90 protein-coding genes (1 of these 90 cut by a window edge) are annotated in these 115,343 nt (G+C 49.5%); 60 read left to right on the forward strand and 30 right to left on the reverse strand.

Translation table 11 applies throughout. The features are described from left to right. Positions 1–900, forward strand: the 3' portion of a protein-coding gene (locus E0496_RS29305) for an aldo/keto reductase (RefSeq protein ID WP_141505403.1). 21 nt of this gene lie to the left of the window's left edge; only the last 900 of its 921 coding nucleotides appear in the window; its start codon lies beyond the left edge, outside the window; the stop codon is at positions 898–900. Positions 901–976: 76 nt separating this feature from the next. Here E0496_RS29305 and hflX read toward each other — a convergent pair whose 3' ends face one another. From hflX to E0496_RS29320, 3 genes are all read right to left on the reverse strand, one after another. Beyond that, positions 977–2,242, reverse strand: a complete 1,266-nt coding sequence (gene hflX, locus E0496_RS29310; RefSeq protein WP_141505404.1) for a GTPase HflX — start codon at positions 2,240–2,242, stop codon at positions 977–979. 492 nt (positions 2,243–2,734) lie between these two features. After that, positions 2,735–5,683 carry a DEAD/DEAH box helicase gene (locus tag E0496_RS29315; protein ID WP_141505405.1) on the reverse strand — a complete coding sequence of 983 codons (2,949 nt, stop codon included), beginning with the start codon at positions 5,681–5,683 and terminating at the stop codon, positions 2,735–2,737. Continuing rightward, complete coding sequence (locus E0496_RS29320) at positions 5,680–6,891, reverse strand: hypothetical protein (protein ID WP_141505406.1); 1,212 nt, start codon at positions 6,889–6,891, stop codon at positions 5,680–5,682. Before E0496_RS29320 ends, E0496_RS29315 begins: the two co-directional genes overlap by 4 nt. 425 nt (positions 6,892–7,316) lie before the next feature. Between E0496_RS29320 and E0496_RS29325 the strand changes: the two genes are divergently transcribed. Together E0496_RS29325 and E0496_RS29330 are read left to right on the forward strand one after the other, a co-directional pair. Beyond that, positions 7,317–8,495 carry an ATP-binding protein gene (locus tag E0496_RS29325; RefSeq protein ID WP_206669906.1) on the forward strand — a complete coding sequence of 393 codons (1,179 nt, stop codon included), beginning with the start codon at positions 7,317–7,319 and terminating at the stop codon, positions 8,493–8,495. 123 nt (positions 8,496–8,618) lie between these two features. After that, the gene (locus E0496_RS29330; RefSeq protein ID WP_139991369.1) at positions 8,619–8,849 is read left to right on the forward strand and encodes a DNA-binding protein; all 231 of its coding nucleotides are present in this window, start codon (positions 8,619–8,621) and stop codon (positions 8,847–8,849) included. A gap of 72 nt (positions 8,850–8,921) precedes the next feature. On the opposite strand, the gene E0496_RS29335 is transcribed toward E0496_RS29330, so the two are convergent. After that, positions 8,922–9,680 carry a class I SAM-dependent methyltransferase gene (locus tag E0496_RS29335; protein ID WP_141505408.1) on the reverse strand — a complete coding sequence of 253 codons (759 nt, stop codon included), beginning with the start codon at positions 9,678–9,680 and terminating at the stop codon, positions 8,922–8,924. A gap of 135 nt (positions 9,681–9,815) precedes the next feature. Here E0496_RS29335 and E0496_RS29340 point away from each other — a divergent pair, with 135 nt between their 5' ends. From E0496_RS29340 to E0496_RS29365, 6 genes are all read left to right on the forward strand, one after another. Then, on the forward strand, positions 9,816–11,417 hold the full coding sequence (locus E0496_RS29340) for an ABC transporter substrate-binding protein (protein ID WP_161601630.1): 1,602 nt from the start codon (positions 9,816–9,818) through the stop codon (positions 11,415–11,417). Between the two features lie 2 nt (positions 11,418–11,419). Beyond that, complete coding sequence (locus E0496_RS29345) at positions 11,420–12,367, forward strand: ABC transporter permease (protein WP_141505410.1); 948 nt, start codon at positions 11,420–11,422, stop codon at positions 12,365–12,367. 11 nt (positions 12,368–12,378) lie between these two features. Next, the gene (locus E0496_RS29350; protein ID WP_206669907.1) at positions 12,379–13,176 is read left to right on the forward strand and encodes an ABC transporter permease; all 798 of its coding nucleotides are present in this window, start codon (positions 12,379–12,381) and stop codon (positions 13,174–13,176) included. Positions 13,177–13,207: 31 nt separating this feature from the next. Then, positions 13,208–13,972 (forward strand): ABC transporter ATP-binding protein, encoded by a 765-nt coding sequence (locus tag E0496_RS29355; RefSeq protein ID WP_141505412.1) that lies wholly within the window; start codon positions 13,208–13,210, stop codon positions 13,970–13,972. An 18-nt stretch (positions 13,973–13,990) separates the two neighbouring features. Then, the gene (locus E0496_RS29360; RefSeq protein ID WP_141505413.1) at positions 13,991–14,746 is read left to right on the forward strand and encodes an ABC transporter ATP-binding protein; all 756 of its coding nucleotides are present in this window, start codon (positions 13,991–13,993) and stop codon (positions 14,744–14,746) included. Positions 14,747–14,971: 225 nt separating this feature from the next. Further along, on the forward strand, positions 14,972–15,151 hold the full coding sequence (locus E0496_RS29365) for a hypothetical protein (RefSeq protein ID WP_141505414.1): 180 nt from the start codon (positions 14,972–14,974) through the stop codon (positions 15,149–15,151). A gap of 563 nt (positions 15,152–15,714) precedes the next feature. Here E0496_RS29365 and E0496_RS29370 read toward each other — a convergent pair. Beyond that, positions 15,715–16,959: a hypothetical protein gene (locus tag E0496_RS29370; RefSeq protein WP_141505415.1), complete on the reverse strand. Its 1,245-nt coding sequence runs from the start codon at positions 16,957–16,959 to the stop codon at positions 15,715–15,717. A 22-nt stretch (positions 16,960–16,981) separates the two neighbouring features. Beyond that, complete coding sequence (locus E0496_RS29375; RefSeq protein WP_141505416.1) at positions 16,982–18,145, reverse strand: hypothetical protein; 1,164 nt, start codon at positions 18,143–18,145, stop codon at positions 16,982–16,984. A 177-nt stretch (positions 18,146–18,322) separates the two neighbouring features. Between E0496_RS29375 and E0496_RS29380 the strand changes: the two genes are divergently transcribed. Continuing rightward, entirely contained in the window at positions 18,323–18,985 is a 663-nt protein-coding gene (locus E0496_RS29380) for a polysaccharide deacetylase family protein (RefSeq protein ID WP_141505418.1), read from the forward strand. Between the two features lie 75 nt (positions 18,986–19,060). Here E0496_RS29380 and E0496_RS29385 read toward each other — a convergent pair whose 3' ends face one another. Together E0496_RS29385 and E0496_RS29390 are read right to left on the reverse strand one after the other, a co-directional pair. Beyond that, on the reverse strand, positions 19,061–20,071 hold the full coding sequence (locus tag E0496_RS29385) for a bifunctional glycosyltransferase family 2/GtrA family protein (RefSeq protein WP_141505420.1): 1,011 nt from the start codon (positions 20,069–20,071) through the stop codon (positions 19,061–19,063). Between the two features lie 38 nt (positions 20,072–20,109). Further along, complete coding sequence (locus E0496_RS29390; protein ID WP_241675033.1) at positions 20,110–21,069, reverse strand: phosphodiester glycosidase family protein; 960 nt, start codon at positions 21,067–21,069, stop codon at positions 20,110–20,112. Between the two features lie 251 nt (positions 21,070–21,320). On the opposite strand from E0496_RS29390, the gene E0496_RS29395 reads away from it, so the two are divergent. The 5 genes from E0496_RS29395 to E0496_RS29415 all read left to right on the forward strand — a co-directional run bounded on the left by E0496_RS29395 (position 21,321) and on the right by E0496_RS29415 (position 25,623). Continuing rightward, positions 21,321–21,620, forward strand: coding sequence for a hypothetical protein (locus E0496_RS29395; protein ID WP_141505423.1), 300 nt, complete (start codon positions 21,321–21,323; stop codon positions 21,618–21,620). Positions 21,621–21,895: 275 nt separating this feature from the next. After that, positions 21,896–22,705, forward strand: coding sequence for a hypothetical protein (locus tag E0496_RS29400; protein WP_141505425.1), 810 nt, complete (start codon positions 21,896–21,898; stop codon positions 22,703–22,705). Positions 22,706–22,776: 71 nt separating this feature from the next. Next, complete coding sequence (locus E0496_RS29405) at positions 22,777–23,217, forward strand: hypothetical protein (protein WP_206669908.1); 441 nt, start codon at positions 22,777–22,779, stop codon at positions 23,215–23,217. 283 nt (positions 23,218–23,500) lie between these two features. Then, complete coding sequence (locus E0496_RS29410; protein ID WP_141505428.1) at positions 23,501–24,487, forward strand: cation diffusion facilitator family transporter; 987 nt, start codon at positions 23,501–23,503, stop codon at positions 24,485–24,487. Between the two features lie 482 nt (positions 24,488–24,969). Beyond that, positions 24,970–25,623 (forward strand): suppressor of fused domain protein, encoded by a 654-nt coding sequence (locus E0496_RS29415; protein ID WP_141505430.1) that lies wholly within the window; start codon positions 24,970–24,972, stop codon positions 25,621–25,623. Between the two features lie 133 nt (positions 25,624–25,756). On the opposite strand, the gene E0496_RS29420 is transcribed toward E0496_RS29415, so the two are convergent. Then, complete coding sequence (locus tag E0496_RS29420) at positions 25,757–26,308, reverse strand: NADAR family protein (protein ID WP_141505432.1); 552 nt, start codon at positions 26,306–26,308, stop codon at positions 25,757–25,759. 314 nt (positions 26,309–26,622) lie between these two features. Here E0496_RS29420 and E0496_RS29425 point away from each other — a divergent pair, with 314 nt between their 5' ends. Together E0496_RS29425 and E0496_RS29430 are read left to right on the forward strand one after the other, a co-directional pair. Beyond that, the gene (locus E0496_RS29425; RefSeq protein WP_141505433.1) at positions 26,623–26,976 is read left to right on the forward strand and encodes a nucleoside/nucleotide kinase family protein; all 354 of its coding nucleotides are present in this window, start codon (positions 26,623–26,625) and stop codon (positions 26,974–26,976) included. A gap of 30 nt (positions 26,977–27,006) precedes the next feature. Beyond that, the gene (locus E0496_RS29430) at positions 27,007–27,477 is read left to right on the forward strand and encodes a CcdC family protein (protein ID WP_141505435.1); all 471 of its coding nucleotides are present in this window, start codon (positions 27,007–27,009) and stop codon (positions 27,475–27,477) included. Positions 27,478–27,586: 109 nt separating this feature from the next. Here the strand turns inward: E0496_RS29430 and E0496_RS29435 are convergent, their stop codons facing one another. Beyond that, a complete protein-coding gene (locus E0496_RS29435; RefSeq protein WP_141505437.1) occupies positions 27,587–28,051 on the reverse strand; it encodes a hypothetical protein in 465 nt (154 codons plus the stop codon). Positions 28,052–28,340: 289 nt separating this feature from the next. Between E0496_RS29435 and E0496_RS29440 the strand changes: the two genes are divergently transcribed. Next, on the forward strand, positions 28,341–28,766 hold the full coding sequence (locus E0496_RS29440; protein WP_161601631.1) for a MerR family transcriptional regulator: 426 nt from the start codon (positions 28,341–28,343) through the stop codon (positions 28,764–28,766). A gap of 4 nt (positions 28,767–28,770) precedes the next feature. Then, positions 28,771–30,189, forward strand: coding sequence for a DHA2 family efflux MFS transporter permease subunit (locus E0496_RS29445; protein ID WP_141505440.1), 1,419 nt, complete (start codon positions 28,771–28,773; stop codon positions 30,187–30,189). 48 nt (positions 30,190–30,237) lie between these two features. Here the strand turns inward: E0496_RS29445 and E0496_RS29450 are convergent, their stop codons facing one another. The 3 genes from E0496_RS29450 to E0496_RS29460 all read right to left on the reverse strand — a co-directional run bounded on the left by E0496_RS29450 (position 30,238) and on the right by E0496_RS29460 (position 34,393). Then, complete coding sequence (locus E0496_RS29450) at positions 30,238–30,612, reverse strand: hypothetical protein (RefSeq protein ID WP_141505442.1); 375 nt, start codon at positions 30,610–30,612, stop codon at positions 30,238–30,240. 242 nt (positions 30,613–30,854) lie between these two features. After that, positions 30,855–33,245, reverse strand: a complete 2,391-nt coding sequence (locus tag E0496_RS29455; protein WP_141505444.1) for a glycoside hydrolase family 95 protein — start codon at positions 33,243–33,245, stop codon at positions 30,855–30,857. A 71-nt stretch (positions 33,246–33,316) separates the two neighbouring features. Continuing rightward, the gene (locus E0496_RS29460; protein ID WP_141505446.1) at positions 33,317–34,393 is read right to left on the reverse strand and encodes a Gfo/Idh/MocA family protein; all 1,077 of its coding nucleotides are present in this window, start codon (positions 34,391–34,393) and stop codon (positions 33,317–33,319) included. A gap of 319 nt (positions 34,394–34,712) precedes the next feature. Between E0496_RS29460 and E0496_RS29465 the strand changes: the two genes are divergently transcribed. Then, positions 34,713–36,374, forward strand: a complete 1,662-nt coding sequence (locus E0496_RS29465; protein ID WP_141505447.1) for a hypothetical protein — start codon at positions 34,713–34,715, stop codon at positions 36,372–36,374. 133 nt (positions 36,375–36,507) lie between these two features. Here the strand turns inward: E0496_RS29465 and E0496_RS29470 are convergent, their stop codons facing one another. From E0496_RS29470 to E0496_RS29490, 5 genes are all read right to left on the reverse strand, one after another. Then, positions 36,508–37,794, reverse strand: coding sequence for an alpha-L-fucosidase (locus E0496_RS29470; RefSeq protein ID WP_141505449.1), 1,287 nt, complete (start codon positions 37,792–37,794; stop codon positions 36,508–36,510). 34 nt (positions 37,795–37,828) lie between these two features. Then, the gene (locus tag E0496_RS29475) at positions 37,829–38,680 is read right to left on the reverse strand and encodes an AraC family transcriptional regulator (RefSeq protein WP_141505451.1); all 852 of its coding nucleotides are present in this window, start codon (positions 38,678–38,680) and stop codon (positions 37,829–37,831) included. Positions 38,681–38,708: 28 nt separating this feature from the next. Then, complete coding sequence (locus E0496_RS29480) at positions 38,709–39,530, reverse strand: carbohydrate ABC transporter permease (protein ID WP_141505453.1); 822 nt, start codon at positions 39,528–39,530, stop codon at positions 38,709–38,711. Next, positions 39,527–40,402: a carbohydrate ABC transporter permease gene (locus E0496_RS29485; RefSeq protein ID WP_141505456.1), complete on the reverse strand. Its 876-nt coding sequence runs from the start codon at positions 40,400–40,402 to the stop codon at positions 39,527–39,529. Before E0496_RS29485 ends, E0496_RS29480 begins: the two co-directional genes overlap by 4 nt. A gap of 129 nt (positions 40,403–40,531) precedes the next feature. Then, entirely contained in the window at positions 40,532–41,872 is a 1,341-nt protein-coding gene (locus E0496_RS29490) for an ABC transporter substrate-binding protein (RefSeq protein WP_141505457.1), read from the reverse strand. 240 nt (positions 41,873–42,112) lie between these two features. On the opposite strand from E0496_RS29490, the gene E0496_RS29495 reads away from it, so the two are divergent. Both E0496_RS29495 and E0496_RS29500 read left to right on the forward strand, forming a co-directional pair. Beyond that, positions 42,113–43,999 (forward strand): sensor histidine kinase, encoded by a 1,887-nt coding sequence (locus E0496_RS29495; protein WP_141505459.1) that lies wholly within the window; start codon positions 42,113–42,115, stop codon positions 43,997–43,999. Positions 44,000–44,005: 6 nt separating this feature from the next. Continuing rightward, positions 44,006–44,755: a response regulator transcription factor gene (locus E0496_RS29500; protein WP_141505460.1), complete on the forward strand. Its 750-nt coding sequence runs from the start codon at positions 44,006–44,008 to the stop codon at positions 44,753–44,755. Here E0496_RS29500 and E0496_RS29505 read toward each other — a convergent pair whose 3' ends face one another. Then, positions 44,756–45,052, reverse strand: a complete 297-nt coding sequence (locus E0496_RS29505; protein ID WP_141505461.1) for a hypothetical protein — start codon at positions 45,050–45,052, stop codon at positions 44,756–44,758. 119 nt (positions 45,053–45,171) lie between these two features. On the opposite strand from E0496_RS29505, the gene E0496_RS29510 reads away from it, so the two are divergent. Both E0496_RS29510 and E0496_RS36285 read left to right on the forward strand, forming a co-directional pair. Beyond that, positions 45,172–46,446 (forward strand): DUF1963 domain-containing protein, encoded by a 1,275-nt coding sequence (locus E0496_RS29510; protein ID WP_141505463.1) that lies wholly within the window; start codon positions 45,172–45,174, stop codon positions 46,444–46,446. Positions 46,447–47,163: 717 nt separating this feature from the next. Next, positions 47,164–47,343: a hypothetical protein gene (locus E0496_RS36285; protein WP_206669909.1), complete on the forward strand. Its 180-nt coding sequence runs from the start codon at positions 47,164–47,166 to the stop codon at positions 47,341–47,343. Positions 47,344–47,766: 423 nt separating this feature from the next. Here the strand turns inward: E0496_RS36285 and pyk are convergent, their stop codons facing one another. Beyond that, positions 47,767–49,182 carry a pyruvate kinase gene (gene pyk, locus E0496_RS29520; RefSeq protein ID WP_141505465.1) on the reverse strand — a complete coding sequence of 472 codons (1,416 nt, stop codon included), beginning with the start codon at positions 49,180–49,182 and terminating at the stop codon, positions 47,767–47,769. Positions 49,183–49,287: 105 nt separating this feature from the next. On the opposite strand from pyk, the gene E0496_RS29525 reads away from it, so the two are divergent. The 6 genes from E0496_RS29525 (at position 49,288) to E0496_RS29550 (ending at position 56,627) form a co-directional block, all read left to right on the forward strand. Continuing rightward, complete coding sequence (locus E0496_RS29525; protein WP_141505466.1) at positions 49,288–50,070, forward strand: helix-turn-helix domain-containing protein; 783 nt, start codon at positions 49,288–49,290, stop codon at positions 50,068–50,070. 382 nt (positions 50,071–50,452) lie between these two features. Beyond that, positions 50,453–52,366: a threonine--tRNA ligase gene (gene thrS, locus E0496_RS29530; protein WP_141505468.1), complete on the forward strand. Its 1,914-nt coding sequence runs from the start codon at positions 50,453–50,455 to the stop codon at positions 52,364–52,366. A 376-nt stretch (positions 52,367–52,742) separates the two neighbouring features. Next, positions 52,743–53,567, forward strand: coding sequence for a MetQ/NlpA family ABC transporter substrate-binding protein (locus E0496_RS29535; RefSeq protein WP_141505470.1), 825 nt, complete (start codon positions 52,743–52,745; stop codon positions 53,565–53,567). A gap of 74 nt (positions 53,568–53,641) precedes the next feature. Next, complete coding sequence (locus E0496_RS29540) at positions 53,642–54,670, forward strand: methionine ABC transporter ATP-binding protein (protein WP_141505472.1); 1,029 nt, start codon at positions 53,642–53,644, stop codon at positions 54,668–54,670. Next, entirely contained in the window at positions 54,660–55,334 is a 675-nt protein-coding gene (locus tag E0496_RS29545; RefSeq protein WP_141505474.1) for a methionine ABC transporter permease, read from the forward strand. Before E0496_RS29540 ends, E0496_RS29545 begins: the two co-directional genes overlap by 11 nt. 213 nt (positions 55,335–55,547) lie before the next feature. Next, positions 55,548–56,627, forward strand: a complete 1,080-nt coding sequence (locus tag E0496_RS29550) for a cache domain-containing protein (RefSeq protein ID WP_206669910.1) — start codon at positions 55,548–55,550, stop codon at positions 56,625–56,627. On the opposite strand, the gene E0496_RS29555 is transcribed toward E0496_RS29550, so the two are convergent. Next, positions 56,615–58,402: a sensor histidine kinase gene (locus tag E0496_RS29555; RefSeq protein WP_141505477.1), complete on the reverse strand. Its 1,788-nt coding sequence runs from the start codon at positions 58,400–58,402 to the stop codon at positions 56,615–56,617. The two genes, E0496_RS29550 and E0496_RS29555, sit on opposite strands and share 13 nt — an antisense overlap. Continuing rightward, on the reverse strand, positions 58,383–59,639 hold the full coding sequence (locus E0496_RS29560) for a response regulator transcription factor (protein ID WP_161601632.1): 1,257 nt from the start codon (positions 59,637–59,639) through the stop codon (positions 58,383–58,385). The genes E0496_RS29555 and E0496_RS29560 overlap by 20 nt, the downstream gene beginning before the upstream one ends. 194 nt (positions 59,640–59,833) lie before the next feature. Here E0496_RS29560 and E0496_RS29565 point away from each other — a divergent pair, with 194 nt between their 5' ends. The 12 genes from E0496_RS29565 (at position 59,834) to E0496_RS29620 (ending at position 83,289) form a co-directional block, all read left to right on the forward strand. Next, positions 59,834–60,862: a serine hydrolase domain-containing protein gene (locus E0496_RS29565; protein ID WP_141505481.1), complete on the forward strand. Its 1,029-nt coding sequence runs from the start codon at positions 59,834–59,836 to the stop codon at positions 60,860–60,862. A 22-nt stretch (positions 60,863–60,884) separates the two neighbouring features. Continuing rightward, positions 60,885–63,512, forward strand: a complete 2,628-nt coding sequence (locus tag E0496_RS29570) for a glycoside hydrolase family 2 protein (protein ID WP_141505483.1) — start codon at positions 60,885–60,887, stop codon at positions 63,510–63,512. Positions 63,513–63,778: 266 nt separating this feature from the next. Then, positions 63,779–64,636 (forward strand): carbohydrate ABC transporter permease, encoded by an 858-nt coding sequence (locus tag E0496_RS29575; protein WP_141505602.1) that lies wholly within the window; start codon positions 63,779–63,781, stop codon positions 64,634–64,636. A 14-nt stretch (positions 64,637–64,650) separates the two neighbouring features. Next, positions 64,651–65,535: a carbohydrate ABC transporter permease gene (locus E0496_RS29580; RefSeq protein ID WP_161601633.1), complete on the forward strand. Its 885-nt coding sequence runs from the start codon at positions 64,651–64,653 to the stop codon at positions 65,533–65,535. Between the two features lie 146 nt (positions 65,536–65,681). After that, a complete protein-coding gene (locus tag E0496_RS29585) occupies positions 65,682–67,139 on the forward strand; it encodes an ABC transporter substrate-binding protein (RefSeq protein ID WP_141505486.1) in 1,458 nt (485 codons plus the stop codon). Positions 67,140–67,595: 456 nt separating this feature from the next. Further along, positions 67,596–68,711, forward strand: a complete 1,116-nt coding sequence (locus E0496_RS29590; protein WP_161601634.1) for a peptidyl-prolyl cis-trans isomerase — start codon at positions 67,596–67,598, stop codon at positions 68,709–68,711. 78 nt (positions 68,712–68,789) lie between these two features. After that, on the forward strand, positions 68,790–73,424 hold the full coding sequence (locus E0496_RS29595; RefSeq protein WP_141505490.1) for an S-layer homology domain-containing protein: 4,635 nt from the start codon (positions 68,790–68,792) through the stop codon (positions 73,422–73,424). A gap of 204 nt (positions 73,425–73,628) precedes the next feature. Next, positions 73,629–75,791 carry a beta-galactosidase gene (locus tag E0496_RS29600; RefSeq protein ID WP_161601635.1) on the forward strand — a complete coding sequence of 721 codons (2,163 nt, stop codon included), beginning with the start codon at positions 73,629–73,631 and terminating at the stop codon, positions 75,789–75,791. Positions 75,792–76,129: 338 nt separating this feature from the next. Then, the gene (locus E0496_RS29605) at positions 76,130–78,163 is read left to right on the forward strand and encodes a right-handed parallel beta-helix repeat-containing protein (RefSeq protein WP_141505494.1); all 2,034 of its coding nucleotides are present in this window, start codon (positions 76,130–76,132) and stop codon (positions 78,161–78,163) included. Positions 78,164–78,238: 75 nt separating this feature from the next. Then, entirely contained in the window at positions 78,239–78,892 is a 654-nt protein-coding gene (locus E0496_RS29610) for a hypothetical protein (protein WP_141505496.1), read from the forward strand. Between the two features lie 115 nt (positions 78,893–79,007). Continuing rightward, positions 79,008–81,233, forward strand: coding sequence for a GH92 family glycosyl hydrolase (locus tag E0496_RS29615; protein ID WP_141505498.1), 2,226 nt, complete (start codon positions 79,008–79,010; stop codon positions 81,231–81,233). After that, the gene (locus tag E0496_RS29620) at positions 81,220–83,289 is read left to right on the forward strand and encodes a hypothetical protein (protein WP_141505499.1); all 2,070 of its coding nucleotides are present in this window, start codon (positions 81,220–81,222) and stop codon (positions 83,287–83,289) included. Before E0496_RS29615 ends, E0496_RS29620 begins: the two co-directional genes overlap by 14 nt. 517 nt (positions 83,290–83,806) lie before the next feature. Here E0496_RS29620 and E0496_RS29625 read toward each other — a convergent pair. Then, positions 83,807–85,288 (reverse strand): DHA2 family efflux MFS transporter permease subunit, encoded by a 1,482-nt coding sequence (locus E0496_RS29625; protein WP_241675034.1) that lies wholly within the window; start codon positions 85,286–85,288, stop codon positions 83,807–83,809. A gap of 281 nt (positions 85,289–85,569) precedes the next feature. Here E0496_RS29625 and E0496_RS29630 point away from each other — a divergent pair, with 281 nt between their 5' ends. The 4 genes from E0496_RS29630 (at position 85,570) to E0496_RS29645 (ending at position 90,694) form a co-directional block, all read left to right on the forward strand. Next, positions 85,570–86,481 (forward strand): PLP-dependent cysteine synthase family protein, encoded by a 912-nt coding sequence (locus tag E0496_RS29630; protein WP_141505501.1) that lies wholly within the window; start codon positions 85,570–85,572, stop codon positions 86,479–86,481. A gap of 13 nt (positions 86,482–86,494) precedes the next feature. Further along, complete coding sequence (locus E0496_RS29635; RefSeq protein WP_141505605.1) at positions 86,495–87,631, forward strand: bifunctional cystathionine gamma-lyase/homocysteine desulfhydrase; 1,137 nt, start codon at positions 86,495–86,497, stop codon at positions 87,629–87,631. A gap of 125 nt (positions 87,632–87,756) precedes the next feature. Next, on the forward strand, positions 87,757–88,884 hold the full coding sequence (locus E0496_RS29640) for a copper amine oxidase N-terminal domain-containing protein (RefSeq protein WP_161601636.1): 1,128 nt from the start codon (positions 87,757–87,759) through the stop codon (positions 88,882–88,884). 232 nt (positions 88,885–89,116) lie between these two features. Further along, positions 89,117–90,694, forward strand: coding sequence for an ATP-binding protein (locus tag E0496_RS29645; RefSeq protein WP_241675035.1), 1,578 nt, complete (start codon positions 89,117–89,119; stop codon positions 90,692–90,694). Between the two features lie 110 nt (positions 90,695–90,804). On the opposite strand, the gene E0496_RS29650 is transcribed toward E0496_RS29645, so the two are convergent. Beyond that, positions 90,805–91,617 carry a hypothetical protein gene (locus E0496_RS29650; RefSeq protein WP_141505506.1) on the reverse strand — a complete coding sequence of 271 codons (813 nt, stop codon included), beginning with the start codon at positions 91,615–91,617 and terminating at the stop codon, positions 90,805–90,807. A 175-nt stretch (positions 91,618–91,792) separates the two neighbouring features. After that, positions 91,793–92,590: a helix-turn-helix domain-containing protein gene (locus E0496_RS29655; RefSeq protein WP_141505508.1), complete on the reverse strand. Its 798-nt coding sequence runs from the start codon at positions 92,588–92,590 to the stop codon at positions 91,793–91,795. Between the two features lie 140 nt (positions 92,591–92,730). On the opposite strand from E0496_RS29655, the gene E0496_RS29660 reads away from it, so the two are divergent. Both E0496_RS29660 and E0496_RS29665 read left to right on the forward strand, forming a co-directional pair. Beyond that, a complete protein-coding gene (locus E0496_RS29660) occupies positions 92,731–93,180 on the forward strand; it encodes an SRPBCC family protein (protein WP_141505509.1) in 450 nt (149 codons plus the stop codon). Positions 93,181–93,377: 197 nt separating this feature from the next. Next, positions 93,378–94,151, forward strand: coding sequence for a Cof-type HAD-IIB family hydrolase (locus E0496_RS29665; protein WP_141505511.1), 774 nt, complete (start codon positions 93,378–93,380; stop codon positions 94,149–94,151). An 89-nt stretch (positions 94,152–94,240) separates the two neighbouring features. Here the strand turns inward: E0496_RS29665 and E0496_RS29670 are convergent, their stop codons facing one another. Next, the gene (locus E0496_RS29670) at positions 94,241–94,921 is read right to left on the reverse strand and encodes a hypothetical protein (RefSeq protein WP_241675036.1); all 681 of its coding nucleotides are present in this window, start codon (positions 94,919–94,921) and stop codon (positions 94,241–94,243) included. Between the two features lie 169 nt (positions 94,922–95,090). Between E0496_RS29670 and E0496_RS29675 the strand changes: the two genes are divergently transcribed. The 3 genes from E0496_RS29675 (at position 95,091) to E0496_RS29685 (ending at position 97,584) form a co-directional block, all read left to right on the forward strand. Continuing rightward, entirely contained in the window at positions 95,091–95,825 is a 735-nt protein-coding gene (locus E0496_RS29675) for an ABC transporter ATP-binding protein (RefSeq protein ID WP_141505512.1), read from the forward strand. 13 nt (positions 95,826–95,838) lie between these two features. Beyond that, the gene (locus E0496_RS29680; RefSeq protein ID WP_141505513.1) at positions 95,839–97,116 is read left to right on the forward strand and encodes an ABC transporter permease; all 1,278 of its coding nucleotides are present in this window, start codon (positions 95,839–95,841) and stop codon (positions 97,114–97,116) included. 84 nt (positions 97,117–97,200) lie between these two features. After that, positions 97,201–97,584 carry a GNAT family N-acetyltransferase gene (locus E0496_RS29685; RefSeq protein WP_141505514.1) on the forward strand — a complete coding sequence of 128 codons (384 nt, stop codon included), beginning with the start codon at positions 97,201–97,203 and terminating at the stop codon, positions 97,582–97,584. Positions 97,585–97,746: 162 nt separating this feature from the next. Here the strand turns inward: E0496_RS29685 and E0496_RS29690 are convergent, their stop codons facing one another. Both E0496_RS29690 and E0496_RS29695 read right to left on the reverse strand, forming a co-directional pair. Beyond that, positions 97,747–98,382, reverse strand: a complete 636-nt coding sequence (locus tag E0496_RS29690; RefSeq protein ID WP_141505515.1) for a class F sortase — start codon at positions 98,380–98,382, stop codon at positions 97,747–97,749. Positions 98,383–98,445: 63 nt separating this feature from the next. Next, entirely contained in the window at positions 98,446–99,831 is a 1,386-nt protein-coding gene (locus E0496_RS29695; RefSeq protein ID WP_141505516.1) for a copper amine oxidase, read from the reverse strand. Positions 99,832–99,965: 134 nt separating this feature from the next. On the opposite strand from E0496_RS29695, the gene E0496_RS29700 reads away from it, so the two are divergent. From E0496_RS29700 to E0496_RS29720, 5 genes are all read left to right on the forward strand, one after another. Further along, on the forward strand, positions 99,966–100,784 hold the full coding sequence (locus E0496_RS29700; protein ID WP_141505517.1) for a protein-glutamine gamma-glutamyltransferase: 819 nt from the start codon (positions 99,966–99,968) through the stop codon (positions 100,782–100,784). A gap of 109 nt (positions 100,785–100,893) precedes the next feature. Further along, complete coding sequence (locus E0496_RS29705) at positions 100,894–101,574, forward strand: response regulator transcription factor (protein WP_141505518.1); 681 nt, start codon at positions 100,894–100,896, stop codon at positions 101,572–101,574. After that, positions 101,571–102,947, forward strand: a complete 1,377-nt coding sequence (locus E0496_RS29710) for a sensor histidine kinase (RefSeq protein ID WP_141505519.1) — start codon at positions 101,571–101,573, stop codon at positions 102,945–102,947. Before E0496_RS29705 ends, E0496_RS29710 begins: the two co-directional genes overlap by 4 nt. Positions 102,948–103,017: 70 nt before the next feature. Further along, entirely contained in the window at positions 103,018–105,237 is a 2,220-nt protein-coding gene (locus tag E0496_RS29715; protein WP_141505520.1) for an MMPL family transporter, read from the forward strand. A 481-nt stretch (positions 105,238–105,718) separates the two neighbouring features. Then, entirely contained in the window at positions 105,719–106,705 is a 987-nt protein-coding gene (locus E0496_RS29720; protein WP_141505521.1) for an oxidoreductase, read from the forward strand. A 117-nt stretch (positions 106,706–106,822) separates the two neighbouring features. Here the strand turns inward: E0496_RS29720 and E0496_RS29725 are convergent, their stop codons facing one another. Continuing rightward, positions 106,823–107,251, reverse strand: coding sequence for a DUF4395 domain-containing protein (locus tag E0496_RS29725; protein ID WP_141505522.1), 429 nt, complete (start codon positions 107,249–107,251; stop codon positions 106,823–106,825). Between the two features lie 534 nt (positions 107,252–107,785). Between E0496_RS29725 and E0496_RS29730 the strand changes: the two genes are divergently transcribed. From E0496_RS29730 to E0496_RS29745, 4 genes are read left to right on the forward strand one after another with little or no spacing between them, the layout of a single operon-like run. Next, on the forward strand, positions 107,786–109,576 hold the full coding sequence (locus E0496_RS29730; RefSeq protein WP_141505523.1) for a CHASE2 domain-containing protein: 1,791 nt from the start codon (positions 107,786–107,788) through the stop codon (positions 109,574–109,576). Further along, positions 109,573–112,041, forward strand: a complete 2,469-nt coding sequence (locus E0496_RS29735; protein WP_141505524.1) for a FecR domain-containing protein — start codon at positions 109,573–109,575, stop codon at positions 112,039–112,041. Before E0496_RS29730 ends, E0496_RS29735 begins: the two co-directional genes overlap by 4 nt. 28 nt (positions 112,042–112,069) lie before the next feature. Then, positions 112,070–113,536: an NHL domain-containing protein gene (locus E0496_RS29740; protein WP_141505525.1), complete on the forward strand. Its 1,467-nt coding sequence runs from the start codon at positions 112,070–112,072 to the stop codon at positions 113,534–113,536. Between the two features lie 36 nt (positions 113,537–113,572). Continuing rightward, positions 113,573–114,394, forward strand: coding sequence for a class I SAM-dependent methyltransferase (locus tag E0496_RS29745; protein ID WP_141505526.1), 822 nt, complete (start codon positions 113,573–113,575; stop codon positions 114,392–114,394). A gap of 431 nt (positions 114,395–114,825) precedes the next feature. Here E0496_RS29745 and E0496_RS29750 read toward each other — a convergent pair whose 3' ends face one another. Then, positions 114,826–115,017 (reverse strand): sporulation protein Cse60, encoded by a 192-nt coding sequence (locus tag E0496_RS29750; RefSeq protein ID WP_139991211.1) that lies wholly within the window; start codon positions 115,015–115,017, stop codon positions 114,826–114,828. Between the last annotated feature and the right edge of the window lie 326 nt (positions 115,018–115,343).

Genomic DNA, 115,343 nt, shown 5'->3' on the forward strand with positions numbered 1-115,343 from the left:
AGCACCGGGCTTAACGTATCCGTGATCGGCATCGGAACCTGGCAGTTTGGCGGGGAATGGGGCCGGGAGTATTCGCAGGCGGAAGCCGATGCGATTTTGGACAAAGGGCAGGAGCTTGGCATTAATTTAATTGATACGGCCGAATGCTACGGCGATCATCTCTCGGAGTCGCTGATCGGTGATTACATTAGTCGCCGCAATCGCGAGGAATGGATTCTGGCGACCAAGTTCGGCCATCATTTTCATGAGCGGTTTACACGCACCGACGTTTTTGGAGCTGAAGGGGTCATTGCTCAGCTGGATGCCTCGCTGCAGGCTCTTAAGACAGACTATATTGACCTCTATCAATTTCATTCGGGACCGGATCAGTCCTTCGACAACGACGAGCTTTGGACGGCATTGGATAAGCAAATAGCGGCTGGGAAAATTCGTTTTCTAGGCACATCGATTGGAAGCAACGATAATCTCCATCAAACGGAAGCTTCAACCAAGGTGAATTCGCGTGTGATTCAGGTCGTTTACAATAGGATTGACCGTGCGCCGGAGGAGCGGGTTTTTCCTTCCTGCGAGCAGCAGGATTTAGGCGTGCTGGCGCGCGTTCCTTTGGCGAGCGGCTATTTGAGCGGCAAGTACAAGCCAGGCGCTGTGTTTGGCGAAACCGATGTGCGGCATCGGCATGAAGCAGAGAACACGCGGCTTAAGCTGCTTGAAGTAGAGCAGATTCAGCGCGAGGAGCTGCCGGAAGGCGTCCAGATGGCAAGCTGGGCTCTGGCATGGTGCTTGAAGCATCCAGCGGTTACCGCTGTGATTCCGGGCTGCAAGGATGCTGACCAGGTAGAAGCCAATGCGAAGGCTTCGGTGCTAGTCACCGAGCCGCATCCGCAGGATGTGAAGAACTAGAAGAGCGTGGCTGCTGGTTATTCAGCAGGCACAACAACAACACCCCCGGCCGATGAAGGCCGGGGGTGTTGTTGTTTTACAGTACGGTTACGTCTTCCCGGTATCTTTCGAAATCGGCGACGCGGCATTCCAGCTTCATCCTCGTGCCTTCCGGCTCATAGTCGGTAGAATGAACGTGGGCATGCTCGTTGAAGTATGCGACCAATCGGCCTTGGCTGAACGGGATTAGCAGCTCGCAGGTCATATAGTCGTCGAAGATATGTTCGCGAACGACCTCGATCAGCTCAGTTAATCCGCTGTTTTCCTTCGCTGAGAGGTAGACATGATTGCCTTGAACCTCTGGATAGGCATGTGTTGTCAGATCGCTTTTGTTATAAGCATAGATAGTCGGAATGTCGAAAGCGCGAAGCTCCTTGAGCGTATCGTTCGTAACGGCAACTAACTGCTCGTAATCCGCATGGGAGTAGTCGACAACATGAATCAGCAGATCCGCCTCGGTTACCTCCTCTAGCGTAGAGCGGAATGCTTTGACCAGATGATGGGGAAGCTGGCTGACGAAGCCAACGGTATCGGTTAGCAGAAACGATTTGTTATCCGGCAGGTCGATGCTTCGAACGGATGTCTCAAGCGTAGCGAAGAGCATATCCTGCGCGAATACTTGCTTGTGGCTTCCCGGATTGTAATGCTCCAACAGAGCATTCATCAAACTGGATTTTCCCGTATTCGTATAACCTACGAGACAAACGACGGGTACTTCGTTCTTTTGGCGCTGCTTCCGCTGAATTTGCCGCCTTGCTACCAGCTTCTCAAGCTCGGCTTGCAGGGCGGTAATCCTTTCCTCAATGCGCCTGCGGTCCAGCTCCAGCTTCGTTTCTCCCGCGCCTCTGTTTTTGAGGCCGGCTCCGCCGCCTTGCCTTCCCAAGGATGCACGCAGGCCGACGAGCCGCGGCAGCATATATTGAAGCCGGGCTACCTCGACCTGAAGCTGCGCTTCCCTCGTCTTGGCGCGCTCTGCGAAAATATCCAAAATCAGGATCGTTCGGTCGATAACGGTCCGCTCCAGTGCAGCCTCGAGATTGCGGATTTGGGAATGGGAGAGCTCGTCGTTGAAAATAACGACCTGTGCGTCATGCGCTTCGAGCAGCGCTAGCAGCTCCTGGATCTTGCCCGTCCCGATGTAATGGGAAGGGTTAATTCGTGCAGCCTTCTGGCTGAGCTCATCGGCGACCTCGATATAGCAGGCGGCAGCCAGGTTGCGCAGCTCCTCCATGGAGTAGGCAAAGTCGGTTTGATTTTGAAGCTGTACGCCGACAATAATTGCTTTTTGCTTCGGTTGTTCCATTATTCATCATCCTTTAAGGTTATTGATAAAACAAAAAAACACAGGCAGCGCTGCCTGTGTTTACCGTTAAAGGTAGGGGGACGTCAGAAAAAAATCCAAAAGGAACCTGAATTCCTTATTGGTTTGGACTACTGGTCTTCCGCAGGCCATGTAAAGCAGAGCCGTCATGCGGAGATGTGAGTCACACCTCTGCCGAGACAGCTTCCTTGCTTTGATTCATGGCGAATTGCGGAGTTTCCTCCCTAAAAGCGAATACGTGAGCAGGACGACACTCCTGGCGTATCAACGTATTCATCATTTTATGGGTTCCTTAAAAAGGACAGACCTATCCTGAGTCCTCTGCACACAGGCAGAGCTTTGGCGCTATTCAATTAGCAGCTGCGCAAAGACCGAACTCGGATATAGTCTATCACACGGAACCCTCCGTTCATTTAAATTAGCATTAGTGTAGCATACCCGCTTGTTTGACTGCAAGCGACGTTCGGCAATCCCTTAAGAGGCACTCCAATCCTGGCGAAGCGTGAACAGCTCCTTCAGCGCTTCGGTGGAGAGCTCGGTGATCCAGCCTTCGGAGCTGGAAATGACATTTTCGCTTAGTTGTTGTTTGTTTTCGAGCATTTCATCGATACGCTCCTCCAGCGTGCCCAGAGATATGAACTTGTGCACCTGCACGTCGCGGGTTTGCCCCATCCGATAAGCGCGGTCCGTAGCCTGATTCTCCACGGCAGGGTTCCACCAGCGGTCGAAGTGGAACACGTGATTCGCGGCGGTGAGATTAAGCCCGACGCCCCCAGCTTTAATCGACAAAATAAATACGTTCGGCTGTTCCTCAGGAGGGAGAGTTTGCGACTGAAATTTGTCAATCATGCGGTCGCGTGCCAGCTTGGAGGTGCTGCCGTTCAAGTAAAGCACCGGTTCCTTCAGCTCATGCTGCAATACGGTCTGCAGTAGCTGTCCCATGCCCAGATATTGCGTAAAGATCAGGCAGCGCTCTCCTTCGTCGCGAAGCTCCTTCACCATGGCGAGCAGACGCTCCAGCTTGGCGGAACGGTTGATCAACGGCTCGGTATCGATGCTATCGCTTGCGGCTTCGCTTAGCTCTGGCAGCGGCTCCTTCGTCAGCAATAGGGGGTGGTCGCAAATTTGCTTTAGCTGCATAATCACGGACAGGATAGCGCCCTTGCGCTCGATGCCCTCAAGCTTTTGCATCCGGTCCATAAGCTGGTTAACCGTCTGATTATAAAGCGCCCCTTGCTCGGCTGTCAGGTGAATGTACGTTTTCATCTCATTCTTGTCAGGCAGATCCAGCTGTATAGCAGGGTCCTTCTTCTTGCGGCGCAGCATGAACGGCTTGACGAGCTTCTGCAGATCGGCGGTGCGCTGCACGTTGCGCTCCTTCTCGATCGGGTTGCTGAAGCGCTGTTGAAACCCGTGGGCGCTGCCCAAAAAGCCAGGATTCATGAAATCGTAGATGGACCACAGCTCGGACAGGCGATTTTCGATCGGCGTCCCGGTCAACGCAATCCGGTGATTGGCTTTAAAGCTGCGGATGGCTGCGGCTTGTTTGGTTTGAGCGTTTTTAATATTTTGTGCCTCATCGAGGCAAATGGTGGACCAGCGGAACGACTTCAGCAGCTCTTGGTCCAGCGTAGCCGTGGCGAAGGAGGTCAAAACGACATCCGCCTGCCGGGTTTCGGCCTCGAAGGATTCCGCTGCAAGGCGTCTGCCGCCATAGTGAAGCATGACGTTCAGCGAAGGCGCGAACCGGCTGATTTCCTTCTGCCAGTTGCCAAGCACCGAGGTAGGGCAAATAATAAGCGTTGGGCTTTGCTCTTTCTCCCTTGCCGAGTTTTCTTTGAGATGCAACAAGTAAGCGATAAGCTGTACAGTTTTGCCAAGCCCCATATCATCAGCCAGGCAGGCTCCAAGCCCAAAGCGGCGCAGAAAAGCGAGCCAGGCGAAGCCTTCGCGCTGGTATGTCCGCAGCTCGGCTTTCAGCCCAGCCGGCACATTCAGCCCAGGCCATTCCGATTGCTGGCTAAGCTGGCTGACGAGCTTCATCAAATGTTCGTTCAGCTCGACCTCGAGCTGGATGCGCTGTTCCTGCTCTGGATTTTGCTCAGCCTGAGCATTCTGCTGCTCACTGCCGCTGCCCATCAGATGAAGCTGAAGCACATCCTGGAAGGATAGCCCCTCGGAGCGGTCAATGCCAGCCATCGCTTTGCGGATTTGGGCGAGCAAGGCAGGGTCCAGCGCAATCCATTGTCCGCGGAAGCGCACCAGCCGCTCATTGCGTGCAACCAGCTCGTTGAACTCGGATTCACTGAGATCGGTCTCGCCGATCGCAATGCGCCAATCAAAGTCAATGAGCGTATCGAGGCCAAACAGCGATTCGCGGGTGCCTTCCGCCGGGGTGCTGACCTTGGCGCGAAGCTTAGGCTTCTTGCGGCTGGCGGTTTCCCACCACGCGGGAAGAAGAACCTGCCAGCCTGCTTCTAGCAGTCGGGGGCTGTCGACGGCGAGAAAGCGCCATGCAGCATCATTAGCCATAGGGGCGTTCAATAAGTCATCGTCGGCTCCAGACATCTGCTCTCTTGGCAAACATACGCGCAGGCGATCGAGCCAGCTGCCCGATCGTTCTCGAACGGAGGCTGTCCATGAAGCGGGCCAAGAGCCAAAAGCTACGCCGGTATCCGCCAGCTTTACTGGCACAAGCACGGCTTGGTCCAGCTTATCCTGTAAAACGAGCTTTAACTGCCAAGGGTCGTCCATCGCTTCCGGCTCCACCAGCTGCAGCAGCGGCCGAAATAACGCTTGATCGGCTTTCCAGCCAATTGCAATAAGCCATGCCTGGGCATCAAGACCGGCAGCCGTGGCAGGGTTCTTGGCGAAGAGCAGCGGATACTCTCTCCGCAAATCGGCAGCCGCGGTTTCCGTGCCGTAGCAGGCGTCGAAGACAACCGCGGAGAAAGCGGCCTGGAGTCCCTCCTGAAACGCTTGATTTTCTTCCTCATTTAGTGCTGCAGCTTGTATTTGTTTGTTTAAGTCCGCGTGATCCCAGGTCCATTGCAGCTTGCCGGCTCGGAAAGCCGAGAAGCTTGGGCGATAGCGTCTAGCCTCTATTTCTTCTGCAAGCTTGGGCGCGAGCTGAATGAGCTGCTCGGCTTGCTCTCCCCAGCTCCATGCGATATGCGCAAGCCATTTTTGTTCCGCAAAGAAGGGAATGACCTGCTCCGCGGGGAGCAGCACAAGCTCCAGCCCTTCGATTTGCTGAATTTCCAGCTCCGTGCCGTAGAAGGAAGCCTGATGCCAAGCGAATAAACGCTGCTTCAAGGTGATGCCGCTCAAATAATCGGCCCTGCTGCTCACGCCGTACAAAAGCGCATCGCCATGCGTCGTTAGGTTGACATGGACCGTAAAGGTTTGAGTAGGTAGGGTCATGTGATCAGTTTTCCTTTCCGAAGCTCCTCCTGCAGCGCGCGCAGCCTGCTATGGCGGGTGGAGAAGGCGTCAATGTACGCCTCCCAGCGTTCTTCGTCTTTCATTTTTTTGTACAGCTTCGCGAGCCTCTTGAGCAGCTTAACCGCTGTTTTATAGCCATCTCTATTTCTCAGAAGCACGTACCTTTCCGCAGCCTGATGATAGAAGGGAAGCAGAAGCTCGGGCGAATGCTTCTCGATTGGTGCGAGTACGCTTACGCGGTAGCTAAGCGGCTCGGTACCTGTGCTGAGCTGGTAGTCCATCCATTGCTGCCATTTTTCGTAACGGAGCAACTTTTCCTCATAAATAGACTCGGTATACGGCAGCGAGCGTATAATCGGCTCCCACATCTGCTCCTGAAGTGCAGGGAGATGCTCGATAACGGCGTCCCAATAGCGGTAAAAGCTATTGAGTGTAAGCTGCCGTTCTTTCTCCATCAGAGGTGTCAGCTTGTTCAGCCAAACCGCTAGCCGCTCCCACTCGCCGGTATTCTCCAACGCTTGGAGCAGGAGAAACACATCAGTCGGCTGAAGGTGGATCCGGTTATTTAATTCCATCAGAGCCGCATGGGCTTCCGTATCCTGACGTAAAAAGAAATGCATCCAGGCTTGCGCCGTCATCCAGGAATAACGCGATAGCGCCTGGCCAAGCTGAGTTTGGGCGGCTTGGAGCTTCTGCAGCTCGTCGAGGTACAAATGGTTGTCGTTTTGGTAAGGGGAAATCGAATGATGCCACAGCCAGAAGTAAGGCTCGGCAAAATAAAGCTTGGTACCCGTTTCGGCAAGCATTTGTTCGCGCAAATAGTCAACCGTTTCACCGACAGTTAACCAGTAGCTCGTCTCATCCTGAACTAAGGTTTGCTCATGCAAAAGGGCGGCAATCCTCTTCTGCGTATCGGCAATAGCCTCATGTGTGTGAAAGCCGATAAAAGCGCCGCCATGCCCGGTCTGGTCAGGTGAGCGGTTGAGCAGCAACCCAAGAATATAGAGGTGGGCATGCAGCTCGAATAAGCGGTTTATTGGGGGTGAGAGCTCGGGACGGGCGATATGTATGGCTGCAAGAGCTTCGCGGACAAAAGATAAATTACGGACATGGCTGGCCAAAGGCGCGGTTTGCTGCCTAAATAGCGCATGCCATTTCATCGTATTCAGGGTGCGTTCTGATTTCATGGCTAGGATCTCCCGTGCGGCTAGAGTCTATTTTTAAAAATATGGACGCCGAAGGCGTTTTTGCTTGAAATATAGGAAAGCATAACATTTCGTTATCCCTTCTCTATATTTCTCAGAATGAAACGCGCTGCGCCGCCAAAGGACAGCGACAACCGTTTCACCTTGATAAGTCTATTATAACATTTATGCTGTCTTTTCTTTCTCTCCAATGCCGGTCCTAGCTAAACCATATTACAGCACAGATAAATGAATTCAGCTATCTCTTTTTCTTCCTTTATATGCTATATTAGGATAGTAAACGATACAAAAGTTGATATGGAAAATATGCTAGGCTGGTGGCGGATGTGCTGGGCTATTTTAAGGATTTTATATTGAATATTTTTGTGATTTGCTCCCCGCTGGTCTTGTACCCTTACATTCATAAGATGAAGAGCAATTTGCGTTTATATCGCTTTTATTTATATATCCTCTTTTCTTTATCCTTGATCATAACGATGTCGTTCCCCATTAATATGAACGGATTGTTGTATGATTTTCGCTCGATCCCACTCGCGCTAGGCTCTCTGTCTGGTGGCGTGTTTGTATCGGCTTGTTTATACGCGACCCTTTTGTTGTACCGTTATTTTCTCGATAGTCCCCATAACTGGATTTATGTGATTTCTCTCCTTCCTAGTTTTCTCGTGTTTCTTGCCCTACATAAATATTACAACTCGCTAAGCCTGGCCCGTAAAATAGCGGCAGCCGTGTTTTTATGCTCGATGATCAAGCTGATGACCTTTACCACATTCCTCACGATAACCGGTCAACTTGAGCTGTTGCTCAATAAGCCCTGGGCGACGGTGCAAACCTATATGCTGCAAGGGTTAATTATCGGTTTATGCGTGTACGCGCTTCATCTGCTGCATACCTTTTTTCTTATGCAGGAAGAGATGGTCAAAAGTGAAAAAATGAAAATCGTAGGCGATATGGCGGCATCGGTGGCCCATGAAATACGTAACCCGCTTACGACGATCCGAGGGTTTATCCACCTCTTTGCCTCTTCTGATCTCGATTCGGAAAAGAAGGAGCTGTACAAAAAAATATGCTTTGAGGAACTGGATCGCTCCGAGCTTATTATTGCGGATTATCTTGCGCTGGCGAAGCCTGATCCGGAAATCGTTGAAGCGATCGATATTCATCAAGAAGTCCATTACTTAGCGAACGTATTAATGACCTATGCTAATTACCATAATATTGAGATCCTGGTCACGGCTTCAGAAGAGCATCCCTTTGAAATTCAGGGAGACCGCTATAAATTCCGACAGGCTTTAATTAATATAGGGAAAAATGCCATTGAAGCGATGGCGGGGGGCGGGACGCTGGAGCTGAAAACAAGCATTCAGAACGAGCATGCGTGGATCATTTTAAGCGATAACGGGAGCGGAATGACCCCCGAGCAGATGAAGCGGCTGGGCACGCCTTATTATTCTACGAAAGAAAAAGGGACGGGTCTAGGAACAATGGTATCTTTCAGTATTATCAAGAAAATGAATGGCAAAATTGAAATTAAGAGTGAGCTGGGAGTAGGCACGGAGTTTAATTTGATGTTTCCGAAGGCAAATTGATCATACCGTTTCATTAAATTTTCTGATTTAATTTTTATCAGGTTAAGATTATTGGACTGTTCGTGTTATAATTAAGATGTGCAGTCAATAAAGATCATTGACTATGATAAAGGAGTCGGAAATATGCAGGTAGTATTTGAAGACTGGGATCAAAAGGTGAAGAAGACGTTTAATGCGACCAGCAAACAGGAGGTTCTTACGGTTACTGAGGCGGGAGACTTGCTTGGCCTGACGAAAGACCAAATGAAGGTTTATGTGCTTAAGCATAACCTGACGAAGGTTGCGATTAATCGCAGCGTCCACAGATATCTATTACTGAAAAGCGAAATAGATGAGATTCTAGCAAAGTCCTGACATTTGCGATGAACCACAGCCTCCCTTGAGGCTGTGGTTTTTTGTTTGTAGGCATGGCGTGCCGCGGAAAAATTATTTACTAGCAATAATAGCGAACATTGGGCGGTATTTGTTCAGGATTTGCTCGGCCGGGCTGTGGAGGCCGGCATCAAAACCATGCAGGGTCGTCACCTGCCCGAAACCGATAGAGCCCAGCATTTCAACGTCCCAAGCGGGCCGTTTCACGTAAGTCAGCGGCAGCATTAACGCCATTTGATCGCCCTCCGATATATCGTCCTCTGTACGATAAGGCACATAGCCGGCTTCGATCGCCTCTTGCTTAGCTGCTTGGAAGAGCGCAGCCTCCTTCGGGTCGGTCAAGAATAGATTCCAATTTCCGTCGAAAATAATGACTTGCCCGTTCTCATTCAGCCACTCATGCCACTTCTTATAAACACCCACTGGGTTTGGCAGAAACCAGGTTACGTTTCTAGAGATGATCAGGTCGAATGTCTCCGTGGGGTTAAACTCCAAAATATCGGACTGGATAATCTGAATGTCGCATCCGTATTTCTCGGCATTTTGTTTGGCTTTGACAATCATGCCGGGTGAGGAATCAATGGCGGTTACTTGGTGTCCCATGCGGGATAGCAGCACCCCGAAAAATCCCGGCCCCGTGCCAACATCGAGCACCTTCAGCTCGTTTTTATCCTGAAGAAGCTTGTCGATAATCGTTTTCCATTTGTCGTAAGACGCATTCATCATCTCATTCTCTACGATTTCCTCGTAAATGTCTGCGCCTTTATCCCAATATTGCTGATGTGCTTTCTGTTGCTCCTTGTTGATGGACATTGGTATGCTCCCCGAAAAGTATTTTTAAAAAACGCTTGCTATTAGTAATTATTACGATTAATATTTAACCTCAGTTGGGTGACGAAGTCAAGCCATACGATGATAGCCTTATCTTACATATCAGGAGGAGTAAACATGTTTAAACGTTGGACGGCTTTAGCTATAATCAGTTTTTGTCTTATTTTCACGCTGGCAGCCTGCACTGCAAAGTCGGAGACTGCGGAAACCGGCCAGGTAGAAACGGCCAAACGGATTACGGTTGCGATTACCCAAGATTTGAAAGGGGACAAAATCGATGCAACCACCTATAACGGCGCACGCGCCGTACAGACGGCCATCTATGATGCCTTGGTGGAGTTTGGCGAAGGAGGCACCATCGTGCCTAGCTTGGCCGAGGCTTGGGAGGCATCGGAAGATGGGCGGACATATACCTTTCATTTGAGGAAGGATGTTTTATTTTCCGATGGCAGTGTTTTCACCTCCGCAGCTGTGAAGTTCTCGCTGGAGCGTACCTTAGCCAATGAGGAGACGGCATCCCTTGAAATCGTACGCAAATTGGAGAAGGTGGAGACGCCGGATGACCATACGGTTGTCCTGCATTTCAAGGAAATGACCGCGCAGACGCTTCTTGAGCTTAGCCAAGCTAGGCCTTTCCGGATCATGAGCCCGAATGCGGTATCCCCGGCCGGAGCGATTGACGGTGAATTCATCAAGCCGGTCGGCACAGGACCGTGGCAGCTGGACAGCTACAAGGAAGGATCGGAAACCGTGCTGGTGGCGAATGAGCACTACTGGAAGGAAGCAGCATCAAAGTACTCGCTCGTATTTAAAGTGGTTACCGATCCTCAGGCACGAGTACTGGCGCTTCAAAGCGGCGAGATCGATATCGCCGGCGGCGAGGTGGGCAGCATCCCCTATGAGAGCCTGCCGCTTTTTGAGAACAACGATAAATTCAAGCTGGAGCATAACGCCAGCACGATGTCTTATTTTATGGTCTTGAACCAGAAAAACGAGTTTTTGACGGACAAAAATATACGGCAAGCGCTAAATAACGGTACGGATACGAGTAAAATGATGAGCGGCCAAGGAGCGGAAGTTGCCGGATTGTTCCAAAGCACAGTCGCTTTCGTTACGCCGGATAACCAGCCCTCCTATCGGTATGATGCGGATAAGGCAAAGCAATTAATTGAAGCTTCGGGTTATCAGTGGAATGCAAGCACCAGACTTTACGAAAAAGAGGGCAAGACCATCGCGCTGCGGCTGGTCATTCAGACGGAAGAGTATCCAGAGTGGAAGGAAATGGCCGAGATATTCCAGAATCAGATGAAGACGATTGGCATTAAGGTCGATATCCTCAATCAGGAACGGGCGGCTTATTATGACGCGCTTTGGACGAACAAACAATATGATCTCTTGCTGTACAGAACCTATACGGATGCGCAGCTGCCCTACCGTTTCTTGACCTCTTTGTTCTATCATACGGCAGAAGCGCCGGCGGTCGCCTACCAGGATGAGACGCTGACCGGTTATTTGGATGAAATTGCAGGAACGGTTTCGGAGACTGAGCAGCAGGCGTTATTTAACCGGCTGTTTGAACGTTTGCACGAAGAAGCGATGACGGTGCCGATTTATTATACGAAGCAAACCTTTGTTCACAACAGCAAGATCACAGGCTTTGCTTTTGGCACCATTGAAGATAACCCTGTGAAATGGCATCAGTTAGTTATTGAGGAGTAAAAATGGTTCAATATCTAGCCAGTCGCTTGGGCATGCTCGTGCTTACGCTCTTGTTGTTAACCTTATTTGTATTTGCGCTTATGCATCTGGCACCGGGAGATCCGGCTGCCTTAATGCTGCAAGGGCTGGGTGCTGCCCCAGACGGCAATATGATCGCGTACTACCAGCATAAGTGGGGGCTCGATCAATCGTTTGCAGTACAGTACATGACATGGCTGCTGGAGCTCCTGCAAGGAAACTTGGGTCATTCCTATATTACGAATAAGCCTGTTAAGGATGAAATCTTTTCACGGATGGGCCCAACGCTTATGTTGATGACGAGCTCCTTTGTTCTGACCTTTCTTGTTTCTGTCCCGCTCGGCGTGCTGACGGCATTGCGGGAGAGAAGTCTGCTGGACCGGGTCGTTTATGGGGGCACGGTGCTGGGCTTGTCGATTCCTCTGTACTGGCTTGCCATTATGCTTATGCTGCTCTTTGGCGTCATTTGGCCGCTATTTCCGATTATCGGAGGCGGCTCGCTGCGTCATTATGTGCTTCCTGTCACGACGATTAGCATGATACAGAGCGTCTATTTTATCCGCATGATTCGCTCCTTCACGATGGAGTCCAAACAGGCTCTCTACATTGAAGCAGCAGCTGCACGCGGTTTGAAACGGCGAATTCTATACCCTTCCTACCTGTTCCGAGCGATGCTTATTCCTTTCATCACTATCGTGGGCACGAGCTTCCCCAGTTTTTTTGGCTCGTCGATCATCATTGAGAATGTGTTCAGCTTTCCGGGAATTGGAAAATACATGCTGGATATGATCTATAGCAGGGATTTTCCAGTGATTCAGGGCTGCAGCCTATTGCTTGCTTCTGCAATTTTTATCGTTCATTTTATGACGGACCTTTGTTATTATTTGGCTGATCCGCGCGTTCGGCTTGAGAAGCAGAGGTGGGAGAATTGATTGGCTTCCTGTTGAAAAACAAAACTTTGTCCGCGGCGCTCTTGTTTATATTGTTCTTAATGCTAGCCGGTATGTTTGCGGCATGGCTGCAGCCCTATGATCCTTACCAGCCGAATTATGATGCCAAGCTGCAAACGCCGGGTTTCAAGCATCTGTTTGGCACTGATTATTTGGGTAGGGATATTCTCAGCCGGGTGCTGGCCGGAATCAGCCAGTCGGTATTTCCTGCTTTTGTTGTCCTTGGCCTAGTTATGGCGATTAGCCTCCTATTAGGCACCTTGAGCGGTTACTACGGAAGACGGCTCGATATGCTGCTGATGAGCATCACGGATATTTTTGTGGCAGTGCCTAATATACTTCTGACCATCGTTATTATCGGCTTTTTGGGCTTTGGAATGGAAAATGTCTATGCTGCTATCCTGCTTTCCTGGTGGGCCAAGTATGTGCGGATTATTCGTGGCCTTGTTCATGATGTGAAGAAAGAGCCCTTTATGCTCTCCAGCCGGGTAAGCGGTTCGTTTGGGATCGTTCATATTGTTCGCCATATTGTGCCCAACCTGATTCCGCAGGTGGTAACGATAGCTATTTTGGATGTAAGCAGAGTAATTCTAACGTTATCGGGCCTCTCGTTTCTGGGCATTGGCGCTCAGCCTCCGTCACCGGAATGGGGAGTCATGCTGCTCGATGGCAAAAATTATTTGCAAATTGCTCCGTGGATGGGCTTTTTTCCTGGCCTTATGATATTTGCGACCGCCTGCGCCTTTCAAATTTGCGGAGAAAAGCTGCGCAGTGTGTTTAAACTGAAATAAGGAGTGAGCGAAGATTGGAGTCATTGCTGAAGTGAAAGAGCTCTGTATTAGGGATTCCAGCAATCGGATGTTGGTCGGCGGCAGCTCCTTCAAGCTGCGCGCTGGAGAGACGCTTTGCCTAATCGGCGAGAGCGGCAGCGGCAAAACCTTAACGGGCAAAGCCTTGCTCGGCATGCTGCCTTTCCCGCTAAAATGGACGGGAGATATTCTTTTCCGTGACGAGCCAATCCGTCGCTTTCGCGGGCGCGACTGGCAGCGCGTAAGGGGGAAGCGAATCGGCACGATTTTTCAGCAGCCCGAGCAGGCGCTTCATGCCGCTATTCCCATCGGAAGACAGCTCGGGGATTTACTTCGAAGCCACCTTCCGATTACGAGGCTTGCGGCGGAGAGAAAAGCCAAAGCGATGCTGGGCAAGGTTTCCCTGCGTGACGTTGACCGGGTGATGAAGAGCTACCCTTATGAGCTGAGCGGAGGCATGAATCAACGTGTGATGATTGCGATGGCGCTGCTTCTGGAGCCGGAACTGCTCATAGCAGATGAGCCCACAAGCGCGCTCGACGTCACGACGCAGGCCGAAATTCTAACCCTGCTGAAAGGCCTGTCCTCGGAAAATAAGATGAGCATGCTGTTTGTCACGCATGATTTGCTCATCGCCAATTATTTGGCGGATACGATTGCGGTCATGTACCGAGGAGAGATCGTAGAGCAGGGCAGGGCTACGGATGTGCTGAAGCACCCTCAGCATGCGTATACGAGGGAGCTGTGGCAATACCGCTCCGCATTTATGCTTCCGTAGAAAGGGGATGGAGCGATTATGCTCGAAATCAGACAGCTGTCGAAAACGATTGGATCCAAAATGATCCTCTCGGATATGGAGTTTAGTTTGCCAGCAGGAGGTTCGCTAGCGGTTGTCGGTGAGAGCGGCAGCGGCAAATCGACACTTGCGAGAATCATAATGGCGCTGGAGCGCCCGACCGTAGGCGATGTCAGGTATGAGGGCACGCTTGCTCCAACCCGCAAGACCGCCGCATTTAGAGGCTGGTATAGTGAAATCCAATTCGTATTTCAAAATACGACCGCCTCTCTCGATCCGCGAATGACGGTCGGACAGAGCATTGAGGAGCCGCTTCGTCATTTTACGAAGCTTGGCAAGGCGGAGAGACGGGAGATGACCGCGGAATACGCGGCTTTGGTAGGTCTTCCCTTGTCGCTGTTGGCGGCTAGACCGGGGCTGTTAAGCGGCGGACAGTACCAGCGTGCTTGCATTGCCAAAGCGCTGATCGTTAAGCCTAAGCTGCTGGTTTGCGACGAAATCGTCTCCAATCTGGACGTCATCCATCAGCACAAGATCATGGAGCTGCTGCAAAGGCTAAAGGCAGAGCAGAATTTGTCGCTGCTCTTTATTACGCATGATCTCACCCTCGTCGCGGGTTTATGTGAGCAAATCCTCGTCATGAAAGAAGGACGGATGGTCGAGCTGTTCGATTCGGACTCGTTGCTGTCCGGCGAGCGTCATCCCTATACAAAGGCACTGCTCGAGGCAGTCAGGCTGCTTGGCCGCGGAGCATGAAGAAAATAGCGTGCTTGAGCCAGAGCGGAGCTGCTTTGGGATGATCTTGCCGTTATATGGAGGATACGGCAGGATGTTTCCGAATGGATAGCATTGGTTTCCGCTCACCCCGTCTAAGACGGAATTATTAGAAATAGTGCGGCCGGATAAGGTTTTTCATTAGGTTTAGTATTCGATATACTTAAATGGACCGATTGGAAAACATTATCTGGAGGGTGATTTTACTTGACTTACATGGACATGTTAGGACGTCGGAGTATTATTTTGAAGCGCAATATCGGAAGCTTAATCATGAAAGACAACAAGCAGGGGCTTAGCCTGCAGGAAAGCAATTTTTATCAGAACATGGTCAAAGAATGGCATCAGAACGAGATCGAGATGAACGCGGCGAAGAAAAATCCGTGACCGTTAAATGAACATTAACCTATAAAGTGAATCAATCTGATTTTGATGATGAGCACTGTGAAGAAATGCGGGAGCTTTAATCGTTAGGAAAAAGAAGGCGATGGGAGTCAATGAAAGTAAATGAAAGTCAATGAAAGTAAATGGAAGTGAATGGGAGTAAATGGAAGGTAACCGTGTTGGAAGTTTTATTCAGGTAATACTTTGTAATGTTAAGTGTTGCTACGTTACGTGAATCTATCCTGTACATTAGCAGTATAGAAGCCGATAAAATGCGCGGGAGGTAGCCTATGTTGTAGGCCATACAACATAGGTTACCTCTTTGGGGTCATAAGGTGGTAGTTTGATCCATTCTAATGCGGATATACAGGATAGAGTATGTGCAGCGGGGAAACAGAGCAAAGTTACTGTGGAAATACAGGATAGCTGGGTAATGGTCGTACTAAAAGTAAATGGTCGAGAAACTTAGAAAAAAGGGATATCCAATGAGCAGAATGTCTGCTTCTGGATATCCCTTTTTCGTTAATTGCTAAGCGATTAAATGAGTATAAAGGGTACTAATGAGTTTAACGGTGATCTTCGTAACCCGACCAGTGCATCGACTTTGCAGCGGACTCGGATTCGTTAGCGGCATTGAGGTTTAGCCCAAGGTCGCTCTTCGAGCTGTTCCAGCTCTCGGAGGAAAAACTGTACTCGCTGCTGCTGCCAATGCGGTCGTTATCGTTGCTAGCCGATTTCTCGGACTTCACAGCGGATTCGGCCTCGCTTGCCGCGTTTAAGCTCAACCCAAGGTCGCTCTCCGAGCTGTTCCAGCTCTCGGAGGAAGAACTGTACTCGCGGCTGCTGCCATTACGGTCGTTATCGTTGCTAGCCGATTTCTCGGACTTCACAGCCGACTCGGCCTCGCTTGCTGCGTTTAAGCTCAAGCCAAGCTCACTCTTCGAGCTGTTCCAGCTTTCAGAGGAAGAACTATACTCGCTGCTGCTGCCGTTACGGTCATTATCGCTGCTAACCGATTTCTCGGACTTCACAGCGGATTCGGCCTCGCTTGCTGCGTTTAAGCTCAAGCCAAGCTCACTCTTCGAGCTGTTCCAGCTTTCAGAGGAAGAACTGTACTCGCTGCTGTTGCGGTCGTTATCGTTGCTAGCCAATTTCTCAGACTTCACAGCGGTCTCGGCCTCGCTTGCCGCGTTTAAGTTCAACCCAAGGTCACTCTTCGAGCTGTTCCAGTTTTCAGAGGAAGAACTATACTCGCTGCTGCCATGACGGTTTTTGTTATGGCTGCTGTGCTTGGATGAGTTCGAAGCGGCTTCGAGATCGGCAGCGGCTTGCAAGCCTAGGCCGATTTCGCTTTTGCTGCTGGTCCAATTTTCATTGGCGGCATGGCCGTCACGGTTGTCACCTTGAAGCTTGGTTATAGATGCCGTATCCGCTTGCACATTGGCGTTAATGCCTGCATTCAAGCCAGCACTGCTTGCATTCCAAGTTTCCCACGAATGATTGCCATGATGACCTTCCGTGTTGGCATCATAACTCCCTGCAAGAGCAGCATCCAATTGAAGGTCAAGGCCGAGGCCGAGCCCAAGGCTGCCATTGCTGCGGTTGTTCTCGCCACCGGAATTTCCGTTGAACTCGGAATCCGCTTGCGCTTCAACGCCAACCTTGATGCCAAGTCCCAGACCTAACGCTCCTTTTCCAGCTGAAGAGCTGCTGGCTTCCGAAGCATAGCTCATTTGCGAAGCCCCTAATAATCCGATTACGAACGCCGAAGATAACACCGTCATTTTTACCCATTGTGGTCCTTTTTTCATTTTCATGCACTCCTTCTCATTTTTAATTGAATGTAAGATTCAAGGTTTGAGAGAAAGAGGCATACATGGGTGGCTGCTCCGGTGGTGCCTGTGACCATTGGTCGTTCTCGATTAAGTAAAGACTGGATACACGCCAAGCAGATCCACGGGGCGCATTATCATTCAGCATGGTCAAGATCGTCCAAGGAGCTGACCAGCTATTGACCGCTTGACCTCCTGCTGCCGAAGCGTTTGAGCCTGCAACCGCAGGGCTAACAGTCATTATTGCATTAGCAGGAACTGCAAGCGGCAGCGTCAGAGGTGGTCTCGTGACTGGTGTCGCTACGCGATCATCGCGGTTGCCTGACACTTTTGTATCATTATTGTTGCCTGATCCTTTATTGTTGCCTGATTCTTTGACTGCAGTATCTGGCTTGTCCCGTTCGGGCACCTGAGGCCCTGTGTTTTCTAAATCTCGATGTCTATTTGTCTCATCGTCATTTGCTATCGTCTCCCGTGAAGGAGTGAAGATGACAGGTTCAACAGGTTTTTCTGGCAAAGGGTTGGCGGATTCGACGATTGGCGAAACAGGAATCGTCTCCACCGCATTATCGTTTTCCTTGTCCAATCCCGCAGGAGGAACGCTTGGTTTCACCACTGGCAAGCCTACGCTAATATTCGGCAGTTCAAGCTCAACTTCGGGCAGCCTATCTTTTCCGCTTCCCACGATTGCCTTTACCGAGGGAATACTTGCCTCTACGAGAGGCGTTTCTGCCTTAATAGCGGGAGCTTCTACCTTGATGTTAGGCAGAAGAGTACCCTGCGCGTCAACGGCGATTTTCGTGCCGGATGTTTCGACGTTCAGCACGGGTGTTGAAACGCCAATAGGAGAAACTTCGGCAGTGACACCAATCGAATCCTCTACTTGAATTGCAACTTGAGGCGTTTCCACCTGAACGATGGGCGTCTCGATTGTAAGGGCTGGCAGTGAGAGATCAAGCAAACCTGTGCCCTGTTCTTTGATGTCCGAAGACTTGGAAGCCGCTTGCTCTGGTGTGCCGACATGAATGATGGGACTAACTATTTCCTTGAGCAGCGCAGACGCCTTGGGTGGCTGAGCCAGTTGAATGACAAAGCCTATTAGCATAAGCAATGCCACTGTAATCGACTGCTTTAGCCACTTCTGGCGGTTAAGCCTATATGACATAGGGAGTTTCACCTCCTTTCAGAATCGCTGTTACTCTATACACGATAGGGATGGCGTTTTGGATCACATGGGTTTTAAATAACCAATTTGGCCTGCAGTCAAACATACGGTGAAATATGAGGTATAATAGAGAGAACAGCCATTTTGGCAGCAAAAGATAAACGGAGGTTTCTGGCTATGTTGGCGGTTGAAAGAACGGCGTATCTTACGATTGATGAGGGTCCAGCCGAAGATTTTAGGAAAAAAGTAGAGTATTTGAACGCAAAAGGCATTCGGGCGATTTGGTTTTGTATGGGCGAGGCGTTGGAAAAGTTTTCGGAAGAGGCGATATTCGCCATCAAAGCTGGTCATATTATAGGGAACGGCAGCTATGACCATACTGATTTGTCGGCAATCTCCCTTCATGATGCGAGTGAGCAGATCGGGCAAACTGACCAAATTATAAATGAGCTGTATGCAGGAGCGAAGGCAGCAAGAACCGCCAAGTTGTTTCGTTTCCCTTACATGCAGCATGAAGTGATGGTAGAGCATTTTGCAGGAATCGATCGCGTGCTGGAAGAGTTGGGGTACAGTCAGATTCCTTTTGAAAATAGTGCTGGAATGGGTGCAGGGCATCACGTTACGTTTACATGCGATACGTTTGACCTCGGCGACGCTTCTGCTTTTAGCAAAGAAGGCGGTTTGTTATATGCTGCCGGAAATCACATCATTAAGCTACACGACTGGATTGGACTAGTGCCGTTTCAGGCATTGATCGACAAGTTATTGTCCAGTGGCCTAGGATTCGGGCTTCCTCAGGAAATAGATGCAGCTGCGGATAATCATTTGGCCTATACCTAGCGACAGGAAAGACGGGTAAAGCACACAACGGACGATAGCCGTGTGCTTTACCCGTCTTTTTGTGAGGCGTGGCCTTCAATAGACATATTTTCGCTGGGCCCAGTAACTGAAGAGAAACAGCGTGCCTTCCGTCAAAAGCTTCGCAATGAGCAGCGGTATGCCAATTCGTTCGTTAAAGACGAACATCAGTCCGTAATTTAAGCAAATGATGATAAAGACCAGTGTGAAATATTTTGGCATAGATGATTGAACGGCTGAGCGCTTACCTTTAGAAAATACGAAATTTTTATTCATGCTGTAATTAAAGATTGAGCTTGCTAGCCTTGCTCCCAGAACGGCCAGCAGCAGGCTGGAGCTAAACATGTGAATGACCGCAAGCAATAGATAATCGATCAAGGCAGAGAGTATGGAGGTCAGGCTGAACTTAAGGAAAGGCGCGTAGATTCTCGCAGAATCGGCAATGGGCCTGAAGTGGGAAGACTCATTGTGATCCAGATACACCGTGTCGATGGTTATTTCGTGAAAAGGGTATTCCGCCCCTGGTGCCTCGAGCAGCAGATTCATTTCATATTCAAAGCGGTCGCCTGGGATGCTGCACAACCAGCTGAGCATATCGAAAGAGTAGCCGCGCAAGCCCGTCTGGGTATCGTAAATGCGATGGCCGGTTGTCATGGCATAGATGAGACGGGTGGCTGCATTCCCAAAGCGGCTGCGAAGGGGCACGTTACCGGTAAAGCGCCTGCTTCCGAGTATGATATGACCATCGTATTGTTCGATGCTATTGCCGATTTTGATGATATCCTGCGGTAGATGCTGGCCGTCGCTATCGGCGCAGACGACTCCGCCGGAGTAACCCTTTTGCATAAAATAATGAAAGCCTGTTTTCAAGGCATGCCCTTTGCCCCGATTGACGCTATGCGTGATGACCGTGCAGCCAAGCTCCCTTGCCTCGCGAAATATCCCGCTGTAGGCTTCGCCGCTCCCGTCATCAACAATCACGATAGTGAATAAGCCGCTGGCTCTTAACTGATCAATGAGCTTTAACAGCCTAATATCCGGCTCATAGGAGGGAATTAATATATTCATGGCGTCATGCCTCCTGTAGTTATTATGGTTGCTGCGCATTACTCTGAGATGTAGAGGATATCGCTGACGCCTCGTTCTTGCTGCTTGCCAAGCGGGTTATTGACAACCCTGCCCATGAAATACATCGTTGATGAACCGCCGCCGTCCAGGTTGTAAGCCTCAGTTGCCCCAAGCCCGACAAAGACGTCCGCAAATTCAGCCAAGGTCATTCCTTTGCTATAGTTGGCTTTACGTCCATCCACCACGACGAATACATAGTGATTAGGGGCGATCATGCCGACGCCCGTCCGGGGATTCGAGCCTTGAATGGAACGATTGCCGAAGTTCGTGTCGATGACGACCTTATCAAAGTCGTCTGCGACCGCTCCTTCTTTTACAAGGACGGGGCCGAAGGAATAGGTATTAGTCACTCCCTCGGCAAGCAGCTCGGAGGAGGACAACTGTTCTTCGTTATAGGATTTCATTGTGCCGTCAGACAGCAAAGCTAAGGCGTCGCGGGCAGGCTCGTCCCGATAAAGGGTGCCGTTGCGAATAATAACGCCGTCGTTGCGGAAGCCGTAGTAATCGCCATTAATGGCAAAGATGGCATTGTTCTCCGCGGCAATGGTCGAGGTATCCTCCGTGATATTCCGCCCGAATGCGTTTTTGGCAAAAGCAGCTTGCAGCAGAGCGGGCTCTTCGAGCTGAACATCCGCGACGTAATAGGTGATCATATCGCTGCCGGTGCCGGTTTCTACCTTTTTAATTTGAATGCTGGTGTCTTCGCTTTTGTAATTCCAATCATCCTGCTCCACTTTCTCTGGCACAGCTTGAGCTTCGTCGGAAGATGTGGAAACGGAAGGCGTCTGAGGGGCAGCAACGGTGACCTCCACATGCTCGATCAGATATCGGTCGGCAAGCGAATACAGAATGCCTCCGATCAGTAGAATAAAAAGAGCTGCGGCAAGGCCGATTTTTTTGCGTTTCGTTATATTAATAATCGTAATCAACTCCTGCAAGGGAATAAGAAGCCAGTTGATCTTTCCAGAACAAGCTAGGCATCCGCTTCTGAATATTGCTATTGTGATCCCGGAACGTTAAGTCCATATGAAGCGGGACTGAACGTTTACTGAATGCAGAAGGGCATGAGTCTGTCATAAAGCGGCAGGAGCATAGACAGTTGAATTTACGTTGGAAAAGATTGTACAATGGGGTGAAGAACCTGCTTGAAGAAGCCTTATACATACCGTAAATGAAGGGAAGAGTGCTCATGAATACACGAATGAAACAACTCGAGGATAGACTTGCCAACCAACATCATAAGGACTTGTTTCTGCAAACGACGCACACCCTGAAAGCAATTGACGATCTCGCTGACCAGCACAGGCGCTTTCAATCCATGCAGGCGATTAGCGGAGTCAAAATTGTTGGTACAGAAGAGGCGCTATTCTATGACACGCTGACTCAGGTGAAGGAAGAGATTGTGGCTACGTTGGAGAAAACGTTGAATGATCTGGAGCATAAGGGCGATAAAAACTACAATAAAAACTTTAAGGACGGCGTGGAGTAGCTTAATCGCCGATAGGAAAAAAGCTGGGCAGAAGATAACTTCTGTCCAGCTTTTTTGTGATTTTTAAAAGGAGGAATAGCTGAGCTATTCCTTGAAGCTTTAGGGGAATTACAGTGTTATTTTAGAAATGGAATGATATAATTTCCTAATGAAAAATGGATTTCATTAGATAGAGGTGAATAGTCATAAAGCGTTATGTCTTTTTCTTGCTCATTTTTCTGCTTGTTGCAGTTCCCCTTTGTATTCTGCATTTTAATAAGGAATCGGACAAGAAAGTGAATTATGGAAAATATGAGGTTCCCCCTACTCTAAAAACACTAATAAAGCTTGAAAAGGAGCTCGATCATGAGGGCTATAGCATATGGGATGTTTTAGGCTTCACTTTTGAAGATAGCCATTACCGTTATTTTAACACGCCGAGCGACGTTGTTGTATTTGCTGTTACGGGAGGAGACGGCATTCATTACGGCTTTTTAACTGATTATGGAACGGCTGTTGATTTGGAGAATGCGCCGGTTGTCGAGGTGTCGCCTATGTCATTTGATCGACCGGCAAAGGTGGTCGCGAATAATTTGAAAGAATTTATTCGAATTGCGATGCTGGATTCCTCCATGTTGTATATGGAATATGAAAACGAAGAAGCCTATCTTGCTCTTGAAAACGAACTGAATTTTCCGCCATCGGATGAGTCAAAACAGAATAAAGCAGCTGTCGTGAAAAAGCTGGAGGAAAATCTGTCGCTTCCATTCGTTGACGATCCCTACACGTATTCAGTTAGGGCTAAGAATGAACGGGCAAATCGTATCATGGTGGCAACTCAGGATGGTTTGGGCGTAACGAGTCCCGTACCGGCTACTGAGCAAAATGCTGAACCGCTATTTTATATCCATGCAGATGAAGATTTGGATTTGGAGGCACTTTCAGAATACTTCAAGACGGCTTATTATGAGCACAAATTAGCTATTTTCCGTGACATACAGTTTCATTATATTATCAATGAGGATGTGGAGATCCAAGCCATAGTTGCAAAGGAAATGCGAAGCATGGGGCTTGTGGATGAAGCGGCCAGAATATATGTAAGATAGGCGTAAAAATTGAGGTTTCAATTGTTGCATAGAAGGGCTAGAATAATCGTTCGAAACAAAGTAAGCGCTTCATGCGTTTATATAAGCAAGAATGGATTTGGAAAGAGGGGTTATTTCAGATGCGCTGGATTCCCGCCGCAAGAAGCAGTCACTGGTGGTTGTTGGCTGGAGCATCGTCATTATTAATCAGTATTTTATTGTGGATCATTCGTTTTCTCATTCTAGGCCAGCCGTTTACGGGCATGCATGCTTTCCGTTTTTTGCTGTTAGCTGTCGTGCTGTCCTTCTTTTTCGGTGCTGCAGGCTGGTTGGGTGCCAGGAAGCTTTGGCTGTTCTCGAATTTGGGAATAGTGGCCGGTCTCGTGCTTATGGCTATGTATTCAAGGGATACGACGGGCTGGGAGGATTTAATTAGTTTTATTGTCTTTCTCGAGGCGGTGGCTGCCGGCTTTATCCTAGGCTTGGTGGTCGAAGTCATCTATCTCATCATGAGAGCTCAAAAGAACAAGTAAATCAGAGGGATGCGCGACATCGATGTCGCGCATCCTTTTTTGTAAAGGGAGACGGTGTTTGTATATCTTATGACCGGGGTAAATACAAATACGATACCGTGATCTTTTCGTAATTATATCTTTCTTTATCCCTAGGTGATTCTGAAGTGTCTAGGAATACTCGTTAAGTGGAATGATTTAGAGGAGATCACAATTTAGTAACGGCTGAGGCAAAATTGGGGAAGAAATCATCAGTTACGTAGGACGGCTGAATTCGGATATCAAAAAATAGAAGGAGGATTCTATGAACGCAGCATCAGAACGCCAAGGCTTTATAGCTATGCTTAAAAAAGGCAATAAATCCTCCGCGATAGCGATGATTGGGAATGCCGTGATTGCGGCGATTAAAGCATTTGCTGCGGCTTTTAGCGGCAGCGGCGCCATGTTTGCGTCAGCGATGCACTCACTGGCTGATGCCATTAATCAGGGCTTTGTATTTGCCGGGAGCATCCTCTCGGAGAAAAGGCCGACGCCGCGGTTTCCGACCGGTTTTGGGCGCGTCATTAATATTTTTTGTATGGTCGCCGTCATCGTCGTTACCATTATGGCTTATGAAACGATAAGGGAAGGCTGGCATTTGATCCAGCACCCTGTAGCGAGCGAAGGGATTTGGCTTAATATTGGCGTTCTGCTCGTCAATCTTATCGTAGATGGGTGGATTTTGGTCAAGGCTATGAAAGAAATTCTGACCGAGACCAAGGCGGAAGCGGATGGCTTTAAGCTGGTAGGAGCGGCTTTCAAAAATGTAGGACGCTCGGCGCCAGCCACGCGGTTAGTCTTTTATGAGGATATCGTTGCCGTTACAGGAGCGCTTCTGGCGATGGTTGCCGTCCTGGTGGTCTCCTTAACGACTTTTGAGATCATGGACGGTGTCGTCACGGTACTGATTGGATTGCTGATGGTAGGTGTCGCTTTCCGAGTGGGGTACGATAATATGATTGGCCTGATCGGAGTTTCTGCACCGAAGGAGGTAGCCGACAAGGTTTCCAAAATCATTTTCTCCGAGCCGTTCGTGACGGATATTTATCAGCTGCGCATCTTGCAGGAAGGGCGCTACTACCACGTAGAAGCGCTGATGGAGCTGAAGCCGGGACTTACACTGGCTGATGCCGACGACATTAAATTCAAAGTTCGGGATAAGCTGCTCCAGGATTCTGACATTACGGATGCTATATTAGGCATTATCGAGGACGACGGCGTAAAAAGCTGGGTTCCCATTGATAAGCGTTAGTGGGTTGAACTAACACCCCCCTAATTTACTGTAAAGCGAGAACAAAACAAGCGCAATGTCCCCCGAGGGATATTGCGCTTGTTTGTTCTATTCATGGTATGGAACAATCGTTTAGTCTACAGGAAATGTACTTGGGAAATAACAATTTTATCTGTAAAAAGGCTCTGTGCTGCCGGGGGGATTCTTCTTCTAACCCTCCATATCGTCCGAGCTTGTCCCCTTTTGTTGCGTTAGCTACCCTCTGAGTGATTTAGAAGGATTTTATCCCGCTATTTTAACGGGAGAAATTCCTGTTATATCACAACCATTCTGTAGTCACCACTGAATAGGAATGAAAGCGCCAAAGGAGTTGGGGCCGCCTCTTTTTTATAAAATGCCTGGCTATCATTACAAGAAGGACAGTTACCGATAAAAGGAAGGAAAGAGAATAATATTTACGAAAAATGAGGTTTATGGAATTTATTGATTATGGAGGTATGGGAATGGTACGGTCAGCCGAAAATTACGAAAAAATTTATAACCATGTTGAACAGCATATTGGCCCTATCGCAGGGGTTTTTCGGGAGATCGTTTCAGATGTCATGGCGGTTGATATTATTGTGGCAGCCCCAACTTCAAAACGGAATTATTATACGATGGTTACATACGGAATGAGCGAATTGCCAATGACGGTACCGGAAGGGGCCGAGGACTACCGCTACGCCGAATTGATGATCTGTCTGCCGCCGACTTGGAAGATTTCCGACGAAGCTTTTCAAGATGAACGGAATTACTGGCCGATTCGCGCGCTGAAGACCTTAGCAAGATTTCCGCATGAGTATCAAACGTGGCTGTATATGGGGCATACCCTCGCCAACGGCCAACCGGCAAAGCCGTACAGTGATAATGCGGGTTTTCAAGGCATGCTGCTTTCGTTTCCAGATGTAGAAGATAAGCAAGGATTTTTTAATTTAGACCTCTCCAGCGTAAAAACCGTACATTTCTTCAACTTGGTTCCCATTTACCAAGAGGAAATGGATTATAAAATGAAAAACGGCATGGAGGCTTTGTTCGCGAAGCTTAACAAAATAGGTACGGATGACGTAGTGAACTTGAAACGTAAAAATACTTGTAAAAAGGTTTTTGGACTATTCTAGGCAACGAAATTTATCCAAAGTAAGTCCTTCATTGCGTACGGCGATTGTTTATATCCACAAGCGGATCATATTCCCGGCAAGGAATAGCCGATGAATATGATCCGCTTCACTAATAAGCCTATTGGGCAGCAAGTTATGACTGTAGTAATTGATCGCGCACTTCGGTTAGTGCGAAACCAAGCAAGTTTCTCCCCCGCCATTTCATCGGATTATTTGCATGTGGATCATCCATGGCTAACCCAATTCCCCATATGCGGTCGACAGGACTTGCTTCCACCAAAATTCGGTTTTTCGTTGTTTTCATATAGCTCCAAAGTTCAGGGTTTTGCTCGAATTTTGCATCATTTCCTCGTTTTACGATGTCGTAGCAATGGTTTTCCCAAATATCGTTGCGGAAAGAATGAACCGCACGTCCGAATGCCTTCATCTCTTTTGGGTGTATCGTCTTCATAATGGCATCCAGCATGTTTTTATCGTCAAAAAGCCGGGCTTTCTCCGCCATCATATATTGCTCCGTACAGTTGTAAGAAACGCCATCCACGATGAAAGGGCAGATCCACCATTGGCTGAAACAGCTGGCATTAACACTGCCGTCAGCAGGAGGTGTATGCCCCCAGAAAAACAGAAATTTCATTTTCTCCCCTGCCTGATAGGCTTTATGTAAATCATCAAGTTGGTATATCATAGAATTCCCTCCCGACTTCTTCACTATTTTTTTCCATGCGAATGTTTGCATTTATGCAGCTTTAATTAATAAATTCAAAATGATAATATCAAAATAACATATTTAATCTTATGATGTCAACGTACCATTGTGATTGGAGAACGAGGTGGGAGAAGAATTTAAGCTACACAGAGCACAGCGTGTCTCAATGTGACAGTAGGATAAGAAAAGAAGGCTTTCGCAATTCCGCACGTAGAGCATGCGTTCATTTCCTTTCATATGGTAATATAAGTGTGTGATTTTATTTTAGTATAGAGAGGGTCGTCATACGTTGCATGTTAACAATAGGCATAGCCGGAGGCTCGGGCAGCGGCAAAACGACATTAAGCAAGTTTTTGGCTGATGGCCTGAGTCAGAGACAGTTCATGGTAAATGATCCTGCACTCCGGGAAAAGCTTGATTATAAAATATTTATGGATTGTCCATCCGATGAAAGGTTAGCCCGAAGGCTGCAGCATTTCGTTAATGGCCGTTACTCAAATGATGAGATCGTAAATGAATATTTGGATCTTGTCAGACATAGGCATGATTTATATGTTGAGCCTACACATTGGCACGCCGCGAGGGGCAAGCATAAGGGGAACCAGGTATTGCTGGAGTGGTTACTGCAAAAATTACAACAAAAATGATGAGCGCAAAGAAAGGAAAGAGAAACAGAAATGAATGAATCTTATTATGTCATTATCCTCTTAGTCGTTGGTTTAGTGTTATGGAGAAGAACGAGGAGCTTCTATAGGCCGATTCGGGGGAATGGAAGACGAATTTTGTTTCCACTGTTATTTATGCTGCCTGGCGTTATGCTCTGGTTTGATCCGACTGTTCATGCGCCGATGTATGAATGGTTAATTGCAGCCGTATTGGGAGCTGTATTATCCTTGCCGCTGATTTGGACGACTAATTACGAGGTGCGAGACGACAATCAAATCTATGCTAAGAAAAACATGGGCTTCATTGTCGCGTTTATCGTCGTGGTCGCTATTCGTTTCACGCTGCGCAATTATTTGAGCAGCATTGATCCACAAACGCTGGGCGCGCTGTTTATGCTGGTAGCCTTTTCTTATATTGTGCCATGGCGCATCGTATCGTACATGAAATTCCGCAAGGTGGTTCAGCAGCGCGTGGCTGCTTAAACCATCGAAAAAAAACAGTGTAAATACCCAAATTTTGAAAAAAAGGCTGTCTGGCATACAGGCAGCCTTTCGTGTAGGCGAACGAGAGGACATCGTGCGAAATGAAAGGTTAATTAAATAATTTACGCAGCATGTCGAAGTTGGATTTCTGGTCTCCTGTAGAAGTGGAGAGGTACCCCCAAACCACTTTACCTCCCTTTTCCATTACAATGATTTCGGTCTCGCCGTCCCCTTTTAGGAGAGAAGCATAGCCAGTTGTACCATCACTTAGAGTCTCAGATCTGTCTATGAGTTGCGGATTAAAAATCTTATCCTCCGCTTTAGTAATGATGTCTGCCGAATCCACGAGCATGGATTGCGTATCAGGGTGAATATGTTCTGCGACGAATGCTTTTTTGATGTTAATATCGGTTTCATTTAAGTATTGGTTTACGTAATCAAGAGACAGGGCTCCTGCACGTGTTTTTTCGCTACTTGACGAGGTTTGCTCGGGCTTATTCGGAATGGAATGGTTACTGCAGCCTGCTATAAGCGCAAGGGCAATGAGGAAAGGAAAATATATTTTCTTATTCAAGTAGGGAAACCTCCATTTATAAGATATGAATAGTTTAAATATGTTCCGAATTTTCCGTGTGTCATGTCACATGTATTATCTATTACCGTCTCTAGTACGTTAAATATACAATGAAGTTTCAATAATTTGGAAAATTATTATAGAATAGGTATTTTGATATTGTTTTATCGATCAAGCAACAGGTAGTTTAGGTTAGGTGGAAAATGCTGTTTATTCACCAACAGTTAACGTTGACGTTAACTGTAACCAGGCGTATGCTTAAACCATAAGATATCGGAGGTGCGGCGAATTGGAGCTGTTGAAGATTGAAGAAGTAGCTAAGCGTACGGGGTTAACGAAGCGGGCGATTCGTTATTATGAGGATTTTGGGTTGATTTCCGCGCCGGAGAGAACACAAGGGGGCATTCGGTTATATTCGGAAGAGGACATTGAGAAGATCAATAAGATTATTTTGGCGAAAGAGGTGCTTGGCTTCTCGCTTGCCGAACTGCAGCAGTACCTCGAATTTCAAACAATTATTGAGCAGCAGAAAAGCGAGTACCGAACGACGGAGGATCGTGAAGCGAGGCGCTCGAAGCTCATAGAGATGTCGCAAGTGTTGCAAAAAGAGAAAATGATGATCGACTTGAAGCTGACACGGATGGCGCAGTTCCAAGAGGAATTAATCGAGTTCGAGCAGCGCGTACTCAAGGCGATTGACCAATTACATGAATAGGAGCATGAATGTGGAACCATCACAGAGAGCAGCATCGTCATTTTGGACCATTATGATTGCCGTATTTTTTGGTAATTTTATGGCGTCCTTAAGCACAACTACGATAAATGTGGCGTTACCTATATTTATGGATGATTTTCAAGCCAGCCTGAATACGGTGCAATGGATGTTGTCCGGATTTATGATGGCGACGGGGATTATTGCTCCGATCATTGGATTTATGGGAGACAAATGGAGCTATAAACGACTGTATGTCATTGCTTTAGCGGGATTTACGTTATCCTCGTTGCTCTGTACGTTCGCTTGGAGCATCGAGTCGCTGATTGTTTTCCGAATTTTGCAAGGGTTGTTCAGCGGTATTATTATGCCCACGACGATGACAATCATTTATCAAACGATCGAGAAACCTAAACAAGCGGTCGCCGTTAGTCTTTGGAGTGTAGCTGCCATGCTCGCTCCGGCGCTTGGGCCAACCATTGGAGGGTGGCTTGCAGAAATTTACGGGTGGAAGTCTTTGTTTATCATGAACGCCCCAATCGGGATCATCGCCGTAATCGTGGCAGCCAAGTTCATTCCGAATTACTGCTTGAGCAGCGGCATTAAGCTCGACTGGATCGGCTTTGGCGCGGTGCTCGTTGGCACTAGCGCATTATTGGTCGCTTTTAGCGAGGCGCATCAATGGGGCTGGGCCGGCTGGCAGACGCTGGGCATGATTGCCGAAGGAATTGTTGTGCTTTTCTATTTCGTACGCAGGACGCTTCGGGTAAGCAACCCACTGCTCAATTTACGCGTGCTCAAGATTCCGCGCTTTACGTATGGACTGATTTTAAACTGCTGTATCACGGTGTCCCTGTATGCCGGCACGCTGTTGGTACCGATTTTTATGCAAAATATTAAGGGAGAGTCGAGCTTTGCGACAGGCATGGCAATGCTCCCGGGAACGCTGGCTATGGTTCTGGTTTCTCTTGCGGTTGGGCGGCTGTATGGCAAAATTGGGCCTTCAAGGCTGATCCTGCTCGGTCTGCTTCTGATGGGAATAGCGACATGGGAGCTTAGTCATGCGGGTGTCGCCACAAGCACATTATTCATCACCGTATGGGTAGCGATTCGTTATATGGGGATCGGCTTCAGCAATATGCCGGTCACGAACGCTGCAATGTCCGCAGTGCCAAGCGTGAACTCTGGCCATGCCTCGGCCGTCATGAATTGGATTAGGCAAGGGACGTCGGCGCTGTCGATCAGCTTGTTCAGCTCCATTTTGTCGTCACAGACGATTGCTCATCTAAGTGCTGGAGGCGTCGACAAAACAGGGGCGCTCTCGCTTAGCGTGCAGGATGTCTTTCATCTCGGAACGATGATTATTATTGTATCCTTGCCGCTCACATTACTGCTGCGCAAGCCGAAGGCAGCTGTTGCAACATAAGAAAGAGCGCCTTTGCGGGCGCTCTTTGCTATATCGATCATCCCTTATCTAAAAAACATGCACGCCTTCCAAGGCGACCTTGATTTTGCCATCGGTCTCAAGTACCTTCACCTTCACCTTTCGGCCGGGCTGGTATTGAGGGATATTAACCATATAAATGACCGCTTTAATGATGGTGCGGTAGGGATCGGCGTGCTCCCTTGGGATCGTTAAGCCGATAAATACTTCGGGATGGCCATTGATTTCCGTATTTGTTTGCCGTATGGAGCTTACTGTAGCATCGAAGGGCACGCCATTTTTTAAAATAAACTTGATTTCCCGATTATCCTTGAATGATTGCCGGATGACCATGAAGGCGAGCAGGCAAAGCGGCAAGGAGATGAGAGCTACAACAACGAGGATAATGCTTTCACCGCTACTCACAATTCACCAACTTTCATGGAGGATGGGGCAAAGCTGTCAATGCAAGCTTGCTTATAACTTATACTATGAGAAAGCATAGCATAATAGATATTAGATGGAAATATTTCCAAGGTCTTATAAATAAGTAGGTACTTTAGGAGCGGTAACGGAAAATAGCCCGGATTTATATAGATTTAAACAAGAAGGCTGTTCCGTTAGGTCTAAGGACCATGAGGAACAGCCTTCTTGTATGGGTTCGAGTGTTATGGTGCTGGGGTCAAGAGATAAACTTCTCCAGCCTTCGTTGCAAAAGTGTAACGACCGTTCACATCAGCTTGGCATGCGACCGTTGCACCATGACAAGTGACATGCAGAACAGCATTAGAGCGGATCGTACAGCGCTGACCTTGAATGGATTGGATTTCTGCAGCCAGAAGGCGTCCATCGGACCAGGAAAGCTTCACCGTAAAGCCGCCGCGAGCCCGAAGGCCCCATGCATTCCCTTCGGGCCAGGAATCGGGTACAGCGGGCAGCAGACAAAGCTCATCGTGATGAGATTGCAGCAGCATCTCAGCAATACCGGCCGTGACGCCGAAATTGCCATCGATCTGAAACGGCGGGTGCGCATCGAACAAGTTCACATAGACGCCGCCGCGGGTGAAGTCCATGACGCCGTCATCCTCGACTAGCTTCAATAGATTGGAGATGAGTGAGAAGGCTCGGTTGCCGTCTTTAAAGCGGGCCCAAAGGTTCACTTTCCAGCCTAGACTCCAGCCGGTCCCACCATCGCCACGCCTCTCCAGCGCCACTTGTGCTGCACGCAGGAGCTCAGGGCTCAAATCCGCTTGCAAAGCCTCTCCAGGGAACACGTCATATAGATGCGAGACATGGCGGTGCTGTTGATCCTCATCCCCGTAGTCCTCCGACCACTCTTGGAGCTGCCCATATTGTCCGATTTGGAGCTGCGGGAGCCGCCGCAGAGAAGCGGTTAGCTGTTCCGCAAACGAGAAATCCTCTTGAAGCAGTCGGGAGGCTTCTATGCAGCGCGTGAATATTTCACGGATTAGGCTGATATCTATCGTCGATCCTTTGCTGAGCGCGGGTATGCGCCCATCGGCAAGAACAAAGCGATGCTCCGGCGAAGTGGAGGGGGAGGTGGTTAGCCCGCCCGATCCATCATCAATCAGCCAGTCTAGGCAAAACAATGCCGCGCTGCGCATAACGGGATAAGCATGGTCCCGCAGATATCCGATATCCCTGCCAAAGCTGTAGTGCTCCCACAGGTGGGAGCACAGCCAGACGCCGCCCATCGGCCAATTGGCCCAAAGCGGATTCCCGTGCCCATAGTCGCCGGGAGGTGCGGATTGCCGCCAAATGTCCGAATTATGATGGGCTGTCCAGCCTCTACAGCCATAGTTGGTCAGGGCCGTTAGCTCTCCGGTGACGGCAAGCTCGCGGATGAAGTCAAGCAGCGGAAGATGACAAGCCGCCAGGCCGCATACCTCGGCAGGCCAATAATTCATCTGCAGATTGATATTAAGCGTATAATTGCTGCTCCAGATCGGCCGTGCATCGGCATTCCAAATGCCCTGCAAATTGGCGGGCTGCGTGCCTGGGCGAGAAGAAGCGATCAGCAGGTAACGGCCGTATTGATAGATGAGCTCCACTAATCGGGGATCATTTGCTCCGTACTCCTTAAGTCTGCGATCGGTCGTTAATGGTTCAGGGGCAGGCGATTGGCCGAGCTGAATTCCGTTAGCTTCATATAGCGGCCGATAGTCCGCAAGATGTGCTTGTAGAAGCTCTTCGTCCGTACGGGACAATGCGACACTCATCATCTGAGTCGTCAATTGCTCAGGCTGGTTGCCGGTTTCTCCGGCAGGTATACGATCGAATCCGTTAAAGCTTGTTGCCGCGCAAAAAATAAGCGTAACGGCTGTCGCCCCTTCAATATGAAGGCCGCTAGCATCGGTTCGCCAGCGGCCGCCGCCTTCAAGGCGAAAGCCGAGACGGCCGACAAAACGCATGGTGTTCGTTGTTCCTGCTTCTCCGTAACGGATCGGCTGATCCGTATCGTAATAGTTCGGGTCTACTTCCTCCGGGCAGTACCCTTGTAGCGTTAAGCCTTCATCGCTGCTAGTGACGGAAGACCGCAGCGGACTATCCAGAGACGCACGGAAGCTGAGCAGTCCGGGCTTGCTCGTACGCAGACGAATGATGATGGCCTGGTCGGGATAGGAGGCAAATACCTCGCGTGAATGAATGGTTTCTCCGATGCGATAGGAGGTACGGGCTACCGCGTCCTCAAGATCAAGCTCGCGTCTGTAATCGCTGATAAAGAAACCGTGGAAAAAACGCAGATGTAAATCGCCAAGCGGCATATAGGACTGTGTATAAGGCCCCATCATGGCGGCTTTGCTGAGCTGCTCTGCCTCTTCATGCCGGCCTTCGTCCAGGAGGCGGCGCAGCTCCGGAAGAGCTTCGCGGGCTTTGGAATTATTCCAATCCCGGGGATAGCCCGACCAGAGCGAATCTTCATTGAGCTGGATTCGCTCCAGATCAATGCCGCCAAAAATCATGCCTCCGAGCCTGCCGTTGCCGATCGGCAGCGCCTCGGTCCAGAGGCGTGCCGGCTTATCGTATGTGAGCTTCATCTTGCGTTTCTCCCTTCAGCATGCCTATCTTGTCCTACTGGCTGTTATCGCTGTTTATTGATTTGTGATCATTATCCAATATTAAATTCCTTGAGCACATCGTCAATTTTTACAGGCTGTCCGCCTATACTCGCGCTCCGCTCCATCGCGAGCATCAGACCGAGCGTGCGAATCGCTTCTCCAGCATCCGGCAGTGGTGTTTTCCCGCTATCGAGGCAATCTGCAAAATATTCAATGTAGTTCTGATATTCCCCGGCATGGTGGCTCTTGCCCTCAAAACGGAAATAGTAATCATTTTTCTCCTCGAACGTTTGCGTAACAGGCGCTTCGCCAGCAAAGTGCGAGTGGTATTGCAGGTTAGAATACTCGGAGCGCGAGCTGCCTTTGGTTCCGCGAAGAACACAGGCAATCGAAGGCTCTACGTGTTGTCCAAGCGTCGGAAGCGTATAGTCACCGGCAATTTGGGCGATTTGGCCGGATGGGTTGCGCAGCAGGAAGCGCAAAGAATCCCAAGCATCCATGCCATGCTCTTTGGTATTGTCGCTCGTCAAGGCATAGCCTGTTACCTCGCTTACGTCCGGTAAATACCAGCGCACCATGTCCACGGCATGAATCATGAAGCCATACATCCAGCTAAAGCCTTTTTGCTTGCTCCAGCCTTTATCCAGAAACCAGCGCCCGTCGGTAATATAATGCGATTCCACAACGGATAATGCGCCGTGCTTGCCGGCCTCATAGTCGCGGCGCTGATGCAGCATTGGCTCGAAAAAGCGCGTGCTTTGACCCACGAAGAGCTTGCGGTCTGTGGATGCACTCAGGCGAAGCAGCTCCGCTGCATCGTCAAGCGAAGGGAGTACGGGTTTCGTGCAGACCACATGCTTGCCTGCTTCAAGGGCCTGCTTGATATGGGTGAAGTGGAGCTGGTCCGGCGTGTAAATGGCAATCACGTCGATTTCGGGATTTTGCAGCAAATCGTTATAGTTGGTCGTCCAGCCGGAGAAGCCGAATTCTTCCTCGCGGGCACGGCATAGCTCTTCATTTAAGTCGCATACGGCCTCGAGGCTCCAGCGGCTGCTTTGCAGCGCCGCGGACATAATGCTGCGTCCTTCGCCGAGTCCGATAACGCCGAGTTTATAGGTTTTTGTCATGTGATTATCTCACCTTTCCTTCGCGTGTAGTAGTTGGTAGGCAAAGTATAACGAATTGCGCGGTAATCCGCTTGTCAGGAGACAGGCAGGAATTTGCGATTTTGTTCAGTATTTATTATATGGGTGGACAGATTTGCAACTTTTGCGCTTGCTTTGCTCAAGCGACAGACTGCTAACTGTGCTACCTTATAGAGAAGCAATCGAAAACTATGAATTAAACTTGAAAAAGTGCAGTATTAGAGAATAATCTACTCGCGGAGCGATCAAAACGTAAATTTTTTGTTCAACTTAAATTGACATCAACAAAGGAGAATCGCTCATGACTGAGAATGCTAAACATCAGCCCCGCTTTGGGATACAAGGATCCGTGATCGGTTGGCAGGATCCTTGGGCGCAGGAAGCCTCTGATTTATACATGCGTACAGGGACGGGAGCGGTCATCGCTTCACAGGACCAGACGCCAACGCCAGCGCAATTTATCGCAGCCTTGAAGGATTTGCAGGCTGATTTCTACGTTCATCACGTCTTCCCGGGACTCGAGGGGCAGCAGCAGCTGCTGCTTGACGCTCGCGATAATGGGATTGATCTGGTTCTAGGCAATGAATACGGCAATATTAACGGCCCTTGGGTGGAAGGGACGAACCGGTACGATGTGCCGGATGATGCCTTGCATGCTGCTGCGGCATCAGGTAAGCTGATTGGCCTGCTCTATGATGAGCCCGAGCATTTGCAAATCAATGTAGGCCAGTATCGCAAGGATGCGTGGCTGCCTCATTGGGGTGATAGCGGCAGCGCATCGATGGATGCGGCCAGAGAGCAGGTCACAAAGGCCGTGTCTGCTCGTGCCCAGCATGTTCGCAACCAGCTGGCAGCTGCAGAGGTCCAGCCCGAGAAGGTGCCAATGCTGTCGGAGCAAGTGTTTCCAACCTTGTTCCATGTCCAGGCGCGGGGCGGAATGGCGCCGTGCCCAAAAATCATGAAAGAGTCTTTCCAACCGCTTCAGCTAGCTACAGCACTCGGCGCAGCCAAGCAATACGGCTTGCCTTTGTGGATATGCGCCGATCTATGGGGACCGGATGTTGGTCCGTGGCCAACGCGCACCTCAGGCTTTCCCGGCCACTCGCCAGAAGAATTCGCCTCGGCGCTGCAGATGGGCTATTTGCTTGGACCAACGCATCTTTTTGCGGAAAATGCGGACGTTCTGCTTCGCTACGGCGCCGGAGGGTTCGAGAAATCTATCTTTGGCGACGTTTGGCAAAGCTTCGCTGCGACGGCAAAGCCGCTCGACTGGTCACATCGTGATGCAACAGCCGATGTAGTCATTATCCACTCGGATGACAGCAATTACGGGCAGAATGAACGGCCCTTCGGCAGCCGTTCCCTTCCCATGCCTGAAACGTCACAAAGCATATTCGACGTTTGGCATTTGCTTAGCGGCGGCGTTATACCGGCACATGGCAGCTGCCTGCACATTCCGGGGTATGATTTTCCGCGCCATGAATTAAAGAGAAGAGTACCTGCGGATAAGTTTCCGCTTCCGCACGGCGTAGATACCGCTGCTGCGGGAAGTTATCCTCCAGCCGTGCACCCGTTGTTCGCGCCGCTGCCCAGCACGCTCGTGTTCGACGGATTTGTCCGTGCGGAGGTGATCGGACGCCCGCGTCTGATTCTTGTAGCTGGTTCCTCTGTATCCGCATCCACGCTGCAGGATGTCCACAAGCTGGCGGAAGAAGGCGCAACCGTCATTGCCGCTGCTTGGCTGTTGCCAGCCGAGTGGCGGGAAGAGAAACGCTTTGCAAGCGGCGGAAGCTGGCTGCCTGCCGATGACTTCTTATCCGATCGCGTCCGTGAACACGCTGCTCCGCATATCGGAGGCGAGAACCGCTGGATGCAGCGCTTTGGCGATTACGAAGTACGGATATACCCGCGGGACAGCGACGGATTTACGCTGGACTTCGAAACTGTGAAACGCAGTAAATAAGTGTAAAGAAGGAAACCTCCGACGGGCCGTTTATCAGGCTTAATCGGAGGTTTTTGCAATATACTTGCTACATAACGGGCTGCATCGTGTTCATCACGGGAATGCGCCAGCCGATCGGACTGGGCGCATTGTGCTATGATTTCAAGAATAGCTCGATGACAGGTACGGCGACATTTGGCGGTTTAATCGGCAGCTCCAGCGTCAGTGTGTCCGCGCTGCGGCCTTCGTTGAAAGCGCCGGCTTCCATCGTCATTTCTTGCGCTCCCTCAATCATGCGGACTTCGGAGGCGTCGTTGAGCAGCTGCGCGTACTCGACTTGTCCAGAGAATCCATATAGATGCAGATGCTTGAACGGCCAGCTGAAAATATGCAAATACAGGCGGTTCGTTTCCGGATTATAGGTAAACCGGCAATCATCCGGGCAGCGGAATTGCTCCGGCGCGGCCGTACAGCCGTAAATGGACCGATTGTGTCGACGCATCCATTGCCCCATGCCCTTCAACCGATCGACTGCGCGCTCATCAATCTCGCCGCGGCCCGTCGGTCCGACGTTAAGCAGTAAATTGCCGCCTTTGCCCACGGTATCTACAAGCATTTTAATGAGCATATCGACGCTTTTCCACGATTCCTCGTCCCGGTAATAGCCCCACGAGCCGCTGAAGGTGTGGCACGCTTCCCAAATGACTTTCTCGCCATTGACCTTGATCCACTCGCGCGGCTGATACTGCTCCGGCGTCGTAATATCGCCCGGAACCTGCAATCGGTCGTTGATCATAATTTGCGGCTGAAGCCTGCGCACGAGCTCGACGAACTTCTCGCTTTGCCATTCTTCCTTGCCCTTGCCGGGGAAGCCCTGTTCCGGTGGGATCGAAAAATCCAGAAACAGGACGTCGATTTTGCCGTATTTGGACAGCAGTTCCTCGGTTTGGCCAAACATGTAATCGATATATTGCTGCCAGTCGCGCTGCTTGCTCTGCTCCACGAAGGCGGCATCGTAACGCTGTGGATGCTTTACGTCAACGGTATAGTGTGGGTGATGCCAATCCAGCAGAGAGTAATAAAGTCCGGCTTTGATGTCCCTTGCCCTGAAGGCGTCAAGCATTGGACGGAGCAGATCACGGCCGGCTGGCGTGTTTGTCACCTTGTAATCCGACAGCTGCGTATCCCATAAACTGAAGCCCTCATGATGCTTGGCCGTTACGACCATATATTTCATGCTGGCCTCGTCGGCGAGCTGCGCCCAAAGCTCAGGATCATAGAGATCAGGATCAAACCGTTTAAAGTATTTGTTGTACTGCTCATTACTTAGAAACTCGCGTGAGCGCATCCACTCGTGGCGCGCACCCAGCGCATAAAGCCCCCAATGGATGTACATGCCAAACCGGTCATGCGTGAACCAAGCTGTTCTGTCTGTCGTCATATTATGATACTCCTTCCAAAATGAATGCTTGCTGTCACACCGGCCGTTGATACCGGCTTCGGTATTCGCGCGGCGATACGCTGCGGTATTGCTTAAAATGCTTGTTGAAATAGTGAACCGAATGATAGCCGCATTCGAAGGCGATGTCGGTAACGGTTTTGCCTGTTGTTTGCAAGAGATGCATGGCGATCTGCATGCGCATCCGGTGAATGAACTGATTTGGCGTGACGCCGACCGTCCTCTTGAAGTCGGTGTAAAAATAGGTTTTGCCCCGCTCGTAGCCGTCAATGAGCTGGCGCATGTCGATGTCTTCGGTTACGTTGCGAATCATGTATTCCACGGCGCTGACGACACCTGTTTCGACCTTGATCTCCTCATCAGGCGTGCTTTCCTCAGCGGCTTCCAGAGAATGGCGGTAAGCACTGACGAGGATATCGACAAAATGCATAAACCGTTTGGCTTCCCAGCCAGGCAAACCCTGCTCCTGCTCTGCTAGTGCTGCTGCCGCGGCTGCCTGTATGCGCTTTGCATGCTCAGAGCCAGCTTTAATCAGCGGCGTAGTGCGGCTTGTGTAGAAAGGATACAGCAGTCGATCGCCCTGCGGTATAAGCCTTGCGATGGAAGGCGAGAAGAGCAGCATGATCCAGCGAATAGGCGCCCCTTCGGCAGCCGCAAGATTGTAATGCGGCTCGTAGGGGCGGAACAGAAACACATCGCCGGGCTCGCCCGTGTAATCTAGGTCAAGGAGCCGAAAACGCGCTTTATTTTCCAGCAGCACATTGATTTCCAACAAATCGTGGCGGTGCAGCTCATGATCGGTCTCGCTGTCTAAGCGGCATTCGATCTTTAATTCCCGATCCGGACGCAAATCATGATCATAGCTCATCAGCCTTCCTCCTTGATTCCCGGCCGGATTAACCTTTGACCGAACCTGAGGTCATGCCGGAAATAATGAATTTTTGACCGAGCAAATAGATGATGACAACCGGCAGCGTCGTGAGGACGATATCGGCGGATACAAGGTTCCAGTTCACCTGGAAGCGCCCGAAGAAGTTGTAGACCGCGAGCGTCATCGGCCATTTATCGGAGCTGTTCAGGTAATACAGCGGATGGATAAAGTCGCTCCATGCGCCCATGAAATTAAGAATGCCTACCGTTACGATGACGGGAAGCAGCAGCGGCAGCACGATCGAGAAAAACAGCCTAAGCGGCGAACAACCATCGACGATGCCAGCTTCATCGAGCTCCCTCGGCACCGAACTGACGAAGCCGTAAATGAGAAATACGCTGAACGGAAGCGCGGAGGCCGCAAGAAGGATGATGATGCCGATTTGCGTATTCATGAGATGGGTAGCCTGCATGACCTTGGTCAGCGTGACGAAGTTCATTGGCATCGCGATCCCCAAAATTAAATAGAAATACAACACTTTATTGACGCGTGTGCGGTTGCGCGACAGCACGTATGCAGCGGCAGATGCCAATATAATGCTCAAAATCGTTGAGGCGCTGGCATACAGCAGGCTGTTGAAAAAGGACTGTATCAGCTTGCCTTCTTCAATAACGACGGCGAAGTTGCTCCATTGAAAGGAGCTGGGCAGCGACATATTCATGCCGTTGGCTTCGGTCTTTGTCTTCAGAGCATTGATGACGACAAGCAGCAAAGGAATAAACATGATTAGGCTCAGCGCCCAAGCGAATACATTGCGGAACAGGGATAGCAGTTTTCCGGTTTTCATCGATCACCGTCCCCCTCTCTCGACATCAGCCTGACGACAAAGTAGCCGACGATGGTCATGAACACGAATAGCAAGGTGGACAGCGCGGTACCCATCCCGAAGCGGCCCATGGAAAACTCTTTGAAAATAGACGTATAAAGCACATCAGTCGCGTAGCCTGGACCACCGTTAGTGAGAACATAAACAGCTTCGAACACTTTAAGTCCATGAAGCAGGTTAAGCACGGTCGTTACGGTCAAGGCAGGCAGCAGCAATGGAATCGTAATGTGGCGAAGCTTATTCCAGGCGCCTGCGCCATCGATCGAAGCAGCCTCGTAATACGTTTTGGAAATGGCCTGAAGGCCTGCGAGCAAAATGATCATGATATAGCCGACGCCCTTCCACGTATCGACGGCGATAATGGATTTAAACGCCCAGTCCAAGTCTACGAGCCATTTTTGCGCCAGAAAGCCAAGTCCTACGGAGCGCAATGTTTCGTTTAGCAGCCCGGTAGCTGGGTTAAGAATGGACTTGAATACTAGACCGACAACGAGCATCGGAACAATGGAGGGAAGGAAGAGCATGACACGGTGGAAGCCCTTCATGCGAACGCCCTCGTTCAAGGCAATGGCGAAGGCGAGGCCAAGGCCCGTCTTCAGCAATACGGTGGCAAACGTGAAAATCAATGTATTGTTAATGAAGCCCAAATAGTTTTCGTCGGCGGAAAATAGCTGTTTGAAGTTGTCAAAGCCGATAAAGTTGATCTCGGTCGAGAAGCTGTTCCAGTCGGTAAAGGAATAATAGAAGCCCATCAGGCCAGGCAATACGAAAAAAACGGTATATAACGCAAGCGTGATCCATGCAAAATGAATCGGATATATTTTTTTGTTCACAGCCTTCTCTCCTCTCGCTTTCGTGAGACCGATAAACCGGCGCCCAGCAGGGCTGATCCAGCCTTGCTGGGCGTCCGGACGCTCCCTTTCTATGTTGGTCCTATTAGGCTTGCGTTGTGATGAGTAGGATTAGTTCGCCCACAATGGGTCTTTGGCTACCTTCGCCATGTCGCCGCGGCGCTTATCGATGTTTTTGAGCAGCTCTTCAGGGGTCATAGCGCCGCCGAACATCGCTTGCATGTCCTTGCCGATATCCATCCACTGCGGATTTACGTAGTTGACGATGTTTTGGATATCCGTACCTTTGACAGGGTAAGTTTTAAACAAAGCTTTTTGATCGTCGCTGTATTTGTCTTTTAGATCAGGGAAGTTCAGGTTGGCGATTGTTGTGTCGTTATCCAGAACGAATTGCAGGTTCTCCTGCTTGGTCAGGAAGTCGAAATATTGCTTCGCTTCGTTAATATGCTTGGATCCGGAATAGATGAATTTGCTTGGGCCGCCGGGATTAATGTAGTAGATTTGGTTGTCGACAAGCGGAATCACGAAGTAGCCGAAGTCCTCTGCTTTCAGGTCAGGAAATGCCTCTGCGATATCGGAAGGCGTGCTTTGCGCTGTTAGGGACATCGCATATTCGCCGTTTCCTAGCTTGTTAGGCGTATCGGAGCCTGTGTCAGAGAACGCATTGTCTCCGAAGTACCCAAGATCATAAAGTTCTTTCAATTGCGTTAGCGCCGTCGTCATCGCTTCATTGCCCTCGAACTTGGCTTTGTTGGCGTTCAAATCATCGTACAGATTCGGATGAAGCTCGTTGTAGCGCGGACCTGGTTCAGCGAACCAGAGCACATGGTGCCAGCCGTCAGCGATCGGCTCATAGATTGGCGTAACGCCGGAGTCTTTGATTTCTTTGCTGATATCTTTAAATTCAGCGTAGGTTTTCGGAACACTTAGTCCTAGTTCAGCAAATAATTTTTTGTTGTATGCGATTACAAAACTGCTGTAGGTGTCCCAGATCGTCAAGGCATAAACCTTGCCGTCAAGAGACAGCTGCTCTAGAGACAACGGATCTTCGCGCTTTACCCATTCTTGGTCGCTTAGATCGACCGCATTTTTCTCTACGTTGTAGTTGAGCTGAATTTCGCTTTTGCCGCTTTGGCCGCCGAAGATGTCTGGGCCTTCGCCGGAGTTCAGCCGAGTTTTCAGCACGTTGAAATATTGATCGGACGGTACGATTTGATAATCGATTTTAATGCCGGTCTCTGCTTCGAATTTTTTGGCAAGCTCCATCTCTGCATCCTTGATCCAGCCTTGGCTGGCGATATAGGTTAAGGTTACGTCGCTTTTGCCACCGGTGCTGCCGTTTCCGTTAGCGGGTTTGTCTGTCGCGCCGCTGTTGCTGTTGTTGCTGCCGCAGCCTGCGACTAAAGACATAATGAGAACGAGGGAAATGATGCTCCAAACTGACTTTTTCATAAATGGTACTCCCCTTTAAGCAAAATTTTGTATTCGCTTTCAGTCTGTCCTGGCAGAAGCTTGCTGCCCGCTTGACTTATAACTAATATAAGAGCAAAGGAGCTTTGCCTCCATGGAGAAAACGGATTCATTTTTATCTTTATTTTACCGCTTACATTTCCAATTAAATGTTTTGACAAATGCTTTGCCCCGAACGCACAATAGAAAAACGCAAGAAATGACGGACTGCGGAGGACGCATATGGCGAATCGCTTCAACAACATTAGAACGATCCTGTTCCTTACTTATACCCTAATTATTGTCGTTGTATTTACGGTGCTTGTCCTCTGGTTTTACTCGTGGGCTTCTGGAGAACTGCGGCGCAATGCGCTGGATACGCTGGACGGCATGGGCACCTCCGTGCAGGACCAGATCGACTCCGAAATCCAGAAGATGAATGATGTTTCCTTGAATGTAATGTATTCTAATCTGGTCAAGGACCAATTCAAACGGCTGGTCGAGGGCGAATCGGATGAGGATGTGCAGGGCGGGAGCGGCAGCACCCCGGCGCTGCCGGAGGGACCGATTATCCCCAGCCAGAGGGAGAGCGCGAAGCAGCTGGCGGATATTTTGACTGCTGCTATCGGTCCTTCGCGGCCGGTAGAGCAGTTGTACCTGTATGATTTTGCAGGTAAAATGTACGGCAACGGCTTTGACAACGGGGAACGCACCTACGACCCTGCCAGCAAGGCTTGGTATGAAGGCGTAGTCCAGAACCCGTCCATGAAGCATATCGGCAAGCCGGCCATCGACAGCGAGATGGCGAAGTTTGTTTCCTCGCGCGAAGGGCAATATTCCATATCGCTGTTCCGCGTCTTTTTTGATAACTATAACGTACCGATTGGCATTGTTGAAATTAAACAATATTATAGCCGAATATTTCGGAGTATATTAGACCAGCGAAAGCTCGGGGCTTACCGGGAAAAGGTCATCGTCTACGATAAGCAGGGGCAGATCGTATTTCCTATGGGAGAGGATTCCGCTGGGTATGAACCTTATATCCGGCTGACTGCACGCCAAGGAGAAAATGACGTCTCTGCCGCTGCGAGTGCGACAGTCCGCAACCCTGCCAGCGGCGAGGACGAGCTGCTCTCGGTCCATTATTCGGAGCTGACAGGCTGGACGACTGTCCTCATCGTATCGGAGCGGGAGTTGCTCTCGCCGCTGTCGGCCTTCTCCAAAAAAACGGTGCTGGTCGCTTTCGTTATTTTGCTGATGGCAATCGTGTTGTCCTTTGCCGCGGCCCGCAGGATCGCGTCTCCCATTCAGAAGATTCATCGTGCCGTGCGCAACTATCAGCTGGAGGATGCAGGTACGGGCCGGATCGCTTCGCGTGAGCTGAACAGCGGACTAAATGAGCTGGACCAACTGCACTGGGAGTTTCAGCGGATGAGCGCCAGGGTGAAGGAATCAATGGATGACATGCTGCTCGCCCAGTCGCAGGAGCTCCAGTCGCGGCTTGTCGCGCTGCAATCGCAGATGAATCCACATTTCCTGTACAATACGCTGGCCACAATTCAAGTAATGGCGGAGGAAAACATGAATGAGCAAATCGTGTCCCTCTCTGAAAATATGTCAGGGTTTCTGCGGTATATTTCTTCCGATGCGTCGCTCGTAACCGTGGAGACGGAGCTGCAGCACACGCACAATTATTTGGAGATCAACCAAATCCGGTTCGGGCGTAAGCTTGCATTCTCGTTTGCTATCGATGACCGTATCTTACAGGATCAAATTCCGAAGCTGGTTATACAGCCGCTGGTTGAGAATGCGATTAAATTTGTGACGCGGACACAGCCGGATTGGATAATTCAGGTCATTGGCAAGATAGAAGGCGACCGGTGGAATATCGAGGTTAAGGATAACGGCGCAGGCTTCAGCGAGGAAAGCTTGCAGGCGCTTGCAGATAAACGCAGGGAAATGGAGCGTATGGGCGAGATTCCGATGCTTCAGTTAAACGGCATGGGCCTGCTTAATATTTATATCCGCCTGCGTCTAACGTATGGCGATTCGGCTTTGTTTCAGGTAAACAATCTTCCGTCCGGGGGCGCGAGTATTATCATCGGCGGCAGGACAGCGAATGGAGGGTAATGCGGCATGGAGAAATCATTGGTCATTCCGACAATCGTTGCGGAGGACGAGGATTTAATACGCAACAGTCTCATTAAGAAGCTGAGCAGCGATCCGGTGATTCGAGTTGTGGGAGCGGCGCAGGACGGCAAGGAAGCGCTGGAGATGATCCACCAGTTCCAGCCGGATTTGCTGCTGACGGATATACGGATGCCTATCATGGACGGTATGGAGCTGATCCGCAATGTCGATAAATATTATCCATGGATCCGAATCGTCATCACGAGCGGCTATAGCGATTTCGAGTATGCGAGGCAGGCGATTTTGTACAATGTGGTCGATTATTTGCTCAAGCCGATCTCCGCAAGCGAGCTGGCTGGAACGCTGGCGCGCCTGAAAGCGGAGTTCGATCATCCGAGCTATGGGCAAAACATGAAAGGCGCGTTCCAGCCCGGCTCGACGCCGGAGGAAATCGTCGCCAAGGTGCAGTCCTATATGCGCGACAACTTTAGCAAGGAGCTCAGCTTGGAGAAAATTGCGGCCAACTTCAATTTCAACCCGTCGTATTTAAGCAAAATATTTGTTAAGCATACGGGCGAGCCGCCCTCTAAGTTTTTAATAACGCTGCGGATCAACGAAGCCAAATATTTGCTTATCCATAACCGTGGCTTGTCCGTGAAGGAAGTGGGCGAGCAGGTCGGCTACGCTGATCCGTATTATTTTAGCCGCATATTTAAGCAGGTAACGGGGCAGACGCCGACGGAATTTCAGAAATAATTAAAGAAACGGCGTCTTTTTCACGAAGCTTTGGGCCAGATGGTCCGCGTGCAGATCTTTGTCGTTCTTCTTGTAATTTTCCAACACATCGATCAAATAATCGTCTGCGGGATTGTTGGAGCGGAAAATAAACTGCTCCTTGTTCTCGATATGTACGTCATGCCCGCATTGCTTTAAGCATTGCTCATAATCTTCTAAGGCAGGCTTTGTATTTTCCTCCAGATAGATAAGTCCCGTCAACACCTTGGTGTTGGCTCCGTGCATGACCTTGAAATAAACGGTATGTTCCTTTTTCATATCGGTTTCCTCCCAGGTTTACTAACGTAAGTGTTGTTATTATTATATTATGCTCCATAGGCCCTGAGGTGGCGTGCATATTGTGAAAGCTTCATGAAATTGTGAGAGGAGGATGCCGAATGAGTGAACGTATTCCATGCAAAAGCGAGAGCTGTGGCGCGACCATATTGCCTTACACGGCGCAGAAAACTGGAGGCTATTGCATGCCTTGCCAGCAGGCGGCGCAGCGTGCTGAGCGTGAGGCTTTTATTCGCGAGAATCGCAAAGATATTAATCTGTATGAGGGAATCGCAGATCCCGTTGAAATCTTAATCGTGATGCAAACGCCAAGGAAGCCCGACCCGCTTGAAAATCTCCTGCCGTATGTGAAGAGTGAGGAGCAACTTTATGCTTCGCTTACGGGCGGAGAGGCGCAGCGGCTGGCGGATTACGCAGCCGGTTTGATAGGGCAGGAAGAGAGCGAACGTACTGCTGAAATGCTGATGAAGCTGATATGCTTCAGCGGCTGGGCGATGCTTCCGTCTATACTGGACATGCTGTTTCGAAGGAATGTTTTCTACCCTGGCCTATTATTTCTGGGCGCGCCTGCGGTCATTCGGGATCAGCTTAGTGAACGCGTCGAATGGGATGATGAAAATCGGAACCATCTGCTGCTTGCGCTTGCCTGGATCGGCGATGCAGAGGTCGTAAGCCAGTTCGCAAAGTGGCGCGAGCAGCCGCCTATGTGGCGGGATAAGCTGCATGTTGCGCCTGAGCGTTATGCGCATGAGGCAGGCTGGGAGCTGAGCGGGCAAGGCAAACGGCGTAATTTGTTCGAGGAGGGCTGCTTTGCGCTCGTGGCAGAAACAGCGTCATCCTTGCCGCCCATTTCGAGGCTGGAGCCGAGCGAACAGAAATGCGAATGGTGCGGAGCGCCTTTGACGGTGCTTCTGGATCTGGGCCATGAGCAGGCGCGCATTGCATTCAAGCAGCAGCGAGGGAACAGAACTAGAATTGCCACCTGCTTGGGCTGTACTTGCTACAGTGTGGTATATACGGACATTGGGCCAAACGGCGAGTTTAGCTGGAGCAAGCATAACCAGCGTCCTGCATATTTGGATGATGCCGCAGAGGAAGCGATGGATTTTGGAGGCAGAGAGTGGTACTTAGCCGCGGAACCTCGGCACACCTATTATGCTGCCAGCTGGGTCCTTGAAGCAGGCGCTTCTCAAGTCGGCGGCTATCCGACGTGGGTACAAGACGCGGAGTATCCGGCTTGCCCAAGTTGCCGCGAAACGATGGCCTTTCTCGGCCAGTTGGACGGTGGAGAAATGATGGAATATGGCGAAGGCATTTATTATGCTTTTTTGTGCTCGCCCTGCCAAGTAGCAGCGACTCATTACCAGCAAACGTAGACGAAACCCTCCTCTAGGATGGCTAACCACATTAAGAGGGGTGAACAATAGACACGTATACGCAAACACACGCACATATACACATACTCATACTCTTATACATACGAGTACAGACACGCATACACATACTCTGACTCTTACATTTACTCCTATGCACGCCAATGCACACACACTTATCAGGCAAACGAATGGTTAAATAGTAACTTATACAAGAGCTATCCCCCAAGCTATGAAAGCTGGCAGGAGGATAGCTTTTCTTATGCTATTTTGTGTTTTGGTTGATGATGGGTAAATTGACGCGCAGAATAATTTGATTGATTTATTTCTTTAAAAGGGCTTATGTTTTGTTCTTAATTTTTGATCTGAATTCTAGATGGAAAAGGTCAAAATAATTCTTTAGAAAGAATCAGATCTAAAAAATAGATATATTACTGCCAGGTGGCTCCACTTCGGCAGAAACCTGCTATATTCTTGAGAAATAGATCTACAATTTAGATCTAATTTATTAAAAATAGACTCATTGAACGAAATAGGTCTAAAAAGTAGATCTAAAACTGCCATATGGCTTTAAAAGGGTGATAAATCGTTGGTTTTTGGAGAAATAGATCTAAAATTTAGACTTAATCGACCCAAAACAGAACCTCAGAAAGAAATAGATCTAAAAAGTAGATCTATGATCGTCAGGGGGAGTCAGAAAGAAAGACAATGTCCATATCATTGAGTAATATGATGGCTTCCCAAAAAGTAAGCCAAGAAGTAAATACTCATCTAGAAGAGTTACCAGACCATTCCAGAGGAGAGTATTTAAACATGGCTCCATATCAGGATGCACAAGATCATCAGTTATTAAACCAGCTGTTTGCCTTAGAATCTCGAGATGCGAGCGCGGCTGCGTAGCTGGGGGGCATCTTGATTCAAATGTTGAAACCCCGGCCATTTGAATATAAACAATCTGATTTAGCTGAAATTCCTCCCACAAATTCCAAGGAATATGACGATAATGACGAGAAATGGCCCAATTAACGGGACAAATTCCATCTAGTTTGCCTGACCAGCGAATATCGCGATTTTAACGGGATAAATTCCAGCTAAATTCTCGTGATGCCATAGTCAGCCCTACTAAACGTGCGAAAACAGCTCATTTCGTCTCTATTTTAAGTTCGTTATATATATTTACATAATTCGAGTTTATATTGTTTATTATGTATCAAAAAAGAAGCCATTCCCCGTCAAATGACGGCTGAAATAGCTTCTTTTTTTAGAGAAGGCTGCAGTTGGGCCTGGACTTAATTAATCTTGAGCAGTTGAGCCTGGACCAACCTAAACCTGAGCAACCTTGATCAAGTTCGTCGCTCCAGCTTGGCCGATCGGAACGCCTGCGGAGAGTACGATGATGTCGCCGGTGTCGATCAAACCCGTTAGTTTGGCGTTGCGCGTGGCGGATTCGAACATTTCGTCCGTCGTTGTCACCGCATCACCCTTAACTGGAATGACGCCAGAGAGGAGGCAAATTTTCGGCAGCACATGATCATGTTGCGTGATTGCGATAATAGGCGCGCTTGGGCGGTATTTGGAAACCATGCGTGCCGTAAAGCCGCTTTCGGTCGAGGTAAGAATCGCTTTCGCATTCAGCTCAAGCGAAGAGCTGACGACGCCTTGGCTGATGACTTCGGTAATATTCGTGCTTTGCTGAGCTCTTCTTTTCTCGAATTGCTCTTTGTAATCGATCATGGATTCTGCTTTTTTGGCAATAGAAGCCATGGTGCGTACGGAAGGCACCGGATATTTCCCAGCAGCCGTCTCGCCTGAGAGCATGACTACGTCTGCGCCCTGAATAACCGCATTGGCTACGTCGCTGACCTCAGCTCTGGTTGGGCGAGGGTTTACTTGCATGGATTCAAGCATATGGGTAGCAACGATGACTGGTTTGCCAACCAGGTTGCATTTGTTGATCATTTCGCGCTGCATCATTGGCACATCCTCGATCGGCACCTCTACGCCGAGGTCACCGCGGGCAACCATAATGCCATCGGAAGCTTCGATAATCTCATCGAGATTATTCATGCCCTCTTCGTTCTCGATTTTGGAGATGATTTGCACATGGCTTGCATTGGATTGTTCAAGAATATTGCGAATTTCTAAAATATCCTCGGCTTTGCGAACGAATGATGCGGCGATAATTTCTACATTGTTTTGAATGCCGAATTGAATGTGTACGACGTCGCGCTCCGTTACGCCCGGCAAAGTCGTTTTGATGCCCGGCAGATTGACGCCTTTACGCGGCTTCAGCGTACCGCCGCTTATGATTTTACAACGAATATCGTTTCCTTCTATGGACAGCACCGTAAGATCCACAAGTCCATCGTCGATCAAGATCCGGTCGTTTGGCTTAACCACAAGCGGAAGCTCGTTATAGTTCACAGGCAGGCGAGTCGCATCGCCAAGCACATCCTCCGTCGTTAGAATCAGCTCTTCGCCGACGATAAGCTCGCAAGAAGCCTCTTTCAGCTTACCGATCCGGACTTCAGGTCCTTTAATATCCATCATAATCGGCACGAACGTGTTCAGCTCGCGCGCTGCTTGCCGTATATTGTTCATCCGCATGACGTGGTCTTCTAATTCGCCGTGAGCCATATTCAGTCTACCAACGGTCATTCCTGCTTGGATCATTTCTTTAATCGTTGAAACGGAATCGCAAGCGGGACCCATTGTACAAATAATTTTTGTTTTTAGCATGTTGTAGGCCTCCTCGTTTTTTCCATTGTAGCGCGAAAATTCGAAACAGATTAAGAACTATAGTACAATGAATGTACAATAGTACAGAAAACGGGAGTGTGTCTTATGATTGCGATTTCGGAAGCGCATCAGGATAATGGAGCGGATTGGTACGAGGAGGGGGCGGGGCGCCAGCTGGCATTCCATCTGTCGTTGGTGACCTATGGAAGATGTGTCTATTGGGTGAACGAGGAGAAGCTCATCTTGGAAAAAGGCGATTTGCTGCTGATTCCCGGACATGTTCCGTACTATGGAAAAAGCATTCCAACCGTCGTCCACACCAAATATGTGGTCAACTTTCATAAGCTTGCAGAGGAATGCGCGCTTCCGCTGCTTCGGCTGGAAGAGCCCTTTAAGCAGAAGCTTGGCTGCTTTGAGGTCGTTCAAGAGAGGCTTCGCGGCATTTTGACGCAGTATAAAGAAAGGCCGGCCTACTATGAGCTGATGGCGGAAGCCCTTTTGACTGAAACTCTGATATTCCTTAATCAGGAGAAGGACCGAGGCGTCATTTCCTCCGAGAAGCACCGGCGCGTAGAGAGCATGAAGCAATATATTGCGACGCACTACCGGGAGAGAGTGACTAAGGAGGAGCTGGGCGATGTGATCAGCACGACGCCTAATTATGCCGCGACCTTATTTAAGGCGGTCACCAATCAAACAATCAGCGAATATGTTCATAATCAACGGATGAAAACAGCGGTTTATATGCTGACGGAATCGCAGCTGATGATTAGCGAAATCGCCGATTATTTGGGCTATAATGACGTTTCTTATTTTTACCGCATTTTTAAGCGGAGCACGGGCCGCTCGCCCTCCGATTTCCTTCATGAGCGTTCTTCAACCGTGTAAAGCGGAGAATCGCCATGGTTGACATCCTCAGAAGTTAGGATTACAATTTAGCCAGAAATAGGCTATGACCAAAGACATGATTACCTTTACGGGCTGTCCAGAGAAAGAGGCGATTGCTGAGAGCCTCTCCAGCTGACGATTGTGTAGTTACCCCTTTGCAGCCGTGTTATGGAACCCGCTGCTTGACCGGGCGGTTGTAAATAACACCGAATCATCCCCGTTATCGGATGCTCAATAAGGATCTTGCTTTTGCTAATGAATGGCGTAGCCATAGAGATAGTGGCAGATCGAATGAGGGTGGAACCACGAGCTGAACGCACTCGTCCCTTTCTGGGAGAGATGTGTTTTTTTGCGTTCCACTAATTCGATCGGAGGCTGCATAATGAGTATTGAAATTACATTACCGGATGGAACAGTTAAGGAGTATCAGAGAGGCACGACACTTGCGCAAATCGCGGAATCCATCAGCATGGGGCTCGCTAAAAACGCAGTCGCAGGCAAAGTAGACGGGAAGCTGGTTGATCTGCAACGAGAGGTCAATGAGAACAGCCAAATCGAAATCGTGACGCTCGACAGCCCGGAAGGGCTTGAAGTATACCGTCACAGCACGGCACACGTCATGGCGCAAGCGCTCAAACGAATTTACGGGGAGCAGGCTGTGAAGCTAGGCATTGGCCCGGTGATCGAAGACGGCTTCTATTACGACATTGATATTGAGAAGCCGCTATCGAGTGATGATCTCTCGGCTATCGAAGCCGAAATGGGCCGGATCGTTCAAGAGAATTTGCCGATCGTCCGCAGCGAGGTTAGCCGTGAGGACGCGGCGGCATTATTTGCCCGGCAGGAGGAGCCGCTCAAGCTGGAGCTGATCCGTGATTTGCCCGAGGACGCGGTTATTACGCTGTATGAGCAAGGCGAGTTTGTTGATCTGTGCCGCGGTCCGCATTTGCCATCAACAGGACGGGTTAAAGCATTCAAGCTGCAAAATGTAGCTGGCGCCTACTGGCGCGGCAATTCGGACAACAAAATGCTGCAGCGGATTTATGGCACATCGTTTCCGAAGAAGGCACAGCTGGATGAGCATCTGGAGATGCTGGAGGAAGCGAAGAAGCGCGATCACCGCAAGCTCGGCAAGGAGCTGGAGCTGTTTATGTTCTCGGAGGAAGCGCCGGGCATGCCCTTCTATCTGCCTAACGGCATGACCATTCGTACAGAGCTGGAAAATCTTATCCGCGGCCTGCAGCGGCAGCGCGATTATGATGAAGTGCGTACGCCGTTCATGATGAACAGGCGGATGTGGGAGCAATCGGGCCATTGGGATCACTATAAAGACAATATGTATTTTACAGACGTTGACGACACGCCCTATGCGCTGAAGCCGATGAACTGCCCGGGGCATATGCTTATTTTCAAAAACAGCCTGCACTCCTACAGGGAGCTGCCGATCCGAATGGCGGAATTCGGACAGGTACACCGGCATGAATATTCGGGAGCCCTCAATGGCATGATGCGTGTCCGCACGTTTTGCCAGGATGACGCGCATATTTTCGTCCGGCCGGACCAAATCGAAGAAGAGATCAACAAGGCGATCGCGCTGATCGACCATGTTTATAACGTGTTTGGCTTTGAATTCAAAATCGAGCTATCAACAAGACCGGACGATTCCATGGGCTCGGAAGAGCTGTGGGATCAGGCCGAGCAGTCGCTGCGGAGCGTGCTGGACAACCGCAATATTGCGTATCGCGTGAATGAGGGCGACGGCGCGTTCTACGGACCGAAAATCGATTTCCATATTCTCGATGCGTTGAAGCGCAGCTGGCAGTGCGGCACGATTCAGCTCGACTTCCAGATGCCAGAGAAGTTTGACCTCTCCTATATCGGCGAGGACAACCAGAAGCACCGTCCGGTAGTTATCCACCGCGCAGTATACGGTTCAATCGACCGCTTTATCGGGATTTTGACGGAGCATTTCTCTGGAGCGTTCCCGCTCTGGCTCGCTCCGGTTCAGGTGAAGCTGCTGCCCGTATCCGAGAAATATATCGATTATGCGCTGCAAGTGAAGCAAGCGCTGGCGGAAGCCGGTATACGGACATTGGTGGATTCACGCAATGAAAAGCTAGGCTACAAAATCCGCGAGGCGGGGCTTGAGAAGGTTCCTTATACGTTGGTGGTAGGCGAGAGCGAGAAAAATGCGGGTACGGCCGCGGTTAGGAAACGGGGCGAAGGAGATCTTGGCTCCCAGTCGCTCGACGATATCATCCAGCGTGTAATCGCAGAAATCCAATCGAAGCTATAAACAGCAAGGCTGAGGAAGCCGCCCAGTTCGTCAATATGACGTGCTGGGCGGCTTTTGTCATCACTAACCAAGCCTGTAAGCGAAGCAGCGCCTGTAATGTTGTTTAATCAATAGAGGTTATGATGTCATAGCACAGTTAAGGTTTGGTCATAAATGGAAAAGCTAGCTTTTTAATTACAAAAAAGCATTGACAATAAGCTAGGTATTAATCTATAGTAATTTCATCGGAATAATAAGAAATTGAGCTGATTAGAAGACTAAAAGCTCTTATTTCAAGCAACGGCAGAAGCAGCCGTATGCGTTGGAATAAGAGCTTTTCTGTTTTTACTGGGCGCTTGATTTACTTGAAAACAAATCGGAGCAGGGGGAAACATGAATGAAGCAGAAAATCGTAATGGTTGTGCTGACTCTGGTATTAACAGCGGCGCTTGCTGCTTGCGGCAGCAAGTCGGAATCCAATGGAGCAGAGGGCAGTGGTGATAAGGCTAAGCTGAAGGTTGGCATATCGGCAGGCGTCGAGGAGGAGATTTGGAAGCAGGTGCAGGAGGTTGCTGCCAAGGACAATCTAGAGATTGAGCTGGTTGTATTCAATGATTATGTACAGCCGAATAAAGTGCTGGCTGAAGGCGAGCTTGATGCGAACGCATTCCAGCATGAGCCTTATCTCGATCAGTTCAAGAAGGACAACAATTTGGACATCGTGAAAATTGCCAATACGCTTAACTTCCCAATCGGATTTTATTCCGAGAAGATCAAAGAAGTTTCGGAGATTAAGGAAGGCGATGTGATCGGTTTGCCAAATGACCCGACCAATGGTGCGCGTGCACTTATTTTGTTCGAAAATGCGGGTCTGATCAAGCTCAAAGAGGGCGTGGGCATTACGGCAACCGTACGCGATATCGCCGAGAACAAGCTGAATCTGAAGTTCGAGGAGCTGGACGCGGCCTTTATTCCAAAAGCGCTTGGCGATTTGACGGCAGCGGTTATTAATACCAACTATGCGGTGGAAGCGGGCTTCGTGCCAACGAAGGATGCGATTTTTATCGAGCCGAAGGATTCGCCTTGGGTGAACATCATCGCCGTAAGAACAGAGGATAAGGATAAACCGGTGTTCCAACGACTGATTAAGGCTTATCACTCCGATCAGGTAAAGAAATTTGTGGAAGAAAAATACGGCACTTATATCGTAGCATCCTGGTAGTCGGTGACTAAAGCCCGGGTCTCTTCTTAGCGGAAGGGACCTTTTACCATTTCAATTGAGGCGGAGGTTGTATTGTGATTTGGATGGAGAAGGTTAGCAAAACGTACCAACAAGGCAAGCAGGAAATCCATGCGGTAAAAGAAGCCAGCCTGCATATCCGCAAAGGGGAAATATTCGGCATTATCGGCTATAGCGGAGCGGGCAAAAGCTCGCTGCTTCGCTGCATCAACTATTTGGAGAGGCCGACGTCGGGCCGCGTGCGAATCCAAGATACGGAGCTTGCCGACCTTAGCGAGCACCAGCTAAGGATGATGCGGCGCAAGATCGGCATGATTTTTCAAAACTTCAATTTACTGATGTCGAGTACCGTCTATCAAAATATTGCCGCGCCGCTCGAGCTTGCAGGAGCAGCGAAGCAGCAGATTCAAGTGAGGGTCAGCGAGCTGCTTTCGCTCGTTGGACTGGAGGACAAGAAGGACGCGTACCCCGCCCAATTGTCGGGCGGCCAGAAGCAGCGCGTAGCCATTGCCAGAGCGCTGGCCAACGAGCCGGAAATCTTATTATGCGATGAGGCGACGTCAGCACTCGATCCGCAAACGACCGATTCCATTTTGCATTTACTGCTCGATATTCATCGCTCCTACGGCATTACGATCGTGCTCATTACCCATGAAATGTATGTCGTAAAGAAGATATGCGATCGGGTAGCCGTTATGGAGGGCGGTGCCATCGTAGAACAAGGTACGGTGCTGGAGCTGTTTACGAAGCCGAAGACGGAAACGACGAAGAAATTTATCAAAAGCGTGTTTGACGCTGACTTGCCGCGCGAGCTGCTGCAGCGAACCGCGAACGAGGCTGCACCAAGGCGGCTGCTGCGTATTTCATTCGTAGGCGAAACGGTAAGCGAGCCCATATTGGCTGATTTGACGCTGCGCTATCAGCTGCGGCCCAGCATTTTGTACGGGAATATAACGAAAATAAAGGATAGCGTATTTGGCTTTCTTATTATTAGCTTGCCGGGCGAGCCGTCTGTCATTCAGGAAGGCATGACCTACATGGAACAAAACGGCATACAGGTGGAGGTGCTGGAGCATGCTGGATAGCTTTATTAACAGTTTTATAGATAATTATGATTTGTATTTGGAGTCGCTTGGGGAAACGGCGGCAATGGTCGTATATTCGCTTTTTTTCTCCACAATTATCGGCCTATTTCTAGGCGTTTGCCTAGTGGTGCTGCGACCTAACCATATCTATGCGAACAAGGTGCTTTATCCGGTCTTGAATGCGGTCATCAACGTGCTGCGCTCCGTCCCCTTCATCATCATACTCATTGCCATCATCCCGATTACGAAATGGATTGTGCATACGACCATCGGCGTGAAAGGGGCCATCGTGCCGCTCGTCTTCTACACCGCGCCTTATATTGCGAGGCTAATTGAGTCTGCTTTGCTGGAGGTGAACCCCGGCGTCATTGAGGCCTTTCAGGCGATGGGCGCTTCTAGGCGGCAGATTATTTGGAAGGTGCTGCTTAAGGAGGCAAGACCGGGAATCGTGCTGGGGTTGACGATTGCGACGATTGGCTTGATTGGCGCTACGGCGATGGCCGGCGTGCTCGGAGCGGGCGGGCTTGGTGATGTCGCCATTCGTTATGGTTACCAGCGCTGGCAGCCTGACGTCATGTACGTGTGTGTCATTATTCTAATTTTGCTCGTTCAACTGATGCAGACAGCCGGAAACCAAATATCGAAGAAGCTGCGCAAGCATTAGAAGATTAACGATTATCGATAAAGATAGCCATGCAAGAATAGCTCCCGGCAAGCAAGGGAGCTTATTGCTATTCAAGCAGTTATATAAATTGAGCTTAAAAACTGAATTTTTAGCGCAGCGACCAAAGTGTGAGTTCTAGTCCATCTAATGTAGGGAAATCATGATTTAACAAACCATTTCGCAGGTTAGCGGGGTGTCTATCGAACGCCTTCCATGGTAATATCGACAGGCGATAAAAGAAAGCGCTTAAATGACAGTTGCGGTACAATAGGGATAGACAACAACAAGGCAGCAGGGAAAAGAGGGATGGCGTTGTTTCGATCACTGGATAAGAAGATGAAAATCATATTATTATCAGTCACTCTATTGTATGTCGTATTGTCCAGTATCCTTGTATTCCGCACGATCGAGAACAGAAGCTCGGAAATGCAGCGCCAGCTTTCCCTTCAATATACGGGCCAGCAGCACAAAAACGCCCAACTGTTCATGAAGTGGATGGAGGAAATGGCCAGCTTGGTTACGAACAATACGGTTGTCCATGAATCCTTGTCGAGCAGCGATTACGATAATACGATACCGCCTATTTTGGACGGGATGATTTCATCGAACCTATATATTTTGGACATGGTTCTATACGGCAATAGCGGCAGCGTCTATGCATCAAGCAATGTCTCTGCGATCCGTCCGTTCCATGAAATTAAGCAGGTGACCGAATATGCGAAGTTTCTGGGCTCTGACCTGACCTCGGAGTGGATGATTCAGTCGCCTAGCTCCCTTGTTTACAAAAATTCCGATCCGCGCAGAAGGCTTGTTTATACGGCCAAAATTATAGATAAGCATGGCAAAAACGCAGGTTTGCTGCTGATGACCGTGGATCTGAAGAAAATGAACAGCTTCTATCATACGGATGATCCTGAGCTTTATGGAGGGTATCCGACGTTCATCTTGACGCATGACCAGTCGGTCGTCGACGCCAATGGATTGCAGCAGGAGCCGGATGAGCGGATTGAGAGGAGCCTGCATGAGACGCTGCCCGATCAGGAAATGACGATTAATCAGACGGATCAAGGGATCGTGCTGCTGTACCGCTTGTATCACTCGGAGGATCGGATGGGCATTCTCATATCGGGGGAGCCAATCAAAAGCGAACTCCGATTGCTAAGAAATACGCTAATCGGAGTCGGCATTTTTATATTGGCTTTGTTTTTTGTCTTAATCCAGCGGTTATCCCGGAGCATACTTGCGCCGTTAAAGGATTTGTACAAAAAAATGCGCAGGCATCACGAGATGTAATCCGCATGCAAGCGAATTCGAATCAGGGCCGTCGTGCCTTTGCCGGGTTCGCTTGTGATGCTTAAACCGGATTCTATGCCATATTCGAGCTTAATCCGCTCGTCCACGTTTCTTAGGCCATACCCGCTTTGAAATAAGATGTTTTTGTCTGTGCTTTGAACGTTGGCATGGCTCTTAAAGCCAACCCCGTCATCCTTGACTTCAAAATAAAGATAAGCCTCGTCCCGCCAGCTTTTTACCTCGACCAGACCTTTTCCCTGCTTCTCGCTCATGCCGTGCTTGATCGCATTTTCCACCAGTGGCTGAAGAATCAGCTTTAAAATTCGAATTTTCCGCAGTGGCTCCGGTATATCGTAGGTCACGTCATATTTGTCCGGAAAGCGCATCAGCTCCACGGTCACGAAGCTTTGCACGAGTCGGATTTCCTCCTCGATAGGGATATGCTTATCCCCTTTATGAAGGCTAATTCGAAAAAACGTTGCTAAAGCAGATATCATGCGCTCGATCTCCGGCTGCTTCTTCAGTCTTGCTGTCCACGTAATCGCATCAAGCGTGTTGTATAGAAAATGAGGATTGATTTGCGATTGCAGCGCAGTGAGCTCCATGACGCGCTGCTTCTCCTTCTCCTCGTTGTTCTCATGAATGAGGTTATTAATCCGGTCGATCATCGAGTAATAGCTGTTTTCCAGCTCGCTGATTTCGTCGCTCGGTTTTTTTCGGTCATTCATCAGCTGCAGGCCTGATTTTCCGATGTTGCTCAGCTTTCTTGTCAAATTAAACACAGGCTCCGTAATTTTGGATGCCAGGTAGAAGGATAGAATGAACAGGCCAATGAACGCCAGCAAGGCAAAAAACAGCGCATTTCGGTTTCCTTCATTAATAGCACCGAATAATTGCGGACGTGACACGACGGAAACCAATTTCCAGCTTACGCCGAATCGGTTGAGGCGCTCGCTCAGCGGATAGGTGCTTAGCACATAATTATCGTGGCCGGAGGATACATTTCGATAACCCGCCTTGTCGGCGGGATGAAACGCATCGGATTCCAGTAGGGTATTGCCGACGACACGTTTATCGGGATGCGAGATGACCTCATTATTCGCCGAGGCGATATAGGAATAGCCCATGCCTTCAAAGGCAGGCTTATACAAATTAAACAGCGAAGATTCTCGCACGTAAACCAAAATGATGCCAATACTTTGCCCGGTATTGAAATTGCGGTATTTTTGCCCGAATACAATATAGGCTTTCTCTTCGGCGTCATGCTTCACTTTGCCAATGACGGGCAGGGTCGATTGCTCGATAGTGGAGATGAGTAAATCATCAGGGTCCTCGAAAATTTCGCTATCTGCCACATAGCGGTACCGCGTGTCTTCATTGGTTATGATGACAACATCGCCGATCAATTCGTTTTTGGCGACAATGCCTTCCATAAGGGAACGAATTCGTGTTTTTTTCTCATCCTCCGCCATAGAGGGATCACCAATTGTCCGATAGATATCGGTATTCACCAGAAAACGAAGCGAGAGCATTTGAATGTCATCAACGATCAGCTCCAAGCTCAGACCGATTTCCTTCTGGATATTGCCGATATGGTTGTATAAATTGTTTTTGAGATAGGTGTGTGCGTAAATGTTGAACACGCCGAGCATGAGCGTCAGGTGCAGAGCTAATCCGGTAACGATGACGAATACGATACGGGTACGAATATTAAATTTTCGCAAAATAGAGGACGACTTGTCGCTGCGGTCCTGCTTATTGATGATGTTTGGCATATTCGCTCGGCGACATTCCGGTCATTTTGCGGAAAATTTGGCTAAAATATTTGGAATCCCCGAACCCAACCTGCAAGCCTACCTCATACACACGGTAAGAGGAATAGCGAAGCAGCCGCTTGGCTTCATCAATGCGGTATTCCGTTAAACATTCATAGAAGGTTTTGTTGAGATCCTTCCGGAACAAATGCATGAGATGGGTGGAGCTGACATGTACCTTGTCAGCGACCATATCGGCTGTAATGTTATCGGCATAATGAAGCCGGATATAGGCGAGCGCGTCCCGGACCTCGCGTCTGGAGCCCGAACGCTCGTCCTCCGACTCAAACAGCACGCCGCCGAGACCCGAAATAGATTTGCGAGCAGCCTCGCGCGATTTGACAAAGGCCGCATGAATGCCTGCATACCGGTCACATGCTTCGGCAAAACCCACCGTTACCCTGAAGCCAGCCGTATCCTCGGCCGCTTTGATGACAGCGTAACCAAAAGAATACATGACGGCAACAAAATCGGCGAGCGGCTGATTGGTTGCAGCAATTAAGGTCCATTCGGTCGTTGCGCTTCTTATCATGGATATGGCCGAAATATTATATTCTTGCAGGTAATGCTGGAGTCGCTCCTCGATGGAGGTCCATTTGGCCTTGTCATCGTAATCCTGGGCGGTGACCGAGTCAGGCACAATGGAGACGACCGCAACGATAAGCTTGTTTTCCGGCGGTATTGCAATGTGGAGCCAATCGTATTTCTCTTGAATCAAGACGGGGTCGGCGAGCCGGCCAAAGAACAAATCCAGCCAAAATTGCGAGGAAATCGCATTTTCTTCTTGCTTATATTTTTGAAACTGCATGCTGCTCGTTTTTTTCTCCAACGTTTGACGGCCGATCTGCTGAACGGTTTCCGCTAATTCCTCAATATTAACGGGCTTGAGCAGATAGCTCGCCGCCCCGTGGCGGAGTGCCTCCTGTGCATATTGAAATTCATCGTATCCGCTAAGCACGATCACGCCGCACTGCAGGTTATGTTCTTTAATTTTCTCCAAAAACTCCAAGCCGTTCATATACGGCATACGTACATCTGTAACAATGACATCGGGCTGGTGGAGCAGAGCGAGCTCAAGTCCTTCCAAGCCGTTGCTGGCGTCCCCGACAATCTCTACGCCGTATTCGGCCCATTCGATGGTCTCGCGAATGCCGGTCCTAACCAGGTATTCGTCATCGACGATAAGCGCTTTCAACATGGTGTCCGACTCCCCCATAACCTATTGTTGTCGATCCTATTCATTATAGTATAACGGGTGCCATCCGTCAGCGCGATGGAAGGTTCCGACAGAATACTCCACTCTTTCGCAGGATAGCAACCTACTTGCCCCTCTTTGGCCTATGCTACCATGAGCAAGAGAAATGATTCTATTGAAAACGGGGTGGAAGCAGCGTGTTGGAATGCCCGAAGGCAATCGTCCAGCATCTGGACGCGCTCATGCAAAACGGGATAACCGATAGTTATTCCTTGGCACTTTATTACGAAGGCAATATGTACGAGGCCCATAAGGGCAGCGTTCGTTCATCTACAGGCGCGGCTATTGCCGTGCAGCCGAATACTCCCTTTAATATAGGCTCGGTTACGAAAATCATTACGGCTTCGCTAGTGGTCAAGCTGGCAGAGAATGGGCAGCTATCACTGGATGACAAGGTGTTAGCCTTTATTCCGGCCTATCGATATCCGCATACGATCCGGCAGCTGATGCTTCATACCGCGGGCTTTGCTCCGCCGGAGGGTCTCTCTTGGCCGGTTCCTGAGCAGCTGGAGCCATTTAAATCGAAAATCTATAACCATCCCGTGACGACAGCTGCCGACCAGCGAGCGGAGTACTATACGCAGGGCTACACGGTTTTGATGGAGATTGCAGAGGAAGCCAGCGGAATGAGTCTGGAGCAGCTTGGCCTTAAGTATCTTTTTCAGCCGCTTGGCATGACAGACAGTACCTTTGAGATCAGCGGCTGGACGCCGGGTACGTATACGCTGCCTTATGACGGCATGAACGCGGGTCCCGTTAAGGAGCTGGAGGGGCTGGCAGTCACCGGCGATAGCGGGTTGTATTCCACTGCTTCGGATCTGCTCCGCTTTGCTGTCATGCTGGTCTCGGGCGGTCAGTACGGGGAGAAGCAAGTCTTTTCCCCCGCTGCCGCAAGGCTAATGAATTCGGAGGTTACGCAAGGACGCTTTAACAAGACGCCGACCATGTGGGTGAAGGGGGAGCAGGACCTCTACGGCTGCTTTGGCGACCTGCTGTCGCCTTCCGCTATGGGTCACCCTGGATTTAGCGGATGCATGCTGGTGCTTGACCCGTCGATTTCGTTCGCTGGGGTGCTGGTCACAGCCAGTCAAAAGCTGCATGCCGATTGGTCAAACTACCGAAGGCTTTGGAACGTAGCGATGAGCAGCTTGTCAGAACATAAATAAGCTTAGCGAAGGAGCATTTTGCATGCATGAAATTAGACTTGATTCATTGAACTGGAAGGTTAAGGGCTTCTGGCCATGGGTGCCGATTAAGGGAACGAGCATGGAGCTGGGGCAGGAGCTGATGGGGGTAACCGATTGGCTGCCTGCCACCGTCCCCGGCGGCGTCCATTATGACTTGTACCGTGCGGGCTTGATTACGCATCCGTACACAGATTTGAATAGCACGCACTGTGAGTGGGTCGAGAACCGTTGGTGGATGTATAAAACAACCATTGAATGGCCGAGTGAACGGGGCGAACGCGTCGAGCTTGTGTTCAAGGGTCTGGATTACGAAGCTGCTATCTATGCCAATCAAGAACTGCTCGGGGAGCATAAAGGCATGTTTCACGAGGCGGTTTATGACATGACTGAGCTGCTGAAGCAGAACGAGCGCGTGGAGTTGTCGGTGCTGCTTCGGCATGCGCCGGACGAAATGGCGCAAATCGGGAAAACGTCAGAGACGTTTACGCAGAAAAGCCGCTTTAATTACAAATGGGATTTCTCGACGCGCCTAGTCAATATTGGCATATGGGATGAAGTCGTTCTCCGTGTTCAGCAAGCCCACAGGCTGGACGAGGTTTATTTGCATACGGATGTTGAGGGCCTGGATTCCGGTTCTGCCAAGGAGGCAGTGGGCATTATTGGGCTAAAGGCGAGCGTGTTGGATTACGAATCAGGCGAGGGCGAGAGTGAACGGCTGCTCGTCAGTGTTAGCTGTTTCGATCCAGAAGGCCGACTTGTTGCAAGCCAATCTGCGAGCCGCCTTGAGGATGGACAGGCAGAGGTTGAGCTGCGGATTGGCGAGCCTGAGCTTTGGTATCCCAACGGCTATGGAAGCCAGCCGCTCTATCAGGTGAAGGTCGTCTTGCACACGGCAGACGGTACGGAATATGACGAGAAAACGTATAAAACAGGACTTCGCAAGCTGAGCTATGCCCAGAACGACGAAAGTCCGGATGATGCTCTGCCGTATACGGTTGTTATCAACAACAAGCGGATCTATATTCGCGGCGTCAATATGACTCCGCTCGATCATCTGTACGGGAATGTTACGGATGAGCAATACGGCTGGATGGTTCGGCTTATGCGGCAGGGCAATATGAATATGGTGCGCATTTGGGGCGGAGGCGTCATTGAAAAAACAGCCTTCTACGAGCTTTGCGACGCAAACGGCATTATGGTCTGGCAGGAGTTTATTCAGTCGAGCTCCGGCGTAGACAATATCCCGTCCAAGCGGCCGGAGTTTCTAGCCTTACTGGAGCAAACAGCTAGAGCGGCGCTGGCGGATCGCCGAAATCATGTGTCGCTGACCGTCTGGAGCGGAGGCAATGAGCTGATGAGCGCGCCGAACAAGCCTTCGAATGACAGCGACAAGAACCTTGCGATGCTGAAGGAGCTGGTAAGGCAGCTAGATCCTCACAGACTGTTTCTTCCAACCTCGGCATCCGGGCCCGTCGAATATATTACCGATGAGAAAGGGCTCGGACATGATGTGCACGGCCATTGGAAATATATGAACAATCCGGAGCATTACCGCTTGTATGGCGAGAACGACAATTTATTTCATAGCGAGTTTGGCGTCGACGGTGTGAGCAGAGTGAAGAGCCTGCGCAAGTTTTTGAGCGAGCCGCACAGGACTCCCGTCTCCATGCAGGACAGCATGGTGTGGCGCCATCACGGGGAATGGTGGGATACGCTCTCACGCGACGAAGCCTTATTTGGAACGATGCAGGATTTGGCTATCTTCTCCGAAAGCAGCCAATGGGTGCAGGCGGAAGGTCTCCGCTTTATACTGGAGGCCAACCGTCGCCGGAAGTTCAGGAACAGCGGCAGCATTATCTGGCAGTTGAACGAGCCTTGGCCAAATGTTTCCTGCACGAATCTTATTGACTATTTTGGCGAAACAAAAATGGCTTATTATTGGGCAAAGCAGGCATTTGCTCCCGTGCATGTTTCTATGGATTACCGCAAGCTTAATGCGGCAGTCGGCGAGAACTTTCAATCGGATATTTATGTTCATGCCCATCAGGCCGGCTTAAGCGTAGAAGTGACTGCTCAGGTACTTGATTCAACTGGCGCTGTTCATCATCAAGCCGAGCTTGTTGGCGTAACGGCAGAAGATACCGCGCTATGCGTGGGGCAGCTGAAATTCAGCGTTCCTTCAACGGCTAATGGATTGCTGTTTATACGGTTGATTTACCGTTCGGAGCTTGGAAGCGGGCAAAGCCATCCCTACGTGTTCTCGGCAAGCGAGGGGCCGCTCTATAAGGCCGCGCTTTCGCTTAATCAGGCAAAGCTAACGGTGGGTTTATCGCAGGAGTGGCAGTCTTCTGAGCAGGAAGGCATGCTGGAAAATGAAGCTAGCATTACAAATACCGGCGAGGAAGTTGCGCTTCATGTTCATCTGGAGGAGCAAACGAACGGCTACTGGTTGGAAAGTGATGACCAATACTTCACGCTCTTTCCGGGAGAGACGAGAAAGGTAGCCATCCGATGCTTTGAGAAAGCTGGCGGCGGGTTTTTGAAGGAAGAAACAGCTGTAGGCGCTTCTTTGGCCGTGCGTCCTGAGCTGCTGCTCCGTTCATTCCCTAACCTTGTGTTTCCTGTTTAGTAATCTGAATCGTTGTTCATGCGATCTAACCGTGAGATGAAATGAGCCTTTGCGAGAAAAGCAGCTGCTGGCTGCTTCGCAGAGGTTTTTTTCATGCCATGACAAACCATTTCGCAGGGTTGAAGGATGTTGCTCCGAGCAGGGAAGCGTTATCATTTTAAATAAATACATCAACAGGAAAGGATACCAACATGAGCGCAAACGCAGGTACACCCACGCCCACGTACACACCCAAACAGAAGAAAACGACGTTCTTACTGTATTGGATGAAGGAATGGTCCTCGTGGCTTCTTATTATTCCAACGCTGCTATTTTTCTTTTTCTTCTCATGGCAGCCTTTATTGTCCGGGATTTGGTTGTCCTTTTTTAAGACGAAGGGCTTTAAAGCAGAATCCTTTATCGGATTGCAAAACTATATCGATGTCATTACGAATTCGGTATTCCAACAAACGTTGATTAATACGTTTATGTACGTTTTTTGGTCACTTGTCATCGGATTTGTCATCCCTATTTTCGTTGCGGTGATGATTAACGAAATGAGGCATTGGAGCTCGTTCTTCCGGTTTGCTTCTTTCTTTCCGAGCATGATTCCGGGAATCGCAGCATCCTTGCTGTGGATGTTCCTCTTTGAACCGAGCGAGAATGGCTTGGTTAATAAAATTATTGGCTTCATCGGCATCCATCCGCAGGGGTGGCTGCAAGATCCGAACATGACGATTATTACGATCGTATTGACGATTACTTGGAGAAGCTTCGGAGCGACGACGCTGCTGTTTCTAGCAAGCTTGCAGGGCGTCAACAATGAGCTATATGAAGCTGCTTCGATTGATGGAGCGGGCATTTGGCGCAAATTTTGGAACATTACGCTTCCGCAGATTGCCCCACTTATTGGGTTAACGTTAATTTTACAAGTGAGCGGCGTATTCCAAATCTTCAACGAACCGCTCGTGCTGACGGAAGGCGGACCGAACAACGCATCTATGACCTTGCAGCTGCAAAGCTACTTCTATGCGTTCCGTTACTTTGAAGCAGGGCACTCGGTAGCACTCGGAGTGATTACGTTTATGATTTTGATGGTGATGACCGTGTATTATTTCAAATTACAGAAAAAATGGGACATGTAGCAAGGAGTGAGCACATGAAAGCGGCTAAAACATCAGGAATTATCGGAGATTTGGAATATAAGCTACCGCGGGTTAAACTTATTTATTGGCTGTTCTTTACGATTATGATTATTATTTCGCTCGTTTGCATTTTGCCTCCGGTATGGGTTATCTTGTCCAGCTTCAAGGATGTAAAAGAGTTCTATGAAATTCCGCCGACGATTATTCCGCGGTCCTTCCATATTGAGAAGCTGTGGGATACATGGAACGAGTTCAAGTTTATGCGTTATTATATCAATACCTTTTATGTGACGATCGGAACGCTTGCGTTTACCGTGTTCTTTAACGGCTTGGCCGGTTACTTCTTCTCCAAGCTGAAGCCGAAGGGAAGCGCATTTTTCTTCCTGTTGATTTTGTGGACGGTTCTCTTGCCAAGCACAGTCGGCATTGTGCCGTTGTTCGGAAATATCGTAGATTTTCCGCTGTTCCATATTAATTTTACGAATACGTATTGGCCTTTATGGTTTTTGGCGGCGGTTAACCCGGTCGTTATCCTTATCTTCAAAAACTTTTTCGATACGATTCCGGCCTCGCTGGTCGAATCTGCGCATATCGACGGCGCCACGAAGCTAGGCATCTTCCTGCGCATTATTTTGCCGCTTAGCGTTCCGGTGCTGATTACGATCTCGATTTTGACAATCAACGGGGTATGGAATGACTTTTTCTGGCCCTATATGATCTTGAAGGATCAATCGCAATGGACCGTAATTGTTGCCATTTATAACCTGAAAGCTACTCTGCCCGCGGATATTCAGTTCATTGGACTGACGTATGCGATCGTGCCCCCGGTGCTGTTGTTCCTCGTGTTCCAGCGCTATATTATGCAGGGTTATTCGATTGCGGGAAGTATCAAAGGCTAGGGAATAGCGCAGTATATTAAACCGTTTCGCAGAATTGTGCCCTACTGAATGCAATCACGAGTGTGATAGCATTTAGTTGCCGGCAAAAGAAAGCGCTTCAAGAATTTCATAATTATCATTCCAAATCGAAAGCTGGGGGATTACCAATGAATTTGAAAAAAAGAAACACTTGGCAGCTTGCCTGCATGATGTTGTGCGTGCTTGCTCTTGTTATTTCAGGCTGCGGCAAAAACAGCAATAACAATGCGGAGCCGACCGCAACGAGCAGTGGCGGAACGAACACAGCGACCGAAGAGCCGTCTGGCGATAAGCCTACGACCATTAAAGTCAGCAACTGGCCTAAGCCGAACGAAGAAGCTCAGGTTGCGATGTATGAAGAATACCTTAACAAGATGAAAGAGAAATATCCATTCATTACGGTTGATAAAGACGAGTGGGGCTACGATGTAAGCTCGTTCCTGCCGAAAGCGGCAAGCGGTGAGCTTCCTACCGTGTATGAGACGTTCTTCACTGAAGCGGACAAAATTATCAAGGCGAACTACGCCGCTGATATTACGGATATCATGACCAAAAACGAGTTTGATAAGTCGATTAACCCTGAGCTGCTCAAGCTTGTGCAAAAGGACGGAAAATATTACGGCATTCCAAAAGACGGCTACGTTATGGGCTTAATGTACAACGTGAACCTGTTTAAGCAAGCGGGCCTTCTGGATGACCAAGGCGTGCCGAAGTTCCCGAAAACCTACGAGGAGCTTGCGGTAACGGCTCAAACGATTAAAGAAAAAACAGGCAAGTCCGGCTTCTTCTTCCCGACAAAAAACAACCAAGGCGGCTGGATGTTCATGAACATCGCTTGGGCCTACGGTGCGGAATTTGAAGAGCAGGTAGATGGCAAGTGGAAAGCGGTGTTCAATACGCCTGAAGCAGCAGCTGCTCTCCAATACGTGAAGGACCTGAAATGGAAATACGATGTGCTGCCAGCGAATAATCTCGTTGATGTAGGCACGGACCTGTTCCAAATGTTCGGAACGGAGCAAGTAGCGATGAGCTTTGGTATTTCGGACTGGGGCAACGCTATTGTCCAAAACCTGAAGATGTCCAAGGATAACCTGGCGATGTCGGCGCTTCCGACAGGACCAAAAGGAAACGCGACATTGCTTGGCGGTGGACTTTACATGTTTGCGCCGGATGCGACGCCTGACCAATTGGATTCCGCATTCAAATGGCTGGATGTGAGAGGCTTCTCACCGCAAACGTCAGCGGAAGCACTTAACGGATTAGAAACACAATCCAAAACGGCGAATGAGCAAGGCTTGATCGTAGGCCCTCATGGCCTTCGCGTATGGGTGAACGAGGAGCGTATCAATGCTGAACAAGCGATTCTCGACAAATACACCAACGTAAACATGGCGATGTTCGATGACTACATGAATAACGGTTCCGCAGGCTTGCGTCCAGAGGTACCAGTGAATGCGCAAGAGCTTTACAAAGCGTTGGATGTTGTTATCCAAGCGGTACTAACGAACAAAAACGCTGATCCGGCACAACTGCTGGAGAAAGCAGCTGCTGATTTCCAGAAGGATTACCTGGATAAAGTGCAATAAGCTTTGCTGCAAATGAAATGAAGGTTGGGCTAAGATCGAAAGTGGCTGTCCTGAAAGTAGGTGTTCGATGCTGAAGGGCAGCTTTTTCTTTAAAAAGATCGCTTTTTCCTTATTGAAAAAGGTCTAGCAGAGGGGCGGCATGTCCCTAGTCACCTTTTGGTGACTTTTTATTTTTATGTGTGGTTTCTTATCCGATAAGAGCATTCCTAGCTGGAATTTCTAACTGGACTGAGTTAACTCCTGGGCTAACTCCATGCTCAATAAGGTCATTTGTATCCCGCCCACCGTGACTTCATTCGAAACTAACTTATTTAGTGGGGTAGATCTAGTTTTTAGATCTATTTTGAGTAAAGCAGCTAGTTTGGGAGAAATAGGTCTACTTTTTAGATCTAAATGGCTCTGGAGTGGCGTTTTAGCGGGAATTTGGTTCGGTTACGCTTGGGAAGGAGGATGGACGTGAGGAAGTGGCAAGGTGAGGTAACGGTTAAGCATAAAGAGCAGCGTCTGCGTGGGAATCGAAAGCTGGCCTTGTTTATTTTCATGTTGATAGCGCTTACGGTGAGTCTGCTACTGTCTGGAGCGATGCAGAAGAAAACGGGCACGGCTGCTGATTTCATTGTCGTGAATGGCCAGCGCGTTTCGGCAGCTGAATTTGGTTTGTATCTGGATATGAGCAAAGCGCTCGTGGCTGACCATTTCAAGCAAGTTTACGCCGCTGAATACAGCGACCAATTTTGGACAGATTCCTTCTCGGGCGAAACTCCGCTTCAAATGCTGGTGGAAGAAGCGAAATCCAAGCTGATAAAGGCCAAAGTACTGCAGCAGTTAGCTGAGAAGGTTGGTGTCGCCGCGGATACGAGCTATGAGTCACTCCTTAGCGGGATGGAAGCCGAGAACGCCAGGCGAAGCAAAGCCGTTGCAGCGGGTGAAGTCGTTTATGGCCCAATATCTTTTGAGCTGGCGTCTTACTTCAGCTATTACATGAGCAATCTCGAAATCGCCACGACTGAAGCGCTGCAAAAGAGCGGCTGCCTCTCCATTTCGGAGGAGCAAGTCAAGCGCGAGTATGAAGCGAACAAGCAAGTTAAGTATACGCAACCGGGGGAAATCAAGCTTAAATGGGCAGCGCTTTCTTATGGAGAAGGCACACCGTTTACCGACAAGAACGAGGCGCTGAGCGTTATGCAGCAGTTGAAGAATAAAGCTGCCGATCCGGCCGCTTTTGACAAAACCGCTAGCGGTCTGGGCATCGAAGTGCTGGACGCGAGCGTCACGAAAGCCACCCGCCGAACCGCCGCGTTAGAGAATCCCGCGGTGCTGCAAAGCGCAGAGAAGCTGCAAACCGGTCAGCTTGGCGATATTTTTGAAGAAAATGATGCGATTCATCTCCTCTATTGCATCTCACGTGGCGAAAGCCTAGCACTGCCCTATGATGAAGCGAAGGACGTCATCGCAAGCCAATTGCGAGCGGATCAATTTAAGCAAACGGTAGAGAAGTCACAGGAAGAGGCAGTCGTGGAGTGGAACGGCAAGTCTGCAGAAAAAACGGGCCTTGCTTGGCTAGGCCAATAGAATCTTAGCTTCGCAGCTTGAGGAAAGCGCTTCATTAAGAAACGAAATTATAATTTTAAAGAGAAGGAGTCATACACCATGCTGAAAAAATGTACCAATATAGCGCTGGTATTCACCCTGCTTTGTATGCTGGCGCTGCCAGCCGCAGTGGTATCCGCGCATGAATCGGCATCGATTCACGATGCGTTAACGGATAATTCCAAGATTTATGAGGCCTCCGAGAACTGGAGCCTAGACAACACGAACCCGCAATTTTTTGACGGGGACGAGTCCAGATTGGTCAGAATGTCAACAACGACGGAGTATGCCATCTATGAACTAACCGGCATTCAGTCCTTTTCTCTTCAAGCCTATTATTTCTCCGGCTCGACGGCTGTCGTGAAATTTTACGGCTCCGCCGATACTGTGGCTTGGACAGAGATTCCATCCAACTACACGGATCCTGCGGGAACTGGAAGTGGCTGGTATGGAACGGTTTATAAGCCTGCGGGAGTGCTGCCTGGCAGCATCAATTATTTGAAAATCGAAGTAAGCGGTGACGTTGACAACTGGATGATGCAGCTTGGATCGGTTAGGGTATCTAATATTTCGACAGCTCCACAGAAGATTATCGACGAGTTGAATGACGTTTCCAAGCTTTTCTCGCACACCGCTAATTGGTCGGTGGACGACACGAATCCAGCCTTTTTTGGGGGGGATGCCTCCAGAATCGTAAGAACGGCTGTCTCGGATGAGTCCGTCGTTTACCATTTGCACGGCATTCAGCATTTTTCGGCCCGGCTTCATTCCTTTGCAGGTTCGACCGGAATCCTAAAGTTCTACGGTTCCTCGGACGCAGCGGTTTGGACGGAAATTCCGTCCGTGCATGATACGCCGCAGTCCACTGGGGATGGAGCGTGGTCCGGGGCTGCCTATACGCCTGCCGGTCCACTCCCAGCCAATATCGACTATTTAAAAGTAGAATTATCGGGTGATGCGGCCAATTGGCTGATGCAGCTTGGATCGGTTGCGATTGCGAATACCGTTCCGGGCAGCGAAGGCGGCACCGGAGGCGAGGGCGACTATTTTGTCGACGCAGCAGCGGGCAGCGACAGCAATGACGGCAAATCGCAAAGCACAGCATGGAAGACCTTTGCAAACGTCAACAACACGACCTTTGCGGCAGGCGACCGCATTTTGCTCAAGAAAGGCGGGGTTTGGAACGAACGGCTGTATCCAAAGGGCAGCGGTTCAAGCGAAGCGCCAATCGTTATCGACTCGTACAGCAGCGGCAGCAAGCCGATTATTAACGGAGGCGGCATGGCGGGCGGCGCTGTATATTTGCGTAATTCCTCCAACGTCATTATTCAAAATTTAGAGGTAACCAATTACGCGGCAGAGCGTGGCACCACTTACCGCGAAGGTATTTTGGTTGAAAATGCAAATGCAGGCACGCTTAGCAATATTAAAATTTTAAACAACTATGTGCATGACGTATCGAGCAGCTTTAGATATCCGACAACCTCCGGGGCAGAAGGCGGCCCGCATGCGTTCGGCGGAATATCGGTTTATGTAGGCGGAACGACGGCAACGGATAAATTCGACGATGTTCTCATCCAAGGCAATTTGGTAGAGCGGATCGGACGGACGGGTATCGTCGTGTGGGATCAGCGGTGGAACGGGCAGGATTTTGCATCGACAAACGTGATCATCCGCCAAAACCATGTCACGCAAGCAGACAGTGACGGCATCCTAACATTTGGCGTGGATGGCGCTTTAATCGAGCATAACGTGGCAGAAGGCGGCGGGAACTACTCCGAGGTTGGGGAGTTTAACGGCTCAGCTGCAATTTGGCCAACGCGGGGCAAAAACAATGTCGTACAGTACAATGAATCCTTTAACACAAACAAGCCGGAAGGCGATGGACAAGGATTCAACCTGGATATTGACACAAAGGACAGCATCGTACAATACAACTACAGCCACAACAATAAGGGCGGGTTTATCTTGTTCGTGGATGCGCGTCTGACGCCTGGGGTGCTAACGGGATCATCGGACAATATCGTAAGGTATAACATTAGCCAGAACGACCTGACGCACACGTTCAACTTTGCGGGCGGCGTTACGCCGGGCACGCAAATTTACAACAACAGTATTTACATTGGCACGGGTCAAAATACGAGAGTCATAGATCATGAGTGGGATGAGGCGGGAGATTTGAATGCGCCGTATTCCTTTACGAACAATCTGGTCTACAATCTTGGGACGGGCGATTACTATTTGCCTGGAGTAAATGGACAGTTTGATCATAACTTGTTCTATGGCAACCATCCGCTTAACGAACCGGCCGATGCCAATAAAATTACGGCTAACCCGATGCTGGTCCACCAGGGCGGCGGCGGTACGGGCTGGGGTACCGTTGACGGTTACCGATTGCGGGAAGGTTCGCCTGCACTTGGTGCAGGCAAGCTGATTGCAGGCAACGGTGGCATGGACTACTGGGGTAATCCGGTTTCTCAAACGGAAGCTCCAAATATCGGCGCATACAGTGGGGCGGGGCTTGATCCGGCAACGCTGCCTGAGCCTCCCGAGGATGATTTAAGGCTTTATTATCAAGGTCTGAAAGTAATGCCGAGCATTACTGACGATGGCAAAGGAAGCAAATCGCTTCGCCTTCAATTTACGAACAGCTCTACGGTAGACAGCTTAAGCATTGGCAAAATCTCATGGGAGGTAGGCGCAGATGCCGGTTCCAACGCGATAAGCGGAACGGACACGAAGGTGCCTACGGTTTCACCGGGTTTGCAATCAACCTACGTGATTCCTCTCCCAGGCTTGTCCGAGGGCGTCCTTTATCCGCTTGATCTGACGGTGGAAATTGCGGGTTATGAGAGCATACACATCACCAGAGAGATTGATTTCAACCGAATCCTCCATCAAACGGACAAGCGCGAGCCTGTCACGATTGATTTGGCACAGGGTGAAAATATGATCAACGGATTTAAAGGCGACGATGATCTTAGCGGCAAGGTAAAGCTTCGTTGGGATGAGACTAATTTCTATCTTATGGCTGACATGAAAGACGATGTATTCAATCATGCAGCTTCTGGTGCGAATATTTGGCAAAATGACGGCATTCAGTTTAGCGTGGCGCCAGGCGTACCGGGAGACAGCCAGTCTTGGTATGAGTATGGAATATCGCAGACTCCGGATGGCCCGCAAATCTACCGTTGGTTGACGATGCAAGGGAAACCGACGGGAGCGGTAACGAATGGAAAGCTCAACGTCACTCGCAATGAGGAGCAAAAGACGACTACTTACGAGCTTGCGCTGCCTTGGAGCGAGCTTTATCCGATGAAGATGGCAGCAGGCGACTCTTTAAGCTTCTCCATGCTAGTCAACGATAATGACGGTGGGGGACGCAAGGGCTATATCGAGTGGGGCTCTGGCATTGGCGGAGCCAAGGATCCGTTGCTCTTCCGTACGTTCCAATTGCTCGCGCCAGGAACAGACCAACCGCCAACACCGGGCGGAGGCACTGATACTGGCAGCGGCACTGGAAGTGGCAGCAGCTCTAATACTGTGGACAAAGGAATCATAACGGCCAAACCGGCGAGCGCCGAGCAAGGCATTGCCAAAGTGAATGTGACAGAGGCAGAGCTTGCCAAAGCGCTTGAAGGCGCACAAGACGGGCGAGTGACGGTTAACGTTATTGCGTCCGGAGAGACATTAAAAGGGGCGTCCATTCATATTCCCCTAGCAAGCATTAAGGATTGGGGAACCAAGGCGAAGTCCGTAGTTGTTAAGGTTAACGGTGCTTCCATTGCAGTTCCAGTGGAAGATCTTTTAAGCCATCTTTCTTCCTCTTCCAAGGAAGTGGAAATTACGATTGCCGAGGTAGAGAATACAGTGCTTCCGCAAAGTTTACAGGCAAAGTGGAAAAGCAACCCGGTCTACGATTTTAAAGTGAAGATCGACGGGATCGCGATTCAAGCGTTTAACGGCAAGCCGGCTTTGACGGCAACCGTGAAATACGAGCTGAAGCAGGGAGAAGAAGCGCATCAGGTTGCAGCCTATTTCATTGGCGAAGATGGCCGGATGGAAGCTGTTAAGCAGGTGAAATATGATACGGCGTCAGGCACGCTTACGTTCGAGCCTAAACATTTAAGCTTCTATGGAGCGGCCTATGCGGATGTTCATTTTACCGATACGTCTGCGGCATCGAAAACGATGATTGAAGCTTTGGCAGCACGCGAGATCGTGAAGGGTGTGGGCGACGGGCGGTTTGAGCCTAGCCGCAGCATTACCCGCGCCGAATTCGTGCAGCTGCTTGTAAACGCACTTGGCCTAACGGCAGATGATGCGAAATCCACTGGCTTCGCAGATATTAAGGCGGACGCTTGGTACTATTCGGCGGTTTCGACAGCGCAGGCGCTTGGCATCGTAAATGGCAAAGGAAACGGCATGTTCGGAGCGTCAGATGTCATTACTCGCGAGGAAATGGCAGTCATCACTTTCCGTGCATGGGGAACAGCTCTAGGCGAGTCATCTACACCAAGCGAAGCGGAGCCTTTTAAAGATCAAAACATCATTAGTGGCTTTGCCCTTGAAAGCATCGCTGCTCTGCGGCAAGAGGGTATTATTAACGGATACGCTGACGGCTCCTACAAGCCGAAGGGTCTAACGACGCGAGCGGAAGCCTCGGCTATTATTTACCGATTGCTAGGTCTGTAACGGCAATGGAAGAAGGTGTTTCATTCGGTTTATGCCGGATGGGGCATCTTCTTTTTTTCGCAAAAAAAGGCTAATTCGCAAACGATTTCGCAGGCTTGCCTCCTGTCGCAGCCAATTGGGCGAGTGCTATCATTAAGGGATAACCTGCATGTAAGCGCATTAATAAGCGGGTTAAATCAGTCAAACATTGCGGGGTGTCGATCGTTGCAGCAAGATTCTTTCATACCATTCGGCTTTCAATATTATAGGTCTCCCACCCCTTACCGGGATCAATGGGAGCAGGATCTTAAACGGATATCGGATATGGGCTTCAACTGCGTGAAATATTGGGTACAGTGGCGCGCGAGTGCTCCTAGGGAGAACGTTTTTAAGTTCGATGATATCCAGGAGCTTATGGACTTAGCGGCAAAGTATCATTTGAAGGTTGTTTTAAACGTGATTTTCGACGTGGCTCCGGCCTGGTTCTATAAGAAGTACCCTGAGTCCAAAATGGTGACGGCGGACGGAACCGTAATCGAGCCAAGGGCGCTGAGCTATCGGCAGATCGGCGGAGCGCCGGGCCCTTGCTATCATCATGGCCCTGCCCAAGAAGAGAAGGACCGTTTCCTTGAGGCGGCCGTGCTTGCTTTTAAAGACCATCCGGCCCTATGGGTTTGGGATTTGTGGAATGAACCAGAGCTGACGACGGGCATCAAGCGAACGTTAGCCTATGAAAATCAGGTTTGTTATTGCGAACGCTCCCAAGAAGCGTTTGGAGATTGGTTGAAGGAGAAGTACGTAACGATCGACCATTTTAACGAAAAATGGCAGCGCACCTATACGGATTGGTCGGAAGCAGAGCCGCCAAGAGGGCAGGCGGTATTTAATGATCTTGTCGATTGGCGACTATTCATGTCCGATGCGCTAACCGATGATCTTAAACGCAGAGTAACGGTTGTAAAATCGCATGATCAGACTAATCCGGTCATGGTGCATACGGTTCCTGCCCCGATCTTCAACATGATGACAGCGGGCTCGGATGATTTTAAGCTGGCAGAGCCGTGCGATCTGTTCGGCAACAGCCTAGGCTCCTCCGCCTGGTCGGCGGATCTGCTCATTTCGGCAGCCAAAGGCAAAAAAATGATCAATTCGGAAATCCATGCGCTTCCGGGCCATACGGCCATGAAGCCGAAGAAGCTAGAATTCCGGGAATTAAAGCAGCATATTCTGATCCCGCTGGCACGGGGCATTAGCGGCTTCCTCTTCTGGCAGTACAGGCCGGAAGTGCTTGGCCATGAAGCACCGGCGTGGGGAAGCACTTATTTGGATGGCAGCGAAACGCCTTGGCTTAGGGATATGGCGGATTTGAACCAGACCATTCAAACGAACCGAGAGCTGCTGGAGACGGCGGCCCGACCGTCGGACGGCATTGCCATCTTGTACAGCCCAGAGAATCAGATTGCCAATTTCTCTGTGTACACGCATTTGGACACCTATAACGATTCCGTGCAGGGCGCTCATAAGCTGCTGCATGATTTGAACTACAAGGTAGAATTCATTCATGAGAAAGATGTCACCCAGGAAGAACTGGCTAAATTCCGCTGCTTATGGATGCCGTATCCGCTTTATTTGAATGCGCAGCTATGCGGCGTTATTCGGGAGTGGGTAGCAAATGGCGGAACACTGATCTCGGAATGCTCCTTCGGAGCGCTTATGGCGGAGAATGGCAGCCACAGCTACCAGGTTCCCGGCTACGGATTTGACGAAGTATTTGGCGTCCGCGAGACGTGGATTCATTCCGTTGAGCATCTGGATCACAGCTACCACAACGTAACAATTCAATCCACAACGACAATTCCGCTGGTCAGCCGTACAGCCGCAAATGCCGATGGGGCTCCTTTGGCCGGAGCTGGCTACTATTATAAATCCGATATTGAGCTGCAAGACGGCGTAAAGGTTTTGGCTCATTTTGCGGAAGACCAATCGGCAGCGATGACCAGCTCAAGCTACGGCAAAGGCAAAGCCGTGTGGATCGGTACCTTGCTCGCCGCGGCCTATTGGCAAAACGGAAGCACAGGCACATTGCAAATGATCGGCAGCCTCCTCAAGGAAGAGCTGGCGCTGCAGCCGTACGTTGAAGTCCAAAGCGGCACGCTTAGAGCCGATCTGTTGGAGCGGGAGCATGAAGGCAAGCTGGAGCGACTGCTATTCGTTCATAACTGGGGAGTAGAAGCGACCTACGGAACGGTACAGCTCCCTGCAGCTTTCGGTCAAGCGCTGCCTTGGTTTGAAGACGGCTCCGCCGCTGTTTCCAAGTCTGTTGCTGCCACCGAACTTCTGAACATTCAGCTGGAAGCGGGAGATATTCAAGTGTATCGGCTTGTTTAATTTGCTCTATCGCTCTCCTGCTAGTAAATGCCTTATTTGTTGAGCTCGCGGGTACTTATGTTGTAGACCATACAACGTAGGTACCCTTTTTTGTTCAAAATGCGTTGTAAGCGAGCTGTTTGGATGCATATGTGGAGGATAGCCGCTGCTAGAGCGGTAAATAGGGCACATTTGAACCGATTTTTCAACCATTTCGCAGTATTGCCCCCTAATCAAAATTGATGCAATCGCTTACATTTGAGGTGCGTACGAGTGTAAGGCAGCCCTCGGAACGCCCATGACCTGGGGAAGGAGGAACGGGGCAAGCGTTTTATATCTCATTAAGGGGAGGCAACGAAATGTTTAGGATGACTCTTGCACGAAAATGGGGCATGCTGGCTATCATCGCAATTTTGCTCGTATCGACGTTAGGATTGCCGGGCTCAAGCGACAAGGCTTACGCGGCAAACACGACCTACTACGTCGATTCAGCAGCTGGCAGCGACTCTGCGAGCGGTACTAGCACGAGTACAGCATGGAAAACACTAACGAAAGTAAATGCGGTCACGTTCCAGCCCGGCGACAAAATTTTGTTCAAAAAAGGGGGCAGCTGGAATGGGCAGCTGCATCCGCTTGGCTCCGGCAGCGCGGGCAATCCGATTACGATTGATGCCTACGGTACGGGGAGCCGTCCGCTTATTAACGGCGGAAGCATCGCTTCCGGTGCAGCCGTTTATTTGGTCAACCAGCAGTATTGGGTCATTCAAAATTTGGAGATCACCAACCATTCAGGCTCAGACAATTCGGGAACGGCTACGGTGGGCGGAGTTCCTCGGCACGGGATTTATATCGAGTCGAACGGCGGCGGGAAGCTTAATTATTTCCGAATCGCCAATAATTACGTTCATGACGTAAATGGCTGCTTTAACTGCGGAGCAGTTGCGCCGCATACGAACGGCGGCATAAGCATGTTCGCTGGCGGCGGGTACGACGGCTTCAACGATGTTATTGTGGAGAACAATACCGTCGATCATGTCGGACGGAACGGCATTAACATTTGGGATGCCAGCTATCATACGGGCGACCAGACGGTTGTCGTCGCCTCGCAGCTCAGCACCGGCCTGAAGGTGCAAAATAATAGCGTTTCCTATACGGACGGTGACGGAATTTTGGTTTTTGGATTCAAGGATTCCATTATTCAATACAACGTCGCTAATGGCGCAGGGCAAAAAATGATTGCCGGCTTCAACATGAATGCCAGCGCGGGCATTTGGCCAACCCGTTCTATCGGAACGATTGTACAGTACAACGAAGCGTATGGGACTCGAACGACGGATACGGACGGACAGGGCTTTGATATCGATTTGGGCCATTACGGCGCCATCCTCCAGCACAATTACAGCCATGACAATGAGGGCGGTTTTATCCTATTGATGGGACCCTACACCAACACGAGCACGATCCGTTACAACCTCAGCGTAAACGATGCTTATGGAGGGGAGAAAGGGGTTTTCACCTTTTCATGGGGCGTGCCGGAGGGCACTAATATTTATAACAACACGATCTACATTGGCTCGGGGCTCAAAAATCCGATCTATTGCGACGGTTGCGATGCCAGCACGCCAGGAAACTGGAGCTTCAAAAATAACGTGATCTACAACATGGGCAGCGGCACCTATTCTTATCCAAGCGTAGGCGCCACCTTTGACTACAACTTGTTCTATGGCAACCATCCGGCAAGCGAGCCGGCAGATGCCCATAAGCTGACTTCGAATCCGCTGTTTGTGAGCGCAGGCAGCAGCGCGCCGGGACTTAGCACGGCAGATGGCTACAAGCTGGCGAGCGCATCTCCCGCAGCAGGAAGCGGGCTGCTTATCGCAGGCAATGGCGGAAAAGATTATTTTGGCGATATCCTATCCAACACCGCCGCGCCGAGCAGAGGCTTCCATGAAGCCGGAACGTTCACTGCACCAACCCAGCTGATTGACGAGGCTTCTGACTGGAGCGTATCCAGCTCCCATTCCACGAATATGGAGTTTGATACGACGAATCCGGCTTATTTTAACGGGGATGCTTCACGGATCAAGCGCAGCTCTACGGCTACGGGCTATGTGATTTATAACTATGCCGACATGCTGCAGTTTACCGCGAGCATTTATGAATTTAACATTAATCTAACTAAGGTGAAGTTCTATTCCTCGCCAAACGGCACGACCTGGACGCTGGTATCCAGCTCCAATACGACACCGGTGGCAACAGCGGCAGGGTGGGCTGCTACGCAATATACGCCGATCGCTAATCTGCCTGTTGGCACGAATTACTTAAAGGTAGAGTTCTCGGACACAACTTCCGCATGGGGGACGCAGCTTGGCCGTATCGTAATCTCTAAATAGCAGGAATGAACATTCGGCGCGTGAAGGGCAGCATGACGGCTGCCCCGCGCGCTTCTTATAGAAAGGCGGGACCTTATGATCAAAAAAAGGCTCGGGGTTATTTTCGCATGTCTGCTTGCCGCCATTCTTGGAGGCTGTGCGGTTCATCACGATGGCGGCAAGGAAAGTATAGCCTCTAACGTACACGCGGATGAAATTGTCGCCAAGGTAAATGGGGAGCCCATTCGCTTAGGCGAGCTTGCGCTGCTCATGGCACGTAAGCGAAGCGAAACGATCCGGTATTTTTTCGACACCTACCAAGCGGAGGACAGTGCTGAATATTGGACCACTGACTACGAGGGGGAAAGACCGATTGATTGGCTTAAAGCGGCAGCGCTTGAGGAGGCTGTCCGCATCAAGGTTCAGCAAATAATCGCCAAAGACGAGGGGATCGTTGAGCGCATTGATTATACAGCGTTTCGGGAGGACTGGCAGAAGGAAAATGAGCGACGCCTGAAGGCAGCGGAAAAGAAGGAGCTTCTATACGGCCCATTGCAGTATGAGGAAAATACTTATTATGATTATTTGTTCAGCAATATGGTCCTTCAGTACAAGGAAATGCTTAGGGAGCGCGATGGCCTCTCAGTTGCGGAGGGGGAGCGCAGGTATGAGGAGCAGGTCACGAAGGGGCTGGGCTCCGCTGCGAAAGCAACGGAATGGGAGGTCTACAATCGAATCGAAACTCAGTAGTCCAGCAAACGATTTCGCAGGGTTGCCTCCTGTCCGCTGCTTAAATAAAGCGTTATCATAAGAGTCAAATTGGCTAACTCAATCATCATTAGCCATGACCTGGAGGTGCAGACTCATGAACTATTTGCCCTATGTGAATCCGCTGCAAGGAACGGATTCTGTCTATACGTTTTCAAACGGCAATACGCTGCCGCTCATATCAAGGCCGTGGGGCACTACCTCGTGGAGCCCGCAATCGAATGAAGAGGGGGTGGGCTGGTTTTTCCACCCGTCGCATCGCCGTTTTCAAGGCATTCGTCTGACGCATCAGCCGAGCCCTTGGATGAGGGATTATGGCCACTTGATTATTATGCCGCAAAGCGGTCCGGTTTACTTGAAATCGGATGCATGTGCGTCCTCGTACAGAGCGGAGGAAATGATCGTGCAGCCGCATTATTTTGGAATTCGGCTTCCTCGTTATGAGGCAAAGCTGGAGCTGGTGCCTGCCATGAGAAGTACCCGCCTTCGTTTTACCTTTGACCGGAAAGAGGATTGCCGAGTGATTGTATCCCCTTTTGAAGGGGAATCCTCGGTTACGATTGACGGGGCAAAGCGCAGGGTAACCGGCTTTACCCGTGCGCATCATGGCGAGGCGCATGAAAATTTTGCGATGTATTTCATCATGGAATTTGATTGCGCGCTTCAAGAGGGGCAAAGCAGTACGTTTGATTCGGCTTTTGTACCAAGCAACAGTCTGGAACAGATAGGAAACCGGGTCGGCGCCTATGTAGGCGTCGAAGTACCGGAATCCGGCATCGTTAACGTACGGTTCGGAACCTCCTTTATTAGTCTGGAGCAGGCCGAGTGGAATATGGTGCAGGAGCTTGGCGATCTCACTTTCGAGCAATTGAAGCAGCAGGCGGAGCAGGACTGGGAGCAGCGGCTCGGCACAATTCGCGTAGAAGGCGAAGACGAGGAAGAGAAGCGTACCTTTTACACCTGTCTTTACCGTGCCTGCTTGTTTCCCCGTACTTGGCATGAATACAGCCCATCGGGTGAGCAGCTTCATTTTAGCGCTTATGATGGCAAAGTTCACCCGGGGCCTATGTATATGGATATCGGCTTCTGGGATATTTACCGCACGAGCCTTCCGCTTTATAGCCTTTTATTCCCGACGCTGCTTGGTGAGATGACGGAGGCTTGGGTCAATATTTATAAGGAAAGCGGCTGGATGCCCAAGTGGATTTCGCCTGCGGAACGCAGCGCCATGCCAGGCACGCTCATTGATGCGGCAATCGCCGATGCCTATGTGAAAGGCATTAAGGGCTTTGACGTGGAGGCTGCGTACGAAGGCTTGCGCAAGCATGCGACGCTTGCTGCGGATGACGGCACGCATGGGCGGACAGGCTTGAATGCTTATATCGAGCACGGATACTTGCCCGACAACCAGTTCCATGAGAGCGTCAGCAACGCCTTGGACTATTATTATGGCGACTTCTGCATCGCGCAGATGGCTAAAGGATTAGGCAAAGAGGGCGATTACCGTTTCTTTAGGCAGAGGGCGGCCAACTACAGCCAATTATTTGATGCGGGAACTGGTTTTATGAGAGGACGAAACGAACAAGGACAGTGGCAGGCTAACCTTGACCCGCTTGCGTGGGGGGACCCGTTCTGCGAGGGTGGAGCGTGGCAGTGCAGCTGGTCCGTCCCGCATGACATGACGGGGCTAGCTGATCTCATGGGCGGAAATGAGGCATTCACCGAGCGGCTGGATGAGCTCATGACGATGCCGCCATCCTTTAAAACCGGAACATACCCCACGGAAATTCATGAAATGTCCGAAATGGCGGCAATCGATTTTGGCCAATTTGCAATCAGCAACCAGCCGAGCTTCCATATTCCTTATATCTATACCGCGCTTGGCAAGCCTTCCCGCACGCAATATTGGGTTAGAAAGACTATGCGGGAATTGTTCAGCAGCAAGCCGGACGGCCTGCCCGGCGACGAGGACAACGGCAGCCTGAGCGGTTGGTACATTTGGGGAGCGCTTGGCTTGTATCCGTTCACGCCTGGCGTGCCGGAGTATATGCTGGGCAGCCCATTGTTCCGTAAAGCGACGATCCGTTTGGAAAACGGCAAGGAGCTCGTTATCGAAGCAGAAAATCAAGGAGCCAATCAGGTTTATTGGAATCGCTTAAGCTTGGACGGCCAGCCTTGGGAGAAGCTAGCGGTCAGCCATGATCAGCTTGCAGCGGGAGCACATCTACAATTCCATATGGAAAATGAACCATTGGATCGAGTGTTACAAAGTAATGCTTTACCTTACTCGATGAGAAATGAGGCTGATCATGAGTTCGAATAAGCTTGTTTTTGCGCCGGACAGCTATGTGCCGGTGAGCGGTTTTATTTGGCTTAATCAGGGTTTGGCCTTGGTTGACATTGAGGTTCAACCGGACCTCTTGGCTTATATTGCGAGCAGTGAAGGTCGTATATTAGCGGCTTGTTATGCAAATGGAATGGTGGCTTATTTCGATGTACAGCACGTCGATTTGAGTAGAGGATTGGTTCGCATAGAGCCGCGGGAAGCTGGCATCTATACTCTGGTATCGGAGAGGCTCCGGAATGATTTTCCGATTGTTACGAATTGGAATGCAGCGTTGAATGGCGGAAGGGGCGGACCGCAGGCGGGCGCAGCGGATGGCATCGGCGTGCTGCGGCTTCATGCGGAAACGGGAGATCGCGAGGTCGATTTGCAGCTGCGTGACGAGGACCCTTCAAGTCCCTATTATTATCAAACGGATACGTATGCTTTGTTCGCGGGTGAAAAGGAAGGGGAGTCCTTCAGGACTCCCGCTTATGAGCGATATATTGGCGAGACGTACAGCGTGCTGTGCGTAACGGATGAGGTTGCTTTAAAGCTGTCGGACGAGATCCGTGAGCTTACGGGTTATCCGGTTATTTTCCGGGCGCCGACTGCTGCGCCGGAGCAGCTTGAGGGCATGCCAGCCTTTCAGCTTGTGCATGGGCGGATTGCGGGTCAAGGTGAGCATGAAAGCATGGTAAGCTACATTTTGCCTCCGCTGTGGAGCACTTCGCCGAAAGAACGTTATCCAGCGTTGTTTAGCGGCTTTTACGACCAGAGTGAAAATGTGTTTTCGACGATGGGTCCACCTTTGCTAAAGGGGCTTGGACAGGCGTTTTTGGAGACGGGGAAAGGCGCAGTCGGGATCATCTGGAACGGAGGCGGCTCCTTTGGCACGAGAACGGTGCAGGCCTCCATCTATGAGAATTTGGACGATGTATTCCGAATCGCCATCGAGCAGTATGGCGTTAACGGTCATGAAGTCGTAACCGTGGGCGGCTCGCGCGGCGGCATTTCGAGTCTGGTGGCTGCAGGAAACCCAGGCAGTACCGTCTATTCTGTACGGTATGCGGTTTGTTACAATGTACCGCTGGCGTTTGGCGAGGCGTTTAGGGATATGCTGAACCCGACATGCCCGGTGTGCTGGCGCGCGGTTTGCGAGGATATTGGCTACAAGAATGCTTGGCAGCCAGGCTGGAAGGACGGGGAGGGACGCAGCGCCGTTGATCTCTTTCTGGCTACGCTGCTTGGAACGAGTAATTCGGATCGTATTGCAAGCGGGCCTGGTCCAGCCTCGGACGCAATCATCCTTGCTATGAAGGCAAAAGGAACGAAGGTATGGCTGACGCACGGCACGCATGATGCATATACCTCAAGCTGGCTGTCCTTTGAATGGGCAGACCGGGCACGTCGGCACGGGGTTCAGGTGAGGCATGAAATTGGCTATCGCTACGGACATAACAACTGCACCAACCCTTTCGATAGCGCCAAGCTTTGCTTGGTCTCTCTACTGACAGGACAAGAGCTGCCGATGGAAGGCAACTGGCATTACCGCAGAGCCAGTGAAGTGCCGGAAGCTTGGGAGGAATCCGAGCTGTTCGAGCCTGCCAGTCAGCCGGTTTTTCTGGAAGGCCCGAAGATTGCCATAGCAGGCTTGCCGATGCTGTTTATCCTGTACGGTGAGCCAGGAATGGAATATCGTTTGGCGCTGCAGCCTTCACAGGAGCAGAATGCGATAGAACAGATTACAATAGAGCCGATTGTCATGTTGGAAGGATCTATGCCCGTAATTGAAGGCGGCAGAGAAGGCTTCTCTTATGTGAAAAGCGTGCAATCCGTTCCTGAGTCGCTCATTCCTGGTATGTACGTCTATGAGCTGCAGATTAGAAGAAGCGGTACTGAAACGTGGGGGAGACCTGTCATGCATGCGCCACAGCCCGGCATTATAGAACCGGCTACGCTTGAGGTAATTGCGGACGTTCCCAATTTAGCAAATGATGAATGGCTGGAGCGAACGATGAAGCATGCGATTGGCTGGGGATTAAGCGAGGCATAAGTTTGGCCTAAGTACATTTAAAATGCTGATAACATGAGGCTTTTGTTTTCTATATAAGTTTAACTAATGAGTTTAAACTCAATGAGATTCTGAAAGAAGGATGTCATACGGACGCACAGTCGGTCAATGATAGTCCATAGCCCAGCGGCTCCAAATAGGTAGAATATGGATGGGTTTTGGAGAAGTAGATCTAATTTTTAGATCTAATCTGGCGTAAATAGCCGAAATGGATAAAATAGGTCTAAAAAATAGATCTAATCTACCGTAGCGGGTTCAAATGGGCTGGATATGGCTAGGTTTTGAAGAAATAGATCTAATTTTTACATCTAATCTGGCGTAAATAGCCGAAATGGATGAAATAGGTCTAAAAAATAGATCTAATCATCCTGCGCAGCGACCGAAATGCAGAAATGGTAGTTCAATTTATATAGCTATTGGAATGAAAACAGCCGGACAGGAGAAGGTATCCTGTTCGGCTGTTTGTGTGGCATTGTCGTTGTCATTGTCATTGTCGTTGTCATGATCGGTTCGCCCTAATGGCGTCTGTCGTGGAAGCTTCTACACAGCTAACGCCTTTTGGCTTGCGAAGCAGCAAGGCAAGCGGCAGCGCAGACAGTATAATGATTGCAGAAAATAAGAAAGCATCATTAATGCTTAACGTGTAAGCAGAGGGATAAGCCTCATCACTTTTCCCAAGCTGCTCTTGATGGACCGCCAGCCGGGCATAAAATAGCGACGTAAATAGGCCCAGCGCCATCGCGCTGAATATTTGCCGCAGCCAGTTGATGAGCGCCGAAGCGTGGCCGGAGAGCTCCTTCGGAATGGCCATCATGCCGGCGTTGGTCACAGGCGTCAGGGCTAGGCCGGTTCCCGTATTGCGGATCGCAATAATGATCATAATGGCAAGCAGACTGGTGCTGACCTGCAGCCTACTGAACAAGTATGTCGTGGCAATAAGAATGGAGGTGCCAACGATGGCAAGCACAGCCGGTCCGAATTTATGATAATACCGTCCGGAGAAGAAGGTGGCACAAGTTAAGCATGCAGCTCCCGGCAAAAACAACAGCCCGATATGAAATGAGCTGAGTCCGTGGATTTCCGATAGATACAGTGGTACAAAATAAATGCCTGAGTAGAGAGCAACGGAAAGGATTAGGGAAACAACTAAGCTGATTGTGAACGTGCGATTGCGGAACAAGCGCAGCTGCAGCAATGGCGTCTTCGTTCTGAGCTGATGAATAATGAACCAAACCGAGCTGCCGACCCCGACGATTAAGCACACCCAAAAAGCAGCAGATTTCCAGCCCCAGGCATAGATATTTCCAAATAGAAGCAGCAGCGAAAGGCTGCCTGAAGCTGCAAGCGCAAGCCCGATGCGATCCAGTTTGGTTTCCTTATTTACGGAATTGGATGGGAGAATTCGGCTGCCGATCACGAGCGCTAATATGCCGACAGGCACCGTTACGAGAAAGATCAAATGCCAGTCATAGCCTTGCAGCCAGCCGCTAACCGATGGGGCAAGCGCCGTGCCAAGAATCGTGGAGAACGACCATACACTAACGGCAAGAGGCTGCTTGTCAGCCGGAACGGTTCGGTAGATGAGTGCCAGTGAGACTGGCTGAATTAGCCCGCAGAATACCCCCTGCAAAATTCGAAAGGCGATTAGCGCGTAAATGTTCCAGGAGAAGGCACAAAGCACCGAAGTAACCGTAATGCCAGCTAGGCAAAATAGAAAGACTTGTTTTCCTCCGAAACGATCCCCAGCATAGCCGCTGGCCGGGGCAATGACTCCGCAAGCGAGCGAAAACCCGGTTATAATCCACTGTACCTTTCCTAAATCTGTATGGAAAATGCCGATAAAGCCCGGCAGTGATACATTCAGTGAAACAACATGATACATGCCTACGAATGAACCGAAGAAGAGTGTCGCTAAGGCAGGCCAAAACGATGGTTTGGCAATGAACGGCTTACTAAGCTTTTCGGTTAGTCCTGCTGACAACCGCACACCTCCTGATTTTCACATTCGTTTAGGTTTGGGAATAAGGTATAGATATAAAACCAGTGTAACACATCGGAATAATTGCTTATTATTGAAATATTGTATAAAGCGATAGAACGATTTGTGGTTGAGCTCATTTTGGAGTTGAGAAAAAGCGAAGTATTCGTTCCTTCAGACAGCAACAGGCGCAAGCACAAAGAGGAGCTTCTTCATATAATGCAGGGTATAGACCCATTAAGGGAATGCGTCAAAAGAATCGCATATCGTGGGAGGGACTGCAGATGGCTAGGTTTCAACATGTCCACGAGCTTATTGGCAACACGCCGCTGGTCGAACTAAAAGGTTATGTGCTGCCGAATGGAGTAAAGCTTTATGCAAAGCTAGAATATAAAAATCCGGGAGGCAGTGTCAAAGATCGGCTGGGTGTAGAGCTTCTAAATGATGCGTTCGCCAGCGGTCAACTGCAGCCAGGAGGAATGGTCATTGAAGCAACGGCAGGAAATACGGGAATTGGGCTTGCGCTGGCGGCAATCGGACGAGGGATTTCGACAATATTTGTCGTACCAGAGAAGTTCAGTATAGAGAAGCAGCAGCTTATGCGGGCGCTTGGTGCGCGAATTGTGAATACGCCATCAGAGCTGGGCATCCTTGGCGCCGTGACCAAGGCAGAGGAGCTTGTGCGAGAGATTCCGGGGGCGTATTCGCCAAGACAATTTACCAATCCCGTTAATCCACAAACCTATTATAAAACGCTTGGTCCTGAGCTATGGCAGGATTTGGATGGCCGAATAGACATTTTTGTTGCTGGAGCAGGCTCCGGCGGTACCTTTATGGGTACAGCGATTTATTTGAAGGAGCAGAATGCTCAATTAAAGACCGTCATTGTCGAGCCGGAGGGCTCCATTCTAGGCGGTGGTGCTTCTGGCCCGCATCGGACAGAAGGGATTGGCATCGAGAAGCTGGCTCCGTTCATGGACAGTACGTATTTCGATGCCATTCATACCATTAGTGATGAGGATGCTTTTGCGAGAGTGAAGGAACTGGCCCAACTGGAAGGTATGTTGACTGGCAGCTCCTCAGGCGCTGCGCTCCATGCGGCCTTGCTTGAGGCACAGATAGCTGCGCCGGGCAGCTGTATCGTTACGATTTTTCCAGATGGCAGCGAACGCTATTTGAGCAAACAGATCTATTAGGGAGGCGTTGAAGCTGAGAAGGAAAACAAAGCTCATACATGGGGGAACGCCATTTGATCCGCATACGGGTGCGGTAAGTATTCCGATTTATCAGGTCAGCACCTACAAGCAGGAGGAGATTGGCGTCCATAAGGGGTACGAGTATTCCCGCACCGGAAATCCGACGCGACATGCGCTTGAACAGTACATTGCCGATTTGGAGGAAGGGAGACGGGGATTTGCTTTCAGTTCTGGCATGGCGGCAATCCATGCCGTGTTTTCCTTGCTGAGCACGGGTGATCATATCATTTTGACCGATGATGTTTATGGGGGGACGTACCGCATTGCAACCAAGGTACTAAATCGCCTCGGGATTGAAGCAACATTTGTGGATACGACCAAACAAGAAGAAATTGACAAGGCGCTGCAGCCCCATACGAAAGCGCTGTTTGTGGAAACGCCTACGAACCCGCTGCTTAAAGTAACGGATATCGCCAAAATAGCGGAATGGACGAAGTCAAAGCAGTTGTTGCTAATCGTGGATAATACGTTCAGCACCCCGTATTGGCAGACTCCGCTTGCGCTTGGGGCGGATATCGTGCTGCATTCGGCAACCAAATATATCGGTGGGCATAGCGATGTGGTTGCGGGCTTGGCTGTTGTCAATAACGAGGAGCTGGGCGAGGAGCTGCATTTTGTACAAAATGCAACGGGCGGCGTGCTTGGCCCTCAGGATTCGTGGCTGCTTATGCGGGGCTTGAAGACACTCGGTCTCCGTATGGAGGCTCACGAGGAAAATGCAAGGGCGATTGTCGCTCGCTTGTCAGACCTGCCTACGGTTCATGGCATTCATTATCCGGGACTGCCGAGCCACCCGCAGCATGAACTGGCTAAGCGGCAGGCACGCGGCTTTGGCGGCATCATATCTTTTGATGTCGGCAGTGCAGAGCAAGCGGCCGCGGTCATCCAAAGGCTGCAATATTTTACTTTAGCCGAAAGTCTAGGTGCGGTGGAGAGCCTGATTTCAGTGCCCGCCCGCATGACCCATGCCTCGATTCCTCGTGAGAGACGTCAACAGTTGGGCATTACAGATGGACTCATCCGCATTTCCGTAGGAATAGAGGATGCTGAGGATTTAGTGGAGGATTTGGAGCAAAGCTTGCAGGCTTAATGGAGATAACCAGTAACTTCCTTTGTTAAGAAAGGGTTAATCCACTGGATGGAAGCAACTTATTCTGTCCTTTGTTCGTTAGGAGGATACACGTGGAATTCTAACAACAAAGGATGGTAGATGAAATGGCTTTTAAACAATTATGGAATAGAAATATAGCAATAGCATCAGTAACGGCGGCAGTACTTCTTAGCTCGGTAGCCGCAGGGGGGACGGTTAACGGTGCTTCGGCAAACGCATCCGCACCTCTGCAATTTCAAATCGGCAGCAACAAATCTGTAGATTATCGCGGCGAGCATACACTTGGAGCTGCACCTTATGTGGTTAACGGCATTACAATGGTTCCGGTAAGAGCTTTGGCGGATGGCTTGCAGGCGACGCTCGTGTGGGACGCTAAGACAAAAGGGATTCAATTAAGCCGGGATGGTCTTACGGTTCACTTGACACAGAACAGCGACGCGGTGACTGGCACCTATATCAAAAATGTGAAGCTGCCGGCGAAAACAGCCGTCGTGAAGGGCAGCACGTTCGTTCCAGCTAAGTTCGTGGCACAGCTGCTTGGGGCACAGACGATATGGGATGCGAAGCAGAAAAAAATCGTCATTCAGACGAGCGATGCTGCGCTTACGCTGAACTATTCCTTTGATCAAAGCGAAGAAGGCTGGAGCGGTGCATTCGCCGACCTGCCTGTGGACTATGATCCTTCTATATATAATCTCTTCTACGCGCGAGAGCTGCTTCCAACGGCAAATAACAAAACAAACTACGGCCTTAAGCTGAGCGGAATGAATCGCAGCGACGATTTATTCATGTACGTGACGAAAAAAATAGACGGTTTGGAGCCGAATACGGAGTATCAAGCTTCCTTGTCATTCAAGCTGTACACAGATCAATCGGGCGGCATGATGGGCGTTGGCGGAGCTCCTGGAGAAGCCGTCAGTATTAAAGCGGGCTTTGTGAACAAAGAGCCGAAGGCGATAGAGTCCACGGACGAGGGTCACGTGCATTATCGGATGAATCTCGACAAAGGCAATCAATCTACTGAAGGCAAGGATATGAAGATCGTGGGCAACATGGTACAGCCTGATGATACCCTTACTGGCTTCCAGCCGGTAGCGATGCAGCACGCTGCGACGTTGAAAACGAATGAAAAGGGCGAGCTTTATGTCATTGTTGGCAGCGACTCCGGTTATGAAGGGCTGACCACTCTCTACCTCGATGATATTAAGGTTAAGCTATTGCCGCAGGGCTAAATATACACGTAAAGCGATTCTTTGACGGCTTCCATCCGTTAAGGAATCGCTTTTTCGTTTGCGCTAGAGAATGGCGGGAGTTTTTTAGAAGGAATGGAAAAATAAAATTGCACAATATAAACGAATTTTAATAAAATTGGGAAGGATTGTGAGTGCTATAGCTAGAATATTGGTTAATGTCCAACAATATGGAAGCTAGCCGTCCTGGAAAGGTTAATTGGTAAACAACATGATGAAAAACCATATAATTATTGAATCCCATAAAAAATGCGAACAGCAAGGCCTCAATCCGGATGGGCTCCCTATTTATACCGAACGCTTTTCTTCCGCTGAGCTTGAGGCGCGAAGACTTAAATATAAAGAAATCATTGAAGTTATCGGTTTTTTCGTTGATAAATTTTTATCTTCTGTAGCGGGCGATCCTTTTTTTGTAGCCATCTCAGACGCAAAGGGCTATCTCCTCGAATTTAAAGGCGACAACTCCATTATTAGTCAGGTTAGACAGCTTGGAATTGAAGAGGGCCTTCGCTTCTCTGAGGAAATTGGCACAAACGCTGTTGATTTATGCCTGCGCCATCACCAGCCTGTTCAGCTTATTGGAGATGACCATTTTCATAAGGTATTGCATCAGCTTGCTTGTTATACAGCTCCGTTTCATATGGAAGACTCTGGTCAAGTGCTGGGTACCCTTTCGATTATGACCGCTGCACAGTTCGCCCACCCTCATTTGCTTGCTCTGCTATGCACGATCGTCGATTCTATTGAGCGCGAGCTGCTGCTGCGCAAAAACAACACTCAGCTGCAAATTCTCAATCAGGTTCTAATGGATACCAATTACTATGGAATCGTCATTACGGATGCGCTAGGCACAATTGTAGAGATGAATGATAAAAGCACGGCTATTCTAAAAACCATAGAAGAAAGCGGCAGCTGCTGCCTCGGACGCAGCGTGTTTGAAGTGAATAGGATCGGTCCTTACTTTGAGCAGGTGATTAAGGATAGGGAAACCTGCGTTGGCGTCGAGGTCGCGCTGATGAGCGGCATGGAGCCGCAATATTTTATGCTCGATGTTGTGCCTATTTATAATAACGAGCAGCAGCTAACGAGGGTCGTTGGCAGCTTGCGGGATATTACGGAAATGAAGATCGCTGAGGAATTGCTGCGAAATACGGAAAAGCTTGGATTTGCGGGCCAAATCGCGGTCAGCATCGCTCATGAAATTCGGAATCCGATGACCACGGTAAAAGGCATGCTGCAGATGACGAGCAAAACGACCAATCCTCATTACTATAACCTAATGATGTCTGAGCTTGAACGGATGAATGCGATCGTGGGCGAATTCCTCATTTTAGGAAGGCCCCAAGCGATTCAGTACAAAGAAGAGCAATGCCATCTTATTCTTGAAGAGGTATTGTCTGTGTTTGAACTGCAATTAGAGATGAACGGAATTAAGGTGCACTATGAATGTGGTGATAGAAAGAGCATTAGGTGCGATCGAGACCAAGTAAAGCAAGTGTTCTTGAACATTTTGAAAAACGCGATTGAGGCTTTGCCCTTTGGCGGAGAGATGAATATCTTGCTGGATGCCGTTGACGGGTATCAGCAAATTCGCTTTACCGATAATGGCGTAGGTATGACGGATGAAGTATTACAGCGAATTGGCCAGCCGTTTCACACGACAAGGCGGGACGGAAACGGGCTTGGGATGATGATTGTGGATAAAATCCTGTCCTCGCATAACGGTATGCTGTCGGTTTCGAGCGAATTAGGCATAGGCACGTCGGTGGAGGTCAGGTTTCCATCGCTATAATCCCTTTAAAGCGATCATTTGCGGCGAGCCGCCGCGGAATGATCAATTTTTTTTGTTGAAGGAGGAGGGCGTTTCGTAATCCTAAGCACCCTCCTCCTTTGTTTATTGCTTTATTTGAGCTGCGCATCCACTTTGGCGATAATGGCCGACGTTTGCTGCTCGTAGGTGAGAGTCTTCTGTTTATGCTCATTGATTTGCTTGACGCTTGCCAACATTCTGGCGAGAGAGCTTAACGAAGCAGAGGAATCCATTTTTTTGACGGCTTGATTCAATAGGGATGTCTCGGTCGTAAACTGCTTCTTAATGCTGCTGATCGAGCTTTTGGCAGCTTTGATCTTAACTTTAATCGGATCGATATCGCTGAGCGTGTCCCGCAGCTTTTTTATCGTTTTAGCCGTATTGGCCTTTGCTGTCTTAAGAGCAGCTTCCTTGCTGCGTATATCCAGCTTGGCGATCTGTACGGCTGCTTTGGCCGTTTCTACCTGAGGTTTAAGCGAATTGGCTAACGTTTTGTTCTTGTATGACTTAGCGATGCTAAGCTGCTGGTTTAACGAATCATAAAGAGTGAATAAAGGCTCGTATTTCTTCTTGGCCTGAACCACGGCCGCATCCAGCTTTTGCAGCTTCTCTGCGTCGATTTCTTTGATACGCTTGCGGGTAGCGAGCACGGCCTCCTCATTTTGATAATGAAGCTTGTCGATTTTGGTATCCCATTCGATCGTTTGCTTCTGTACCGCTTGCAGGTCCGCATAATGCGAGGTGAGCTTCGCGGCGGTCGATTTGTCAGCGGCGCCATTCATTTTGTCAAAAGCGGTCTTAGCGGTCGCGCTGAATTCGAAGGATGCTGCTGCAATTACGGCTGGGCTGATAAGCGCGAGAATGAGGGCTAGCCCGATTGCGGTTAACTTTGAACCTAATTTCATCAATAATAAAGCCTCCTTATGTGTACGGCGTTACAACGCAAAAAAAGCACCTGCAAGATAGGCGTCATACGCCATCTCTTACGGGTGCTTCCATCGTAAGCCGTACTTATTTAACTAATTCTACCAATATACAGGATGGCTTGGACAGTCGTCAAGGGCGTATTGACCTAGATGCCTATGGCCGGGCATACTCTTCGGGCGTTTTGCCGATAATGGATTTGAAATCTTTAATAAAGTGGGATTGATCGTAATAACCAAGTTCCATAGCTAATTTAAGCAGATCGGTAGGGCTGCTGTTGTCCATTGCTTCAGCCGCGTTTTGCAGCCGGTAGAGCTTGATGACCCACTTGGGGCTAATGCCGACATATTGGCTGAACAAACGCTGCAGTTTTCTTTTGTTCAAATGGAACTCCCCGCATAGCTGCTCGACCGTGGTAAGCTCGCGGTCCTCTTGGATACGCACAATGATTTGGTTGACCAAAGAGGCCGTCAAATCAACGGGCGGCAGATGCTGCAGCAGCAGCGCTTCGGTTAAAGCGATTCTATCTGTTGTATCGGGTTGGGCCGCAATCTGCTCTATATAAGCGGTACTCGCCATTCCGAATACGCTCTTGAGCGACAAAGCTTGATCCGTAAGGTTGGAGAGCGGCGATTGGATATAAGGGTAGAAGCCGCCGGGCTGGAACTTTACGCCGAAGACCCGTCCTTTGCCTTCGATCTTCTGCGTATACATCCTGCTGGCTACGCCATATATGCCGCTTTTGTTGTGTTCCATAACCAGATTGACGCAGGGATTCGGTACGACATCCTGAAAGTATGGAAGCTCGTCTTCAAGGCTCCATGTGATCACCCAGTAGTGCTTAACAAAAGGGCGCAGCTGCTCCGATGGAGGGTAGCGGTCAAGCTGGAATTTCTTCTCTCCTTTGCGCAGCTGCAAAACGCCCATACTGCTCTTTTTATCCGTTGCTGGCATTTATGAATCCCTCCATCATGGGTTGGTTTGTCGCGTTTTTACAATACCGGCGGCGCCGGGAACGGTATAATACATTTAGTTAGAAGCGCGTTGCTACAGCAATAGCTAGACTATTTGAACGATGAGAAGGAGTGCAAGTCATGGATTTCAAATATGAGTTTTATATCGGTGCGGCACCTGAGAAGGTTTGGGAAGCGCTTGTGCTGCCAGAAGGAACGAAGCAAACGTTTTTTGGCTGTGTCATCAACTCTGCCTTTGAGGTTGGCTCGTCCTATCAATACGTTGGCCCAGGCACGGATGGCGATGAAACGGTTCATATCTATGGTACTATTCTAGCATATGAAGAAAATAAAATATTTACCGTTTTAGAACATCCGGGACCAGCCTACAGGCCAAATCATGCAGAACTGGAATCGAGAATAGCCTTCATGCTTGAGGAGGTTGGAGCCACTACGAAGCTGACAGTGATTAATGACCAATTTACGGAAAACCATCCCTCGCTGGAAACGGTGGACAGTCAGTGGTGGATGATCTTAAATAACCTAAAAACTTACGTTGAAACAGGAAAAAGCCTCGATTTCGGCTGGTAAGCTGGCAGAATTAAAGATTGGCAACGGCTCTAGACTGTTGAGGCATGGAAAGAAATCAAAGGAGCATCGGCCGTCGCTGATGCTTTTTTTCTGCATGCGGGAGCGGCAATGATTTCTTTTCCGGCTTCGTTTCTTTATACTGTATAAAAAAGGACAGGCGTCATACGTCTGCGACCACGGACAGGAGAGAAGTCAGCATGGGCTACAAAATTGTTTTTTTTGACATCGACGGCACGTTAATCAATGAACAAAAGGAAATACCTGCGGACACGATTAAAGCTATTGCGGAGTTAAAGGCAACTGGAGTGGAGCCCGTTATTGCTACGGGTAGAGCCCCATACTTTATTAAGCCGCTCGCTGAGCAACTGGGCATTGAATCCTTTGTATGCTTAAACGGCGGATATGTTGTTTACAAAGGAACGCCGCTGTATAAACGGGAAATCGAGAAGAGCAGGCTGGAGGCGCTAGTCAAAGTCGCTGCAGAGCATAACCACGGGCTTGTATTCGAAGGGGAGCACAACTTCTTTGCAGACAAAGAGGATCATCCTTTTATTATAGAATCGGTTAATTCGCTAAAGGTTGACTTACCGGGCTATAACCCGGAATTTTGGAAAACGGACGAGATCTATCAGGTATTCCTTCACTGCGAGAGCCATGAAGAGCATCTGTATGACGGGCTGCATTCCGAGCTTAAGCTGATTCGCTGGCACCCCCAAGCCATTGATGTCCTTCCTGCGGGAGGCTCTAAAGCACAAGGCATCGAGGCCCTGCTCGATAAGCTGGGCTTGACGCCTGCGGACGCGGTTGCTTTTGGCGATGGCTTGAACGATATGGAAATGCTGGAAACGGTGGGCTTCGGCGTTGCCATGGGCAACTCTAATCCGGCGCTGCTGCCCTATGCCGATTTTGTGACCACGCACGTAGATGAGCAGGGGATACGGAATGGTTTGGTGGAAGCTGGATTGCTGTAAAGAATATCAAGCAACTATCCGCTTGTATACGGGAACAGGAGCTGTCTTTCCAGGGGAGAACCCTAGGAAGACAGCTCCTGTTCGTTTTATTATCGGATGATTAAATCATACTCTGCTTCGTTTATGGTAATAATTGCTTTTAGGGGTCCTGTGTCCGTTTCTACTTCCTTAGGCACCTCAGCTAAAAATACGAGCGTTTCGGTTTTTAAGGGCTCAATAGACGTAATGCTCGTATACGTAAAGTCTGCCCCGCCCTGTTCTTCAATGGTGGAGAAGGTGCGATATTCGTATTTGTCATTGTACTTGATCGTTAGGCTTGCGAAATCGTCTGCGCTTTTCCCGGCTGCGAGCAGGCTCTTCAGCTTAATCGTGACTGCAAGGTAGGTGTTTCCTTCATCCTTCGCCTCGTAGTAGGTATGAAAGTCGCCTGGCTTCGAAGGCTTAATCACTTTGTTGAATTGGGTTTTGACCACGGTGAATTCGGCAAAATCAGCAACCGTTACGGCTTTGTTCAGCTCAGCAATAAGAGGAGCGTCCACAGCTGCCGTTGTCGCAGGCTGATCGCTTGCGCTTGCACTTTCTTCCGGCTCGCTGTCTGTATTTACGGCTCCTTGTCCTTCTTTAAGCTGTTCGTTCTCTTCTTTGAGAGCGGTAATTTCTTTCTTCAACTCTGCAATTTCATTGCTAGAGTCATCTCCGGCAGTGCAGCCTGACAGAAGACTTCCAAGCAGCCCCAATGTAATCATGAATTGTAATGGTTTCTTTCCCATTCCGCACCTCTATTTAGCATATTTTTCCTAATATTATAATCTATTAATTGACCAAATACGACATTTTTTTCAAGTTGAATCCCCGTCATGCTTTAAAATTGGAACGAACTGGAACTCTCATTCGTAGAATTATACCATCAAACTGGAACTGAAAGGCGGCTATTGGCGGATGAATAGAACGATAGAGCATACGAAAAGGCAGGATTCTGTGCTTCGCGTTGCGATAAAGGAAGCTGGCTATGAGGAAAACAAGCCGACAATTCGCCACATATGGCTGGATGTTGCGCCAGGTGAGCTTGTAGGCTTGATTGGTCCGAACGGCGCTGGCAAAAGTACGACGATCAAGACGATTCTGGGCTTGATGGCACATGTTGATGGGGAAGTCGTGCTCGGCGGCAAAAATAAACGCTATGCGTATGTGCCGGAGCAGCCGGTATTCTATGAATATATGACGTTATGGGAGCATTTGCATCTGGCAGCTTCGGCCTTCGAAATCGAAGAAAAGCCATTTTCGGCCAAGGCGGATGAACTGTTGGAGCGCTTCCGATTGTCGGAGGAGAAGCATCATTATCCTTCGCATTTCTCCAAGGGCATGCAGCAGAAGCTGATGCTCATTATTGCGTTTCTGCTGGAACCGGATGTATATATCGTGGACGAGCCCTTTGTCGGGCTAGACCCAAGGGCAACGACCGATTTTCTAAAGCTGCTTGAGGGGGAACGAGAGCGCGGAGCAGGCGTGCTTATGTCGACACACGTTCTGGACACCGCAGAGCGAATTTGTACGGGGTTTGTCCTTATTAATAATGGCTCAGTCGTCGCGCGCGGGTCTATGAACGAGGTAAGAAGCGATGCGGGCTGCGCCGAGAATGCGACATTGTTCGAGTGTTTTCACGCATTGACCTAGGGGGTGGACGGAAGTGATCACACCGCGACGATTATTTTGGATGAGGCTCAGACGCAATCAGAGGGACCAGCTTCGCGCTTGGCTAAGCGTGCTTGACTGGACGGTATGGCTTTACCTGCTCCTGCCCGGCTTGTTTATTGGAGGCGGCCTTTACCGGGAGGTGCTGCTCGATATGCCAGCGTGGGCGATCAAGCTGCCTTGGACCACGCTCTATCCCATTCTATTGCTATTTCTATTATTTATAGGACAAGTTCGAATATTTGTGGAGGAGGCAGACCGGCTGTTTCTGCTTCAGCGGCCGGCGTGGCTGCAAAGCTTGAAGCGCCATGGGATCGCCTACACGCTAGTCATGAAAGCATTCGTCATTGCAATTCCATACTTGCTGCTTCTGCCATTTCTAACGAGGGTAGAGGGGCTGACTTGGACTACATTAGCGTTTGCCTACGCCTTTACGATCGTCATGGGGATGGTTCTGGCCCTCGGCATTCAGTTGTTGAACGGGAAGCTGAAGGGATGGCGCAAGGTGGCGCTTGAAACCGGTAGTCTTCTGCTCTTTGGAGCTTTCTATTTATACCCTATGCTCGCTTGGGCGAATGATACTGGCCTGATGGCAATCTCCCTAGCTGTTGCTGCTAGTGTTATGCTTCTGCTGCTGGTTGTGAGCTTAAAGGCACCAATTCATTTCGAGGCGGAGGTGGAAACGGAAAATAATGTGCGTCTGCGAAGCACGGAGCTGTTGATGAGCCAGGTCATTGAATCGAAACCGCTCGTCCGTGTGAAACGGCCTTATTTATTCAGGAGCTCGCAGCGCCTATTCCGCAAGCCGGATGCCGGAACCATTTTGGCGGAAATGAGGCTTAAAGCTTTCCTAAGGGGCATGACGCATATTCGGGTATGGCTTGGCTTTATGTCAGCCGCCACCTATGCCGTGTCGCTTGTTCCCGGGCCGATAGCGTTATTTCTTGTTGCCGCTCTAACGGCAATTGGCATGTCATGGCTGCATATGCAATGGAGGCAATGGTTTGCGGAAGCGTTTATTACACAATTTCCCTGGTCCAAGGCTGCTGCGAGAAGAGGAGCGGTTCTCTCCCGGTTCTGGCTTCTGCTGCCGCTAATGCTGATTTGGTCTGTGATCGCAGGCTACAAGCTTGCCGGTGCGGTTGGCGCTATTGTCGCCGCATTATTATGTGCCGCGATCTGGATCGGGCTTAGCCTCTTTGACCAGCGTAAGCTAGAGACGGACGTGAATGTAACGGAGAGCCAAGGGCAACCTTTCCGAAAAGGTTCATGATCTGCTTATTGGGGTAAGAAAGAATAGACCCGCAGCTTGACCGGAAGAGGGTTCATCACTATTTTCCAGGAGGTGCAAGCAGGCATGAGTACGGACAAGGACTTATATGGAACAGTAGATGAAGAGATTTTGGCACAGAAGCAAGGAAACAGCTATATTTTGACGACAACGAAAGGTACGATTGGTGAAATTACGTATACGATGGTGGATGTGGATACATGGGCGATCGACCATACGTATGTGGATGGAGAATATCGGGGTCGAAATTTGGCTAAGCAGCTGCTGGATTTTGTGGTTGAGGAAGCAAGGGAAAAGGGGAGAAAGATTATCCCTTCCTGTTCCTATGCCTTAGCGCAATTCAAGCGGCATCCCTCTTATGCGGACGTATGGGAGAAAACCAACACAGAGTACTCAGATCCGTATAGCTCAAGCGGAGCAGGTACGGCGGGTGGGAATATTCGAAAATAGCATGGAGAGCAAAGAAGAGAGCCGTGGACTCGTCATCCGCAGCTCTCTTCTTTGCTTGAATAAACAAAGGATAGTATAACGATTCGATGCCATTCGCAGAGGGGGCATACGGCAAAAAAGAGCCGAAACGGGGTTCAGCTCCTAGCTGCAATCGGCATCTATTTATTTTTGAAGCTCTGTATACACAACTAAACGTTCCTCATGTGTCTTCGCTTCCTTATTGAATTCTCCTGTACATGTAATTAAATTCAAATGGCTCTGATAGGAAAAACCAAAAATATCTTCTAAGGGTGCATCTTTACGAGGATAACTCGCTGTGCCCGTGACGATAAAAGTGCGGGTGACACCATCTTTGTCCTTTAAAACAACCTCGTCCCCAGCCTTTAACCGGTCCAGCTTATAGAAGACAGCAGGTCCTGTCAGACTGTCTACATGTCCAGCCATGACGGCGTTGCCTCGTGCTCCAGGCTTAGTGCCGGGCTCAAACCAGCCAACTCCGTCTATATTTTGAGGGACGCCCATTTGTCCATTCTCCATGGTGCCTACCTCTTCAATTGTCGCATCCACGCCTATAGCAGGAATATAAATGGAGACGGGCACGATGCCAAGATCCTCTTCCATTAACTGGTCAGGCGCCTGAAGGGCAGACGTTGTAGGAGTGGGTGAGGGAGAAGAGGCTGCGGTTTGAGTATGATTTGCTGCAGGGGAGACCTCTCTGGAACATGAGATTAGTGTGAGAGCCATGGCAACCATGCCTACCATGGCTAGGAAGAACCGTATTTTCTTTCTATTCATCATACGTGCACACACCTCCGGTACTTTCGATAGGAAAAGAGGAGGGAAGCTCCCTCCTCTTCAGCATTATGATTTGGAAGCGTTCCGGCGTGCGATAAAGAACGGGATGAGCACGGCCATTGCCATAATAAGAAGGGATATCATCAGAATATCCGATGTTGAGGATTTTTGATGGCTCATGCCTCCCATGCCGGTTTGTGGCATTTCCGTGGGCATTTTTCCGGCAAATTGGTCAGGGAATTGGTCCACAATGGCGCTTGTCACGCCGAGTCCGACTTCATACATATGCGCATAAGCTTCGCGAACGGTCGGATATGTCATGGAATAATCCATTTCAGTATAACTATTAAAAGCTTTCAATAGCTCATCAACATGCATTTTCAGGCCAGCTTCCATGTCTGCAGCCTTCAAGCGCCCTTCCGTTGCTGTATCGAGGAAAGCTGCTTGCTCGGCACGGTACTTATCTAGGTCTGCAATCGCTTTGGCTTTGGCAGCGTCGTCCTTGGCGCCAGTTGCTTTCACATAATCAACAAAGTAACCGATATGCGAACTCCAAATTTTCTTGAAGGCTTCTCCGCCTTCTTTGCCGTATACCGATGCAATGGCTGCGGAAAGCTCATCGGTGTTTTCATTTAGAGCAGCAGCAGAAGCATTAAAGTCCTTAGCGCCGTCAATGCCTTTCTGCATTGCAAGTATGGCTAGTGCGGCATGCTCGGAGAACAAATGATTTAAGCTTGCACGGAGCTCGGCGGCTGGGGTATCTACCGTTTTGCTGTCGAATTGGTCAGGGAATTGATCGGTAATGGCCCATGACAATCCTTTGCCTACACCATACATATGATGAATGGACTCTCTAAGGCTGTCGTATGTCTTATCGAAATCACCGGCAACATAATTGTCGAAAGCCCAGACAAGTTGATTGATATGAACTTTCAAGCCTTCCTCCAGTTCCTTTGCTTTTAATCGACCTCCAGTGGCTGTATCCAGAAAAGCAGCTTGCTTCACGCGATAATCGTCCAGATCAGCCAGCGCTTTCTTCTTCGCTGCATCATCCTTGGCGCCAGTCGCCTTCACATAGTCCACAAAGTACCCAATATGGCTGGTCCAAATTTCTTTAAAAGCCGCGCCGCCATCTTCTCCATAGACGGAAGCTACTGCTTTGCTCAAATCATCGGCGTTTTGGAGCAAAGCTCCCGCGGCAGCATCAAAATCCCCTTTTCCGTCAATGCCCTTCTGCATGGCTATTACCGCTAAGTAAGCATGTTCGGATAACAAAGAGTCTAGAGCAGCCCGCAAATCTACCGCTTTGTTGGATGTTTCAGCAGCACCGGCTGTCATCGTTGTCATTGTGCCTCCTCCGTGCGAATGATCGCTTGCGCTTGCAAGTCCGGCTGTTGGAAGAAGTAGAGCGAGGCTAAGAGGCACGGCAACGAAATATTTTTTCATTTTCATGATTGAACACTCCCTTTAATTTCTTTTCTTGTTAAGTAGCACGACTGCTTTGCTTCCTTGGATCACTCCTCACAAAAAAAGTTTTCGTACGTACAATAACCTATAGAAAATCGATGACATGGAGGAGAACGACAGTGATACTTGTTTCGGGCACGAATACCTTTGAGCTAAATCCGCTAACGCTGTCAGAATTGGAAAGAAGAATACTGCAGGCGAAGCAGAAAAGTCAGGTCGTCTACCGCTACCCCTCTGTCGAGGCATTGGAGTTTGAGATGAAGATGCGCACGCATATTGTTGAAGCGGCCAAAGCGCTTTATGCGGGTGGAGCCAACTTTGCAACCTTTGCGGGATCGAAATGCAATGAGGAGTATTGGATCAGGACGGAAAACGGCGGGTTCCAGCTAAGAGGCGGCGTATTGCCTTCGGTAGGGATTAACGATATTTTTGAAAATGGGCATTTGTATGGCTTTGAATGCGCGGGTGCCATCATCATTATTTTGTATAAAGCAGTGCTTGATACGGTAGGCGAAGCGGTGTTCAATGCGTATTTTCAAAATCTGTTTCTAAGGGATTGGCAGTATGACCGCGATTTAAGCCTAATTACGACCTATGATAAAAACGAAGCCTACCCAGGGGATGTCCTCTATTTCAAAAATCCTGAGCATGATCCGGAAACGCCGGAGTGGCAGGGAGAGAATGTGGTTATGCTGGATGACAACCTATATTTTGGCCATGGCATCGGCATTGAGTCAGGACAGGATATTATTGCCGCGCTCAACCGGATGAGGACGCCAGGAAGCACGATTTCGGCTTATTTACAGGATTTGGTCGTTCATCCTGACTTTGAATATTTGCGCAGCTTATCGGTTCGGAATAGTGTGGAAGAAGTAAATCGGACGAATGAGTTCTATGGTATTGCGGCAAAAGTAGGGGAAGGTACCTTTCTTTTCTAATAAGTATTATGATAAAAAGTAACATAAGCAAAGAAGCATCTGTATCGTAAGCGTCGCGGCTTGCTGTACCGGTGTTTCTTTTATTCCGAAACGAGACTGGAGCAGGTTAATGAGAATGCATGTACTGATTGTTGATGATGATCCTGCTATTCGGGAACTGCTGCGCTTCGTGCTGCGGAAGGAAGGGTATGTGGTGCTGGAAGCGGGCGATGGACAGGCTGCCTCCCGGCTGCTGGAGCAGGACCAGGTTCATTTGGCTGTTGTCGACCTTATGATGCCGCGCAAGGATGGTTTCGAGCTTTGCGAGGAAATCAGACGGCATTATGATATTCCGGTTATCATGCTGACGGCGAGAGCGGAGATGGCGGACAAAGAAAAAGGTTTCGATGCAGGTACTGACGATTATATGGTAAAGCCCTTTGAGCCCAAGGAACTTTTATTCCGTATCAAAGCACTGCTTCGCCGGTATCGGCTCGTTTCCTCCGAGGTTATTCGTCTAGGGAGCATTACCATTGACCGTCGAGGTTATGAAATTAAGGCAGGAGATGACGTGCTTACGCTGCCGCTGCGGGAATTTGAGCTGTTGTCACAACTCGCAAGCCATCCCGGGCGCATTTATACGCGGGAGCAATTGATTCAACTGATTTGGAGCGCGGATTTTAAAGGAGACAGCCGCACGGTTGATGTCCATGTCAAAAGGCTGCGCGAGCGCTTTGCCGACTATCAGCATGATTTTACGATTACGACGATTCGGGGATTGGGCTATAAGCTGGAGGTGCATGAGGCATGAAGTCCTTATATGTCCGCATTGTCTTCACGTTTGTTATGGTCGCGTTGGTTAGCGGCGTTGTTGGCTTGCTCTTGACCGGCCTCTATTATCAAGACAAGCAGCAGTCCGGCAACGAGCAGAAAATGCTTGGCATCGCGCAAAATATTAAACAGCAGTATGAGCAAAATCCGGCAATGGATTTGAGCGGCTATTTAACGCATGTGGCGGCGTTAGGTTTTCAAATTTATTTGGTCGGTGCCGATCAGGCAGGACAAGCTTATGGCTCTCCGTTTAAGCACGGGAAGCTGACTGAGCAGCAGATTCAGTCGGTGCTGAATGGAAATGCTTATCTCGGAATGGAGGAGCAGAAGGAGCGGCTGGCGCTTTTCTCTTATTTCAAAAATAGCGTGCTGAATACAGCAGGGCTGCCGCTTCAGACAGATAAAGGTACGGCAGCGCTGTTTATCAGGCCTGATCTCCAGCAGCAGATCGGTGAGATTCGAATTATTGCGGCAATCTTAATTGGTTTTACCTTCATCATTAGCCTGCTGCTTATTGTCGTGCTGTCGCGGCTGATCGTCAAGCCGGTGAACCAACTGACGAGCGCGACTAAGCAAATGGTCGCCGGTGACTTTAATGCGGGGCTAGAGCTCTCCCGAAAGGATGAGATTGGCGAGCTGGCGCGTAATTTTTCCGTGATGACGCAAGCGATTAAGCAGCTTGACCAGATGCGGCAAGAATTTGTCGCCAATGTCTCCCATGAGTTTCAGACGCCGCTGACCTCCATGCAGGGCCTGGCGCGGGCTGCTCTGGATAAGGAGACGACAGCGGAGCAGAAAGAAAACTACTTGACCATTATTGAGAAGGAAAGCAAGCGGCTCTCCGGCCTAAGCAAGCAGCTTCTGACGCTGGCGGCGCTGGATAAGGAGCAGAAGCCGCTGCGTAAATCCTCCTATCGTCTTGATGAGCAAATCCGCGAAATATTAATTACGCTCGAATGGCAATGGACGGAGAAAGAGCTGCAATTGGAGCTGGATCTTCCGGATACGGTTATTCATGCGGATCAGCAGCTGCTTCATGAGGTGTGGTTGAATCTCCTGGCCAACAGCATTAAATTTTCGGATTCGGGCCAAACCATCCGTATAACCATTACCGGCGGGCAAACGATTGTGCTTGAAATTCGTGATGAGGGCATAGGCATTCCGGAAGCGGACCTCCCGTTTATTTTTGACCGTTTCTATAAGTCGAGCAAAACGCGTGATCTTTCTTCGGCGGGAAGCGGGCTCGGCCTCTCCATCGTGCACAAGCTCGTTTCTTTGCATCAAGGCAGCATTAAAGTAGAGAGCCGCCCGGAAGCGGGCACGTCGGTTATGGTGCAGCTGCCGAGATTGTAATGTTCCGTTCATCGTTCGTTCATGTTCCTGCTCAATAATGCAGGGGAAGGATAGAACAGGAGGTTCAAACATGAACGTGAAACCATTGCAAAAGGTGATTCAATATGTAAGCAGTCCCAGAGGGGCGAAAATAACCCTGTTATGCTGGGTACTGCTCGCGATTGCGTTAACGATAGCAGCTCCCGGAGCAAAGGAGCGTGCAGTAAGCGCAGGGGAGGGCAGCGCCAGCGGGAATAACGCAGCGGCGCAGGCGCAGCGCTTGCTGGAGGAGCAGTTTCCCGCAGTGGAAGGGCTGCCGGCGCTGCTCGTCTTCCACCACGAGCAAGGAATGACAGAGGAACAGCTGAGAGAAATTTCGGCGTTCAGCGCATGGTTGTCCTCGGATTCTAAGCCAGCGGAAATCGATAAAGCGATGCCGTTCCATCAGATGCCTATGCCAGCGCAGCAGCAGCTGTTGTCGGAGGATCACACAACATTGCTTCTAGCTGTAACGGTGAATGAGCATGCGGAGTCGGATCAGATCCTGACTGCGATGGATGAGATTAGGGAGAAATGGGAGCAATCCGGCGCAGCCGATGTGCGGCTTGAGCTGACTGGCCCGGCAGCCATATCCGCTGATACGCTTACGCTATTCCGAAATGCGGATGTCGTGCTTATGCTGGCGACGGTCGTGTTGATTCTCGTGCTGCTCGTCGCCATTTATCGATCACCGCTGCTTGCCATTATTCCTTTAGCGGCGGCAGGACTCGTTTACTCCGTAGTTGACCGGCTAATCGGGCTTGCGGGCAAAGCGGGCTTGTTCCTCATTGATAAACAATCCCTATCGATTATGATGATTTTGCTGTTCGCGGTCATTACCGATTATTGCTTGTTCGTATTCTCACGCTACCGTGAAGAGCTGCTGAGAATGGACAACAAACATCAGGCTATGGCATCGGCGATGAAGCATGTTGCTGAGCCAATTCTGTTCAGCGGCGGAACGGTGCTGCTTGCCATGCTGGCGTTGTTTGCGGCAACGTTCCAGCCGTACCGTGGCTTCGCGCCGGTATTCTCGGCAGCGGTGGCCGTTATATTGCTGGCGGGTCTTACGCTTGTGCCAGCGGTGTTCGCGCTATTGGGACGCAAGGCATTTTGGCCGTTTGTGCCTAAGCTTCAGCGGCAGCCGCAGCTCTCGCAAACGAGTGGTGGGCGTCAGCGATTATGGACAAAAATTGGCGCATTTGTTACAGAGAAGCCGAGGCGTGTGGCTGGTATTCTTCTCACTCTATTGGTGCTGGCAGCAGTTAATAGTTTGGGCATCAGCTTCTCTTTTAACCTCATGAATTCTTTTCCCGAAAAGCTGGCCTCCCGCCAAGGATTCGAGCTGCTGGAGAAGCACTATCCGCCCGGCGAGCTCGCTCCTGTAACGATGATACTGAGCAGTGCAAATGACATTGATGCAGATCCTGCGTTTACGGATAAGCTTAGCGCTTTAACGGAGCAAATGATGAAGGAAGGCGAGGTTGCTTCGGTTAGCCCGGAATTGACGGAGGGGAAGGAATGGTCGATTGAGGCATTGTCTAAAGATAAGCATTCCGTGAAGCTGCAACTGGTTTTGAAAATGAATCCGTACGATTCGGAAGCCTTAGATACGGTTGAAGGATGGAAGAAGGAGAGTGCTGCTTGGCTGAAGGACAGCGGCTTTGATCCTGCGCTCCATTCCTTGCAGTTTGCAGGACAAACGGCTGCCCAAGTGGATGTACGAGAGATGAACAAACAGGATACGCTCGTTGTATTCGCGTTAATAGCCTTGCTGATTGCGATCATGCTTGCTTGGCAAACCGGCAGCATCAAGCTGGCGATGTTCATGATGGCTACGATCCTCCTATCCTATGCGGCTGCGCTGGGATTAAGCTGGGGGGTGTTCCACAGCTTGCTGGGCTACGAAACGATCAGCTATCGGCTTCCTATGTATGGTTTTGTCTTTATGGTAGCCTTGGGCGTGGACTACAATATTATGCTCGTCTCTCGGGTGCAGGAGGAAGCGGCAAGTCATCCTTGGCGAGAGGCAATACGCCGTGCGGTGGCATCAACGGGCGGCGTTATCTCATCGGCAGGCATTATTCTGGCAGCCACCTTTGCCGTACTGATGACCCAGCCGCTTCAGGAGCTGTTTCTATTTGGCTTTATGATGGCTGTAGGCATCCTGATGGACACTTTCCTCGTTCGCGGCATGCTGCTTCCTGCTTTGATGAGTTTGTTTATGAACGGGAACAAATCCTTTGAATTAACTTCAACAAGAAATATTTAAGTTTAAAAGGCGAACACTTCATTTCTCCAGAACAATCTTCTCGCTTCGCTTTCACTTCAAATATGTAATTCAGCTTAAATAGGCTGTCTGTAAATAGGCTGTCTGTGTAGCAACAAATACACACAATCGAAAGCTCCCTCCTCTTGCTTCAAACAAGATGAGGGAGTTTTTGATGACGCGCAGGCAATGCTGGAGCGGAATAAGGCCTACTTGCCGCAGTTTTTTGTAGAAGTTGGTGCAGCTGAACAAAGAATGGCGTCCTGGAGCTGAATAGGCTGCTGGGGCGTCTTTTGCATGATTAGGGCAGCCAAGATGTTTAGAATGGCTCTTTTTTTGCACCCAAAGGCCAAGTCGCATTCCGAAAGCAGAACTGGTAATGTAGATAGAGAGGGCGCAAGCTGATGGAATCTTACGCGGAGCAACCTCTGCTCGTTATGCTGCTTTTCAACTTTAGCCTTTGTAAAGGCATGGAGGTCTTTGGATGTCAATGTTTAAAGCGCTGGTGCTTAATCAAATAGATAATAAAATCATTGCAGAAACCAGGCTACTAGAGAGGAGTGATTTGCCTGCGGGCGATCTGCTCATTCGGGTAGCGTATTCGAGCGTGAATTATAAAGATGCGTTGGCATTCAAGGTGAACGGCGGCGTTGTAAAGAGCTATCCATTCGTGCCCGGCATTGATTTGGCCGGAACGGTTATCTCGAGTGAGAACGAGCGGTTCCGGGCTGGCGATGAGGTCATAATAACCGGTTATGGGCTTGGCGTCAGCCATTTTGGCGGCTATAGCGAATATGCGCGAGTACCAGCGGAGTGGGCGGTTAGGCTGCCGAGTGGTCTTTCCTTGAAGGAAGCGATGATTATGGGGACGGCGGGCTTCACGGCGGCGCTGTCGGTTTATGAGCTTCAGCAAAATGGGGTTCGCCCCGAGGATGGCGAGATACTGGTAACGGGAGCGACCGGTGGCGTCGGGAGTGTTGCGGCTGCGATTGCAGCCAAGCTTGGCTATGAAGTGGTTGCCAGTACAGGGAAGCTCGATAAGCATGATTACTTGAAAGCGCTTGGTGTGAAACGGATAATTTCTCGAGAAGAGCTTGCGACCGGATCAAAGCGAGCGCTGGACAAGCAGCTTTGGGCTGGAGCCATCGACTGTGTCGGCGGTGAAGCCTTGTCTATGCTTCTGCCGCAGATGAAGTACGGTGGGGTTGTTGCTGCGAGCGGCTTAACTGGGGGTTCGGAGCTCTCCATGACAGTTTTCCCTTTTATTATTAGAGGAGTTCGTCTTATTGGCATTGATTCGGTTATGGCAAGCATGGAAAATCGTATTCGGGTATGGGAGAGATTGGCGGGTGCGTATAAGCCAGTGAATCTTGATGAGTTGTGCGAGGAAATTTCGCTGAATCAGGTAAGTGAACGGGTGGCAATGTTATTAAAAGGGCAATCGAGCGGTCGAGCAATTGTGAAGCTGTAGGGAAGGGGAGGCAGATCATAGATTTTCAGCAACGAATAAGGTTGATCCCTTTTCTATAGAGGGTTCAGCCTTATTCATCCTTGTGGGAGCTGGAGATGGAGGTCAGGCAGAGCGTGCTTATGATCCTCTGTTCAGTCGCTGACGTGCGCGGAACTGCTTGAACTGAAAATATAACGTACAGCCGATGCAATATCCGAGAATGGCAGCCAGGGCAGCAGCGCCCATCATGCCTGCAAAAACATAACCAGCTACAGACCAGCTAAGTGCGAAGCTTAGCAAAGCAAAGGTGAGGAAGCCTACACCGAGTGAGTTGTTAAAGCGCTGCAGCTCGGCTGCTTCCGTTTGGGCTGAAGCTACGTAACGGGTGAGGAACGGGCGGGCAACGCGAATAAACAAATTGGCTTTCGGGCCGAAGATGAGTCCTGTCACCTGAATAATCCATAGCGCAGCGATGAGCCACGGCAATTGAAGTCCTATGGCGATAAGGAGTACAACGACAATACCAGTCTGATTACTGCGAACGTACGGGATTGGGATCTCCTTCATGCGCAAAACCAACTTTCCTTATTGGATTTATTTAGTTTAATAGTAATGAATTCCGAATGATTTGGCAAGAGTTTGTAAGCGATCTTAAAAAATATAAATAGCTCTAAAGTGAGGAGTGAAAATATATTAAATGATAACTTTCGACAACCCCCTATTTAATTTGCTTTTCATATATAATAGATTCGTACATCTAAAGAACTAATTTCCTAATAAGAGGTAGATTAATAGGTGAATCTAACTGCCCACGAGCTTGGACGATTACTGAAGCAGCATGTCCGTTTTCTGCTATAGTACGGCCAAGTTACGCTTATTAGCAAGGAGCTTGCAGAGCAGACTTTTACCCTCACATTTGAAACAGCATTTGCGAAAAACTCCTTCCTTAGGCAATGCTTTTAAGAAAATCCAATGACATCTAAGTGGCTAACCGTTTCTAACGGACGGAAGCCAGTGCTAGAAGATATGAGCAAGGAGCATTAAAGCTATGAAGAAATACTTTGCGTTCCCTGCTGGAAGCGGCTACATCTAATCAGTTAAATGGAACAAAAAAGAAAGGAGGCTGCTATGAAGCTTAAGCTTATCCATATCATTGCCGTAATGACGGCGCTGTCCGTGTTCCTGATGTATAGGGGATCGTTGGATACGATGGACTATTTCTTCCAAGACCGGTTTATGCAAAAGGAAGGCGATATTGACACTCGAATTGCCATTATCGCCATTGATGACGAGAGTGTAACTGAATATGGGAGTTGGCCTTGGAACCGTAATGTTCATGCGCAGCTTATTGATACGCTTGCCCAAGGGGAGCCGGCGGTCATTGCCTTTGACGTCACGTTCCCTGCGCCTTCGGCGGATGATACTTCCTCAGATGAAGCATTAATTGCTGCTGTAGCGCAAGCGGGCAATGTTATCATGCCGGTATATGGCACATTTGCTTCCTCTGCCAAACAAGGTACGATTGAAGCGCTTGAGATGTCGGAACCATTCCCGGAGCTTAAAGCAGCAGTCGCTGCGGTCGGTCATATTAATACCATCCCTGACCGCGACCGGGTTGTCCGGAACTCCCTTTACAGCTTTCAGTATCAAGGGGAGGCAGTCGAGAGTTTTTCTTGGGTCATTTATCAAATGTTTATGGAGCGCGCGGGCGAAACAGTTGATTCGGAAATGCTGCCGCTGGACGCATTTGGGCGGTTTCATATCCCTTATAGCGGCAAACCTGAACAGTTTGAAGCCATTTCTTATTCTGCCGTGCTGAACGGCGATGTGCCGGCGGATTATTTTAAAGACCGCATTGTTCTCATTGGACCTTATGCGACAGGGTTTAAAGATGACTATTTGACTCCGTTGCAAGTGAAGAATCCCATGTACGGGGTCGAGATTCATGCGAACATTATTCAGGCGCTAATGGATCGGCATTTGAAGCGCGAGCTTGATTGGAAATGGAATGCGCTTATTTTGCTTATCGCAGCGGCGCTGGCCTATTATTTGTTCCGAAAGTGGAACATGCTGATTTCTTTCTTGTCCGTTGCGGTACTTATTGTGGTTTTTGTAGTGGGAAGCAGCTACTTGTATGGCAAGGGAATCATTGTCTCAATCGGATATGCCGTGCCACTGCTCATTATTAGCTGTATTGTGGTTGTTGGCTTTCATTATGTGGAGGAACTGCTGGAGCGACGGAGGGTTACCGATATATTTGGGAGGTACGTAGCGCCCGAGGTCGTTAACCAGATTTTGAAAAATGGCGACGAAGGACTGAAGCTCGGCGGAACGCGCCGGGAGCTAACTGTTTTGTTTGTCGATATCCGCGGCTTTACGCCTCTCTCGGAGAAGGCGGAGCCAGAGGAAATCGTTGAAATATTAAATGAGTACCTCGATCTGGCGGCCAATTGCATCTTTAAGTTTGATGGAACGCTAGATAAGTTCATTGGCGATGCGGCCATGGCTATTTTTAACGCGCCGCTGCTGCTTGAGGATCATCCAATGCGAGCCGTCCAGGCCGCTTGGGCGATGAAGGAAGGCTCGGCTGCGCTGGAGCGCAAGCTCATTGAACGTTTTGGCTTTGGCGTGAAGTTTGGTCTCGGCATTCATACGGGTCCTGCCGTCTTCGGCAACATTGGGTCAAAAAGCAGGATGGATTATACAGCCATTGGCGATACGGTCAATACGACGGCGCGGCTGGAGAGCAACGCAAAGCCAGGCCAAATTATTTTGAGCGATGCGGTGTATCAAGCGGTTAAGGATCGAATTAAGGCGAGTTCGCTTGGGGAGATCAAGGTTAAAGGGAAAGAGCAAGGCATTACGATCTATGAATTGGAGGGATTGCGATGAAGACATTGAAGTTGATGTTCATTTCTTTGCTCGTCATGGCGCTTGTTCTGCCTACGGCAGTGTTTGCGAAGGACACGGATAAAGCGGGAAAAGTGACGACCGTAGCGGGCAAAGCGGAAGTGAAAAAGAGCGGCGGCTCCAAGAAGTTTAATGCTTTTAAAGGGATGGCCATTACGCAGGGCGATACGATCATGACGGGTAGTGATGGTAAGATAACGATGGATCTGGACAGTGACAAAGAGGTGACCATCGGAACGGATACGACGCTGGTTGTCAGTGAGCTTGTCAAAAGCGCTAAAGCGCTTAGCGGCAAGACGAGCCTTAGCTTGTTGAAGGGCAAAGTAGTCATTTCGATTAAAAAGAAGCTGGATGGCGACTCTCGTTTTGAGATTGAGACGCCGACAGCGATTATGGGTGTGATGGGCACGCAGTTTGCCGTCCGATATGAGGATGAGCAAAGCTATGTTGGCGTCTTTGAAGGCGCTGTGAAAACCAAGCATGGTGACAAGCGTGCGGAAGAGACCCTTGTGAACCCTAATGAACAGCTGCAGTTGGACCAAAAGGGAGAGGGAAAGAAAGAGAAGTTAGACTATCTCGACCTTCCACTTATTGGTTTGGAACATTACCTGCAACTGCTAGAGAAGGATGCCAAATCCGACAAGTCGTTAATTGTTCTGGTGAAGCAGCAAATTGAAAAATTGAAAAAAGAAGAAGCTGCTGCAGCCGCTAATGCGAATGCAGTGTCAACGGCTGACTCCACCATCGTATATGAGGATAAAGCGGGTCAAACCGGCGGTGGAGGTGGCGGCAGCATAATTACGCCGACGGCTACTCCGACACCGGCTCCTACGGTGACGCCGACTGTGGCGCCAACGGCGACACCACCGGTGATGCCTACGGATGAACCGGTTGCAACGCCTACAATCGCGCCTACGGAAGGACCGGTTGCAACACCGACGATAGAGCCGTCGCCTATACCGACTGAGTTGCCTCTGGCGCCGCCTGTGCTGGATGTCTCGACATTTTATGGCAGTCTGTATACTTATATGAGAAATGATAAAGCTTTTATATTACCTTTTACAACAAATATTGCCCTCAACAACGTAAATAATATTACTCCTGCTGATGCTTCTCAAGTCATCAAATTTGAGATTTTTCAGCCTGAAACCGAGGGTTATATTGATCGCACCGAGATGGTAGATAAAATCTCCATCGATTCATCTTTTCCTGACCGGATGTATATTGAACTGCGAGAAGCTGTTGCATATGGCTCTGATATTCGAATCACCGTCTACGCTAACCAGCTTAAAAATGCTGATACTGGCGCTGTGCAAGCCGTCGATCAGGTTACTGTAAATGTAGATGGGAATGAGGGTTTTGAATTCAAATTCAAGGAGGATTACACCCAGTTTGATTATATTCATGGGGACCCTGATTCACAGGTAGATTGGATGGCAGCGTTTAGTTCTCTCGGTTACCAGTACGATATGCGGTATGCTGAGGTGACTAGGATCTGTTCTGCTGATGATGAATGTCCGCCAGAATATGTATATAATTTAAATGATATTATGAGTGTTTCCACTAGCGTTTCTCCCTCTTACCAAACGATTTTGAGTGTTACGTTATATGGTTCTTATTTTGCTAGCGAGGATTTGGATGTTGGTTTGTATAAAATAAGCATTCATCCCGTCGATAGAAATGATAATCCCGTTGAAGGGACGATCGACATCTACGCAAATGTTCGCAGGGCTGCTCCGCCAGAACCGTTGAGCGAATCCGCGTATATGAGTGATGCTTCAACATTGGTTCTGCCGTTTACTACGCTGCTTGTAAAGTCGCGTTCTGTGCTTGGAGACGGCTTGGCTGTTAAGGTTTGCGACTTTGGAGAGTCTCCTCCGCTAGTCGAGGGTGGCGAAAATGAAGGTGACCAGCCATGCACAAATGTTAGCGTTGATAGCGTGACTGTGGACCCTGAGAGCGCCGATCAATTAATCGTGGTACTTTCTAATCCTATGGAATACGGAGCGAATATCAAGGTTGTAATTGAACCGTGGGCATGGCTAAATCCGGAAACCATGGATGTACAGAAAGAAGAACATAACTTTTACTTAAGAAGTGCGGCTACTCTGCAACCTTATTACGTTCAATTCCTTTATGATAGCCTGGGACAAACGGACGAAAAAGTCACGATTCATACGCTTGGATATGATATCGGAGAAATCAGAATGTATTGCTATGGATTCGCTGGGTCCTGTGAAGGATTTGAGCCTCCTTATAGATTAGAGGATGAAGTTTATCGATTGACAGGCGATGGGGCAACTCGCGAGCTGACTCTGTTAGGCTCTTACTTTAATCAGCCTTATGTTAGGCCTGGCGTGTATGTGCTCTACATCCCCATTATGCAAAACGGCGAACAAATTGACGAAATTTACTTGAATGTATTGATTAGTCCGCCGCCTCTATAAAATATGAGAAGCCGAAAGGAGCACTCCCATGAAGAAAATGCGATTACTAGCAGTGAGCACGGCGCTTGCTACCGCGCTTGTCGCGGTTAATGTTACGGCCTACGCAGCGGCAACGGAAGCTACTGCCACTGCCACTAATATAGTCGATGCAGCAGCGGTTGTTAAAGCTATTGAGAAGGTCAGTCAGCCTTGGGGGCTGGCTGCTGCGCCGGATGGCAGCATTGTTGTCATTGGTTCGGGCAGCAATCAAATCAACGAATGGAAAGATGGTAAGCTTACGCCGGTAACGGCGCTGACGAAGCAGGGGTATTTTGACGGTACGGCCGCGAATTCAACCTTTAACCATCCTTCTTACTCGGCAGTAAACGGCAAAGGCGTTATTTATGTCAGCGATACAGATAACCATGTCGTCCGCAGAATCGAAAATGATCGGGTGTATACGGCTGCCGGTAACGGCAAAGCGGGAAATAAGGACGGAAAGTTCGGAGAGGCGCAGTTTAATGCACCGGCTGGACTGGCGGTTGATGCGAAGGATAATGTTTATGTCGCTGATTCGCTGAATAACGTCATTCGCGTCATCTCTCCTGAAGGCGTGACGTCAGTTTTTGCGGGGGCGGCAAATGCGGCTGGCGGCTATAAGGACGGCAGTGCTTCTGAAGCGTTGTTTAACGAGCCTGCGGGCCTTGTATTCGACGAGAAGGGCGGATTATATGTAGCGGATAGCGGCAATCATTTGATTCGTTACATCCGTGATGGCAAGGTGACGACAATCGCCGGCAAACCAACGGCTGTAGATGCATTGACCGGTTATATGGCGGGCGGCTATGTAAACGGCAAGAGCGGGGATGCTAAATTCAACCGACCGCGCGGCCTTGCTTATGCGAGCGGCGTGCTGTTTGTTGCAGACAGCTTGAATAACCGGATTCGTGCTGTACAAGCTGACGGGGGAGTTATCTCCATTGCTGGCCAGACTGCGCCTGGAGATATTGTAGGAACGGTGGAGAAATCTCAATTTAATCAGCCCTCCGCTTTGCTTTATACAGCGGGTAAATTATATGTTTCCGATACGTTGAATAACAGCGTCAAGACGCTTGAGGTTGATCCGAAGGCGCTTAAACCTATTCAAACCACAGAGGATTTGATTGCGGGCACGGAGCTTCTGCCAGCGAGCAAAGATCTGCAAGTATGGCTAAATGGCAAGCAAGTTAAGTTCACAGCTGCGCAGAAGCCTTACAAAAGCGGGGATAAGACCTATCTTCCGGCTCGTGCGGTGTTTGAGGCATGGGGAGCGGAAATCAAATGGAACGCGGCGGCAAAGGAAGTTTTATTGACCAAAAACGACTGGAAGCTTGGACTTAAAGCAAATGCGAAGCAAACTGTCGTGTTGGTGAAAGGCACCCTTTATATAGAGGCCAACTATTTCTCAGATGCCGCCTCATTAGTGCTTGTGCAGGATACGGAATACAATGCTATTATTATAGGCAGCGGGCAGTAAAAAGCTTAGCAATATCCTTTGGATGGAGGCTGTGCAATGACACAAGGAAGCCATTCGCAAAATAATATTGATCGTTTCTCCGGATTTGAAAATGATTATGATCAGCATCGACCGAAAGCGCCGACGGCCGTCATAACGATTCTTACCAGTTATTTGGGCCGTTCGCCTGAGCTCGTTGCGGATGTGGGCTGTGGCACGGGCCTCTCCTCCTTTGTATGGCGTGAGCATGCCGAGCGTATCATCGGCATTGAGCCGAATGATGATATGAGAGGCAAAGCACTCTCTCGTTTGACTGAGTTGACGGAAGCGGAGCATATCTCCTTTGTTAAGGGATATTCGGACAAGCTGCCTCTGGACGGAGAGAGCGTTAGTGTTCTTACATGCTCGCAGTCCTTTCATTGGATGGAGCCGGTCAGCACGCTCCGCGAGTTTGCCCGGGTTCTTCAGCCGGGAGGTATATTTGCGGCTTACGATTGCGACTGGCCCCCAACACTTCATTGGAGCGTTGAAGCGGAGTACCAACAGTTGATTAACCACACCGAGGAAATTATCGCTAAGCGAATTCCTGAGAAAAATCGGGCAAGCAAGCGGGATAAGGAACAACATCTGGATCAAATAAGGAAGAGTGGACATTTCCGATTTGCCAAAGAGATTGTATTCCACAATATGGAGCCATGCAATGCGGAGCGATATATTGGTTTGGCGCTCAGCCAAGGTGGCATTCAGGCTGTATTTAAGCTGGGATCGTCAGAGATACATTCGACGCTCCAAGCCTTTAAGAGCAGCGTTGAGCGTTATTTTGCAGGACGGATACTTGAGGTTATGTTTAGCTATCGCATGAGACTGGGTGTTAAGTAGCGTGAAAATGATGGACAACTTTAATAGATAACGCAAAGAAGCAAGCAGCTAACGCCGTTACCCGGCAGGCTGCTTGCTTCTTTGTTTTTCTTGATGGGACAGGGGAGGAGGACTATGGCTTTGTGAATATTCCGCTCTTTAACATAAACAATCGATCGTTAGTAAAATGGTTCATGATCAACCTCCGTGCTAAATAAGTGATAACGGTTGCAATGCGCAGCTGTTCTTATTGCTTAACCAGTAAGTAAACAGTATATCCGATAGCTGCTGCAATAATAGCGATCGTTGCTGTACATGAAAGAACATGGAAGAAAACTTCCCACTTATCTACTTTAGTGCCTCGAATGTCCTTTGCCTCATTCCCCTTCTTCGAAGGTGGTGCCAGATTGTCCTGACGGGGCTTAATGGTGGATCACCCGCTTTCTTTATTGCTATTCTTTGTTTTGCTTATAAACGACCAGAATCGTGCTGCGTTGGTAAGTGTTGCCGGATGTTGCAGTCTTGATCATGGAGCCGTAGCAAATATTAATGACTTGATCGTCATTTAGCTCCGCTAGAAACTCGTTTGCCCTTTTTTCTGCAAATACCGTATCCGTATCGATAAACTCTTTTACCTGTATCATGCTGATCACACCCCCTTGCCAAATAGACAGATAGGCACCCCGCGAAAGTAGCGGAATGCCTTTTCACGTCCACCATAGCATTGGGAATTGTGAGTGTCAACTACGGGAGCTGCATAACTCAGCTTGAATGTAAAAAAAGACGCGCAGCCGCATAAATAAAGCAAAGTCGAGCGTTTTACTTGCAGGATGGAAAGTGACACAAGGTGACTGAAATAGCAATTAAGTGAAGGATTGAATTGTGCGAAAAGTTGACATGAAGAACAACCATATTAGACTCCACATTAGTTTCCATGTTAGATTTTGATGGAGGGATGTAAGCTGTCGTT

The organism is Paenibacillus luteus (assembly GCF_006542765.1).
In the GTDB taxonomy this organism is placed as follows: domain Bacteria; phylum Bacillota; class Bacilli; order Paenibacillales; family Paenibacillaceae; genus Pristimantibacillus; species Pristimantibacillus luteus.

What these genes read in the sequence shown, in the direction of transcription:
- E0496_RS29730 (WP_141505523.1), top strand. Translation starts at nt 107,786, where the DNA reads ATGGAACAAAAAAGAAAGGAGGCTGCTATGAAGCTTAAGCTTATCCAT.
- E0496_RS29505 (WP_141505461.1), bottom strand. Translation starts at nt 45,052, where the DNA reads ATGAAAAAGGAACATACCGTTTATTTCAAGGTCATGCACGGAGCCAAC.
- E0496_RS29575 (WP_141505602.1), top strand. Translation starts at nt 63,779, where the DNA reads ATGAAGGAATGGTCCTCGTGGCTTCTTATTATTCCAACGCTGCTATTT.
- E0496_RS29705 (WP_141505518.1), top strand. Translation starts at nt 100,894, where the DNA reads ATGAGAATGCATGTACTGATTGTTGATGATGATCCTGCTATTCGGGAA.
- E0496_RS29510 (WP_141505463.1), top strand. Translation starts at nt 45,172, where the DNA reads ATGAGTGAACGTATTCCATGCAAAAGCGAGAGCTGTGGCGCGACCATA.
- E0496_RS29395 (WP_141505423.1), top strand. Translation starts at nt 21,321, where the DNA reads ATGAATACACGAATGAAACAACTCGAGGATAGACTTGCCAACCAACAT.
- pyk (WP_141505465.1), bottom strand. Translation starts at nt 49,182, where the DNA reads ATGCTAAAAACAAAAATTATTTGTACAATGGGTCCCGCTTGCGATTCC.
- E0496_RS29470 (WP_141505449.1), bottom strand. Translation starts at nt 37,794, where the DNA reads ATGACGACAGACAGAACAGCTTGGTTCACGCATGACCGGTTTGGCATG.
- E0496_RS29420 (WP_141505432.1), bottom strand. Translation starts at nt 26,308, where the DNA reads ATGATATACCAACTTGATGATTTACATAAAGCCTATCAGGCAGGGGAG.
- E0496_RS29750 (WP_139991211.1), bottom strand. Translation starts at nt 115,017, where the DNA reads ATGATACAGGTAAAAGAGTTTATCGATACGGATACGGTATTTGCAGAA.
- E0496_RS29665 (WP_141505511.1), top strand. Translation starts at nt 93,378, where the DNA reads ATGGGCTACAAAATTGTTTTTTTTGACATCGACGGCACGTTAATCAAT.
- E0496_RS29320 (WP_141505406.1), bottom strand. Translation starts at nt 6,891, where the DNA reads ATGAAATCAGAACGCACCCTGAATACGATGAAATGGCATGCGCTATTT.
- E0496_RS29455 (WP_141505444.1), bottom strand. Translation starts at nt 33,245, where the DNA reads ATGAAGCTCACATACGATAAGCCGGCACGCCTCTGGACCGAGGCGCTG.
- E0496_RS29525 (WP_141505466.1), top strand. Translation starts at nt 49,288, where the DNA reads ATGATTGCGATTTCGGAAGCGCATCAGGATAATGGAGCGGATTGGTAC.
- E0496_RS29380 (WP_141505418.1), top strand. Translation starts at nt 18,323, where the DNA reads ATGTTGGCGGTTGAAAGAACGGCGTATCTTACGATTGATGAGGGTCCA.
- hflX (WP_141505404.1), bottom strand. Translation starts at nt 2,242, where the DNA reads ATGGAACAACCGAAGCAAAAAGCAATTATTGTCGGCGTACAGCTTCAA.
- E0496_RS29550 (WP_206669910.1), top strand. Translation starts at nt 55,548, where the DNA reads ATGGTAATATCGACAGGCGATAAAAGAAAGCGCTTAAATGACAGTTGC.
- E0496_RS29465 (WP_141505447.1), top strand. Translation starts at nt 34,713, where the DNA reads ATGACTGAGAATGCTAAACATCAGCCCCGCTTTGGGATACAAGGATCC.
- E0496_RS29325 (WP_206669906.1), top strand. Translation starts at nt 7,317, where the DNA reads ATGAAGAGCAATTTGCGTTTATATCGCTTTTATTTATATATCCTCTTT.
- E0496_RS29740 (WP_141505525.1), top strand. Translation starts at nt 112,070, where the DNA reads ATGAAGAAAATGCGATTACTAGCAGTGAGCACGGCGCTTGCTACCGCG.
- E0496_RS29545 (WP_141505474.1), top strand. Translation starts at nt 54,660, where the DNA reads ATGCTGGATAGCTTTATTAACAGTTTTATAGATAATTATGATTTGTAT.
- E0496_RS29685 (WP_141505514.1), top strand. Translation starts at nt 97,201, where the DNA reads ATGAGTACGGACAAGGACTTATATGGAACAGTAGATGAAGAGATTTTG.
- E0496_RS29620 (WP_141505499.1), top strand. Translation starts at nt 81,220, where the DNA reads ATGAGTTCGAATAAGCTTGTTTTTGCGCCGGACAGCTATGTGCCGGTG.
- E0496_RS29555 (WP_141505477.1), bottom strand. Translation starts at nt 58,402, where the DNA reads ATGCCAAACATCATCAATAAGCAGGACCGCAGCGACAAGTCGTCCTCT.
- E0496_RS29630 (WP_141505501.1), top strand. Translation starts at nt 85,570, where the DNA reads ATGGCTAGGTTTCAACATGTCCACGAGCTTATTGGCAACACGCCGCTG.
- E0496_RS29460 (WP_141505446.1), bottom strand. Translation starts at nt 34,393, where the DNA reads ATGACAAAAACCTATAAACTCGGCGTTATCGGACTCGGCGAAGGACGC.
- E0496_RS29425 (WP_141505433.1), top strand. Translation starts at nt 26,623, where the DNA reads ATGTTAACAATAGGCATAGCCGGAGGCTCGGGCAGCGGCAAAACGACA.
- E0496_RS29315 (WP_141505405.1), bottom strand. Translation starts at nt 5,683, where the DNA reads ATGACCCTACCTACTCAAACCTTTACGGTCCATGTCAACCTAACGACG.
- E0496_RS29640 (WP_161601636.1), top strand. Translation starts at nt 87,757, where the DNA reads ATGGCTTTTAAACAATTATGGAATAGAAATATAGCAATAGCATCAGTA.
- E0496_RS29330 (WP_139991369.1), top strand. Translation starts at nt 8,619, where the DNA reads ATGCAGGTAGTATTTGAAGACTGGGATCAAAAGGTGAAGAAGACGTTT.
- E0496_RS29445 (WP_141505440.1), top strand. Translation starts at nt 28,771, where the DNA reads ATGAATGTGGAACCATCACAGAGAGCAGCATCGTCATTTTGGACCATT.
- E0496_RS29560 (WP_161601632.1), bottom strand. Translation starts at nt 59,639, where the DNA reads ATGTTGAAAGCGCTTATCGTCGATGACGAATACCTGGTTAGGACCGGC.
- E0496_RS29695 (WP_141505516.1), bottom strand. Translation starts at nt 99,831, where the DNA reads ATGAAAATGAAAAAATATTTCGTTGCCGTGCCTCTTAGCCTCGCTCTA.
- E0496_RS29710 (WP_141505519.1), top strand. Translation starts at nt 101,571, where the DNA reads ATGAAGTCCTTATATGTCCGCATTGTCTTCACGTTTGTTATGGTCGCG.
- E0496_RS29595 (WP_141505490.1), top strand. Translation starts at nt 68,790, where the DNA reads ATGCTGAAAAAATGTACCAATATAGCGCTGGTATTCACCCTGCTTTGT.
- E0496_RS29745 (WP_141505526.1), top strand. Translation starts at nt 113,573, where the DNA reads ATGACACAAGGAAGCCATTCGCAAAATAATATTGATCGTTTCTCCGGA.
- E0496_RS29430 (WP_141505435.1), top strand. Translation starts at nt 27,007, where the DNA reads ATGAATGAATCTTATTATGTCATTATCCTCTTAGTCGTTGGTTTAGTG.
- E0496_RS29535 (WP_141505470.1), top strand. Translation starts at nt 52,743, where the DNA reads ATGAAGCAGAAAATCGTAATGGTTGTGCTGACTCTGGTATTAACAGCG.
- E0496_RS29490 (WP_141505457.1), bottom strand. Translation starts at nt 41,872, where the DNA reads ATGAAAAAGTCAGTTTGGAGCATCATTTCCCTCGTTCTCATTATGTCT.
- E0496_RS29655 (WP_141505508.1), bottom strand. Translation starts at nt 92,590, where the DNA reads ATGCCAGCAACGGATAAAAAGAGCAGTATGGGCGTTTTGCAGCTGCGC.
- E0496_RS29475 (WP_141505451.1), bottom strand. Translation starts at nt 38,680, where the DNA reads ATGAGCTATGATCATGATTTGCGTCCGGATCGGGAATTAAAGATCGAA.
- E0496_RS29610 (WP_141505496.1), top strand. Translation starts at nt 78,239, where the DNA reads ATGATCAAAAAAAGGCTCGGGGTTATTTTCGCATGTCTGCTTGCCGCC.
- E0496_RS29415 (WP_141505430.1), top strand. Translation starts at nt 24,970, where the DNA reads ATGGTACGGTCAGCCGAAAATTACGAAAAAATTTATAACCATGTTGAA.
- E0496_RS29385 (WP_141505420.1), bottom strand. Translation starts at nt 20,071, where the DNA reads ATGAATATATTAATTCCCTCCTATGAGCCGGATATTAGGCTGTTAAAG.
- E0496_RS29580 (WP_161601633.1), top strand. Translation starts at nt 64,651, where the DNA reads ATGAAAGCGGCTAAAACATCAGGAATTATCGGAGATTTGGAATATAAG.
- E0496_RS29410 (WP_141505428.1), top strand. Translation starts at nt 23,501, where the DNA reads ATGAACGCAGCATCAGAACGCCAAGGCTTTATAGCTATGCTTAAAAAA.
- E0496_RS29650 (WP_141505506.1), bottom strand. Translation starts at nt 91,617, where the DNA reads ATGAAATTAGGTTCAAAGTTAACCGCAATCGGGCTAGCCCTCATTCTC.
- E0496_RS29335 (WP_141505408.1), bottom strand. Translation starts at nt 9,680, where the DNA reads ATGTCCATCAACAAGGAGCAACAGAAAGCACATCAGCAATATTGGGAT.
- E0496_RS29715 (WP_141505520.1), top strand. Translation starts at nt 103,018, where the DNA reads ATGAACGTGAAACCATTGCAAAAGGTGATTCAATATGTAAGCAGTCCC.
- E0496_RS29570 (WP_141505483.1), top strand. Translation starts at nt 60,885, where the DNA reads ATGCATGAAATTAGACTTGATTCATTGAACTGGAAGGTTAAGGGCTTC.
- E0496_RS29615 (WP_141505498.1), top strand. Translation starts at nt 79,008, where the DNA reads ATGAACTATTTGCCCTATGTGAATCCGCTGCAAGGAACGGATTCTGTC.
- E0496_RS29370 (WP_141505415.1), bottom strand. Translation starts at nt 16,959, where the DNA reads ATGAAAAAAGGACCACAATGGGTAAAAATGACGGTGTTATCTTCGGCG.
- E0496_RS29670 (WP_241675036.1), bottom strand. Translation starts at nt 94,921, where the DNA reads ATGGGAAAGAAACCATTACAATTCATGATTACATTGGGGCTGCTTGGA.
- E0496_RS29500 (WP_141505460.1), top strand. Translation starts at nt 44,006, where the DNA reads ATGGAGAAATCATTGGTCATTCCGACAATCGTTGCGGAGGACGAGGAT.
- E0496_RS29720 (WP_141505521.1), top strand. Translation starts at nt 105,719, where the DNA reads ATGTCAATGTTTAAAGCGCTGGTGCTTAATCAAATAGATAATAAAATC.
- E0496_RS29360 (WP_141505413.1), top strand. Translation starts at nt 13,991, where the DNA reads ATGCTCGAAATCAGACAGCTGTCGAAAACGATTGGATCCAAAATGATC.
- thrS (WP_141505468.1), top strand. Translation starts at nt 50,453, where the DNA reads ATGAGTATTGAAATTACATTACCGGATGGAACAGTTAAGGAGTATCAG.
- E0496_RS29585 (WP_141505486.1), top strand. Translation starts at nt 65,682, where the DNA reads ATGAATTTGAAAAAAAGAAACACTTGGCAGCTTGCCTGCATGATGTTG.
- E0496_RS29340 (WP_161601630.1), top strand. Translation starts at nt 9,816, where the DNA reads ATGTTTAAACGTTGGACGGCTTTAGCTATAATCAGTTTTTGTCTTATT.
- E0496_RS29480 (WP_141505453.1), bottom strand. Translation starts at nt 39,530, where the DNA reads ATGAAAACCGGAAAACTGCTATCCCTGTTCCGCAATGTATTCGCTTGG.
- E0496_RS29660 (WP_141505509.1), top strand. Translation starts at nt 92,731, where the DNA reads ATGGATTTCAAATATGAGTTTTATATCGGTGCGGCACCTGAGAAGGTT.
- E0496_RS29405 (WP_206669908.1), top strand. Translation starts at nt 22,777, where the DNA reads ATGCGTTTATATAAGCAAGAATGGATTTGGAAAGAGGGGTTATTTCAG.
- E0496_RS29375 (WP_141505416.1), bottom strand. Translation starts at nt 18,145, where the DNA reads ATGTCATATAGGCTTAACCGCCAGAAGTGGCTAAAGCAGTCGATTACA.
- E0496_RS29605 (WP_141505494.1), top strand. Translation starts at nt 76,130, where the DNA reads ATGTTTAGGATGACTCTTGCACGAAAATGGGGCATGCTGGCTATCATC.
- E0496_RS29725 (WP_141505522.1), bottom strand. Translation starts at nt 107,251, where the DNA reads ATGAAGGAGATCCCAATCCCGTACGTTCGCAGTAATCAGACTGGTATT.
- E0496_RS29645 (WP_241675035.1), top strand. Translation starts at nt 89,117, where the DNA reads ATGAAAAACCATATAATTATTGAATCCCATAAAAAATGCGAACAGCAA.
- E0496_RS29345 (WP_141505410.1), top strand. Translation starts at nt 11,420, where the DNA reads ATGGTTCAATATCTAGCCAGTCGCTTGGGCATGCTCGTGCTTACGCTC.
- E0496_RS29690 (WP_141505515.1), bottom strand. Translation starts at nt 98,382, where the DNA reads ATGATGAATAGAAAGAAAATACGGTTCTTCCTAGCCATGGTAGGCATG.
- E0496_RS29675 (WP_141505512.1), top strand. Translation starts at nt 95,091, where the DNA reads ATGAATAGAACGATAGAGCATACGAAAAGGCAGGATTCTGTGCTTCGC.
- E0496_RS29735 (WP_141505524.1), top strand. Translation starts at nt 109,573, where the DNA reads ATGAAGACATTGAAGTTGATGTTCATTTCTTTGCTCGTCATGGCGCTT.
- E0496_RS29495 (WP_141505459.1), top strand. Translation starts at nt 42,113, where the DNA reads ATGGCGAATCGCTTCAACAACATTAGAACGATCCTGTTCCTTACTTAT.